At 45.9% G+C, this 109724-nt stretch carries 71 protein-coding genes and 3 pseudogenes; 34 read left to right on the top strand and 40 right to left on the bottom strand.

The window, feature by feature from the left end; genetic code table 11:
• Window positions 1–156 precede the first annotated feature (156 nt).
• The 10 genes and pseudogenes from QUB33_RS07675 to QUB33_RS07720 all read right to left on the bottom strand — a co-directional run.
• Window positions 157–532: pseudogene (locus QUB33_RS07675) on the bottom strand (IS4 family transposase); the annotation flags it as partial.
• A 318-nt stretch (window positions 533–850) separates the two neighbouring features.
• Window positions 851–2095: an exopolysaccharide biosynthesis GT4 family glycosyltransferase EpsE gene (gene epsE, locus QUB33_RS07680; protein WP_333349130.1), complete on the bottom strand. Its 1245-nt coding sequence runs from the start codon at window positions 2093–2095 to the stop codon at window positions 851–853.
• Between the two features lie 43 nt (window positions 2096–2138).
• Window positions 2139–3434 carry a glycosyltransferase family 4 protein gene (locus QUB33_RS07685; RefSeq protein WP_333349132.1) on the bottom strand — a complete coding sequence of 432 codons (1296 nt, stop codon included), beginning with the start codon at window positions 3432–3434 and terminating at the stop codon, window positions 2139–2141.
• A gap of 70 nt (window positions 3435–3504) precedes the next feature.
• Window positions 3505–4518, bottom strand: a complete 1014-nt coding sequence (locus QUB33_RS07690) for a glycosyltransferase (protein ID WP_333349135.1) — start codon at window positions 4516–4518, stop codon at window positions 3505–3507.
• A 99-nt stretch (window positions 4519–4617) separates the two neighbouring features.
• On the bottom strand, window positions 4618–5133 hold the full coding sequence (locus QUB33_RS07695; protein WP_333349137.1) for a serine acetyltransferase: 516 nt from the start codon (window positions 5131–5133) through the stop codon (window positions 4618–4620).
• A gap of 188 nt (window positions 5134–5321) precedes the next feature.
• Window positions 5322–5990, bottom strand: a complete 669-nt coding sequence (locus tag QUB33_RS07700; protein WP_333349138.1) for an acyltransferase — start codon at window positions 5988–5990, stop codon at window positions 5322–5324.
• On the bottom strand, window positions 5983–6564 hold the full coding sequence (locus QUB33_RS07705) for a serine acetyltransferase (RefSeq protein WP_333349140.1): 582 nt from the start codon (window positions 6562–6564) through the stop codon (window positions 5983–5985). Before QUB33_RS07705 ends, QUB33_RS07700 begins: the two co-directional genes overlap by 8 nt.
• Before the next feature lie 198 nt (window positions 6565–6762).
• The gene (locus tag QUB33_RS07710) at window positions 6763–7773 is read right to left on the bottom strand and encodes a glycosyltransferase family 2 protein (RefSeq protein ID WP_333349141.1); all 1011 of its coding nucleotides are present in this window, start codon (window positions 7771–7773) and stop codon (window positions 6763–6765) included.
• A gap of 85 nt (window positions 7774–7858) precedes the next feature.
• A complete protein-coding gene (locus QUB33_RS07715) occupies window positions 7859–9139 on the bottom strand; it encodes a glycosyltransferase (protein ID WP_333349143.1) in 1281 nt (426 codons plus the stop codon).
• Between the two features lie 136 nt (window positions 9140–9275).
• Complete coding sequence (locus QUB33_RS07720; RefSeq protein ID WP_333349144.1) at window positions 9276–10193, bottom strand: histone deacetylase; 918 nt, start codon at window positions 10191–10193, stop codon at window positions 9276–9278.
• Between the two features lie 77 nt (window positions 10194–10270).
• Between QUB33_RS07720 and QUB33_RS07725 the strand changes: the two genes are divergently transcribed.
• Window positions 10271–10780, top strand: a complete 510-nt coding sequence (locus tag QUB33_RS07725; RefSeq protein WP_333349146.1) for a hypothetical protein — start codon at window positions 10271–10273, stop codon at window positions 10778–10780.
• Window positions 10781–10860: 80 nt separating this feature from the next.
• Here QUB33_RS07725 and QUB33_RS07730 read toward each other — a convergent pair whose 3' ends face one another.
• On the bottom strand, window positions 10861–11043 hold the full coding sequence (locus QUB33_RS07730) for a hypothetical protein (protein WP_333349147.1): 183 nt from the start codon (window positions 11041–11043) through the stop codon (window positions 10861–10863).
• Between the two features lie 384 nt (window positions 11044–11427).
• On the opposite strand from QUB33_RS07730, the gene QUB33_RS07735 reads away from it, so the two are divergent.
• The 4 genes from QUB33_RS07735 (at window position 11428) to QUB33_RS07750 (ending at window position 19501) form a co-directional block, all read left to right on the top strand.
• Window positions 11428–11652 (top strand): hypothetical protein, encoded by a 225-nt coding sequence (locus QUB33_RS07735; protein WP_333349149.1) that lies wholly within the window; start codon window positions 11428–11430, stop codon window positions 11650–11652.
• Window positions 11653–11682: 30 nt separating this feature from the next.
• Complete coding sequence (locus QUB33_RS07740) at window positions 11683–16359, top strand: PAS domain S-box protein (protein WP_333349150.1); 4677 nt, start codon at window positions 11683–11685, stop codon at window positions 16357–16359.
• A complete protein-coding gene (locus QUB33_RS07745) occupies window positions 16349–18376 on the top strand; it encodes an adenylate/guanylate cyclase domain-containing protein (RefSeq protein ID WP_333349152.1) in 2028 nt (675 codons plus the stop codon). The genes QUB33_RS07740 and QUB33_RS07745 overlap by 11 nt, the downstream gene beginning before the upstream one ends.
• Before the next feature lie 234 nt (window positions 18377–18610).
• Complete coding sequence (locus tag QUB33_RS07750) at window positions 18611–19501, top strand: alpha/beta fold hydrolase (RefSeq protein ID WP_333349154.1); 891 nt, start codon at window positions 18611–18613, stop codon at window positions 19499–19501.
• A 559-nt stretch (window positions 19502–20060) separates the two neighbouring features.
• On the opposite strand, the gene QUB33_RS07755 is transcribed toward QUB33_RS07750, so the two are convergent.
• Window positions 20061–20942 carry a Cof-type HAD-IIB family hydrolase gene (locus QUB33_RS07755; protein ID WP_333349155.1) on the bottom strand — a complete coding sequence of 294 codons (882 nt, stop codon included), beginning with the start codon at window positions 20940–20942 and terminating at the stop codon, window positions 20061–20063.
• 356 nt (window positions 20943–21298) lie between these two features.
• Between QUB33_RS07755 and QUB33_RS07760 the strand changes: the two genes are divergently transcribed.
• From QUB33_RS07760 to QUB33_RS07770, 3 genes are all read left to right on the top strand, one after another.
• Window positions 21299–26833, top strand: coding sequence for an ATP-binding sensor histidine kinase (locus tag QUB33_RS07760; protein ID WP_333349157.1), 5535 nt, complete (start codon window positions 21299–21301; stop codon window positions 26831–26833).
• Between the two features lie 42 nt (window positions 26834–26875).
• Window positions 26876–28288, top strand: coding sequence for an adenylate/guanylate cyclase domain-containing protein (locus QUB33_RS07765; RefSeq protein ID WP_333349159.1), 1413 nt, complete (start codon window positions 26876–26878; stop codon window positions 28286–28288).
• Window positions 28289–28458: 170 nt separating this feature from the next.
• Window positions 28459–29679, top strand: coding sequence for a heparan-alpha-glucosaminide N-acetyltransferase domain-containing protein (locus QUB33_RS07770; RefSeq protein WP_333349161.1), 1221 nt, complete (start codon window positions 28459–28461; stop codon window positions 29677–29679).
• Window positions 29680–29727: 48 nt separating this feature from the next.
• Here the strand turns inward: QUB33_RS07770 and QUB33_RS07775 are convergent, their stop codons facing one another.
• Window positions 29728–33582, bottom strand: a complete 3855-nt coding sequence (locus QUB33_RS07775; protein ID WP_445299514.1) for a PAS domain-containing protein — start codon at window positions 33580–33582, stop codon at window positions 29728–29730.
• Between the two features lie 891 nt (window positions 33583–34473).
• Here QUB33_RS07775 and clpP point away from each other — a divergent pair.
• Window positions 34474–35106, top strand: coding sequence for an ATP-dependent Clp endopeptidase proteolytic subunit ClpP (clpP, locus tag QUB33_RS07780; protein WP_333047400.1), 633 nt, complete (start codon window positions 34474–34476; stop codon window positions 35104–35106).
• Window positions 35107–35320: 214 nt separating this feature from the next.
• Here the strand turns inward: clpP and QUB33_RS07785 are convergent, their stop codons facing one another.
• Window positions 35321–36277, bottom strand: a complete 957-nt coding sequence (locus tag QUB33_RS07785; protein WP_333349163.1) for a hypothetical protein — start codon at window positions 36275–36277, stop codon at window positions 35321–35323.
• A gap of 882 nt (window positions 36278–37159) precedes the next feature.
• Between QUB33_RS07785 and QUB33_RS07790 the strand changes: the two genes are divergently transcribed.
• From QUB33_RS07790 to QUB33_RS07805, 4 genes are all read left to right on the top strand, one after another.
• Window positions 37160–39526, top strand: a complete 2367-nt coding sequence (locus QUB33_RS07790) for a ribonuclease R family protein (protein WP_333349165.1) — start codon at window positions 37160–37162, stop codon at window positions 39524–39526.
• Window positions 39527–39927: 401 nt separating this feature from the next.
• On the top strand, window positions 39928–40551 hold the full coding sequence (locus QUB33_RS07795) for a flavin prenyltransferase UbiX (protein ID WP_333349167.1): 624 nt from the start codon (window positions 39928–39930) through the stop codon (window positions 40549–40551).
• Between the two features lie 94 nt (window positions 40552–40645).
• The gene (locus QUB33_RS07800; RefSeq protein WP_333349169.1) at window positions 40646–41530 is read left to right on the top strand and encodes a LapA family protein; all 885 of its coding nucleotides are present in this window, start codon (window positions 40646–40648) and stop codon (window positions 41528–41530) included.
• A gap of 22 nt (window positions 41531–41552) precedes the next feature.
• Window positions 41553–42104: a shikimate kinase gene (locus QUB33_RS07805; RefSeq protein WP_333349171.1), complete on the top strand. Its 552-nt coding sequence runs from the start codon at window positions 41553–41555 to the stop codon at window positions 42102–42104.
• 961 nt (window positions 42105–43065) lie between these two features.
• On the opposite strand, the gene QUB33_RS07810 is transcribed toward QUB33_RS07805, so the two are convergent.
• Together QUB33_RS07810 and QUB33_RS07815 are read right to left on the bottom strand one after the other, a co-directional pair.
• A complete protein-coding gene (locus QUB33_RS07810; RefSeq protein ID WP_333349173.1) occupies window positions 43066–43509 on the bottom strand; it encodes a hypothetical protein in 444 nt (147 codons plus the stop codon).
• A 65-nt stretch (window positions 43510–43574) separates the two neighbouring features.
• Window positions 43575–43979 (bottom strand): NIL domain-containing protein, encoded by a 405-nt coding sequence (locus QUB33_RS07815; protein ID WP_006635751.1) that lies wholly within the window; start codon window positions 43977–43979, stop codon window positions 43575–43577.
• 175 nt (window positions 43980–44154) lie between these two features.
• Here QUB33_RS07815 and QUB33_RS07820 point away from each other — a divergent pair, with 175 nt between their 5' ends.
• The 3 genes from QUB33_RS07820 (at window position 44155) to QUB33_RS07830 (ending at window position 49919) form a co-directional block, all read left to right on the top strand.
• The gene (locus QUB33_RS07820; RefSeq protein WP_190737270.1) at window positions 44155–44757 is read left to right on the top strand and encodes a thioredoxin family protein; all 603 of its coding nucleotides are present in this window, start codon (window positions 44155–44157) and stop codon (window positions 44755–44757) included.
• A gap of 364 nt (window positions 44758–45121) precedes the next feature.
• Window positions 45122–48346: an efflux RND transporter permease subunit gene (locus tag QUB33_RS07825; RefSeq protein WP_333349175.1), complete on the top strand. Its 3225-nt coding sequence runs from the start codon at window positions 45122–45124 to the stop codon at window positions 48344–48346.
• Window positions 48347–48737: 391 nt separating this feature from the next.
• Window positions 48738–49919 carry an RtcB family protein gene (locus QUB33_RS07830; protein WP_333349176.1) on the top strand — a complete coding sequence of 394 codons (1182 nt, stop codon included), beginning with the start codon at window positions 48738–48740 and terminating at the stop codon, window positions 49917–49919.
• 229 nt (window positions 49920–50148) lie between these two features.
• Here QUB33_RS07830 and QUB33_RS07835 read toward each other — a convergent pair whose 3' ends face one another.
• The 11 genes from QUB33_RS07835 to purC all read right to left on the bottom strand — a co-directional run bounded on the left by QUB33_RS07835 (window position 50149) and on the right by purC (window position 64550).
• On the bottom strand, window positions 50149–53517 hold the full coding sequence (locus tag QUB33_RS07835) for an RNA-binding domain-containing protein (RefSeq protein WP_333349177.1): 3369 nt from the start codon (window positions 53515–53517) through the stop codon (window positions 50149–50151).
• A 232-nt stretch (window positions 53518–53749) separates the two neighbouring features.
• Window positions 53750–54121 (bottom strand): DUF4278 domain-containing protein, encoded by a 372-nt coding sequence (locus tag QUB33_RS07840; RefSeq protein ID WP_333349179.1) that lies wholly within the window; start codon window positions 54119–54121, stop codon window positions 53750–53752.
• 241 nt (window positions 54122–54362) lie between these two features.
• Window positions 54363–54707: a BON domain-containing protein gene (locus QUB33_RS07845; protein WP_190737264.1), complete on the bottom strand. Its 345-nt coding sequence runs from the start codon at window positions 54705–54707 to the stop codon at window positions 54363–54365.
• 601 nt (window positions 54708–55308) lie between these two features.
• The gene (locus QUB33_RS07850; protein ID WP_333349181.1) at window positions 55309–56571 is read right to left on the bottom strand and encodes a DNA cytosine methyltransferase; all 1263 of its coding nucleotides are present in this window, start codon (window positions 56569–56571) and stop codon (window positions 55309–55311) included.
• Window positions 56572–56707: 136 nt separating this feature from the next.
• Window positions 56708–57880 carry a lipid-A-disaccharide synthase gene (lpxB, locus tag QUB33_RS07855; protein WP_333349182.1) on the bottom strand — a complete coding sequence of 391 codons (1173 nt, stop codon included), beginning with the start codon at window positions 57878–57880 and terminating at the stop codon, window positions 56708–56710.
• A 9-nt stretch (window positions 57881–57889) separates the two neighbouring features.
• Window positions 57890–58492 carry a Uma2 family endonuclease gene (locus tag QUB33_RS07860; protein ID WP_333349183.1) on the bottom strand — a complete coding sequence of 201 codons (603 nt, stop codon included), beginning with the start codon at window positions 58490–58492 and terminating at the stop codon, window positions 57890–57892.
• A 41-nt stretch (window positions 58493–58533) separates the two neighbouring features.
• Window positions 58534–59328 carry an acyl-ACP--UDP-N-acetylglucosamine O-acyltransferase gene (lpxA, locus tag QUB33_RS07865; RefSeq protein ID WP_333349184.1) on the bottom strand — a complete coding sequence of 265 codons (795 nt, stop codon included), beginning with the start codon at window positions 59326–59328 and terminating at the stop codon, window positions 58534–58536.
• Between the two features lie 220 nt (window positions 59329–59548).
• The gene (gene fabZ / locus QUB33_RS07870; RefSeq protein ID WP_333349186.1) at window positions 59549–60070 is read right to left on the bottom strand and encodes a 3-hydroxyacyl-ACP dehydratase FabZ; all 522 of its coding nucleotides are present in this window, start codon (window positions 60068–60070) and stop codon (window positions 59549–59551) included.
• A 68-nt stretch (window positions 60071–60138) separates the two neighbouring features.
• On the bottom strand, window positions 60139–60993 hold the full coding sequence (lpxC, locus tag QUB33_RS07875; RefSeq protein ID WP_333349187.1) for a UDP-3-O-acyl-N-acetylglucosamine deacetylase: 855 nt from the start codon (window positions 60991–60993) through the stop codon (window positions 60139–60141).
• Window positions 60994–61251: 258 nt separating this feature from the next.
• The gene (locus QUB33_RS07880) at window positions 61252–63636 is read right to left on the bottom strand and encodes a BamA/TamA family outer membrane protein (protein WP_333349188.1); all 2385 of its coding nucleotides are present in this window, start codon (window positions 63634–63636) and stop codon (window positions 61252–61254) included.
• 185 nt (window positions 63637–63821) lie between these two features.
• Window positions 63822–64550 (bottom strand): phosphoribosylaminoimidazolesuccinocarboxamide synthase, encoded by a 729-nt coding sequence (gene purC / locus QUB33_RS07885; RefSeq protein WP_333349190.1) that lies wholly within the window; start codon window positions 64548–64550, stop codon window positions 63822–63824.
• A gap of 257 nt (window positions 64551–64807) precedes the next feature.
• Here purC and QUB33_RS07890 point away from each other — a divergent pair, with 257 nt between their 5' ends.
• The 3 genes from QUB33_RS07890 to QUB33_RS07900 all read left to right on the top strand — a co-directional run bounded on the left by QUB33_RS07890 (window position 64808) and on the right by QUB33_RS07900 (window position 71317).
• On the top strand, window positions 64808–65239 hold the full coding sequence (locus QUB33_RS07890) for a response regulator (protein ID WP_333349192.1): 432 nt from the start codon (window positions 64808–64810) through the stop codon (window positions 65237–65239).
• Window positions 65240–65363: 124 nt separating this feature from the next.
• Window positions 65364–68780, top strand: coding sequence for a response regulator (locus QUB33_RS07895; protein ID WP_333349194.1), 3417 nt, complete (start codon window positions 65364–65366; stop codon window positions 68778–68780).
• Between the two features lie 206 nt (window positions 68781–68986).
• A complete protein-coding gene (locus QUB33_RS07900; protein WP_333349196.1) occupies window positions 68987–71317 on the top strand; it encodes a DNA phosphorothioation-associated putative methyltransferase in 2331 nt (776 codons plus the stop codon).
• A 127-nt stretch (window positions 71318–71444) separates the two neighbouring features.
• On the opposite strand, the gene QUB33_RS07905 is transcribed toward QUB33_RS07900, so the two are convergent.
• Entirely contained in the window at window positions 71445–72434 is a 990-nt protein-coding gene (locus tag QUB33_RS07905; RefSeq protein WP_333349197.1) for a LysR family transcriptional regulator, read from the bottom strand.
• Between the two features lie 133 nt (window positions 72435–72567).
• On the opposite strand from QUB33_RS07905, the gene QUB33_RS07910 reads away from it, so the two are divergent.
• Window positions 72568–73329 (top strand): iron-containing redox enzyme family protein, encoded by a 762-nt coding sequence (locus QUB33_RS07910; RefSeq protein WP_333349199.1) that lies wholly within the window; start codon window positions 72568–72570, stop codon window positions 73327–73329.
• Between the two features lie 116 nt (window positions 73330–73445).
• Window positions 73446–73880 carry a hypothetical protein gene (locus QUB33_RS07915; RefSeq protein WP_333349201.1) on the top strand — a complete coding sequence of 145 codons (435 nt, stop codon included), beginning with the start codon at window positions 73446–73448 and terminating at the stop codon, window positions 73878–73880.
• A 361-nt stretch (window positions 73881–74241) separates the two neighbouring features.
• Here QUB33_RS07915 and QUB33_RS07920 read toward each other — a convergent pair whose 3' ends face one another.
• Together QUB33_RS07920 and QUB33_RS07925 are read right to left on the bottom strand one after the other, a co-directional pair.
• Window positions 74242–75414: a TRC40/GET3/ArsA family transport-energizing ATPase gene (locus tag QUB33_RS07920; RefSeq protein ID WP_172188640.1), complete on the bottom strand. Its 1173-nt coding sequence runs from the start codon at window positions 75412–75414 to the stop codon at window positions 74242–74244.
• Between the two features lie 299 nt (window positions 75415–75713).
• On the bottom strand, window positions 75714–76106 hold the full coding sequence (locus tag QUB33_RS07925) for a DUF2358 domain-containing protein (RefSeq protein ID WP_190658323.1): 393 nt from the start codon (window positions 76104–76106) through the stop codon (window positions 75714–75716).
• Between the two features lie 137 nt (window positions 76107–76243).
• Between QUB33_RS07925 and QUB33_RS07930 the strand changes: the two genes are divergently transcribed.
• Window positions 76244–76852, top strand: a complete 609-nt coding sequence (locus QUB33_RS07930; protein ID WP_333349204.1) for a glutathione S-transferase N-terminal domain-containing protein — start codon at window positions 76244–76246, stop codon at window positions 76850–76852.
• A 291-nt stretch (window positions 76853–77143) separates the two neighbouring features.
• Here the strand turns inward: QUB33_RS07930 and QUB33_RS07935 are convergent, their stop codons facing one another.
• The 3 genes from QUB33_RS07935 to ahcY form a co-directional block, all read right to left on the bottom strand.
• The gene (locus QUB33_RS07935; RefSeq protein ID WP_333349205.1) at window positions 77144–78568 is read right to left on the bottom strand and encodes an NADP-dependent isocitrate dehydrogenase; all 1425 of its coding nucleotides are present in this window, start codon (window positions 78566–78568) and stop codon (window positions 77144–77146) included.
• A 430-nt stretch (window positions 78569–78998) separates the two neighbouring features.
• The gene (locus QUB33_RS07940) at window positions 78999–79616 is read right to left on the bottom strand and encodes a DedA family protein (RefSeq protein WP_333349207.1); all 618 of its coding nucleotides are present in this window, start codon (window positions 79614–79616) and stop codon (window positions 78999–79001) included.
• A gap of 174 nt (window positions 79617–79790) precedes the next feature.
• The gene (gene ahcY, locus QUB33_RS07945; protein WP_190734016.1) at window positions 79791–81068 is read right to left on the bottom strand and encodes an adenosylhomocysteinase; all 1278 of its coding nucleotides are present in this window, start codon (window positions 81066–81068) and stop codon (window positions 79791–79793) included.
• 324 nt (window positions 81069–81392) lie between these two features.
• Here ahcY and QUB33_RS07950 point away from each other — a divergent pair, with 324 nt between their 5' ends.
• Window positions 81393–81815, top strand: coding sequence for a mechanosensitive ion channel domain-containing protein (locus QUB33_RS07950; protein WP_333349209.1), 423 nt, complete (start codon window positions 81393–81395; stop codon window positions 81813–81815).
• Between the two features lie 11 nt (window positions 81816–81826).
• Here the strand turns inward: QUB33_RS07950 and QUB33_RS07955 are convergent, their stop codons facing one another.
• From QUB33_RS07955 to QUB33_RS07965, 3 genes are all read right to left on the bottom strand, one after another.
• The gene (locus tag QUB33_RS07955) at window positions 81827–82243 is read right to left on the bottom strand and encodes a hypothetical protein (RefSeq protein ID WP_333349211.1); all 417 of its coding nucleotides are present in this window, start codon (window positions 82241–82243) and stop codon (window positions 81827–81829) included.
• Window positions 82244–82311: 68 nt separating this feature from the next.
• Complete coding sequence (locus tag QUB33_RS07960) at window positions 82312–83004, bottom strand: PEP-CTERM sorting domain-containing protein (RefSeq protein ID WP_333349214.1); 693 nt, start codon at window positions 83002–83004, stop codon at window positions 82312–82314.
• Between the two features lie 624 nt (window positions 83005–83628).
• Window positions 83629–84228, bottom strand: a complete 600-nt coding sequence (locus tag QUB33_RS07965; protein ID WP_333349216.1) for a sulfite oxidase-like oxidoreductase — start codon at window positions 84226–84228, stop codon at window positions 83629–83631.
• 438 nt (window positions 84229–84666) lie between these two features.
• Here QUB33_RS07965 and QUB33_RS07970 point away from each other — a divergent pair, with 438 nt between their 5' ends.
• Window positions 84667–84900 (top strand): hypothetical protein, encoded by a 234-nt coding sequence (locus tag QUB33_RS07970; protein ID WP_333349218.1) that lies wholly within the window; start codon window positions 84667–84669, stop codon window positions 84898–84900.
• 343 nt (window positions 84901–85243) lie between these two features.
• On the opposite strand, the gene QUB33_RS07975 is transcribed toward QUB33_RS07970, so the two are convergent.
• Window positions 85244–85939 carry a TrkA family potassium uptake protein gene (locus QUB33_RS07975; RefSeq protein WP_333349220.1) on the bottom strand — a complete coding sequence of 232 codons (696 nt, stop codon included), beginning with the start codon at window positions 85937–85939 and terminating at the stop codon, window positions 85244–85246.
• A 140-nt stretch (window positions 85940–86079) separates the two neighbouring features.
• Window positions 86080–87414 carry a TrkH family potassium uptake protein gene (locus QUB33_RS07980; protein ID WP_333349222.1) on the bottom strand — a complete coding sequence of 445 codons (1335 nt, stop codon included), beginning with the start codon at window positions 87412–87414 and terminating at the stop codon, window positions 86080–86082.
• Between the two features lie 260 nt (window positions 87415–87674).
• Here QUB33_RS07980 and QUB33_RS07985 point away from each other — a divergent pair, with 260 nt between their 5' ends.
• From QUB33_RS07985 to QUB33_RS08000, 4 genes are read left to right on the top strand one after another with little or no spacing between them, the layout of a single operon-like run.
• Entirely contained in the window at window positions 87675–88628 is a 954-nt protein-coding gene (locus QUB33_RS07985) for a methyltransferase domain-containing protein (RefSeq protein ID WP_333349223.1), read from the top strand.
• Window positions 88629–88664: 36 nt separating this feature from the next.
• Complete coding sequence (locus tag QUB33_RS07990; protein ID WP_333349225.1) at window positions 88665–89723, top strand: homogentisate phytyltransferase; 1059 nt, start codon at window positions 88665–88667, stop codon at window positions 89721–89723.
• Complete coding sequence (locus tag QUB33_RS07995) at window positions 89708–89863, top strand: hypothetical protein (protein ID WP_333349227.1); 156 nt, start codon at window positions 89708–89710, stop codon at window positions 89861–89863. The genes QUB33_RS07990 and QUB33_RS07995 overlap by 16 nt, the downstream gene beginning before the upstream one ends.
• Before the next feature lie 50 nt (window positions 89864–89913).
• Window positions 89914–99729, top strand: a complete 9816-nt coding sequence (locus tag QUB33_RS08000) for a tetratricopeptide repeat protein (protein ID WP_333349229.1) — start codon at window positions 89914–89916, stop codon at window positions 99727–99729.
• A gap of 73 nt (window positions 99730–99802) precedes the next feature.
• Here QUB33_RS08000 and QUB33_RS08005 read toward each other — a convergent pair whose 3' ends face one another.
• Window positions 99803–103030, bottom strand: a complete 3228-nt coding sequence (locus QUB33_RS08005; protein ID WP_333349230.1) for a glycosyltransferase — start codon at window positions 103028–103030, stop codon at window positions 99803–99805.
• A 140-nt stretch (window positions 103031–103170) separates the two neighbouring features.
• Here QUB33_RS08005 and cobA point away from each other — a divergent pair, with 140 nt between their 5' ends.
• From cobA to QUB33_RS08035, 6 genes and pseudogenes are all read left to right on the top strand, one after another.
• Window positions 103171–104742 (top strand): uroporphyrinogen-III C-methyltransferase, encoded by a 1572-nt coding sequence (gene cobA, locus QUB33_RS08010; protein ID WP_445299515.1) that lies wholly within the window; start codon window positions 103171–103173, stop codon window positions 104740–104742.
• A gap of 396 nt (window positions 104743–105138) precedes the next feature.
• Entirely contained in the window at window positions 105139–105504 is a 366-nt protein-coding gene (locus QUB33_RS08015) for a type II toxin-antitoxin system death-on-curing family toxin (protein ID WP_333349234.1), read from the top strand.
• A gap of 226 nt (window positions 105505–105730) precedes the next feature.
• Window positions 105731–106921: a tetratricopeptide repeat-containing serine protease family protein gene (locus QUB33_RS08020; protein ID WP_333349237.1), complete on the top strand. Its 1191-nt coding sequence runs from the start codon at window positions 105731–105733 to the stop codon at window positions 106919–106921.
• A 93-nt stretch (window positions 106922–107014) separates the two neighbouring features.
• On the top strand, window positions 107015–108202 hold the full coding sequence (locus tag QUB33_RS08025; RefSeq protein WP_333349239.1) for a tetratricopeptide repeat-containing serine protease family protein: 1188 nt from the start codon (window positions 107015–107017) through the stop codon (window positions 108200–108202).
• An 87-nt stretch (window positions 108203–108289) separates the two neighbouring features.
• A pseudogene (locus tag QUB33_RS08030) lies at window positions 108290–108652 on the top strand (Uma2 family endonuclease); the annotation flags it as partial.
• Window positions 108653–108772: 120 nt separating this feature from the next.
• A pseudogene (locus tag QUB33_RS08035) lies at window positions 108773–109036 on the top strand (transposase); the annotation flags it as partial.
• 20 nt (window positions 109037–109056) lie between these two features.
• On the opposite strand, the gene QUB33_RS08040 reads toward QUB33_RS08035, so the two are convergent.
• The coding region (locus tag QUB33_RS08040; protein ID WP_333349241.1) for an ISAs1 family transposase at window positions 109057–109724 on the bottom strand (668 nt) is incomplete at its 5' end.

Consider the following 109724-nt stretch of genomic DNA (forward strand, 5'->3'; position numbering starts at 1 on the left):
CGTCATTGGTTTTCTCACCGGATGGTCTTGGATTTTACATTCTTTATCTCTATCACATCTTTAAAAAAATGGTATTAAGTTTAGACCTGAATCCTTACGTTTCCGGAATAGGGCTTGTAGGGTTGAACTGTCAGCGATCCAAATCTCCTCAAATCAACGGCGAGTCCACTGTATACTTTCGGGTTCAAGACGACGAGTTCGTGAGTTCCAAGCCTGTTTGAGTTGTGGGAGTAATTCTTTGAATACCCTCTCGAACAACTCAGCCGGAAAGGTCAAGAATCTTTGAGACAGGGCTTGTTGAGATACTTGTGTGGGAGGACACCATAAACAACCTTCCCTCCCCAGGATGCGGGTTAGCTCTCTGACTCCTGCCACATCCCGCCACAGTAGCGTCAGCAGCGCCGCCACCATCAACGGTAGGTTCAGTATCCGATCTCTCAACCCCAGTCGGCGGTAGTAATTTTCACTCCAAGGTAATGGCGGGTGTGACCAAGGCTTCGATTTGGGCGGCGACCACTTCATCTTCCACCATCGGTCGTTGGCTCTTCTTAGCATGGTCTCTATTAGTTTTTCGCTTGTGGCTCATGGGGGCTCACCAGGGCTAGATGACTGCTCCAGTCTGAGTTTCACACGTTTGAGCTTGTTGAGAAAGTCCCTCTTGACTTTCGAGCGCTCTTCTTAACTTGTCACCAATGGGCGCGATCGAAGTATCCTGAAGTAGTTCAACGGCAGCAATGCCTCGCCGCCGAATTTAGTTGAGGCATTCTGAGCAACAACTAAAATTCGCATAACTTGTTTTGGGCCCCACTGGATTTATGTAATCTTAGATTACATTTCTGCTTTGGAATAATTAAGACGGGTTAGTTATTCCAAGTTTTTCAAAGCACTGAACTAAAGTTTCTGCACTGCGGGCGTGGCTAAATTTGGCGATAATTTTTTTCCGGGATTCCTGGCTGAGGCTCAAAGCAAGTTCTGGATTGTGGAGGAGATGGGCGATCGCATCTGCCATTTCTTCGGGTTTTTCTGATTGGACTAATACAGCATCCGCGCCGTCATCTACTAGCTCAGAAGTTCCGCCTACATTAGTAACTACCGCCGGCACCTCCATCGCCATTGCTTCCATCACAGCAACTGGAACTCCTTCATTCAAACTTGCCAAAGCGAAAACGTGAGCTGCTTCTAGACCTTGGCGAATTGCCTGTTCCGAAACAGCCCCAAGTAGCTCCACGCATTGGGACATCGATTTATCTTCTATCATTTTTTGTAGCTCTTGGTGATATCCGCTGCCCCCTTGTTCATCCTCGCCTGCAATTTGCAGCCTCACGTCAAATCCCCGATTTCGCAGCAATTCTACCGTCTCAACCAAGTATTTGTGACCTTTCACCGGGTTGAGGCGGCCGCAAGCAAAAATCTTGCACGGACTTCCTTCTTGCCAAGGCGTGTAAGGGCTGCTGCGTTTAATTTCTGCAAAATTAACTCCCATTGGAGCCACAGCTAATTGTTTGGGAAGAAAGTTCGCTAATTTATGTTTGACATCATTGAGAAGCAGTTGAGATATGACGATCGCAAAAGCAGCATTTTTCCACTTTTGTTCCTGATTTGACCCGTACACTTCTAGAGTAGGCCCGTGAAGAGTCATACTGTAAGTACAGCCTGTAAGAATTGAGTTAAATAAGGCTATATTGGCGGCATTGGCACAGGAATGAACATGGATGTGAGACCAACCTTTTGTTTTTGTTAACCCTGCTAGTTTGCCAGCCACAAAAATCCATGCCAGGAGTCGCACCTTTTCAGATAACGATGTGTCACTCGCTTTGGCAATAACTGCGAGGCACTGCCACCATGCAGCGGGGCCAGCTTTGAGAACCTCTAGGAATGAGTTAATAAAATCTTTCGCAGCAAAAGGAAAGAGATAAACAGTATTTTTTTGAGCTTCTTCTGCCCATACGTGAGAAGCGATCGCTCTGGGGGGCGGTTGAGTTGATACTAAATCTGTTTCAGTTCCAAGTTCTGCCAGAAATTGTCGCTCCCGCCACAAAAAAATGTGTGTTTGTCCTGGAAATTGTGGAATAAAGTATCCAATTTTTGCCTTCATTTCGTACCTGCTTTCTAATTTTTAACTCAACGATGTCGCTCTACTATGTCGATGCACTAACACTTTTCTCACAGAGCATTTTTTCGTAAATCTCGACCATTTTTCTGGCTTTATTTTCCCATTCAAATTCTCTGGCTCTTTCTATAGCCTTAGCTGACATAATTTCCCGCAGTTTATCATCTTCGACCAACATCTGAATTTTACTTGTCAACTCCTGAGTGAGATACTCTCTAGAAATCGGCTCTATCTTAAAACCAGTTTCTTCATTCACGTATTCACCAATACCCCCGTTATTGGCAACTATGCAGGGAAGTCCGCAAGCCATAGCTTCGATTACCACTGCGCCACCAAACTCTCGGATCGAAGGGAAACAAAAAATATCTGCTTTTCTGTAATAATCCAGAGTTTCTGATTGATTTACCCATCCTGTAAAGCTGACTATTTCGCCTAAATTAAGATCCTTGACTCGGTTTTCCAAGTTATTTCTTTCCGAGCCATCTCCTACGATTGTTAAGCGTATTTTACTTTGAAGTGCCTGGGCTAAGTTCCCAATAGACTCTATGACAACATCGGCGCATTTGTAAGGCACTAATCTGCCCACAAAAAGTAAATTTATCGGGGACCCTTCTTCTTTTGCTGGTTTTGCAGACATTAAAAAATCCTGGGAAATCCCATTTTCGTAAAACAGCTCTATTCTTCGATCAGGGATAGCAAACAATTTTTTTAGCAAATTTAGAGTATATGTTGAACCTGCCAATACTTTATCTGCTTTCTTGTAAGTTTCTACATAACCTGGAATTAATGCTCGCCCAACTGCTCTCAAAAAGTTGAATTGAGCAAATTCTTGTCTGGCTGTTTTTTGAAAGCCTGGTGGAAAGGGAATGCCCCCATTCACAGGCCCTAGAATAAAAGGAGTCTGCTGACACACACTCACTACCTTAAACGGGTATCGCGGCATCATGGGGGTAATTGCATGAACTATGTCATAATCTCCGTTGAGGATTTTTGCTTGAAATTTTTGATAGACTTGCTGATTGAATTCTTCATAAATTGGGTAGCTCAAGGCATTATAAAGAGGCCAATTTACTCGCCCGTTTGCCGTAATTTTGGCGACTATTTTATAATATTGTTTAGCTAACTTTCCTTCTTCCATGTAGAAAACTTTTTCGTATTTAGGGTGTTTTTCAAGAGCGGGTTTATTTCTAATATGGGTAACCAGTGTCGCATCAACTAAATTGTTAATCTCTTGAAAATAATTGTAGCCCTCCAAAGGTACAGATGCCCAGTCAGGATTGCACTGCTCTACAATTAGTAAAACTTTTAATTTTTTCTTAATCATTTGTTTGCTACCTGTGTTTGTGAGTTAATTTTGAATTCTTGTATGAGGGAGCTAGGCTTGGGGAGTAATTCTAGCTGGCTGAATTAATAGAGTTTGTTGTTTTGTATTCGATTAGCTTGCTCTGCTGCCCCAGCAATCGGCGCTGGTGAAACTGGATTTGACCTTGTAGCTGGGGAAATTTGGCTAATACACATGAAAAAGCGTAGATGGCTGCCTCTTTAGTTCTGAGCTCCCGATGCTTTATATAATAGTTATAGGTGCGATAGGTTGCTAAGGGGTAGCCACTCAATAGTAACAAGCTCCAGCCTTTTGTGGGCCATGTCATTGCCAAGGCTAGGGCTGGCAAGACTAAGCCCCAAAACCAGGTGCTGCGGGTTTCTTTGACCCAATGGCGCTCTGGTTGGCTTCCGTGCATCCAGGAACCTTCGGCATAGGCGTGACCCGCTCTTTGAGCCCGCTTCCACCACTGAGCGAAACTGGTCATTTGCGCGTCGTGCAGGGTCATTTCTGCGTCTAAGCGAAGAATTATCCAACCTTTTTGGCGGAGTCGCAAGCACAGTTCGGGTTCTTCGCCGGCTATGAGTGCAGGATTGAAACCCTCGGCTTGCTGAAATGCGGTGGCGCGCATCATGGAGTCGCCACCGCAGGCTTTGGTTTCGCCGATGGGGGTATCCCACTCGATGTCGCACAATTGGTTGTAGATGCTTGCTTCGGGGTATCGTTCGCGCCTGCGCCCGCATACTGCTGCGACGTCTGGTTTGGCTGCGAGTTCGCTGTAGGCCCGATCTATCCATCCATCAACTACTTCGCAGTCACCGTCCACAAATTGGACAAATTCGATGTCTGGCGCTAGTTCCAGCAAGCGGGCAAAGCCTTCGTTTCTGGCGCGTGCTGCGGTAAACGGTATAGATAAGTCTAGTTCTACTGTATCGGCTCCGATCGATCGGGCTAACTCTAGGCTACCGTCTGTTGAGCCGGAATCGACGTAGACGACGCGGGCAACTTTGTCTGTGGCTGAGACTAGGCACTGACGCAGGCGCTGCCCTTCATTTCGTCCGATCGCTACTAATCCAATTTGTTTCAAGTTTTACCTCTTGAATTCGACTACTGAGTAGTTCGTTTTATATTTTAATAAAAGTCCAGCTAATTTCATAATTTTTCTGCGACTTCTAGAAATTATTTTTCAGACTTCCTGGGTTTTTTTCTCGATGATTTTTGCGGGAATTCCCACTGCGGTTGCACCTGGTGGCACATCACAAATCACCACAGCATTAGCACCAATCAAAGCATGATCGCCGATCGTTACGGAGCGAATAATTTTCGCTCCTGCACCAATATCGACATGACCGCCGATTTTGACATCAGCAACAATTGTCACCTGTTGAAGAATCAGACAGTTAGGGCCAATGGAAGCACTGGGGTGAATGACAATGCCATTAGGATGAGGCAGCAGCAGTCCTCCTTGTATTTGGCAGTTTAAAGGGATGTCTGTTGCACTTACAACGCTCCAGAATCGATACTGAATGATGTTCCAACGGCATAAAAAATATCCGAACATCCCACCCTGCTGCCGCCACTTTTGATAGTTGCGGATAGATTTGAGCAGTTGGCGACTAGGCTCCCACCACTTGCCAGCTTGTTCGCGGCTCCAGTCTGCTTCAGTAGCAGAAACCATTGGCTTAGTGATTGACTCAACCATTATTTGTACAATTTTTTGAAAATGTAGACAATTGTGCCTATTTGTGTAGTTTACCTTAAGATGACTCTCTAACCTCAGTATGGAGAGTGCTTGAATCTCCACACAGTTAACTTGCTTGAGAGAACAGAGAAAGTTGACCCTAAGATCTCTGTTTGTTTTAATTGAATTTTCAATCTAAAATTATAGCGTTATTGGTTAAAAGTTTGTTGTGGCCAAGCCGCCGATCGCGCCGCAGTTGAAGTTGGTGTATTGCCGTAGAAGTGCGACACTCGTAACTTTACGAGCTCGGGTTCTATTTCGGGGTCGAAGCTGCCCTCGCGGTTGTTAATCAACTCGGCCCAGGGCAGGCTTTGAGTTTCGGCTTGCAATTTTTTCACTAAGTCTTCGACGCGGCCGATCGGTCTGGCGGGGACGCCGGCCACTAGATCGGCCTCCGCGACATCTCTGGTGACGACGGCACCGGCGGCGACGATCGCATTTGGGCCGATGGTGACGTTGCGAAGGACGAGCGCATTTAAGCCACCAATAAATACGTTGTCCCGGATATCTATCTTGCCTACGGCATCTAGTTTAACGTTGTAAGCCCGGTTAAGCATGGCGACCGAGCCGTCGTGGCCGAGCACGGTACAAGATGAGAAGTGAACGTTGTTGCCGATGCGGATGTAGGCGAGATCTCCAAAGACGGTATTGGGCCAGATGCTGCAATTTTCGCCGAGCACGTACAAATTGCCGTGGCGGCGGAGAAATTCTGTGTATTCTTTGCAACCCGGGTTACAGAATTGGATGTAAAGGCCACGGAACTTGCCGTAACGCATGGCAAGATGGCGGATAATTTTTTGCAATGTCGATCTAAGCATTTTCCTGGTTTTTGGTAGATTGAAGAATCTTGGCCGGGATACCTACTGCTGTTTTGCCTGCGGGAATATCTGATAAAACTACAGCATTGGCACCGATATTTACGTCGTCTCCCAAGTTTACTTTTCCGAGGATTTTTGCACCAGCACCGACGTTAACCCGATCGCCCAATTGAGGGGATTCTAACGGTTTGTCCAAATAGCGGTTTCCCAACGTTACACCTTGGCGAATAATGCAATCGTCGCCGATCGTACAATATCCGTGAATAATAATAGCGTTTTGATGTTCAATCACCACCCGCCGCCCGAGCTTCACAGTGTAAGGCAAGTCTATCCCGTAACTATTGCGGACTTTTCGGTAGAGTGCTCGATAAATAATGCTCAAAGGAGCTCGCAGTAATTTCGGTTCTACCTGCATTCTCCAGACGCCAAAACGCTGCACTGCTACGGCGCGAAATCCCGGTTTTGTCCAATCTCGACCGTGAGCAATCCAGTCTTCTTTAATTTGCTGCCACAGTCCCAGGCCGGAGTCTTCTACTTCCTTTTCACTGGTGATTAAGTTTTGCTCAGTTACCATAAGCTCTAATTCACACTATTTATTGTTTACTCTATTTCTTGATGGCCACAATATTAATTGGTTTCTCAGGTTTTTAAGGAAGGATCAACGCGGTTTTATCGAGCGTCAAAAATATTAATTTCTGGGCTGCATCATAAAAATTTTTCCTGACCTAGGTTAACCTGGTTGATTTGGCTTTGACGGATTTACCAACTCCCTTTAAAAGTTTTTGGATTTTTCAATCTTACCTCCCTTAAAAAATACACTATTTAATACAAAATCCCCCAGTAATTGTGGTGGAGCGCTATCGGGTTTGCCTTGAAGTACGCGGCGCACCCTCCAGGCTGCAAAACCCGAAGCCCAGGATATATCAGTTAATGCTGTGTAAACCAAGCCGTAGTTTTTGATAAAGTACCTACGCCGGGAATCAAACCAATAGGTGGGCAGCCTCTTGGCGGGCTTTTTGGTGTCAGTGACGCCTGAGCTTTGGCCGACTAAGTGGACAACGCGACTTTCGGGTACGTACCAGCAACTCCAGCCAGCTTTGTTCGCTTGGAGACAAAAGTCCATTTCTTCGCAGTACATGAAATAAGCTTCATCCATCAAGCCAATCTTTTCAAATACTTCGCGACGGACGATCATGCTGGCTCCAGCTACCCAATCAGTTTGACAGGTTTCTTGGGAAATGGGAGGCGCTGCGACCCAGTTGGCTAATAACTTCGATATAAAGCCTGTCCGCCAACCAAAATCGAGTTCGGTCAAGATGTTGTGAAACCGAAAAGCTGACTCCTGGGGGGTGCCGTCGGGGTCTTCCAAGCGGCTGCCGGCGATGCCGGCTTCGGGATGAGTGTCCATGAAATCGACGAGGGCTTTTAAGGCACCGGGGCGAACTATGGTGTCTGGGTTGAGCAGCAGGAAGTAAGGGGGGGGATTGGTGGATTGCAAGGCGGGACGGATGAGGGCGTTGTTGCCGAAGGCAAATCCGCCGTTACGGTCTAGGGGAACGAAGGATGCCCATTCATTCCAGCCTTCTGAGGCGATCGCACTACTAATTTCTTCGACGGAGCGATCGCCTGAAGCATTGTCGCCAACCACAACTCGCATACCGGGGAGCGATTGAACTTCGCTAACTAAAGAGCGCAAGCAGTCTATTGTCAAACTAGAGGTTCGGTAGTTAACAATGACAACCAGCAGTGGATAGGGGTGATTGGACTCGCTGGTCTTCGACATAAGTACCGTTGTTTGTTTAACAACTTTTTAGCTCAAGTTGTACCCATCTGGCAAGCTGGAGCGATCGCCCTCCTGCAGGTATCGCCTAATTTTTTAATTTCTCCAACATAATTAACAAAAGCTGCCACCGCTGCCGGTGCATTTCTTGGTGAGTCAGGCTGCGAGCCTTGTTCAGAGCTGCCATGCCCATATTTTGAAGTAGGTTCAAGTTTTCTCCCGACTGTTTGAGCAAGTTTGCTAAAGCAACGGGGTCATTGCAATGAGCGATCGAGCCTGTGATGCCGTTTTCTATGCAGTCGCGGAGTCCGGCTGTGTTGTTTGCCAGTACAGGTACGGCCTGGGAATAAGCATCGTATACGATTCTGGGCTGCTCGTCTGAGAGGCTGGGAACCACAACAGCATGATATTGTTGCAGCCGCCCGAATAATTCTGAGCCGTAAGGAAGGGTTCCCAAAAGTTCAATCTGTGCCGATTTTTGCATCGCCTGGCTGGCTGCTTGGCAGTTGCTTAACAGTTGGCCTTCACCGAGTATGTCCAGCTTGACGGCAATGTTTTGCTCGTCCAAGATTTTCATTGCTTCTAGGAGAACTAACAAGCCTTTATTAGGATGCAATCTGCCCGCAAATATAATTTTTAGTTGTTTGGGTGAGGGAGACAGTTTTTCGTGCCATATTTTTGTCGCGTCGGCTTCCGAAATAATATTTGCTTCATCTATCCACGAAGCATTAATTATGTGACTTTCTTTGTGTCGTTTTGTTAATAAACTCTGCTGGTATTCTGCCTGTGTAAAGATGGTCAAGTCGGCGCTGTTGATGCACCAGCGATTCAATGTTTCGGATATGTAAGCTAGAATTTTGGCTTTAATGCTGGCAGGGATGCCCGGTGGCAGCCGCCACGGTGCGGACTCGACTAAGATCAGGTATGGTTTCCGCTGTATAAGGACTATTGGCGTCACTAACCATGCCATTGGAATCGGCCAGCCTGCTACGGCGCTGTGTACGATATCTGCAGAGGCGATCGCGCCCCAAAGTTGGGCAACAGTCGCCGGCAGCAGCAATATTGCTTGGGCGTAGGTATTTGGCGAGGGAAGGTCAATAAATTTAGCATCAGCAAATGATGTTTCCGAATCCACCTGTCTGGCATTTTGTGGGGGGGTTTCTAGCGCGCGCGGCGATGCTAGCGTGAAGTTTTTCAAATACTTGAAGTGTTCGATTAAGTCTTTTTCCCACAGGGGATCGAGATACCTGCTGCCTTTGGAGTCGCAGAAGGATTTGATGTTGAGGACGAGCAGGTAGCGCTTGTCGAGCGGCATCAAAGCCGGTTCTTGTGCCCCATCTTCCTTGATCTTTAACGAGTTAGATTCCATAAAATACACTACGATTGAATGCCATATATCTATGTTAATGCCACTTTAGCCAGTTTTTAGTATGAAGTGATACCCTAAACACGCAATCATATCGCCAAACAATACTGAAGTCAATTTTAAATCTCGCCGCTCTGCATCAAAGTCGATACTGCCTGTAGGCTTGACTGGCGGCTCGGTGCAGCAGCGAATGCCGGTAAACTAACCCCTTAGCGTCATCGGAATAGCCCCCGCCAATCACGCAGGCAACGGGATAGCCGCCAGCCAAACACGCCATCAAAACTTGCATTTCCCGGCGAAATAAGCCCGTATCAGTTAAAGCTAATTTTCCCAGTTTGTCACCGTGATGAGGGTCTACTCCAGCATCGTACAAAACTAAATCTGGCTTGACATTTGAAAGCAAATCAGGTAAGAATTTATCCAATGTTTGTAAATATTCGTCGTCCTCCATACCCACAGGCAAAGGTACATCTAAATCGCCCTTTTGTTTAGTGCCGGGAAAATTTACTTCGCAGTGCATTGAGAAAGTAAAAACGCTGCTGTCATCTTGGAATATTACGGCGGTTCCGTCTCCTTGGTGGACATCTAAATCGACAATTAAAACTTTGCGAACTAAACCCTTTTTTTGTAAGACGCGAGAGGCGATCGCCAAATCATTAAAAATACAAAAACCAGACCCAAAAGCAGGGAAGGCGTGATGAGTTCCGCCCGCAGTATTGCAAGCCAAACCGTAGTCTAAAGCTAGCTGGGCAGTTAGTACAGTTCCTCCAACCGCAGTGCAAGTGCGATTAACAAGGGCCCGACTCCAAGGCAGACCAATTCGCCGAGTCGCTTTGTTATCCAGCGTCCCGTTGCAGTAAGCTTGAACGTAGGAGTGGTCGTGGACTAATTCAATCCATTCTTGAGGCGGAAGTTCGGGAGCGTGAAATTGCGATTTATCTGCTACCCCGTCCGCGAGCAGCATCTGGTAAAGCATCCGAAACTTTGCCATCGGGAAGCGGTGATCCGGTGGCAGGGGTGCAACGTAATCTTCGTGGTAAATAATTGGTAAGTCCATTAAGATTATTGTATAACGAATGAATCTCCAATTGAAAGCCTGCAATCTCAAATTTAAATTCGCTGGAGAACCTGTATATGCAACAACTAAAAACAGTCTGGCAGTCCGGCAGCACCGACCCCGAAAATGCTGACAATCTCGATAATATCCGTCAGTGGTGGGGAAACCTCAACGGCAAAGAAATTAGCTGGGTACAGCGACTGATTCCGCAAATCGGCGGTCTGAGCGAAATTCACTGGCACCCCCAGCGTTTTGACGAAACATTTGTGATAGTCAATCCCGAAATTCGGGAGCAAACTCTCTATTGGTACACACCCGCTTCTCCTGTCCAACGTAACAACACTGTTGACAAATTAGAACTTGACAACTTGCAACAGCAATTGTACATCTATCCTCAGTTGGAATCGGAACTGGTAATTCGCGTAGGCATTCCCGAAGTTAAATATCAAACACTTGAATTAAACAATCCCGAAATCGCCTTGGGCGAAGATAATATGCTGCTGCTGTGGGAATCTGACCAAGAACTAGAAATTAAAATTTACTTCAGCAGTGAAAATATTGCTAAACTTAAGGAATTGCTGGCATAGAAAAAACCGAGAAAATAGTTGATATGCTAGGCTTTGGGTGCGGAATGAGCCATGTATACTCTTAGTCACCTATAAATATCTTAAGACTTGTGGACGGGTGCGTGGAAACCGAGTTCTTTCACAGCGATACTTCGTTGCAGCCTGGGGCAAGGGAGCATCTCATATTTGTAAAAATACTTCTTCTGGCTCCTTCCTTCTTCCTCTTTCCTCCTGCCTCGTGTCTCTTGGCTCAAAACTCCAATTTCTAGCTTGGTTGCTTTCATTGAGATCCTCCCTGGGGCAAGAGTAAAAAACCCGGTTTATTCGCCTCGCACTGCGTACAGGTATGTATATGTGCTAAAACTTTTTGAAGATGGCAGCAAAATGTCAAGAAACTTGCGTTATCCTCATGGGATCTTTAATGCTAAAGTCAAGTAAAAAAAACTGTCCCAGGCGGCTCAACCTGGTTGTACAAAAATATGTTGTCGCAGCCATTGAACAAAGTTAAAAAACCCGGTTGTTTTGGTGTGGAGTGCCTAAGCGATGATTGTTTTTAGACAAACTTAATTGGGACAGCAAATAAGGGGATTTTTGTGGGCAATTAAATATAATTAAAATACGGTTAACTTTAGTTACCAACTTAAAACTATAGCAAGTCTATTTGAGTCATGAATGTAGAACCACCTGAAACGCTTGTGATCATTGAATCGATTGTTTACAAATCAAATGGTTTTGCTATAGCAACTAAAGTTAAAAGTAGAGAAGGTGCGTTATTTGATGAACTAATATCTAAAATTACTCTTTTGGTTGCTGAGGTCAAAAAGTGTTTAATAAATAATAATTACGATCGGAAAGGAATCGCTAAACTTATTAAATTATCAATCTGCTGGTAGCACTAAAAAAATCACAAGAATCCGACAAAAATGATATTAGATAAAGAAAATATTCAAATTTTAATTATTGACGATCAGCCCCAAAACCTGCGGTTTATATCAGACATATTGACGAAAGAAGGGTATAAAGTTCAGCGGGCGATTTCGGGAGAAATGGTGGTTAATGCTAATTTAACCGTCCTCCCAGACTTAATTTTGCTGGATATTGCCATGCCCAAAATGAACGGCTATGAAGTGTGCGCCCGACTGAAAGCTAACGAAAAAACTAGAGAAATCCCGGTTATTTTCTTGAGCGTTTTTGAGGAAACTTTTTACAAAGTCAAAGCTTTTGAAGTCGGCGGTGTTGACTACATTACTAAGCCTTTTCAAGTGGAAGAAATTTTAGTGCGGCTCGAAAGTCAATTGACTATACAACAGCTATCAAAACAATTAAAACAGCAGAATGCCCAACTGCAACAAGAGGTAGAATTTCGCAAGCTGACAGAACAATCACTCCGGGAAAGCAAAGCACGGTTGCAGAAATTGGCAGTCAATATACCGGGAGTTCTTTATCAATTTATAAAGAAGCCAGATGGAAGTTTCAAGTTTGAATATATTAGTTATGCTTGTCGGGAGATTTACGAATTAGAGAGTGAGGAAATTTTAAAAAATCCCGAATTTTGCTTCTCTCAAAATCATCCAGATGACCAAGATTATCTGGTCAAAAAAATTGCTACTAGCGCCCAAACTTTAGAACCTTTTGCCTTTGAATGGCGGATTATTACACCGTCGGGTAAACTCAAATGGCTGCAATCTAATTCTCGGCCAGAAATACGCGATAATGGCGATATTGTTTGGTATGGCGTACTTTTTGATATCAGCGAGCGCAAGCACGCAGAAATAGAAATGGCTGGAGCTAAAGCTGCTTTAGAACGGCAAGTTCAACGAGAATTGCTAATTGCAAAAATAACTCAAGAAATTCGCTCAAGCTTGCAGCCAGAACAAATATTTCAAATAGCTGCAACTCAAATCGGTCTGGCATTCTGCGCCAATCGCTGTTTGATTCATACTTACGTTACTACCCCCCAAGTCGATATTCCTCTGGCGGCAGAGTATCTCGAACCCGAGTGTGAATCTATTCGGAATGTACCTGTTCCAATTTGGGGCAATCCTCACGTCATACAAATGATGATACAAGATCTGGCGATCGCCTCCAACAATGTTTATTCAGACCCTCTGTTGCAAGCTGTTCAACCGATTTGCCAGAAGCTTGGGTTAAAATCGATGCTGGCAATTCGCACTTCCTACCAAGGCCGGGCAAACGGGGCTATCTGTTTGCACCAGTGCGATCGTTACCGGGAATGGACTTCCGAGGAAATCGACTTATTAGAAGCTGTGGCGGCTCAAGTAGGGATCGCTATCGCTCAAGCTAAACTGATCGAACGAGAAAAAAACCGAATTCAGCAGCTCGATCGGCAAAATAAAGTGCTGCAAGCAGAAATTCGCACCCGTGTCCGCGCCGAGCAAGCTTTGCAAGAATCTGAAACTGAATTGCGGGCGATTTTTGCCGCCATGACTGACACAGTTTTAGTGAGAAATGCAGAAGGGCGCTGCATCAAAATTGCTCCGACAGCATCAACGATTTTGGTGAAACCTGCAAGCGAAATGATTAACAAAACCGCTCACGAAGTCTTGCCTAAACCTATAGCAGATTTAGTATTAAATGCCATCCAACAAGCTCTAAAAACGCAGCAAACCATCAATGTTGAATATAGCTTTAAAATCGGAGAGCGCGACGTTTGCCTCGACGCTAAAGTTTCTCCCCTGACTCCAGATTCAGTGATTATCGTGGCGCGAGATATTAGCGTTCGCAAACAAACAGAATCCGCACTCAGAGAGAGCCAACACTTCATTCAAGCGATCGCCGATTCCAATCCCAACCTATTGTACGTTTACGATGTAATTGAACAGCGGAATGTCTACAGCAACAGACAACTTTCAACGATGCTCGGATACACCACCCGAGAAATACAAGATATGGGTACAGAAATGATGTCAACGCTGATGAACCCCGAGGATTTGCCAGCTTTTTTTGAAAATATCCAAAAATGGGAGCGAGCCAAAGACGGCGATATCATTCAATTTCAATACCGAATGAAACACAAAAACGGTGAATGGCGGTGGCTGCACAGTTGGGATACAGTATTTCTCAGAACAACTGATGGTAAACCCAAACAAATTCTCGGCGCCGCTAATGACATCACAGACCGCAAATTAGCCGAAGAGAAACTGCTAGCATCGCAGCAAAGAATCTCGTTTTTATTGCAGCAAACGCCGATCGCAATTATTGAGTTAAACCTCAATTTAGAAATTATTACTTGGAATCCCGCCGCCGTTGCTATTTTTGGCTACAGTGAGCAAGAAGCGATTGGTCGAGTCGCCTCCGATTTGATCGTACCTGAAAGCTACCACCCGCAATTATCTGAGATTTTAAATCATGACTTGAATGCCAAATCCAGCGGCACTACCGAAAATCGGACTAAAGACGGCAGAATTATTATCTGCGAGTGGTACAATACTCAGCTAATTGACGATAACGGTACAGCGATCGGCATTGCTTTAATGGCTGTAGATATTACCGAACGCAAGCAGGCAGAAACCGAACTGCAAGAAAGTGCTTTACGACAAAGAGCGATCGCCCGCATCATTGAAAGAATGCGGCAAACTTTAGATATCCGAGAAATTTTTCACGCCACAACCCGAGAATTGCGCCAAACCCTGAAGTGCGATCGAGTCGCCATTTACCGTTTCAATCCAGACTGGAGCGGCGAATTTGTAGCCGAATCCCGTGACCAGAAGTGGGTTTCTTTCATCCAAGCACAGGAGATCGATTCTCACCTTACTGAAGGCGCTTTAGACAGCGACCGTTGCGTCGTCAAAGGATTAGATAGCCCCTCACAAGAAGTACGCGATACCTATTTGCAAGAAACCCAAGGTGGAGCCTACAGCCGAGGTAAAACTTACCTTTGTGTCTCAGATATTTACAAGCAAGGATTCGATATTTGTTACATCCATTTGCTAGAAAAATTTCAAGCTAAATCCTACATTATTGTACCAATTTTCTGCGGAAAAACGCTCTGGGGATTACTAGCATCCTATCAAAATTCAGCTCCCCGGCAGTGGAGCGAAGCTGAAATCAACGTTGTAGTTGATGTAGGTACTCAGCTAGGAGTAGCATTACAGCAAGCGGAATTGCTCGCGCGCACTCAAAGGCAGTCGATTGAACTGATTAAATCCAAAGAAAATGCCGAAGTTGCCAACCGCGCCAAAAGCCAATTTCTAGCTTCCATGAGCCACGAACTCCGTACACCTCTCAACGCCATTCTCGGTTTTTCCCAAGTCATGGCTCGCAACAGTTCTATCACGGAAGAACAAAAAGAATACATAGAAATTATTAACCGCAGCGGCGAACATTTGCTGGAACTCATCAATGATGTTTTGTCAATGTCCAAAATAGAAGCAGGTCAAATCACTATCAATCCCAGCCGCTTCAATCTCTACAACCTTCTCAACAGTCTCAAAGAAATGCTGCAACTAAAAGCCAACTCAAAAGGTTTGCACCTAATCTTTGAAAATGCCGATGATTTGCCGCAGTACATTCAAACAGACGAAGCTAAATTGCGGCAAGTTTTAATTAACTTGGTCGGGAATGCGATTAAATTTACTCAACAGGGAACCGTTACTTTGCGCGTCAGCAGCGAAGCTGAAAAAGACGCCATAGAAGAAAACCAATCCCAATTGTATTTTGAAATTGCCGACACAGGTCCCGGCATTTCTCCCTGGGAACTTTCCACATTATTTAAGCCATTTGTACAAACGGAAACTGGTCGAAAATCCATGCAGGGAACTGGTCTGGGGTTGCCGATCAGCCAACAGTTTGTCCGGATTATGGGAGGTGACATTGCTGTTGAAAGTCAACTCGGCCAAGGCACAACTTTCAGCTTTAATATCTGGGTTAACTTAGTAACAGAAAGTGATGAACAAGAAAAATCACCGATTAAACAAGTTATTGCTTTAGAAGCCGGACAAGACACTTATCGGATATTAATAGTTGAAGATGTAGCAGAAAATCGCCAACTGCTGCTTAAGCTGCTGGTTCCCCTGGGATTTGAAGTCCGGGAAGCAACTAACGGTCAAGAAGCAATTGCTTTGCATTCAACTTGGAAGCCGCACTTGATATTAATGGATATGCTGATGCCCGTGATGGATGGGTATGAAGCGACAAGACAGATCAAAAAAACTCTAGAAGGTAGAGAAACAATAATTATTGCCCTGACTGCCAGTGCTTTTGACGAGCAGCGACAAATAATTTTGTCTGCTGGTTGTAACGATTTGATCTGTAAACCATTTCGGGAAGAGGTACTATTTGAAAAGATAGCGCAGCACCTCAACCTGCGTTATATTTATGAGAAAGAAAACTTATCTACTTCTTTTTCAACACCGACGCTGCTTAAAAGTTTGACCACCGAGGATTTGAGTGTAATGCCCACAGACTGGGTGGTCGAGTTGCACCGAGCAGCACTTTGTGTTGACGACAACCGCATCCTCGAACTGATCGAGGAAATTCCCGAAACTGAGGCAAATCTCGCTAACGCTTTAACAGATTTAGTTGATAATTTTCGGATAGATATCATTATCGATTTAACTCAATTATATTATGATGAATGACCATCCATTACCAGCGACTCCTAAAGACATTCTGATCGTTGACGATATGCCGGATAATTTGCGACTTTTATCCACTATGCTGACATCTCACGGGTATCATGTCAGGAAGGCTATTAACGGACACTTGGCTTTGCAAGGGGCACAAATATCTCCTCCCGATCTAATTTTACTAGATATTAATATGCCGCAAATGAACGGGTATGAAGTTTGTGAGAAGTTAAAGTTAAGCCCACAAACTAAAGATATTCCGGTAATTTTTATTAGTGCACTAGATGACGTTATGGAAAAAGTTAAGGCTTTTCAAGTAGGAGGAGTAGATTATATTACTAAACCGTTTCAAGTAGAAGAAGTTTTAGCCCGCGTCCAAAACCAACTTTCCCTTCGTTTGCTGCAATCCCAACTGCAACAGCAAGCTAGGGAACTGCACGATCGCAATTCTAGATTGCAGGAAGAAATAGCAGAACGGCAGCGGGCTGAAGAATCAATCCGGTTTTTGCTGGAAACTACGCGGGCGATCGGCGAAGCTGTAGACTTTCACTCAGCTTTAGAAGTAATTCTGCACCAAGTTGGCGAAACAATCGGATGGGATGTAGGAGAAGCTTGGATTCCCGATGCAGAAGGAACTGTCCTGCAATCTGCCCGGGGCTGGTATGCAAGCAACGCGAGGATGGATGCATTCCGCAGGCAAAGCGAACAACTGACATTTGCCATGAATATAGGGCTGCCGGGACGAGTTTGGGCATCCAAGCAACCGGAATGGGTAGAAGATATTTCCAGGGGCTACCCGCATTTTTTCCGAAGTCAAATAGCACTAGAACTCGGATTCAAAGCGGGTTTTGGCGTGCCGATTTTGGTAGGCGATGAAGTATTGGCAGTGCTAGTTTTCTTTAAAATTTCGTCTGGTGGGAAAGACGCACGATTTATAGATGTTTTTAATGCTGTTGGCACTCAATTAGGTTCTTTGATTCAGCGCAAACAAGCAGAAGAATTGCTGCGTATTGCCCAAGAAAAATATCACAGCATTGTAGAAAATGCGATGGAAGGCATTTTTCAAAGCACGCCTTCAGGAGGCTATCTCAGCGCTAACCCAGCTTTGGCAAAATTGTACGGTTACGACTCGCCAGAAGAACTGATGTCCGAGATTAAAAATATTGCTCAGCAACTTTACGTTGACCCAGAACGCCGCCTCGAATTTGTGGCTGCTATGGATGCTGAGAATGCCGTTTCGGGGTTTGAATCTATGGTATGTCGCAAAGACGGGCGCCGGATTTGGGTGTCAGAAAATGTTCGGGCGGTTCGAGATTCAAAAGGTGAGCTGCTCTACTATGAGGGTACTGTTTCTGACATTACAGAGCGCAAATTAGCGCAAGAAGCGCTAAAAGTTCAACAAGAACAAAGCGAGAAGTTGCTGTTAAATATTTTACCCAAACCAATCGCAGAACGTTTGAAGGCAGAGCAAAGCACGATCGCCGACAGTTTTGCCCAAGTAAGTGTTTTATTTGCTGATATTGTTGGCTTTACTGAGTTGTCTGCTAGAATGTCTCCCACCGAGTTGGTAAAGCGCTTGAACGTAATTTTTTCCCACTTCGACCAGTTAGCTGAAAAGTACGGTGTGGAGAAAATTAAGACTATTGGCGATGCTTACATGGTAGTCGGGGGATTGCCTACGCCGAGACAGGATCACGCCGAGGCGATCGCCCAAATGGCCCTGGGAATGCAGGCAAAAATAGCAAAGTTGTGCGCCGAGACAGGGGAAAAACTGGCAATTCGCGTCGGCATCAATTCCGGGCCGGTGGTTGCGGGAGTAATTGGTGTGAGCAAGTTCACTTATGATTTGTGGGGAGATACGGTGAATGTAGCGGCGAGGATGGAAGCTACGGGTTTTGCAGGCAGAATTCAAGTTACTGATGTTACTTATGAGCTTTTGAAAGATAAGTATTTGTTTGAGAGGCGAGGCGTGATTCCGGTAAAAGGTAAGGGGAATATGATGACTTATTGGTTGCTACAAAAAAAGTAAAAATGGAAATTGGGAATTGGGAATGGGAATTGGGAATGGGGCATGGGGCATTGGGCATGGGGCATTGGGTATTACAAATAATAACCAATAACCAATAACAAATAACCAATAACAAATAACCAATAACCAATAACCAATAATTCATGACTACTGACTACTGACTACTGACTACTGACTACTGACTACTGACTTCTGCTATGATGAAAGTAGTTAACGAAACTTTACATAATAGCCGTGACTGCACAACAATTAGTATCTGCAACCAGCTTTGAAAAATTAATTTGGACTTGGAAAGGTCACAAAATCCAATATACCGTCCAAGGAACCGGCCGCCCTCTGATCTTGATTCACGGATTTGGGGCTTCGATCGGACATTGGCGGCAAAATATCCCCCCACTAGCGGCCGGTGGCTATCGCGTATTTGCGCTGGACTTGCTGGGATTCGGTGCTTCCGCCAAACCAGCCCTAGATTACACTCTGGAATTGTGGGAAGAATTGCTGAGAGATTTCTGGGCGGATCTGGTACAGGAACCGGCGGTATTTGTCGGGAATTCGATCGGCGCTTTGCTGAGTTTGATGGTAGTCGCCAACCATCCAGAAATATCAGCAGGCGCAGTCTTAATAAACTGTGCTGGCGGACTCAACCACCGGCCGGACGAACTAAATTTCCCGCTGCGAGTAGTGATGGGGACTTTTACTAAATTAGTTCGATCGCCCCTGATCGGCCCCTTTGTCTTCAACAACATCCGCCAAAAACACCGCATCCGCAACACCCTGCGCCAAGTCTACGGGAACCGCGAAGCCATCACCGACGAACTCGTAGAACTCCTGCACGCCCCCTCCTGTGAGCCCGGAGCTCAACAAGTGTTTGCCTCGATTCTCACAGCCCCTCCAGGCCCTCAACCGTCAGAATTGCTGCCCAAAGTCGATCGTCCGTTATTGGTACTTTGGGGCGCAGACGACCCGTGGACGCCGATCGCCGGCAGCCAGATTTATCAACAATTGGCCGCCAACGATAAACCAGTGAAATTTGTTTCAATTCCCAACACGGGCCACTGTCCCCACGACGAGCGGCCGAGTGAAGTCAACGCTCTGATTTTGGACTGGCTGCTGGAATTGAAGTAAAATTTTTCTGCTCGATCCAATGGCGGGCGATCGACCAAAACCGCTGCATTACATAAGGTTCAGCCCCGAGCCACCGCATCGGCACCCCGGCCGCAGCCGACTCAAAAAACAATTTTTGTAAAAAGTATTGACACAATTTACTGAGTCAGCTATATTGATGGACGTGTGAGGAGCGAACCAGTAAGAGCACCGAGACGAAACACGGCCAGTCGTCGGTGCTCTTTCTGTTGGAACCCATTTTTAAGAGTTTGAAATTATCTATAAATTCACATCCAGAAGATCTGTAAGCCCGCCCCGCTTTCTTCATTTCTTCCTTTGCGTTCTTAGCGTCTTCGCGGTTCGTTAAATAAATATTCGGATGTTGCAAACAAAGTAATTGACTGAACTTAATCTCGAAAAATCCGAAAGTGTGGATTTTTTTTATCATCAAAATTTGATTGCATAGAACTCAAAACTAGAGAGTTATATAATAATAAATTGTCGCTGGGTCGGGGCGAGTGGATATACATTTTTTCCAAATGTCGCTAAACCCGCCCCTGCGCTATTTGTGCTAGAAATATCAACGATCGCCCAAAACAAATTGTTCGATCGCAGCCGCCACCCCATCTTCCTCCACATCCGGCGCCACCCAATCAGCAGCAGCCTTCACCCCATCAGGAGCATTGCCCATTGCCACGCCCACACCCGCGTAGGCAATCATTTCTACATCATTAAAATTGTCGCCGATCGCCATCACGTTCGCTGCCTGCAAACCCAAAAGTTCCTCCGCTAAATACTGCACGGCATCTCCCTTATTCGCCAAAGGATGCGTAGCTTCAAAAAAAGTGGCGACGGATCGAGTCAAATAAAGCTCCGCAGGCGTGTAGCGCTGCCGCATACTGCTGAGCAAGCCGTCGAGTACCCCCGGATTCTCGCACAATGCCAAAACTTTCGTCGGTTCCCCCGGAAGATCTCGCCGCAAATCTTTAATTACCATTGGTTCAATGCCCGATCGTTGGGCATAAATTCGGGTAGCTGCGGTAATTTCCGGCACGTAAAGTTGGTCGTCAATGTAGAAATGGATCGAAAGGAGGGGTCGCAAATGCGGTTCTTCAAAATGATCTAACAGTTGCAGAGCAGTTTGTTTCGACAGCGGCAAGTGCCGCAGCCGTTTTTGAGTAGCGTGATCTTGAATCCATGCGCCCTGGTAGCAAATCAGTGGCAATGTTGAGCCGATGTCGCGGTGAAAACGCAAAGCTGAGCAGTACATCCTGCCCGTAGCGACGGCCACTTTCACTCCCCGCGACTCCGCAGCCAAAATTGCCTGCTTGACTGGTTCTCGGATGGTATTTGACAAACCTGCGATCGTGCCGTCTATATCCACTACCAGCAATTGAATGTCTGCGGTGCCAAAAGCGCGATCGGTCGCATTAGCTGGATTTGAGGCAGTTATATTCTGCATGATTTTTTTAGATTTTAGCTGTTGATTTGCAAGCACCCATTTATTTTGCCACTGGCGGGATAGCAAAGTGCGACTTCTGATTTTTTGAAGACTAAAATATAGATAAGTAAATAAGCAACAAAAAAAGTATCTAGGAGGGCCCTTTAGGGAGGGATTTAGCTCAGCTATATAATAGTAGCCAGTTTACTGCCGTAAAAACCACACTCGCTCGCGATGTGTATTTCCACTTACTTAATAATACTTGTGGCAAAAAAGAATGCAACTGTACGTCTGATCCAAAACCTTATGTCATCAATCATTCCCAATCTAACATTTAAAATTGTATAACCAGCTCTTTCAAATTACCCCCACATATCATGATTTCTATCCCTGGATACCGCATTGATGAAGAACTTTATACAAACCCACACACAGTTATTTATCGAGGGATGCAGCTTGAGGAACAAAAACCCGTTATCCTCAAAACTCTCACGCCGACATACCCTACCCCAGCGCAAATATCTCAACTCCTGCACGAATCCGAAATTCTTAAAAATTTGAGTTTGCCCGGAATAGTCAAGCTTTACAAAATAGAAACATACAATCACTTTCCTGTTTTAGTTTTAGAAGATTTTGGTGGCATTTCTCTCAAAGACTTTCTCGGCAACAACCAGCTAGAGTTACAACAATTTCTGCATATTGGCATCAAACTAGCAGAAACTATTGGGCAACTTCACGAACACCACATTATTCACAAAGATATTAAACCCAGCAATATTATTGTCAATATCGAGACAGGAGATGTCAAGATTGCTGATTTTGCGATCGCCTCCCTGCTACCGGGCGAAAACCCCGCCCCCAGCCATCCCCATTTACTCGAAGGCACTCTCGCCTATATGTCTCCTGAACAAACGGGACGCATGAATCGGGCGATCGACTACCGCACCGATTTTTATTCTTTAGGCGTCACCTTTTATGAAATGCTGTGTGGCGAATTGCCTTTTCAGACGATCGATCCCATGGAATTAGTACACTGCCATATTGCTAAAACGCCAGTTTCTCCTTGTGAAAACAGAAAGCAAAAAGTAGAAAGCAGAAGCATAGAGGGCAGAATCAATCAAGTAGGAACCAAGGAGATTCCTCAAGTCGTTTCCGATATCATCATAAAACTCTTAGCAAAAACAGCCGAAGACAGGTATCAAAGTGCTTTCGGACTTTTGTACGACTTGGAAAATTGTCTCGTTCAACTGCAAACAACAGGCAAAATTTCTCACATAACCCTCGGCGAACAAGATCGGTCAAGTCACCTGCAAATTTCGCAAAAATTTTACGGGCGAGAAGCAGAAGTTAATATGCTTCTTAGTATTTTCCAGCGGATGAGGCGAGGCAATACAGAAATCGTGCTGATTTCTGGTGGTGCAGGTGTAGGCAAATCGTCGTTAGTCTATGAAGTTTACAAGCCGATTCGGCTGGAAAACGGGTATTTTATTGACAGCAAATTTGAGCAATTTAAGCGCGATATTCCCTACGCTTTTTTGCTCCAAGCTTTTCAAGATTTGTTGCGGCAAATTTTCACAGAAAATGCCGCAGAAATCCATGTTTGGAAACAAAAAATTTTCAAAGCACTCGGCGGCAACTGCCAAGTAATTATTGAAGCTATTCCCGAACTAGAACTGATTGTCGGACCGCAGCCCCTCGTGCCCGATTTAGGAGCAAATGAATCTCAAAATCGCTTTAATTTAGTATTTCAAAACTTCATCCGCGTCTTTGCTCAAAAAGAACACCCCCTAGTAATTTTCCTCGACGACTTGCAGTGGGTCGATTCAGCATCTCTCAAGTTAATAGAACTGGTAGCAACTGACCTGGAAACTCAATATTTATTAATAATTGGAGCTTATAGAGACCAGGAAGTAGATGCAAATCATCCCCTAATGCTGACCGCCGAAGCAATTAAAAAATCAGGCGGCACTGTGAGCGCGATCGCCATTCCGCCGTTAGATATAAGCAGCGTCAACCAATTCGTTGCCGATACTTTGAACTGCGCCCCAGAAAAATCACTAAGTTTAGCAGAATTGCTTTTGCGAAAAACCGCTGGAAATCCATTCTTTTTAACTCAATTGATAAAATTTCTTTATTCAAAAAACTTAATTCAACTTAAACTTTCACCCTCGAATAATTTGGTCAATCTAGCTGAATCTAACCTGTCGGGCTTAGCGCAACCAATCTCAGAGCAAATTGTGAAAAAATGCCATATCACAGGCGAGTGGCAGTGGGATATCGAACAAATACAAGAAATGGGAATAACTGACAATGTTGTCGAATTAATGATAGATAACATTCAGAAACTTTCAGAGGCTACCCAGGAACTGCTTAAATTAGCCGCTTGTATCGGAAACAAATTTGATTTAAAAACTCTCTCGACAATCGCCGAAAAACCTCTGGCGTCCGCAGCCACCGACCTCGGTGACGCACTTCAGTCCGGTCTGATTTTGCTCGTGAATAACGCCTACAAAATTCCGATCGCACTAGCAGCAAGCGCAGAAGTAACAGATACAATATCTAGAGACTTTACCGATAAATTGTCCATGCCAGTGGCTGAGGTTCCTAGCGCTACTTACCAATTTTTGCACGAGCGAGTGCAGCAAGCAGCTTATGCTTTAATCTCCGATTATCACAAACAAGAAATTCATCTCAAAATCGGCAAATTTTTACTACGAAATGCACCGCCAGAGCAATTAGAAGAGCATATTTTTGATACCGTAAACCAACTAAATTCAGCCCAAAAAATTATCAGCAGCCAATTAGAACAATTTCAATTATGCCAATTAAATTTAATTGCAGGTCGCAAAGCAAAAGCAAGTGCAGTTTACGAACTTGCCCTCAAATATTTAACCGTAGGTATTGAACTGCTTCCCCCCGAAAGTTGGGAAACTGACTACGAGTTGACTCTTGCACTCTACGAGTCAGCAGCAGAAGCTGCTTACCTCAATACTGACTTTGAACCAATGGAAAAATGGGCGAAAATTGTCCTGCAACACGCAAAAAATGAACTAGATAAAATCAAAGTGTTTGAAATCAGAATCATAGCTTGTGCGATGCAAACCAAACTCCAAGAATCGGTAAAAATTGGTCGGGAAGCCCTAAAAATGTTAGGAATCAACTTTCCCCAATCGCCGATTCCCCTCCACATTCAGCAAGCACTGGCTAAAACGGCTGCTTATTTAACCGACCGAAAAATAGAAGATTTAATTAACTTGCCGATTATGACAAATCCGCACAAATTAGCAACTATGCGCGTGCTTTCCAGTATGTTTTCAGCTACATTTATAGTTGAACCTGTGCTGCTGCCGCTGATTGTGTGCGAGCAAGTTAATTTATCTATTAATTACGGAAACTCTACTTTTTCTGCCTTCGGTTATGCTAATTACGGAGCAATTTTAAAAGGAATAGTTAGAGATATTGAATCTGGCGATCGCTTTGGTCAATTAGCTTTAAAGTTGAGCGAGCGATTAAATGCGTTAGAACTCAAAAGCAAAACGCTTAATTTAGTAGCATTCATTTTGATGAACGGCAAGCATCACGTTAAAGACTCTTTGCCACTATTAGAGGAGGCCTATCAAAGCGCGCTAGAAAATGGGGATTTAGAATCTGTCGGATATTCAGCCGTAAATATTTGTCAGTCTTTGTATTTTATCGGTCAAGAATTGCCACAACTGGAACGGAGAATGGTAAGTTACAACAATTTGCTGTTTCAACTCAAGCAAGAAACTGTATTGACTTGGAATCAAATATATCGGCAAACTATTTTGCAATTGATGGGAGAATTGGAAAGTTCACACCTTGTATTAGGTGAAGCATACAGCGAAGAAAAATTGTTGTCGCTGCTGTTGAAAGCTAACGATCGGGTGGGACTACAGCACTTCTATGTGCAAAAATTAATCCTAGCGTATTTATTTGGGGATACCGCTACAGCGCTAGAAAATGCAGCGCAAGCCGAAGTATATTTAGACGGAGTGGCTGGCTTTATTAATGTTTCTGAATACCAGTTTTATGATTCTCTAGCTCGCCTAGCAGCCTATCCATCTGCAACAGACGAGGAACAAGAAGAGCATATTTTTTACGCTGTCAGTAACCGGAAAAAGTTGCAACAAAAAGCGCTTTCGGCGCCCATGAATCTTCAGCACAAATGCGACTTGCTTACGGCAGAAAAAGCGCGTGTTTTGGGCAATGTTGTGAGAGCAATGGAATATTACGATCGCGCAATTGAAGGAGCCCAAGAAAACGGATACATACAAGTCCAAGCACTAGCAGCAGAATTGGCAGGAGCATTTTATCTATCCATAGGACGAGAAAAAAATGCTAAAACTTACTTGACAGAAGCGCGTTATTGCTATCAGCGCTGGGGAGCAACAGCCAAAGCAGCGCATTTAGAATCGAAATACTCGCACTTGCTAACTTCAGGCTCGATTTCAACTAATATTGAAACTCACAAATCTACCAGCAGCGCTTCCACTACGAACGACAGTGCAGGCGTGCTAGACTTGACCACAGCAGTTAAAGCATCGCAAACCTTAGCCGGCGAAATAGTTCTAGACAAACTGCTGGCAAAAATGATGAAAATTGTTATTGAAAATGCCGGGGGGCAAAGAGGCTTTTTAATACTAGAAAAAGAGGGTCAATGGGTGATTGAAGCATCAGGATCTGTAGATGTTGATCGCGTTGCTGTCATGCAATCAATCCCGATAGATTTTGTAGCCGACGATCGAGAAGTAACTTTGCTGGCAGTGGCAGTTGTGAATTACGTCGCCCGCACCCAGCAAAGTATAGTTTTAAACGATGCCAGCCGCGAAGGACAATTTACTCGCACACCCTATATAATGACCGTTCAACCTAAATCAATTCTTTGCACTCCGTTAATTAATCAAGGCCAACTCACTGGGATTTTATATTTAGAAAACAATCTGACTACAGGCGCTTTTACACAAGACAGGTTAGAAATATTAAAACTGCTGTCTTCTCAAATTTCTATATCCATCGAAAATGCTCAACTTTACGCCAACTTGCACCAATTCAATCAGAATCTGGAAAATTTAGTACAGCAGCGTACCGCAGAACTCTCCCAAACTTTAGAAGACTTAAAATCGGCTCAAAATAAACTGGTAGAGTCGGAAAAAATGGCTGCCCTCGGCGGGTTGGTGGCAGGTGTCGCCCACGAAATCAATACTCCCATCGGTATCGGCATCACCGCCGCCTCCCTGCTTGCTGAAAAAGCCACAAAGTTTTTTGAGGTTTACAGTAACGGCCAAATAAAACGTTCCGAGTTAGAAAAGTTTCTGGATACCGCCGTGCAAAGCAGTAATATGATCTTATCTAACCTCACGCGGGCAGCCGACTTGATTCACAGTTTTAAAGAAGTAGCTGTAGATCAGTCGAGCGAGTTAAAACGCACGTTTAATGTTAAAAACTATCTAGAGGAAATTTTGACATCCTTAACCGCCAAACTAAAAAGAACTAAGCACAAAATAGAGATTAAGTGTGATGAAAATATAGTCGTGGACAGTTACCCCGGCGTAGTGTGTCAAATTGTGACAAATCTGGTGTTGAATTCCCTAATTCACGCCTACGATGGAGAAGACGAAGGAGTTCTGGCTTTTGATTTCAAACTAGAGGGCGATCGGCTAATATTTGAATATGCCGATAACGGCAAAGGAATTGACCCAGAAAATCTAAGTAAAATTTTTGAACCGTTTTTTACCACCAAAAGAGGTCAAGGAGGCACGGGATTGGGACTGCACATTATTTATAACCTTGTTACTCAAAAACTAAAAGGCACAATTAACTGCACAAGTCAAGTAAATAAAGGCACAAAATTTATGATTGAATTTCCCGCTAAAATGAGCAATGAGTTATGAGACCGCCAACATGGATATAAGTTTTATATAGGAGAACGATATATGTCAGAAGCTAATAAAAACCTGTTGGCAGCAGGCGATGACGAATTAATCGCGGCGGGCGACGATGAATTAATATTTGCTGAGGAAGACGAGGCGGAACAAAAACCGCTAGAAGAAAGTTGGAAAATATTAATTGTAGATGATGAAGTAGAAATTCATAATATTACTAAACTAGCGTTAAACGATTTTAAATTTGAAGGTAAGAGTATAACATTTATCAGCGCTTACTCAGGAAAAGAAGCTAAAGAAATAATCCAAAATAACTACGACATAGCCTTGATTTTACTCGATGTAGTTATGGAGACAGAAGAAGCAGGCTTGGAAGTAGTTAAATACATCCGCGATATTTTAAATAATCAAGTAGTGCGAATTATTTTACGCACTGGACAGCCCGGACAAGTACCAGAAGATGTAGTAATTGTCAGCTACGATATCAATGATTACAAAACCAAAACTGAACTTACTAATAAAAAATTATTTACCACAGTAGTCACCGCACTGAGAGCATTTAGATCGCTCAATCAAATCGAGTCCAGCAAAAGCGAACTCGAAAAAATAGCCGCCGCATCAGCTCGTTTTGTACCCCGTGAATTTTTGAAATTTCTCAAAAGAGAAAGCATCGTTGATGCTAGACTAGGAGACGCTGTACAAGCAGAAATGACGATTATGTTTGCCGACATTCGCTCATTTACAAGTCTGTCAGAAAGTATGTCTCCCCGAGAAAACTTTGAATTTCTTAACTCTTACTTAAGCCGAGTTGGTCCAGTTATCCGCGAGTACAACGGTTTTATAGATAAATATATTGGTGACGGGATTATGGCTTTGTTTCCTAACAGGGCTGAAGATGCTGTGCAAGCAGCAATTGAGATGCAGCAGCAAGTAAAAATTTATAACAGACACAGGCAAAACAGTGGCTATCAACCTATTTCGATAGGGATTGGTTTGCATACGGGGACTTTAATGTTAGGTACGATTGGCGAAGCGGAACGAATGGAAAGTACGGTGATTTCTGATGCCGTTAATCTAGCTTCCCGCGTGGAAGGATTGACAAAGCTTTATGGGGTGGCTATTGTAGCTAGCGTCCAAACCCTTTGCCGGATAGACGATCCTCAACATTACAAGTGCCGATTTCTCGATCGCGTTCAAGTCAAAGGAAAACAAACACCTGTTGCTGTATTTGAAATTTACGATGGCGACTCGGCAGCAATGATCGAACTAAAAGCACAAACTCAAACTTATTTTGAACAGGGGATTTTTTTTCACTACCAGCAGCAATTCGCGCAAGCAAGGCAAATGTTTCTGCGGGTTTTGCAAATCAATAAGTATGATAAGGCAGCAGCTTTTTATGCAGAACGCTGCGATATGTTGATGAAAAATGCAGTCATTATGACTCTGGAAGGTATTGAAATTTAGTTGAGGGGTAATGGGGAATTGGGCATGGGGCATGGGGCATGGGGCATGGGGAATTGGGAATTGGGCCGAAAAGAATTAGGAAATGGGCATCCGCTAAGATAGTGAACAGTGAACAGTGAACAGTGAACAGTGAACAGTGAACAGTGAACAGTGAACAAATAACTTAATTTATGCGCTTCAAATCCCTTGATGTTTTTCGCGGAATTGCGATCGCCTCAATGATTCTAGTCAACAACCCCGGTAGTTGGGAACAGGTGTATCCACCGCTAGAACACGCAGAATGGCACGGCTGCACCCCGACAGACTTAATATTTCCGTTTTTCTTGTTCATCGTTGGCTGCGCGATGTCTTTCTCGCTGTCTAAATATATTCAAAATTATCCAAAAACCGGAAGAGAAACCTCAAAAATTACACAAACCAAGCAAAAATCAGAATCCGCCAAAAACCCTCTTCCTTCTTCCTTATTCCTTCTTCCCTATTCAAATATTTACTGGCGAATTGCGCGCCGCGCCGCGATTCTATTTATATTAGGATTACTGCTAAATACATCTTCGATCGCCCTTGACGTACTTCTCAACAGCGCCCCGCTTGAAAACTTCGGTAAAATCCGCATCATGGGAGTATTGCAGCGCATCGGCTTAGCTTATTTCATCAGTGCGATCGCCATTCTCAACCTCTCCCCCCGCAATCAAAAACTGCTCGCGGTTGCCGTACTTTTCGGCTATTGGGCTGCATTAACCGTAGTCCCTGTAGGGGAGTACACTGCCGGCGAACTCACGCCAGAAGGAAATTTAGGGGGATATGTCGATCGGCTAATTCTCGGTAGCCAACACCTGTACAAAGGCGGCCCCTTCGACCCCGAAGGATTGTTGAGTACCTTACCCGCAGTTGTCACAGTCCTCACAGGCTACTTTACCGGAGAATGGCTGCGCGTCCAGCCAATCAAAACCAGCACCAGTGTAAACTTAGCAATCTGCGGCCTCAGTTGGGTGGTAATCGGCCACTTGTGGGGATTTTTATTTCCGATAAACAAACAGCTTTGGACAAGTTCCTATGTAGTTTTTACTGCTGGTTGGGCGTTGCTATTGCTAGCAGCTTGCTACGAAACAATTGAAGTGCGAAATTGGAAATGGGGGCGACCGTTTGAAATCATGGGATTGAATGCAATTTTTTTGTTTGTCGCCTCCGGTATAGTTGCCAGAATTCTTCTAAAAACCCATATCTGTACTGCTGAAAAGGCTCCAACAACTTACACTTGGATTTATGAAAACTGGTTTTTGCCGTGGGCGGGACCGCTGAATGGTTCCCTAGCATTTGCCGTGACTGCGGTCTTATTTTGGTGGTTAATTTTGTATGGAATGTACCGACGTGGTTGGGCGATAAAAATTTGAGTGGTTTGGTATGTAGTGGATATAACTCTTTTCTGGGTAGCGCCCGATCTACTTGAAAAGGCTTTGGGTACTGTCGGCGAACACTAATTCGGTGACGATCGCAACCACTGTTTCTGGGTCAATAGGTTTGGCAAGGTGACGTTGAAAGCCTGCCGCGATCGCCTGCTGTAGATCCATCTCTCCAGCATAGGCAGTCAGGGCGATCGCAGGAACTTGTCCGCCTTGCTCGATCGGCAGGCTGCGAATGTGACGCATCAACATATAGCCATCCATTTCTGGCATCCCAATATCACTGACAACGATCTCTGGAACCGCTTGGGAAAATGCTTGCAGTGCTTTAGTTGCAGAGGCAACGCTGGTGACGATCGCCCCCGCTTGTTCTAAAACAAAGGCTACAAACTCGCGTGAGTCTACCTCATCATCCACGACTAAGACGCGAATGCCGCTTAAATCTCCCGTTGAGTCGGAGGGCGGCTCGATCGCTGGCAATTCCTGAAAGCGAGGCGCAAGCGGAATGCGAACTGTAAACGTAGCCCCCTGTCCTTCACCAGGGCTATCAACCGCGACAGTTCCCCCGTGCAGTTCCACAATTTGCTGCACGATCGCCAGTCCTAATCCCAAGCCGCCAAAGTTGCGGGTGGTGGCTCCATCTTCTTGCCGGAAATGCTCGAAAACATAGGGCAGGAAGTCAGAGCGAATGCCTTTTCCAGTATCAGTAACTTGAATTTCAGCGTGGATTTCATCCACAGCTAGAGTAACAGCGACTTGTCCCCGGTGAGGTGTGAATTTGACCGCGTTAGACAACAGATTCCAGATGACCTGCTGCAACCGTCCAGCATCGCCGATGACGATGCCAACACTGGGTAAAATCGTTGTGCAAATTTGAATGGCTTTCGCTTCTGCGGCTAATCGAACCGTCTCCAGCGCTTCTGAGATGACTTTACTCAGATCGACCGGCAACACGGTTAAAATCAGTTTGCCGCGCAAAATCCGAGAGATATCCAGCAAATCGTCAATGAGTTGCGCCTGGAGTCGGGCGTTACGCTCGATCGTCGCCAGTGCGGTTGCAGTTTTTGTCGCGTCCAATTTTCTCTGCTGCAATAGTTTTGACCAGCCCAGAATCGGATTGAGCGGCGATCGCAATTCATGGGACAGCACTGCCAAAAACTCATCTTTGATCTGGTTGGCGCGATCGGCAGATTCTCGTGCAACTTGCTCTTGCGCCAGCAGTCGTTCCAGTTCAGCTTCAGCTTGCTTTTGCTTCGTGATATCGCGGGAAATTGCTAAAAGTTGAGTCACTTGTCCAGTGGTATTTCGCACGGGTGTGATAATGATATCCCACCACTTCGGTGTGCCCTTGTAAGTGGGAAGATAGGCTTGAAACTGACCGACTTTGCCCGCTTTGGCAGCCGCGATCGCTGCCTTGGCATTTTCATAATATTTACCTTGCCAGATATCTTGCCAACTGGTGTTTAGAACGAGTGACGGATCGTCGATTTCCAACAGGCACAACCCGCCTGGATTGATATAGACGATTTCGCTATCGAGCATTAAGACTTTAATGCAATCTTGACTGCTTTCCAGTATGCGTTGCTTTAGCTCCTCACTGTCGCGCAAGGCTGCTTCGGAGCGGGCGCGTTCGGCTGCAGCCCAAGTACGCTCGGCAACTTCTTCCACCAGAGACACCTCGTCCAGCGTCCAAGCTCGTGGCTCGGATGTGTGGACTGCCAGCCCCGCTACAAACTCGCCTTCCTTGACCAGGGGTATACCGATGTATGCCCCAATCTGGCTCGCGGCGTAGGCCGATCGCTGCTCTGGAGATAGGTTGGGATCGGCTTCCACATCGGATGCGACCACAGGGCAACCCGTGCGGTACGCTGCAAGCAGCTTTGGCCCGAACGAATCAATCGGGTATTTGCCAGCCATTGTTTCGGCTCCGTTGACGTAATCACGCTCAACGACGTAATCAGCGCCGCGAACCTCGAAGTACGCCACGCGGTTCGCGCCGAGATATTCGCCCAGCACGCGGCTGGCTGTAGCCTGAATCTCTACTGGGTCGGCAAGCGGGCGGAGCGCGTCGGCGATAGAGACGCGGAAAGCATCAAATTCGGCGGCTCGCCGCAAAATTTCTTCTGCCCGTTTGCGATCGCTAATATCTTTGAAGACAAGCGCCACTTTTCGCGCTTGGGCTTCACCCGTGCGACAGGCATACACATCGAACCAACGGTTCAGTGCTTTAGCATAATTCTCAAACTGAAGCGGTTCGCCCGTTATCGCGATTCTGCCATAAATTTCAAACCAATGCTTCTCATGATCTGGGGCGAGTTCAAGCATCCGCTTGCCCACTGCCTGCACCAATCCTGATTGTTGTTCAAACGACGGATTGACTTCTAAAAAGCGGTAGTCAATCGCGCGATCGTCTTTATCAAACAGCATCTCGATGACGCAAAAGCCATCGCCGATCGACTCAAACAGCGTCCGGTAGCGTTCCTCGGATTGACGCAGGGTTGCGGCAGTTTGAATGTGCTCGGTAACATTTTTAAAATAAACGGTGATGCCATTTGGAGCGGGGTAAGTGCGAACTTCGTACCAGCGAGCGTGATCCTGGTAAAACGCGGTCATTGACGCAGCCACGCGATCGCGCATTGCACTCGAGTAAACCTGTGCCAACTCATGGCCAACCAATCCTGGATACTCTTGCCATAAATTCTTGCCAATCAAATCCCCTGGAGTGCGATCGAGTAGTGTTTCGGCCGATCGATTGGCGTAGGTGAACCGCCAGTTTTCATCCAGGGAATAGAAGGCTTCAGCGATGCTCTCCAGAATATTGCGAGTCTGCTCCTCGCTTTGGCGCAAGGCTTGTTCTGCCAGTTTGCGATCGGTCATATCTCGCGTCACGCCTGCCACTGCGTCTACTGCACCGTTTATCCCTAAAATTGGCACGAAAATGTATTCATAGGTGCGCGTGCCGATCGCGCTAGTGTAGGGTGCTTCATCCTTGAGCGTCTGGCACGTCTCGATAACTTGTTGAATCTGTTGTTGAACTCTGGTCGCTAAATCAGTTGGATAATCCAGCTCAAAAAAGTTCTTTCCCAAAGCTTCATCCAAACTTTTCTGCCAAAGATTGAGCAACGCCGGACTGATATAAGTGAACCGTCCTGACAGATCGAAGGTGTAAATAAAATCGGGAATTGCACCGACGATCGCATCGAACTTTCGCAGTTGCCGTTCGAGTTCGGTGCGGCTCTCAAGCGAAACGGCTTCAGCACGGGCACGCTCGACGGTTGCCCACGTCTGCTCTGCGGTTTCCTCAACTCGTCTTACCTCGTCTTCTGTCCACTGGCGAGGGTTTGCCTGATGCACTGCCAGCAACGCGACAAATCGCTCGTTCTTGATCAGCGGCACATCAATATGCGCGGCAATATCTATCGAGTGATACCTTGCCTTCTGGCTGGCTGTGTATTTATGGTAGTTTGCCACATCGGGAACGATCGCCGTTTGCCCCGCTTGATGGTCTTCTATCAGGTTCCGCCCAAAGTCTTCCACACGGTACAGCCCACTCAATTCGGCAACACCGTTCGTGTAGTTTTTATGAACGATAAGCTCTTTATCGCCCGGTAACACTTCAACGTAAATAACGCGGCTTGCGCCTAGAGACTCGCCCAGAATGCGGGCCGCGATCGCCTGAATCTCATTAGCATCTGTTAGTGGACGTAGCGCATTGGTGAGCTTGACTCGAAACGCATCGGCTTGGGCAGATTCTAGCTGCGTCTTTTCTGGGTGCGGGGTGCGATCGAGTTCTGTCAACAGAATTTGCACAGCCGTTTTCAGGCTGTCCGACCAAGTTTCGACCGCCCCCAGTAGCGTTTGCGACCAATCGTGCGATCGCATCAGCATCGCCATCTCGCTATCGCCTGCAAATAAATTTTTACGAGCAGCCTCATCTACCACATCAATCACACACTCTACCTCGCTGAAAAATACTGAGCTAAAAGCTGTTTGCTGCCCTCTCGAATGACGATTTAAGAGGATTGACCCACTTCCGCAACCCGCGTCCGAATTTGCCTTAATGCCAAAGGTGAGGGTTGAATCCGTCGATTCTCCCAACGATTAATCGTTACTATTAGAAGATTTCATACACTTTAAGGACATGGTATCTATCATACTCAATATCTGTCAAAAAGTAGACCGGCCGATCTCCCTTAACAATAGTCTGGACAGTTTTTAAGCAGCATTGATTAAATTGTGGAAAGTTAAAAAACCATGAGCGAAACTGAGGACGAGCAGTTTTTTCATTTAAACAACTCTAACGACTGAAATTGGTAAATTTAACCGAACCATAAACGAGCAAAAGGGTTGAATATAAAACCACTAAAAACTTGTTTTGGGGTTGACTAATCGCTGTATTTGTTGTATTATTGATTTAATAATATTCATAAGCCAACCATCTAAAAAGCTGGTGTATTTTTTAGTTTAACTTAAAATAATGCCTTTTTTTCTGTTGGTTTTTAGCTTTGATTCCACTCACTTTTTCGCTTCTGTGATGTACTGCGTTAGCGAAGTTTGCCGTAGGCATCGCATCCCTATCTAAAAACTCTCCGGAGTATTGAATTAGTCTAAAGCAGAAAAAGCAGAGCGAGCTTCCGAATCGAGAAATTGCGACGGCCCAAATGCCTCAACCAATCCCAGCTTAAGGATTTTGCGCGTAAAAGCCGTAGCTTGCGGGGCGGGACGCCATCGCGCGCCGGGAATCCGTAACTACAAATGAACCCAAATCGCTAAAATAAAAAAAAGATACGTAATAGGCAGGCCCTGTCAATGATCCCAACAGTTATAGAACAATCCGGTCGCGGCGAACGCGCTTTTGACATTTACTCGCGACTCCTGCGCGATCGCATCGTCTTCTTGGGCCAACAGGTTGACTCTGACTTAGCTAACCTGATCGTTGCCCAATTGCTATTTTTAGACGCCGAAGACCCCGAGAAAGATATTTATCTCTATATCAATTCCCCAGGGGGTTCGGTAACAGCAGGTATGGGCATTTTTGACACGATGAACCACATCCGCCCCGACATTTGCACTATTTGTCTCGGTTTGGCCGCCAGCATGGGCGCTTTTCTGTTGAGTGCGGGCGCTAAAGGCAAGCGGATGAGTTTGCCTCACTCCCGGATTATGATCCACCAACCTCTAGGCGGAGCTCAAGGCCAAGCAACCGATATTGAAATTCAGGCCAAAGAGATTTTGTACCACAAACGCCGCCTGAACGAACATCTTGCCAACCATACCGGTCAGCCGCTTTCCCGCATTGAAGAAGATACCGAACGGGATTTCTTCATGTCGGCTGAAGAAGCCAAGGACTACGGATTAGTCGATCAAGTCATCGATCGCCGTCCTTCCGCCAGCCGCCCGATCGCCGCTGTCGTCTAAATAAAAAGTTAAAAATCAAAAATGAGGAAATATTCTTCATTTTTGATTTTTAATTTTTAACGGTCATATAGCAGTTTTCAGTGGAGTGAATTACAGATGCTGGGGCGCATGATACGGCGTCACAGTTAAATCCTTACTGTATTTCATACAATTGAAAACTGCTATATTTAGCTTTTTCTAAAAAAACCTCACACCTAGAAACCCTACAAAATTACTAAGGCAAAGATTCGAGATATTGCAGGAAGTCGAGCAATTCTACTTGATTTAAGAAATGGCGCGCTTCTTTGCCGTAACCTTGTTTGAGATAATCTTTTCCTTGGTTGGCAGTCCAGCCCAATCGTTTTATTTCCTCAGTAGTTCTGCTGTAGATTTCCAAATATTCTAGGAAATCTACCAACTGTTCGCTAGAAAGCTCTCTCTGCGACGACTTGCCGAAATTTTGTTCGAGACAGTCAGTTTCTTGTTTCTTAGTCCATTTCAAGCGCCTGAGGATTGCCTCTATTTGGGCGATCGTATCAGAATTATCCTCGATCGCATCGCTGGGGATTCCCACTGCGATCGGTTGCAATTCCCTGACTTCGGCGGCACCCTGTAGCAGTTCACTTTGGCTAGCAGTCGGCACCTCCAGTTCCTGAAGTGGTTCGCCGTAGCTGGAAGAAAGCCAAGCGTCCGAGTCTAACTGCTTCGGTACAAATCCAGTAGCCTCCACGCGATCGACCTTTGGAGGCAGCGGTTCCGGTACAGGTGCGATCGGCTCTTCATTTAATTTCGCTTCAGTCTTGACAAAATTGCTTTCTTGTGGTAGTGGCAATTTGTCGGGAACAGGGATTTCTAGAACAGGAAGAGGAGCAAGAGCAGGCGGAACCGGAACAGCAGGAGGAGGGGGAGGGGGAACAGCAGCAACCGGAGCAACCGGAGCAACCGGAGCAACCGGAGCCGGCTCAACACTCGCGATCGCACGATCGGGCGCAGCAGATCCAAGGACAGCGATCGCTCGCAACCGAGCGCGGTCTTCAGCATCCTCAACAGACTCAGCAGCCGACATAGCCGTAGCCAGAGTTTTGCCGTCAACCTGAACCAGACAGCGAACAACAAACTTACCGTGATGAACAGTCAGCAACTCACAAATTAACTGTCCAGCGGGATAAAGGGCGCGAAATTCAGCAAACATAATTTTTTGACCCCGAAACCAGGAGGGGCTTATGACTTAAGTGTAGTACAGCCAGAGAGAAAACAATTTTCTGAAAGCACCTATTCAACATACAATAAATTAAAGGTGAGTCATCCGCGCAACCTTACACGCCACTAAACCCCATCCCACATCCGGCAGTTTAAGCTAACAAGCACCGGGCGTCATTTCTACCTATAGGAGATGGCACAGCAACTAAGCAAAAGTAGTAAAAGTCTCCGGTTTTGTGTACCTTGCACTTTCTACAGCACAGATTGCTCCCGACCCGCTCGTTGCACCTCCGTCCGCAAGGACAGATCGCGTGCAAAAAAACAGGGGCATCGCAGCAGCGAGCTACTAGCAATTTTGCCTTAAAGATCCGGTAAATTCTTTGCTAAAGCAAGAAGCAAGAGGCACTTCAAAAGGAAGAAGGAACAAGGCAGAAGGAACAAGGCAGAAGGAAGAAATGCAAATTTAATCCCTCTCCATCCCTCCATCGGCTCATCCTCGACTCAAGCCGTCGCTTTCAGTATCGAGCCATCTTTTAAGAACCGACAGGGGCTTTCTAATTTGCGAAGTGCTCGGCGCTGCTGACCTAAAAGCAAACAAACCAACGCTAAAAAATTGTATTGGGGAATAGCGTGCGGGACATTTTTCTGCACCGTCAGCAGTCAGTTCAAGACAGACAGCAGACAATTAGCACGAAGCCGGTGTCGGGAGAGAATCTCAAAAAAACCTCGCGATCAAACAAGGTGGCTGTGCTCGCGTCTCCACCTATTAACCCGCGAATTTGTTGGGAAGCAGGCACTACGAGGGCCCGAGGGGGTGCGGCTGATTTCGCCAAAATTTAGACTAATTGCTGGAAACAAGAGGATCGATCGCTACATGGAATTTTCTATCGCTGCACTGCTGGCAAATTTTACAGAAGACAAATTAGTGGCTCCTAAAGCATTGGAGAAAAAACTCGACTGCAACGACGCCACCAGTCAACTCAAACTTCAAATCGCATTAGAAGCTCTAGAGAAAATTGGCATATTAGTCAAAGACAAAGGCCGATATCGCCGAGTAGCTGAAGACGACGTAGTAGAAGCAAAACTGCGCTGTTCGAGCAAAGGATTTTGCTTTGCAATTCAAGACGCCGAAGGCTCTGAAGACGTTTATGTGCGGGAAAGTCACCTCTCGACAGCTTGGAATGGCGATCGAGTCTTAGTCAAAATCATCAAAGAAGGTAGCCGCCGCCGATCGCCCGAAGGCGAAGTCATGCTCATCCTCGAACGCGCCAACCCCTCGGTACTCGCGCGAGTCAAGCAAACCGCCACCCCCACCGGCCGCGTCAGCTACAGAGCAATCCCCCTGGACGATCGCCTGTTGTTTGAACTAGACTTGCTCGCAAATGGCACAAATCTCCAAGAGGCGATCGACCACCTAGTACACGTCGAAGTCAAACGCTACCCCCTCGGCACCCATCGCCCAGTCGGCAAAGTAGTACAGGTACTCGGTTCCGACGCCGAAGCCGCTGACGATCTCGACATCGTATGCTGCAAACACGACTTGCCGCGATCGTTCCCCGCCGCCGTCATCAAAGCAGCCGAAAATTTGCCCAGCAAAGTCAAAAAAACCGACATCAAAAAACGGCTAGATTTGCGTAACATCCTGACTGTTAGCTTCAGCAAAAACGAACCGGGAGCAAGCAACAGCGAAAACGATGCCCCTAAAGTTGAGGAGGAAAATATCTCCGAGGGAGGAGCCGAAAACGAGTTCGATCCGACATCGTTCCTCTCCGATCCGCCAGTGGAACGCGCTGTGTCGATCGAAACCCTGAAGCCCGGCCGCTGGCAAATAGGAATCCACATCAGCGACGCCGCCGAGTACGTGCAGCCAGAAACCCCGATCGACCGCGAAGCCCGCAAGCGAGGCACCGCCGCCCATCTGGGAGAAAAAATCATCGCCGTACTTCCAGAAATCCTCAACGAGCGCTGCTCTCTGCAGCCAGATACCGAACGGCTGACCTTCAGCATACTGCTCACCCTAGACGAATCTGGAGAACTCTTAGAATACGAAATTCAAGCCAGCGTCATTCAAATTGACTACCACCTCACCTACCAGCAAGCTCAAGCAATTCTCGAACCAGGCGATGCCGAAGATCACCCTTTATCATCCGCCCTCCGTCCTTTCCTAGATCAAATGTCGGCTGCCTCACAGGCTGCCAGAAAGGCAAGGCTCAAGCGGGGAGCTTTTGAACTAAATTTGCCCGATGCTAACTCTCACTTCGACGACGAAGGCGAATTAGGAGCTTTTGCATTCGCTCCCCCCGCCCAGTCGGCTGTCTCCGAGTTGGTGGTACTCGCCAACCAAGCTGTCGCCACTCACCTGCAGGCCTTGGGAGTCCCAGCAATCTACCGCGTCCAGCCGATGCCAGACCCGGCAGACATTCAAGAGTTCATCAAACTCTCCAACAACCTCGGAGGCGAACTGTATCTCGAAAGCGAAGAAGAAGTTTTGCCCTTGGACTTTCAGCGATTTACCCAGCAGTTTGCCGGCCTTAAGTCCGAAAGAGTTCTCACCTACCTGCTAGAAGACACGATGAAGCCCGCTGTTTACAGCACCACTCCCAAGCCGCACTTCGGTTTGGGGCTGTCAGAGGGTTACACGCGCTGCACTTCGCCGCTTTCCCGCTACGCCGATTTGCTGATACTGCGGGTGTTGCAAGCGGTGTTCGAGCAAGGCCGCAGCAGCCGCACAACACGGGCTAAGGAAAAAGTTGACTTGCACCATTCCTCCTGTCACGGTCAAATTACTTGGAATGTTCTCCCGCCAGATTTGCACCACGAATTTGAGACAGAGTTTGCATCGGCCGTGGTACACCTGACGGAACGGGAAAGGGTTGCTGAGGATGCCGAAAGCGATTTGCAGGGATTGAAGAAAACCGGATTGATGAAAGAACGCACCGGGCAAACTTTCCAGGGTTTGATTACAGGTGTGCAGTCTTATGGTTTCTTTGTCGAAATTGAGGTGCGGCCGCCGGAGAGCGACATTCTGCGTGTGGAGGGACTCGTGCACGTTTCTTCGCTCAAGGATGACTGGTACGAGTATCGATCGCGCCAGCAAACTTTGGTGGGTCGCAAGAACCGCAATCAGTACCGTTTGGGCGATCGGGTAGAAGTTCAAGTCAAGAGTGTTGACTACTACCGCCAGCAAATTGATTTAGTTGCAGTTGGCGGCGGCAGTCAAGCTTTTGATGATGATGAATAATCTGTTGACAGTTGACAGTTGACTGTTGGCTTTTCTCAATACTTAGTTGTCATTGTCTGGCAACTAAGTATTAAGAAGTGGGCGGGAAACTATACTCAGCAATCATCAATAAATAATTAAGGACTAATATCAAATCCGATAGCATCGGAATTGTAAAATCTAGTCAAGAGTTAACAATCACGGACGGTGCAAGCGGAATTTATATAATTTATCTGCGTTGATCTGTGTTAATCTGCCTGTATCTGCGGTTAAAAAAAGAGAATATATAACCGCAGATGACAAGGGATTGACGCTGATTTACGCAGAGATCGAAAAGAGATAGATGAATAATTCCGATGCTAACAGCTTGGATATAACAACTAATTACTAACAACAGTCATCCGAGAACTAACAAATAACTAATGACGAATAACTACCCCCTCATTGTAGGAGTTACCGGTGCATCGGGACTGATTTATGCGGTGCGAACATTGAAATATTTGTTGGAAGCCGATCGCGCTATTGAACTGGTCGCTTCCAAGTCTACTTACATGGTTTGGCAAAGCGAACAGAACACCCGAATGCCCGCAGAGCCGACGCTTCAAGAGGAATTCTGGCGGGAACAAGCAGGAGTAGCCACAATGGGTAAACTTCGGTGCCATCCCTGGCAAGATGTCGGTGCTAATATTGCTAGTGGCTCCTTTCGCACCCAAGGAATGATCGTTATTCCCTGTAGCATGAGTACGCTGGGCAAATTGGCGGCTGGCTTGAGTTCGGATTTGCTCGAAAGAGCGGCCGACGTTCAGCTCAAGGAAGGGCGAAAATTGGTACTCGTGCCTCGCGAAACGCCTTTTAGCTTGATTCACCTGCGGAATTTGACTACCTTGGCGGAAGCTGGAGCTAGAATTGTACCAGCGATTCCTGCTTGGTATCACAATCCGCAAACTATTGAAGATTTGGTAGACTTTGTGGTGGCTCGCGCTTTAGACCAGTTGGGGATTGATTGCGTTCCTCTCAAACGCTGGAAGGAAGAAGAAGGGAGTTAGTTGACAGTTGACAGTTTGTTATTTGTTATTGATGATTTGTTAGTTTAAATTAGCAATTAGCAATTACCAATTACCAATTACCAATATTTTTAATATGCGACCTGTATTTTTGCTAGTAATTGTGGTGGGGCTGACTATTTTTGCCCTGCAAAATGTGGAGCCGGCATTATCGCTGGTGTTTTTGGGAGTTCGATCGCCTGCTTTGCCCTTATCTATCTGGATTCTTCTCAGCATGGTGGTGGGAGCTCTCACATCTTTATTGATTTCTGGTTTGCTGGCTTTTTCAAATTACCTATCTCTAACGAGAGAGCGCGCCGACCGATCCAGTCGCAGCCGTCCCGATACTTTCCCAGAGGACAGGAGAACGCCTTACACGCCACCTCCCCCTCCTAGAAAAGAGGGAATTGACCCGGATATGAATAGGGAAAATAGCCAAACTCAGGCTGCTGGTTCCTACCGAACAGACTACGGTACGCCGGCCGGTTACAGTTCCCGGACTTTCCTGCAAGAAACTCCGAACCCGGATGGGGCGAAGGATTACGCTCAACCGGGGACTTATGCAGCGGCAGACGATGAGGATGATTGGGTATCAGATGGCTCAAAATCCGGCTCTCAAGGGGGTGATGACGATTGGGGGGACGATCGCGATTTTCCCGATCGACCGCAGGTAAATGATGTTCCAGGGGCAAATCCGAGGGCTTACGAAGCTCAGCAGGAACCGAAAAGTAAATCTTGGGCTGGCTCAGTATATTCTTACGGCTATCGAGATCCGAGCCAGTCTGGGGTAGGGCAAACTGAGGCTGTATACGATGCGGAGTATCGAGTGCTGGTTCCTCCGGGAGGGGATATTCCTAAACCCGCTGATGAAACACCAATAAATCCTCTTGCAGAAGCAGAGGATGATTGGGGATTGGAGGAGGGTGATGAGTTTGATGACGACGATCGCCCCAGTGGCGGAGCGATTAACCTGAAAAAATAGAAAAATATCGGAGGATTTGGCAGTGGATGCGTTGAGGGGAGTAAATATTTATCTCGTCGGAATGATGGGTGCGGGAAAAACAACGGTAGGGCGGATTTTGGCAAGAAAATTAAAATACCGTTTTTTTGATACTGATGAACTAATTGTTCGAGTTGCTAATCAGTCAATTGCTGAGATTTTCGCTCAAGAGGGGGAAGAGGCTTTTCGGGAACTAGAAACTAAAGTGCTCGGCGAATTGTCTGCTTATCAAAATTCGGTTGTGGCTACGGGCGGCGGCATTGTGGCCCGATCGATGAATTGGGGTTACTTGCACTACGGTGTAGTGGTTTGGCTGGATGTGCCTGTAGATCAACTGTACGATCGACTGCGTTCGGACACGGCTCGACCCCTACTGCAGGAGGGCGAGATCAAATCTAAGCTGCAAAGCCTTTTGAAAGAGCGAGAGCGTTTTTACACTCAAGCAGATGTCCGAGTCTTTGCTGGCGTGGGCGAAAGGCCTGAAGCAGTGGCGACTAGGGCGATCGAGGAAATCCAAAAAGTTATCAAATCAGAAACTGGGTCCGATCTCAATTGATACATTCATAAACCCGGTTTCTGAGAAAATAACAGGTTTTTCAGGACTTGTGCTATTAGTTCCCAAAAATAATGCAACTCTACACAGGCGCCCAACCACCAGCTTCATCAGTAATTCCCAAAATCTAACAAAATCTAAAATCTAAAAGGGTATAACTTCGGTAAAAATACTGGTTTTTGTCTGAATGTGTCGGTTTAACCACCCAATATTTTGCAATCCACCGGGTTTGAGTGGATGTGAGGCGTAACTTTTATAAGTATGAGGATGTGACAATGCGGAGATTTTATACAAGAACTAATGGCAGACTCATCTGATGCGTTAAAGTCGCCTATTGAGTTGTCCCTAAAAATAAAAGGGCCCCACCGCTGAAGGGCTGTAGGGCGCAAGGACAGTTAAACGCTAACTTGATTGTCGGGAAATTTAGCATCAATGCTATCCTCCTATGTGACGATTTTACGATCGTCCATTCACTCATCAATTTTCCTGTATCAAAAAATGTAACCCAGCACCGATCGAATTCAACCTGTCCTATTCTAAAAACAATACCTCATGCATTCTGACTAGCAGCTCCCTAAAGCTGCTTTTTTATTGCAATCGAGTTTTTGGCTGCCCGACTTGCGGACTCTTGGGAATAACATTTTGAGCAACAGTGGCTACACCTCAATCCTGCCCTAGCGGTTTTCAGTTCCACTCCAGGTTCGTCGGTAATTGGTAATTGGCAATGGGGAATGGGTAGTTGGGAATTGGGCATTGGAAACAACCAGCGGGGAATCGGCAATTGAGATGCTGTACCTCACCCGGCTTGAAAACTGCTCTGATTACGGCGCGGAAGGCGGCCTTAATCCGGGGGCGGGGGATTGAAAAAAAATAAGCTGTATTTATTGATGGGCGATCTGATAGTTTTCGGGTAAAGATCCGTTGCGAGTTATAGAATTTGGTTGGATGAATTTCCCGTTCTTCATTAAGAGAATACGAGCCTGCCTGTTTTTAACAAAAACTCGATCGCTCCACCCAGCCCCACACCTGTTAAAGAAATGCTAGCTAATACCGCAAAAGCCCGCCAATTTTTCCAACCAGACATTTGAATATCAAGTCTTGCCAAAGCTCCGGCTGAAATTAAGAGTAAACAAGTAGCAAAAAGGTGCATCCAGGCAAAAACTACTACTGCCACCATAGCTCCTACAATAATAGAAAGAAAAGCACCGAGATCACTCGAAAACCACCGCATAATTAAGGCTTTTATGTCTCTCAGAGGGAACGACAAGGCGACCGTCAACACTAAAATTGAAGCTATGGCTAAAAACCAACTCAGGTGCGGGGGAACATCAAACTCAGATAATTTCCAGCCCAAAGTGAAATAAGTAACAAAAAGTAGAGTTAGGGAAACCCAAGAGTTTTTTTTCATCCAATGGCACAATTAGGAGAACCCGGCAAAAAAAAGATGATTTTCCAGAGGACTTTGTACAGGGGCTAGAGGTTAGTAGAAATAGCTTGCACCGGACAGGTAGGGATGCACTGCTCGCAAACGATACACCGCGAGCGAGCAAAACTTAGTTTAAAGCTTTCTGGGTCTAGGGTCAAGGCTTCTGTCGGGCAAACCCCCGTACACAAACCGCAGTGAACGCAGATATCTTCGTCTATCAGTATTTCCCGGCTGGCTAGGGAAACGCCGATGTTTTGCGATCGCATCCAGTCGATCGCCGCTTCTAGTTGGTCGATGTCCCCTGATAACTCTAGCACCAGTTTGCCCACTTGATTGGGAGCCACCTGAGCACGGATAATGTTGGCTGCAACATTAAAATCCTTTGCCAGTCGATAGGTGACCGGCATTTGGATCGATCGTTGGGGAAACGTCAGTGTTACCCGTTTTTTCACCCTGCAAGTCCTCGATAATTTACAAACAATCTTAGTTATCTTATGTTTTAGCGCACTTGGTCTAATTACTGCCTTTAGCACAAATTTTTATGATACGGGTCTGATTATCTCAAAATGTGGTATAATCTGAATCTATTTAAAATAAAAACATAGAAATAAAACCGCAATTTATTTTATGACCCAGAATTCCCCCAACTCAACTGTTTCCCCCGCTGCTAAGAATCCCGAAACAAAAGTCGCCACGCGCCTCAGAAACTTATTGATCGTGTTAGCCGCGATCGCCCTTTCAGTATCTATCTTCTTAGGGCTGCAAACCCAAACGCCATCAAGCAGTCTCACCGATATGGCAAAAGCTTCAACGCCATTAGAAACAGCTTTGATCAACGGCAAACCGACACTCATGGAATTTTATGCTAATTGGTGCGGTAGCTGTCAAGCAATGGCTAACGATCTGAGCGAAATCAAACAGAAATACGCCGAACCGATGAATTTTGTGATGCTGAATGTAGACAATGACAAATGGCTCCCAGAAATCACCAAATATAGAGTAGACGGCATTCCGCACTTTGTCTATTTGAACGATAAAGGCAGCCCGGTTGCGGAAACGATGGGCGAAATGCCGCGCAGTATTATGGAAGCTAACTTAGAAGCTTTAATTGCAGGAAAACCTCTGCCACACGTCCAAGCTGGCGGTCAAGTTTCTAATTTTACTCCCCCTACAGGGCCTGTGAAAACAAGTAGCTCCGATCCCCGCGCCCACGGCTCTCAAGTACAGTAAAAGAAGGAAGAGAGAACAAGGAAGAAGACTTTAGGAACAGGCAAGATGCCTGTTCCACAACAAATAAACTTTCTTGTGGAACAGGCATCTTGCCTGTTCCCGATTGCGATAACTTACAGAGATTCAAAAGCCCCTCGCAACTTATGTCAATCTGCGTTTTGGGCGATCGACTACCTCTAAAGAAATATTCACAAAAACTTTTGGGAAAATTTATTAAGATTTATTATACTCCTCGTAAGGTGCCTCAGTAGAGATTCTGTCACCCCCGAAAGAAATTCAAGACTGACGCACCCTACTAGAATTAGTCGGACTGAGTGGGTAAACTTTTCAATTATTTAATCTTTAATCTTTAATCTAAAATCAAATGACCGCCGATAAACCTGGATTCAGTATTAGCGCGACCGCCATTCGCCGCCACATCGGCACCCTGATGCTGACACTGGCGATTATAGTGGTGGGAATTTTCTACATAACCCAACTGCCCGTTGACTTGCTGCCCTCCATCACCTATCCCCGCATCAGCGTGCGCTTAGACGCCCCCGGAGTCTCGCCAGAAGTTGCAGTTGACGAAATTACCCGCCCCCTCGAACAAGGGCTTTCAGCGACAGAAGGAGTCACGCAAGTTTTTTCCCGCACCCGCGAAGGACAAGTCAGCGTCGATTTATTCTTCAGACCGGGCGGCGACATCAACCAAGCCCTCAACGACGCTACAGCCTCCGTCAACCGAATTCGCAACCGACTTCCCGATACAGTTGAATCGCCCAGTCTGTTTAAATTTGACCCTTCTCAACAGCCGGTTTACGAATTTGCCCTAACTTCAGACTCGCGACAAGGGGTAGATTTGCGGGTATTTGCCGATGACGAATTAGCCAGGGAAATTAACGTTATTCCCGGAGTAGCTTCGGTTGACGTTTCCGGCGGCGTTCAAGAAGAAATTCAAGTTAATATTGACCTGAATCGGCTGCAAAGTTTAGGAGTGAATCTAAACGATGTTTTTAATGCTTTGCGCGATCGCAATTTAGACACTTCCGGCGGTCGCCTGCGGCAAGAATCTAACGAACCGCTGACGCGCACAATCGGCCGCTTTAGAACAGCCTCGGAAATCGCCAATCTTTCCTTTCAAGTAGCCGGTTCCAACCCGCCCAAACGAGTTTACCTGCGCGATTTTGCCCAAGTCAATGACGGCACGGAAGAACAGCGAGTCAAAGTTTTCCTCAATCAAAAACCTGCCGTTAAAATTAGCATTTTGAAACAGCCGGACGCCAACACCATTACTGTTGTAGACGGAGTGAAAAATCGCATCAAAGAAATGCAGGAGTCCGGCTTAATTTCTGCAGACATGACCGTAGTTACTACCTTAGACGAATCCCGATTTATCCGCAATTCCTTAGCGGATGTGGCGAATGCGGGAGTTTCAGGTGCAGTGTTGGCTGCGGTCGCAGTTTTGTTCTTTTTAGGTTCTCTCAGACAAACGCTGATTATTTCTCTGACTATTCCCCTGTGTACTCTAGCAGCCATTATTTTAATGCGGCTGTTCGGCTTGTCGCTGAACTTGTTTAGTTTAGGCGGTTTAGCGTTAGGTATCGGTCAGGCGATCGACACCAGCGTAGTTATTTTAGAAAATATTGTAGTCGGTCTAGACAGCAACCCTCATCTGAAAAAAGGTAGAATCAAAGATCGAAAAGAACGCACGATAGAAGAGTCTGTATTGCGGAGTCAAGAAGTAGAATCAGCAATGGTTGCCTCCACAGCGGCAAACTTAGTATCAGTGCTGCCGTTTTTGCTGATCGGCGGCTTCTTTTCTCTGCTATTTAACGAATTAATTTTGACAATTAGCTTTGCAGTAGCAGCATCTCTGCTAGTAGCTTTAACGGTAGTGCCGATGCTGACTTCTCGCCTGATGGGAATGTCTTATTCCAGCGGTATCAGTGAGTTCGGGCCCATCAAACATTTCAACCGAGGCTTTGAGAACGGTACGCGGGCTTACGGTTCGATGCTGTCAAAAGTTCTGAGTTTGCGGTTAATTATTATTGCACTTGCTTTTGTGATTTTAGGCGGTGGCACTTGGCTGATGGTTGGTCAAATCCCCCAAGAAATATTGCCGAGAGTTAATACAAGTCAAGCTCGATTATTTGCTTCGTTTCCTCCGGGTACTAACTTGGAAACAAATCAAAAAGTGGTTGCAGCGGCCGATAAACTTCTGCTCGCACAGCCAGAAACAGCGTACACCTTAACCACAGCAGGGGGGCTGCTTTTCGGCAACAATACGGTGGAAAATTTGCTCAGGGGAAGCAGCACAATTACGCTAAAACCAGGTACGAATACCACCGATTTTACGGAAAGAATGACTGAGGAATTTAAAAAACTTGACCTTCCTAAAGGAACTCGTCTGCGGCTAGTTCCAGAATCGATTAGAGGTTTAGTTTTAACTAATTCTCCCGTGCGGGGTGGCGAAATTGATGTCGTGGTTCAGGGGGAAACTGAAGAATCATTGCAGGAAGCGGGCCGTCAGATATTAAAAGAATTAGATGAGAAGGTAAAATTAGCCCGGTTTCGGCCGGAGGCAGACGCGCCGCAGTCAGAGGTACAAATTCGTCCAGACTGGGAAAGGGCCGCTGTGTACGGGCTGACAGCCCAAGATATTGGGGAGACCATTCAGACAGCAATTGAAGGTGCTGTTCCCACTCAGTTGCAGCGGGGAAACCGATTAATAGATGTGCGGGTGCAGTTCGATCGCACTTCTGTAAAATCTATTGCTCAACTCGGACAAATTCCGTTATCTGGTAATAATAGCATCATCCGTTTAAGCGACGTGGCCAATATTACGATCGGCAAAGCGCCTGCAGAAATTCAGCGTCTCAATCAGCGGCAAGTTTTCTTAGTTGTCGGAAACTTGAATAAGGGTGCAAGTCTCGGCGATGCTGTCCAGCAAGTCGATGCAGTTTTATCAGAACTGAAGTTGCCGCGAGGAGTAAGAATTCTGCCGAGTTCGGCTGCTGAAACTAATGATCAATTGCAAACTTCTCTCAAGCTGTTAGGAGGGTTGGCGACTTTTTTAGTGTTTGTAGCGATGGCGGTGCAGTACAATTCTTTGGTCGATCCGCTGGTGATTTTGCTGACAGTGCCGCTGGCTTTGGCGGCGGGAGTATTCGGGCTTTATGTGACCAAAACTGCGATCGGTGCGACGGTGATGATCGGTGCAATTTTGCTCGTGGGAATTGTGGTGAATAACGGCATCATTATGCTGGAGTTGGCGAACCAAATTCTGGAAGAGGAAAAGGTCGATCGCACGACAGCAATTCTCAGGGCAGCACCTCAGCGCTTGCGGCCGATTTTGATGACGACTATTACCACAGTTTTGGGTTTGTTTCCCCTAGCTTTGGGCATTGGAGAAGGTTCGGAATTCTTGCAACCACTGGGTGTGGTGGTGTTTTCCGGTTTGTCGCTGGCAACTTTGCTGACGCTGTTTATTATTCCGTGTTTTTATATTTTGCTGCACGACTTCTTTGGGATGTTTGCAGCGAAGAAGAAACCGCAGACAGTTGCTATTCCTGTGCAGAAGACGGCGAGAAAGACTCCGAATTTGTAAAATGTAGTGTCAGCTTTTTACGCACTTCGACGCAATCCGGCAGGGATTTAAACCCCTGCCTCAAAGCGAAAGTCGGTTAAAGCCGACTGTAGATTTTGAGGGAAAATACGATCTATTTCAGTCCTCTTTCAGAGGACTTTAGCTATGAGACAGGGAATTCATTCCCTGTCGGACTGTCCGACTTACAAACAATACCGCTACTGCATTTGATGTGAAGTTGACGCCGCAAGAATTAGTGGGTAAGGTGCGTCAGTAAACATTCTATGACTCCCAAAAGAAATTCCCGACTGACGCACCCTACGAGAATTAGTCTGTCAGATGCGTTTGACATCAAAAATTTTATGTTACAATAATACTACATAACGAGTTGGCAAAACAAACTTAAACAAAAATGCCCTACGAAAAATTAGACATATCAGCCCCAAAACCAGTATTATCTTGGGCAAATCACGCCCTAGGCGAAAAAGAAACCAAGATGACCGCCAACGTAGCATCTTTGCCCTTTGTATTCAAACACGTCGCACTAATGCCCGATGTACATTTAGGAAAAGGTGCTTTAGTCGGTTCAGTAATTGCCACAAAAGAAGCCATTATTCCGGCTGCTGTCGGAGTTGATATTGGCTGCGGGATGGCTGCCATCAAAATGCCATTCAACGCTAACAAATTAGAAGGCAAACTCAAACAAATTCGCCTCGATATCGAAGCCGCAATTCCCGTGGGATTCGCGGAAAACAAGGAAGTAGAAAAAACTGTCACCAACTGGCAAGGATGGGGCGAGTTTAAGCAACTTCATCAAGGCGTGCAGCACCAAAACAATAAAGCCTTAAAACAAATGGGTTCCCTCGGCGGCGGCAATCATTTTATTGAGGTTTGCGTTGATAGTGAAAACTTTGTTTGGTTGATGCTGCATTCCGGTTCTCGCGGCATTGGAAACTTGCTCGCACAGCAGCACATCGAGACGGCTAAAGATTTAGCTAAACTGGCAGAAATTAATCTGGCTGACAAAGATTTGGCTTATTTTGTAGCGGGCACGCGGGAGTTTGCTGCTTACTGGCACGATTTGCAGTGGGCGCAAGATTATGCTCGTTTTAATCGCGATGTGATGATGAATCGGTTTAAGCGAATTGTGGAAAAGCACGTCGCGGGCGGCAAATCTGTTAAGCCGTTATTAGAGGTGAATTGCCACCACAATTACGCGGAAAAAGAGGTGCATTTTGGCGAAGATGTGTATGTGACTCGCAAAGGTGCTGTGCGCGCGGGTGTAGAGGATTACGGGATTATTCCGGGTTCGATGGGGGCGAAATCTTTTATTGTTAAAGGGAAGGGAAATGCTGAGAGTTACTGTAGTTGCAGTCACGGTGCGGGGCGTTTGATGTCTCGAAATCAAGCGAAGAATGTATTTACTCTCGATGATTTTGTGCGGCAGACTGAGGGGGTTGAGTGCCGGAAAGATGAGCAATTTTTAGATGAAATTCCGGGGGCTTATAAGCCGATTGATGAGGTGATGAGTCAGCAGTCGGATTTGGTGGAAGTGGTGGCGACTCTGAAGCAGGTGGTTTGTGTCAAGGGTTGATGGCGAGAATTTGGAAGCTCGCCATAATAAATTTCCGATCATACACGCGGACAATTTTTACTGTCGGAAATTTTGGGAGAAACAAGTTTGATTCGCATCACTGTTTTGACATCTTTTTGAGGCTGAAGTGAAGATAACAGTTTGCACAATGGGAAAAAACTGTCAGGGAGATCGGTCTTTCATTTTATGGGGCGATCGCTACTTTTGCAAGCACCGATCTCGCTCAATCCTAAATAAACCAAGGAGTTCTTTCTAAAACAGGATGTAACCGAAAAAGCTCACCTTGTCTCATAAAAGCCGATGTCAAGTAAGCAATGTCCCCTGCATATTTAGTTGTAATTGGTTCACCACAGAGTGAATCAGTAGAACGCCAATTCAGCTTAGTTAAACTTAAAATCTGTGCTGCTATTGCTCTCAAATCAGGTGGAGAGTTAGGAGTACCTTGAGGATACTCAGCTCTTGCGTTTATCTCAAGCATTATCGGAGTTCCAAGGGATTTACGATAAGGGTTGTACCCTGTTGTCGAAAGGTAGATTTGATTGGGAGATGTAATTACATAGCTGCCTCGACTCAAACTCCCGTCAGTTTCAGGACGACTATCATAAAGTCTCACATTATGATGTGAATTTATCCAAATAAATGAATATTTTCCTTGTGGTCTAATTTTTCTAGCCGCTTCTAGGATTGCTCCTTTATCCTCGCGTGAAAATTTGGCAGAGTAATGAAAATAAATACTTGGTGTTTCAGATAACGCAAGCTTCTTTAAAGTTTGTTCTATCAACAAGCTAAAATACCTAATCTTTTCGCTGTAGGGAAAAGTATTTATATTGCCAGAGTAAAACTGCCATTTACCATACTGATCGAAGACATTTGCGTATCCCATTAGCCGATCGAAGTTACCTCGACTGCTCTGTGTATAGGAAAGACCAATGAAGAAGTCAGCATCAGGTATTGCTCCTGGTAGTACCCAAGGAGTAACACCGCATTTTGAAACTATATTCAAAGATAAATTAAGATCCTTCCATTCAGGGTTGAGAAGTGTAGGGGTATCGAGCATCTGACAAGGAATCCCCTTCTCAAGCAAGAACCTTTTAACGGTATAGTACGGAGAGCGTTCATCATCAATTGCATAACTTCCTTCAGGGATGTGAATAAGAAATATCCGCTCAAGGGTTGGAGATCCAATCCATTCTGGATGTTCGTGAAGTAATCTTTTACATTCGGCTAGAGTATCCTCAATTGAGACGGGCGTCACAATTGAAGAGTAAGTGAATCGTGTCCCAAAAGTACGTTCTGAACCCCGATATTTATGATTTCCTGTTTTCAGACGTTCAATAATAGCAGCCATCTTACTGCGTAAATCGGAGCTACAAATAGGTACAATTTCAACTATTTTTTCAAAATTACCATAAGCTCCAAACTTTGTAATACCATCACGAATATCTTTGGATTCGCGATGGCGGCTAAATTCAACATCTGGCTCAGGCACACTGCGAACTTGAAAGCTATTAAAAAATTCGCTTTGCCTGTGTAAGGGTCTTGGCTCAGGTTGAAGGTTGCACCAAAATCCATTAACTTTCAATGGAAATATCCGCTGAGCAATATCCGTAGCTGTTTTTTGAGTTTTTTCGGCACGAACTCTTGAAGAGCTGGGCTCCCGAGCTAAACTATGTTCTTTTATTGCTCTAGAGAGATCAAATCTAATTCTGTGTTCGCTGAGTAAACGTTCGATTTGTGACCTTGACAAATTGGGAATTACTTTATTACTGGAAACCTGAATTTCTTGCTTGAAATCAAATAGATATACATTAGCCCATTCGGCATCGAGAGAAGTAATTTTGCCCAGTTCCCAACCATTCCATCTGACAACTGCTGATTTGCCAATTAATTCATTGGTAGAAAAGAAAGCAAGACAATCTTTAGCTGTCTTAAGATTTTTGACTTCTAATGTATAATCAATACACAAATAATAATTTCCTAAATATCGACGCAATTGAAATGTATATGCTGGATACAATCTTACTAATTCATCAACTGACGATGATAGAGGAATATGTATTCCTTGTCTGTGAGCTATTAATTTACTAAATTTAGAACTGTCTATATACCAACCGTGACTTGAAAGGGCATCTTTCAAACCACTCATAATATCTATATATCGATTGGATAACTCATCAATACTAAGACTTTCGTTACTCTCAGATACAAAAGTCAAAGGGAATAAATTTGCAAATTCAGTAGCTTCAGATATGGCAGCTAATTGAAAAGCAGCTTCTCTTTCTTTCGCGTTGTTGAATAAAACAACTGTTGTCTGAGACTCGCCGATCTTATATGTGGGTGCTGGCAAGCCTAGGCGTTTCATCTCGTCACGCATACGCCTAGTTCCTTCACTTAGTGCTCTAACAAATTCAGCCCCACGCTCATCACGCATCATCTTTAACCACTCTATAAGTTGCGGATTGCGTGGGGAAGAATTGAGTCGCATATTTTCCAGAGAAAATTCTGCAGGTACATCTCCATCTCTTTGCTGAATTTTTCCTGAATTGCGTACAACAAAAGCATTTTTATAAGACTCACATTCTATTGGCAATCCAATGGCATATTCACGGTGGGCAACAGCGTTAACGATCGCTTCATCGACACCAATCAAAGGATATTCTGGCTCCTCGATAAAACCACCATCAGCTTTTCTTCTTTGGTAAAGCTTGAAGAATCCTGATTCTTTAAAAAAAGTTCTGAGATCGCGAATTTGTTTTGTGATTGGTCCTGTAAATTTTCTTTCAAATGTTGGCAAGCCTCGATTCTCTCTATTTTCCACATCCGTTTCAAACCTAAGTAAACGAATAAATGAGGCAGGTAGATATCTCTGAGGATTGGATGAAAAAAAAAGTAAACCTGCGTTCGTAAAGGTATATCCTTCTCCCTCTCTATTGATTGCGCCAACGTGGTACAGTAACTCTTCATCGTTGAATTCATAAGAAGAGTCCAGTAAGAATACTTTACGAAATTCTTGAAAAGCTGCTCGATCCACATCTCTAGAATCATAGGGGCAACAATCTGCTTGCTCGTACTCTATAACTTTTTTATCTCGCCGCAACTGTTCAAGCTGTGCCTGATTAAGACAAATGTTTTGTGAACCTTGCCTGATCCATGCGCTAGGGTGATTGCCCACTCTTTGGCAAATTCGCCGTGATGTGTAAGGGATATAGACTAGACAGATCGAGTCTTGTCTGCCAGAATCATTGAGGCATTCAAAGAATTGCGCTTGAGCTGCCTGATCGGATAACAACGAGTTAAAACCAGTCAATCTGCTTCTCTGGGTATCTGATAAGTGGCTAATTCCTTTAACTTCACCTTGTGAGGAAATGCCAATAACCAATAAACTTCCCGATTTGTTGGTATTGGCGAATGCAGATATGCACTCAGCTACTTGCTCCAGAACGCCATTTAGTTGTGTTTTCTCAACGCAACCATTGGACCCGATTCTTCCAGCTTCTTTGCGATCGAATAACTGACCTTCAAAGTCTGTATCGACTGAGGCTGTTAGAAAATCCCAGTATTTGCTGGGATTTTGAAAAACTTCTCTGGGGTCAGGCATTGGTCTGCTATAGGGTTCCTGGTCATTTCCAAAGCCAAGGTTGGCTCTAGCTCCAGTATAGCGATTGGTTTATTTAATAGAACTGATTTCTCTTCCTGCCACCCCTGACTCAGGCAGCATAGCCTATTTGTAGAGGGAAAAAATTAATTAATTGTTTGTGAAATCAGAGAGGGAAATGAAGCACTCTAAATTTCCCCCCCTTGAAAAACGATCGACTTTCTGACCTTTTTCTCTAACAGACCATCTGTCTCGACTCAATTTCTAGCAAGCGCAGCAGTGTTTCATCGCCCTTGGCTTTGGCTGCTTGCTTTCTACGATCGAGAATATTGCAAATATTCGCTTGGTGGACTTGCGCCACTTCCACAACAGTTGGGTAAGATTCAACCGTCCCTGGGGTGCGAACTGCTGCGCTATCCCGATCGCCACCTTGAGAATCTCGCTTTGTAGTATAGTTTGTGCCGCCGTATTTATTTGGGCCGGGAATGTGTCTCGGATACCGATAGTTCCAGTTTTGACCCCGGTATTTGCCCGCTACTTCGCCTTCGATCATATCGACTGTTGGAATGTCGTACTCGTAGTTGACGCCGCGATAAGTAAGTTTCATATTTTTGATCCTTATATGTATGGAGATAAAAAGGGCAGTTAAGCCAGCTTGGGTTTTCTTTGCTAAAACTTTTTTAGTTTCTGTATTCAATTATACTGTTTTTTAAGATAAATCGGTTAAGTTTACAAAAATTAATATTTTGAGGGGCAGAGGGCAAGAAAAAACCCGCCGCAGCGGGTTTAATCGAGTTTTTGACTAATTCGAGCAGCATCCGGAGCGAAACTGCTTCGGTTCCGGAGAACTAGCCAACTGTCACCTGATCGGTTTGCACGTCTGTGGCGCCTTCTTCAGCAGAGGCGATCGCCACCAACTTGTCGAGAATTTCCTGACTGGGAACTTGACCTTTGAGAACAACCGTGCTGCTGAGCTGAGCTACATAAACAGTCTCGATATCAGCAACTTCTGGATCGCCGTCAAAAGCTAAAGCGACCCGCTTCGCGAGGCCGCTGTCGTCAAAATTTCCGTCTGGGCCGACTTTAGCAGGAGCGATGGATTGCGCTTGGGCTGCTTGCTGTACTACTTGTGCCATCGGTTCAGCCGGGGCTTCAGGCTTTTCGAGTCCGAACAGTCTTTTAAACCAACCCATATTAGTTGAGTCTCCTGAAAATACACTTTTTACACGATAGCTCTAGAATTCCAAAAGACTCGTAATTGTTGCAAAACTCAGCGAAATTTATCAAAATGTTTTATCGGGAGACTTTCACAATCTAAAATCTTAAATAGTATCTAGATGTTGATGTTGCTATTTGATGTATAGGACGATCGCTACGCCTTGGATAGCAGAGGCGTAGTCGAAGCAGTTCCCCCACTGTCACTTTAAAAAAACTGCACAACGCCCCGGAATACATTCCCGGTTTGTTTAACTACCCGGGACATCTCCTGCGGGTCATCGAACTGTGTCCACTGATACAGGGGACGGTAGCCCGCCCTTAATTAAAGGTAGTCCTGCATATAGCAATCCTTGCAGGAGTCGTAAATTTTTTACCCCACCGCAACCCTCCCAGAACCCACTCGATCGGGAGTAAGAACTTCACAAATGATGCGAGGATTGCTATAAGTAATTATGCGATTTGATCTAACCCGGTCTGTAGAAGGAGATGACCGGCAAAAACCACTACTTGTTTACCAATTAGCAATTACCAATTACTACTCACCAATTCCCCGTTAGAGATAATTAAATCTAACTCTTAACTTTTTAGATAATATTGTTCTGCTTCCGACCAATTCAGTTTAAGCAACGAATCATCTCCCCAGGTTAGTTTGAGACTCGGCTTAATTGCTGTCACGCCCAAAGCGCTAATAATCTGCGCTGCTACAGCTTTCGCCAATAGCGGCGGTACAGAATTTCCGACTTGGCGAAAACCGTGCCATTTTGTAACGTGAAATCTAAACCAGTCAGGATAGGAATGCAGTCGCGCAGCTTCCCTGACAGTAATGCACCGAGGCGCGATCGGGTGAATCGGTCTCGGCGAAGTATAAGCCCCCCTAGCCCGGTCGGTTCCAGCCCTGAGAGTGTTGCAAACTCCCTGGGGATGAAGCTTATAAAAACGGCTGATCGGCTCTTTTTCGCCGTGTTTAGCAGCATGAAACCTTTCTATACATTCCAGAGAGTGTTGAGTTCGCAAACTACAAGAGAGAATTTGCCGATCGTACTCGCGATCGTAGGAATAATCATCATCCAAACCATCAATTCCGCGCATTATACTCGCATAAGTGCTGCACTTTCCGTACTCCGCCATCACCCAATCTCGGTGCAGCAACTCGCTGTACTTTTCCACTTCCGGCAAATCTCCAATCGCATCCCAAACTGTAGGGACAGCAGGTAAATTAACTTTTTTATAGCGCTTAGGAATTTTAACTTTTGGGAGTATCGTCGTTGGCTGAGGGTATTTTGGCAGATCATAATCTTTTTTGCAGCCAATCAGAAACAAGCGTTTGCGAGCTTGCGGCACTCCGTAGTGAACCGCGTTGAGAACTTGATAGTTTTCTTCTACTTGATAGCCTGCTTCTAGGAAAGAACTAATTAAAATATTCAGGAGTTCTTTGTGTTCTCCTGACGCAATTCCCGGCACATTTTCCATTACGAAAAACTTTGGTTTTAGCTCCAAAACTAAGCGTTTAAAGTGAAAAATTAGAGAATTTCGCGGGTCGTCCACATCGCGCTTGCCCATCATCGAGAATCCTTGACAAGGCGAACCGCTGATTACTACGTCTATCTCGCGCCGCCCGATCGCCGATTTTTTCCTAATTTCCGAACCCGTAAGCTGTGCGACATCTTTGCACAGAATAGAACACAGCGGGAAATTAAACTGGTGTGTGGCGCAGTGAATTGGGTCAATTTCGACTGAGGCAAGTACATCAAAACCTGCTTGTTCAAAGCCCAGGGTCATGCCGCCCGCGCCTGCAAATAAATCAACAGCGATCGGTCGCTTTTTCCGATTGCTTGGCATAACATTTCAATAACAAAGTTGCTTTAAGAGAAATTAAGGAAATTAACCGGATTTTTGGTAATAAATCTTGAGTTTGTCAAGGAGCAATCTACAAAGAAACCGGGTTTATACATAACCTTTCAATACCAAAATTGCTTTAAGAAACTGTATTTAATTTGACATTTTTCATTATTTCCGCAGCGGCGCGATCGCACACGCCCACATCTCCCAGACTTTCGCGCATTTCCCGATAACCTGCCAAAGTTTGCTGGCGTCGATCGGCATTTTGCAGCAATTCCAATGCGTGGTTCACTATATTTTCCGCAGTAGCGTCGTCTTGCAGCAACTCCGGGACGATCGGCTTCATTTGCACCAAATTGGGCGGAGACATAAAAGGAATCGAAAATTTCAGGACGTGGCGAGCAATAATCGCCGTAATCGGACTGACGCGGTAGGCGACAACTTGCGGAACGTCGAGCAAAGCTAGCTCCAGATTAACAGTACCAGATTTAGCGATCGCCAGATCGGCAGCCGCCAAGATTTCCAGAGTTTGATTTTCTAACAAAGTAGCCCGCAAACCGTAATTCTCAATCGCTTTTTCGATTTTGCTGCGGAAAGCTTTGTTAGCAAGCGGAATCAAAAAATCAACTTCCGGCAATTTAGCTTGAATAATTTGAGCTGCCTCAAATATAACCGGCATTAGGTACTTGAGTTCTTGGTGTCTGGAAGCGGGAATTAGGGCGATCGACACCTGTTCCGGCCCAATTCCCAAAGTTTTGCGGGCGACTTCCCGCTTGGGCGCAGATTGCATTCTATCCACCAAAGGATGACCAACCCAACTCACTTGGGCTCCTTTTTTTCGATAATAACAAGCTTCTGCGGGGAAAATCGCCAAAATTTGGTCGCTAATATTGACAATCAGATCGGTATTGCGACGAGAAATCGACCAAACCCATTCTTGAGGTGCGATGTACCAAACCACGGGCAAATCAGGCAAACAGCGGCGGATATAGCTGCCAATACCGAGATTTGGAGTCAAATAATCAATCAATACAACAGCATCGGGGCGGAAGCTTTTGAGATATTGTTTAGCTTTTTGCTGAACTTTGATCGTCGGCCAAATATACGGCACTGATTCTATCAGACCCATAGAACCAATGCCCACAGTATCGCCTAAAATAGTAGCCCCAGCTTCTGCCATACGAGGGCCGCCCAATCCTGTTATTTCTAGCTCAAAACCAGCGGCGACAGCGTGACGTTTTAAGGCTGCAACTAACAAAGCTCCTTGCAAATCGCCAGAAACCTCACCAGTGCTGATAAAAATTTTCATATTCTGACTTTATACAGGTGAGATGTTTGCTAATAACTCGGTAACAGCATCATATTGATCGGGCATATTAGCACAGCGTAGCAGTAATTCTAAGTCCAGTTCGGGAAGGAATGTACTCCGGGAAATCTGCTCATAATTTTCACCTGTTAAGTAATAGAGAGATAACTGACTATTTTGCCAAAACCAGACTTCCCGAACACCCAATCTTTTGTAGAATTCTAGAGTATTTATCCCGCCACTGGTAATTACTACTTCAATAGCAATATCTGGGACTATTTTTTGGCTTCCTATATCATAGGAATCATCCGGCTCTTTTCTACCGCCTAATTCTCTGTTACCTAGAGTCGGCCCGCCCTTGCCGTAAAATCTAATCCCATTTGCTCTCATATATGCCTCTAGCAGCATACAGAGAGTTTTCTTGATTATTTCGTGTTCGGGCGAGACAGTCATAATTTGCAGTATTTTATCTAGGTAGAAAAATTTCACACCTCTGACATCTTTAAAAGCTGTTTCTATCGCTTCAAATTGCTCCCAACTAACATCTGAGAACCTGATGCAGCCATCTTGTTCTGTTTCAGGGGATGTAGATTTGACTGAAGTATATACATTCATAGGGCAACAGTCGCTTAGTTCATAGGTTTATTCTACCTCATTTACTTTTTGCCAGGAATCAAACCGCGCCGCCCTTTGGTTATAGACTGCTGCACAAATCTCTGCAGGTGCTGCAAGTGGGGGTTTTCTGGTAACAAATCCAACTGTTCCAAAGCTTGATTGAGAGTGTAGCCAGAATGGTATAAAATACGAAAAGTTTTCTTCAAAACTAGCAAATCTTCTTCTGTCAAACCAGCGCGTTGGAGACCGACTTTGTTGATTGCTCGAACTCTCGAAGGATTGCCCTCAACTAGCATATAAGGAGGTACGTCTCGATCGATCCTGCTCAAGCCGCCCACCATAGACAAGCGGCCGATGTGGACAAACTGGTGAACGCCCAAAACACCGCTCAAGCGGGCTTGAGACTCGATTTTAACGTGTCCGGCTAAGGCTACAGCATTTGCGATAATTACTCGATCGGCGATCGCGCAATTGTGTCCCACATGAACATAAGCCATCAATAGATTATGATTGCCAATTGTCGTGCTTTCCCCCGCTCCAGTAGCGCGGTTAATTGTCACGTATTCTCGAATCTGATTGCTGTCGCCAATTTTCACCCTAGTCGGAGAACCCTCGTATTTCAAATCTTGAGGTTCCAAACCAATCGCCGCACCGGGGAAAATTTGATTGCGAGCGCCTATTTCTGTTAGCCCGTCGATAATTGCATGAGCGCCAATCTTAGTATCCGCCCCGATTTTCACTCTTTCCCCAATTACAGCATAAGCTCCCACTTGTACAGTCGGGTGAAGTTCAGCGCCGGGATGAATCACAGCAGTTGGGTGAATCAAAGTAAGCATTTGTCAATTTTTTTGCTGGTAAGTGGGAAGGAAGTTCGGCTAAGCGCAGTGTAAGGAATTGAACGGATTTAACGGATGGATGTTGACAGAAGACGGAAGAAGGAAGAGGGAATTTTAGAAATTTTAAGATTGCGTCGTTCCGACGAACACTTAGCAGTTTTAATTTAAATTCAAAACTCACAAGTCACAATTACCCGCAAGCCCTCACCACTTCCCAAATTTAATCTACCATCGAAAACGTCAATTCTCCTTCACAAACTTTTTGTCCGTCTACTTCAGCCAGAGCCTGCATTTTTGCGAAGCGGCGGCGTTTTACCCACAGCAATTCTACAGTCATCAGCAACTGATCGCCCGGTACAACCTGACGACGGAACTTCACTTGATCGATTCCGGTAAACATCCACAATCCTTGCTTGATGTCGGGCAACTGAGCCAGAACGATACCGCCAACTTGAGCCATAGCTTCAACAATTAATACCCCAGGCATAATTGGCCGTCCGGGAAAATGCCCTTGAAAATGTGGTTCGTTGAAAGTCACATTTTTAATTCCTATAGCCTTCTCAGACGGCACGTAATCAACAATCTTGTCAACCAGTGCAAAAGGATAGCGATGAGGCAAGAATTTCTGAATTTCTTCGAGGGTAAAAGTAGATTTAACCGCTGGAGAATCCTCACCGTTTTCAGTGGGAAGGGATTCAGAATTCGCAGTATTGAGGGTGTTAACTTCAGTCAGCGTGGACATTGCTTGAAGACTTTTGAGTGTAGTATGGCAGAAGGAATATGCAATCTTAACAGAGCACGTGTTTTTTCCTAACTTTTATCTAGCGTAGCTAGAGCTTCCGATTTCAGGGATTGGGCGAGTTGGACGTGCAGATTGTGACTGGCTTTGTAAGCCAAGTAGTGAGCTTTTGGCCAAGTTCCGAGCAGACTGAGGTCGCCTACTAAGTCTAGGATTTTATGGCGCACCGGTTCGTTTGTAAATCTCAAAGGCGGGTTGAGCCACCCGGATCGATCGCAAACTAGGGCGTTCTCTAGGGTACCACCTTTGATCAAACCTGCTTGTCGCAATTGGTCAACTTGGCGAGCAAGTCCAAAAGTGCGGGCTGGGGCGATCGCGCTAGCAAAACTTTCTGCCTCTGGCGACCAACTGTACCATTGATTGCCGATCGCCTGTTCCTCAAAATCAATTCCGTAACTAAAGCGAGTGGACGCTGACGGTAAAGCCGCTGCAAAAGCATCCCCGTGACGCACCCAAATTGGCTCACTAACGACAAAGGAGGGAGTGGGGTCTTCATTGCATTCTTGAGGGACTAAGCCGGTATGGGCGATCGCCTCTACCCAAACCACAGCCGAACCGTCCAGCAGAGGCACTTCCGGCCCATCAACCTCTATTCGAGCATTATCCGCTCCCATCCCCGCCAAAGCGGCTAATAAATGCTCTACAGTGCGAATTTGAGCATCGATACCTGCCAGCTCAGTTGAAAGTGCAGTCTGACAAACTGCATCAATTTTTGCAGGAATTATCGGAGCACCAGGCAAGTCAATTCTGACAAAATAGCGACCTTCCCCAACTGCGGCGGGCAAAACTCGGACGCGAGTTTGTTCGCCGCTGTGCAAACCGATTCCCGAGAGTTCAAATTCAGATTTTAAGGTACGTTGAGTCATTAGTTATTGGGAATTGGGAATTGGGCATGGGGCATGGGGAATTGGGTCTCGGTAATTGGTTATTGGTTATTGGGCATCGGTAATTGGTTATTGGTTATTGGTTATTAGTTATTAGTTATTAGTTATTAGTTAATTACTACCAATTACCAATTCTAAATGTCCAATGCCCAAGACTTCGACTACGCTCAGTACGAGTGTCCCATGCCCAATTTCCCATGCCCAATGCCCAATGCCCAATTCCCAATTCCCAATTCCCAATTAGAATCGCTCGCCAATCCCAAAGTGAATTTGATTGTCGCCCGTGTCGTTGATACCGTAATCGATCCGGATCGGTCCTAAAGGAGATTGAATCCGCACGCCGAGGCCGTAACCGTAACCGCTACCGGGCTTTCCACGGATACCGGCAGGGTCGCCCGGGACATCTTCGCCCGTACCCAAGTCAGTGCCAGCATCCAAAAATAGCGCTCCGCCGATAAACGAAATAATCGGGAAACGGTACTCAACGCTGGCTTCTAGGAAGCTGCGACCAGCTCCCAGGTCGCCTTCGTCGTATCCGCGCACCGAGTTGGCGCCGCCTAAGGCGAAGGCTTCGTAGGGAGGCAAATCTCCGAATATGGTGCCGCCTCTAAAACTGAATGCCAGGGTTTGAGGGCCGGGGGTAAAGTTAGTGTACTTGACTGGTAGGTACAAGCTGTAGCTGGCCCGCAGGCGGTTTAACAGGATGCTGCCGGAACCTACAGGAATCGATTGTTCCACCCCAAACCTGAGCAGAGAACCGCTAGTGGGGCGGAGGGGGTCGTTGCGCCGATCGCGCACAACACCTGCTTGCAGTGTTGTCAAGTCGTCGGAGCCGGAATTGCTAAAACTTAACAGGTTGCCGAGTTCGTCCCGGGATTCGCGCCTGCCTTTGCGATCGGTAATTGAGACTCGCTGGTACTGCAAACCCACTGAAGCAGTCCACTCAGGATCGGCAAAAGGGTTGCGCGACAGGGGACGGGTGAAATTGATGCCGGCCCCGGTGCGATTGATGCGGGGTCGATCCTCGTTGGGCAATCTGACTTCCCGTTCGCCGCCGTCAAAAATCACGCTGATCGATCGTCTTCTAAACGCATTAATCGTATAAGAAGTCCGGTAAGGATCGCCCGCAATCCAGGGGTCAGTAAAACTCAGGTCAAACAGATTTTGGCGTTCCCCGATTTGTACTTCAGCGCCCAACTTCTGGTTCCTACCGCCCAAGTTTTGCTGCTGGTAACTCAGCGTACCGAACAAACCCGTCGCGGAACTCAAACCCGCACCCGCCGCCAAAGAACCAGTATTTTTCTCGATGACGTTGACAATTACCCTTGCCTTGCGGGGGTCAGTCGTTCCCGGTTCCAAGGCAAGTCGTACGTCTTCAAAAATTCCCAAACCAAACACCCGTCTCAAATCTCTTTCCGCCTTGGTGCGGTTAAAGATGTCTCCGGGCTTGAGTTCTACTTCGCGCGTGACGACAAAGCGACGGGTGTTGCCTCCGATCGGCTGACCCGTGGCATCTGTTGCCTCTCCCTCCTTGTTCAGGAAGCGGACATCAACCGATTCGATCTGGCCTTCTGCCACTACCAGGGTGACTGTCCCGTCGTCTCCTACTTGCGGGGCATCAGTGATTTGGCCCAAAACATAGCCGTTCTCTTGATACCACGCATTAATTTTTTTCACTCCCTCCTCAAAGCGGCGGAGGTTGAGAATTTTGCCGTATTGATCGCGGAAGCTTTCGTCAATTACGCTTTGGGGCAGCACTTGCTGACCGGTGATTGTCACTCCCCGCAGCACCGGATTTGGCTGCACAATAAAAGTCACCCGGACGCCCAACGGGGTGTCTTCGGGTACTGCCCGCACGTTTCTGAAAAAGCCTGTGGCAAAAATGGCGTTGATGTCTTGTTGCAGTTGGCTGCGGTTGGTCGTGCGTCCCGGTTGGGTGCTGATGACTCGGTAAATTTCGCTTTCGAGCTCGTCCGTCGCCCCGGTGACTGTAACTTCTGCAACTAGCACTTGCGGTTCTGCCGCCCCGGCGGGTGCGGGGGTTTGTCTGGGCTGCGGTGCTGGGCCAGGGGGTAATGGGGGAACGGTGTTAGCCGGCGGTCTGGTCGGGGCCGGTCTGGGGGTAACTTGGGCGTTTTGAGCGATCGCCCCTGATTCCTCTGGTTTCCCTAGCTCTGCTGCGATCCAGGCGGGCGTTACAGCCGATTCCTCGGGGGGGAGCGAGCTGTCCTGTTGCGCCTCTGGCAGGGCGTTTTGGCTGCTAGAGGCGGGGGAGGGGTTGGATGCTAGCTCGGCTTTGAGTTGAAGCAAGGAAGGCGAAACCGGGGAGGGCGTGTCTGTGAATCGGCCTTGGGGATCATCGCGGTCGGTCTCTCCTCTGGCAGGGGCCTCCGCTATTTTTAGGGCTTCGGCTTTGCTGGTTTTAGCAGCTTTGCGATTTTGAGGAGGATTTTCTGTTAATTCTGGAATGGGGCGATCGGGTAATTCGATCGACGGGGCGGGCGGAACGGCAGCCAAAGCTTCCTCTGCTGATTCAGAGTAGGATGTTTGGCCACTTGCCGAATTTGATAACCCGAATGTTGCTGAGGCAGTAAAAACTGCCACCAATACAGCAGATAAACGCATTTTTGTTCACTTTTTTGGGCAATCCACACACCACATTAGTCATTATTCATTAGTCATTAGTCATTAGTTATATAAGTCGGTTGAATTTCGCGCTGACCGCTAATTGATGACTGTTGACCGCTGATTGCTGACATCGAAAGCAGAAGGGTGACAAACTGTGCAATTCTAGCGCATTACCCAGGCCTCTAGACTGTCTGAGCGAGAACCCGTTGGAGAACTTGCTGGTAAGCAGTTTCTACCGATCCTAAGTCGCGGCGGAATCGGTCTTTGTCCATAACACGGGCGTCGGGGTCGGCTTCTGCGTTGTCCCAGAGGCGGCAGGTGTCGGGACTGATTTCGTCGGCGAGGATCAGATTTTGATGTTGGTCGATACCGAATTCTAGTTTGAAGTCTACCAGGGTGATGCCGCACTGGCTGAAAAATTCTTTGAGTATTTCGTTAATTTCGCGGGCGGCGATTTCTAGTTGGTCTACTTGTTCGGGGGTGGCTAGCTGCATTAGCAGCAGCCTGTCGCGGGTCAGCAGTGGATCTCCCAAATCGTCGTTTTTGTAATAAAACTCCACCAGCGGCGGATTGACAATTGTGCCGAGGGCGAGGCCGGTTTGCTTGCAAAGACTGCCGGCGGCAATGTTTCTGACTACGACTTCCAAGGGCAAGATTTGGACGCGACAGACTCGCATTTGGTTGGGGGCCGGCGTGTCGATGAAGTGGGTGGGGATGCCTTTGGCTTCTAGCATCCGAAACAGGTGGGCGGATACGGCGCAGTTGATTTCGCCTTTGCCGACGATGCTGCCGCGTTTCTGGGCGTTAAAGGCTGTGGCGTCGTCTTTGAAGTGGGTCAGCAAAATTTCGCTGTCTTCGGTGGAGTAGAGGATTTTGGCTTTGCCTTCGTAGAGTTTGCGATCGGCTGACATGGCGATTAATAATGTAGATGAGTTTTAGATTTTACCGTAGCTCGATCGGGCGTTATTGGCGAGTTTTTGGATTTCGGCTGCGCCCCTAAGAGCATGAGGGGCGAGTACACCTGTAGGTAGATACCGTCATCGGCCCAGGCATAAATGATTCTTTACAAAGGACAATAGAGATTAAAGCTGCTGGGTTCGCGATCCGTGTTGACTAAACCTCGCTAACCAGACAGGCGCTTAAAAAACATCTATAAAATGGCTGATTTATGGAAGACAAAAAAATTCATATTCTCTTGGTAGAAGATGATGAGGTTGATGTGATGAACGTCCGGCGAGCATTCAAAAAAAATAACATCGTCAACCCCCTCTACATTGCTGCCAATGGATTAGAAGCTCTGGCTATATTGCGTGGAGAAGAAAAAATACAGCCTCCAATGCCTCAAGCCCGCCGGTTGATTTTGCTGGACTTGAATATGCCGAGAATGAGCGGGATCGAGTTTTTGCAAGAATTGCGACTGGATGAATGTTTGAGGTCGATTCCGGTAATCGTCCTCACGACTTCTAATGAAGATAGAGATAAAGTAAAAGCTTATAATTTGAATGTAGCTGGCTATATTCTTAAACCTGTTACTTTTTCTAACTTTGTGGAAGTGATGGCTACCCTAAACAGATACTGGATGCTGAGTGAAATTCCCTAAAATAGAGGAAATTTAATAAAAAATTTATTTTTTAATGTGGCTTGGTGATTTTTCAGGGATGCAGTTGTTTTAATTCTTTTTTCCAGACTGCAGCTTTTTCGGAGTAATCCACAATTCGGTTGTTATGGACAAAATTCTCACAATTCTGATAGTTGATGACGATGCAGTCGATCGAATGGCGATCAAACGCTCGCTCAAGTCCGCTGGTGTTTCGGCAGAAGTTACTGAGGCAGAAGACTGCGCGGATGCGCTGGCCCAACTCTCGGTTAGCAAAAATTATACCCAGGCTACCGCACAACTCTCCAAACACAATAAATCTCAACCTTTAAGGGAGGTTGAGGAGACAGAAAAGGGGCTGCTATTAAATCAAATATTTGAGTGCAAATTTGACTGCGTATTGCTCGACTACGGATTGCCGGACGGAGACGGACTGAGTTTGGTAAAACATCTACGAGAAGCGGGGCTGAAAGTTCCCTTAATTGTGCTTACCGGTCAAGGCGACGAACAAATCGCTGTGGAATTGATGAAGGCAGGAGCTTCTGATTATATTGCTAAAAACAAGCTTTCTCCCGAAAGTTTGTCCCGCAGTTTGTCCAATGCCATGCGCCTTTACCGCGCCGAATTTCAGGCGTTTCATACCAGTCAAAAACTCAAGGAAAGTGAAGAACGATACAGGTTAGTTTTAGAGGGAGTGAACGACGGAATTTGGGATTGGGATTTAAGTAAAAATGAGGTTTATTGGAACGATCGCCTTTTGGAAATTATCGGTTTGTCGCGAAAGCAATTTGGCAGGACTATGGACGCTCTATACAACCGCCTGCACCCCGATGACAAGGAGGGAATCGTCGCGGCGATCGCCGCTCACTTGGAACAAGAAATAGACTATAATGTAGAATTTCGGCTGCTGCACTCGAACGGTCTTTACCGCTACTGCACTTCTCAGGGAAAAGCTCAGCGGACTTCCCAAGGAAAACCGCTGCGAATGGCCGGCATGATTAGCGACATTACTGAGCGGAAACAGGCGGAAGATGCTCTGGAAAGGGAACGGCAGCAACTGAGACAAATTATTACTTGCGTGCCTGTAGCAATGGCGATGTTCGATACACAAATGCGCTATATGGCTAACTCTAAAAAATGGGTTAGTCAATTTAATTTGGAGTTGCCGTCTCTGAATAATTTTAGCCATTACGAATTGTTTCCAGATACGCCGAATCGCTGGAAAGCAATGTACCAACAAGCGCTCAAAGGTCAGGTAGTTTCTGTGAGCGAAGATGCCTGGGAACGAGCCGACGGATCTGTTTTGTACCTGCGGTGGGCTGCTCACCCTTGGTACGATCCAGACGAGAAAGTCGGGGGAATCGTGATGGTTGCCGACAAGATTAATGAGCTAGTGGAAGCGCGGGAAACTGCCTTAGAAGCGAGCCGGGTGAAGTCGCAATTCTTGGCCAACATGAGTCACGAAATTCGCACTCCGATGAATGGGGTTTTGGCAATGGCTCAATTGCTGCTGCGCGCTCCTCTGGAACAGAAACAGCGGGACTGTGCTCAGACGATTTACCGCAGTGCTGAACACTTGCTAAATGTTATTAATGATATCCTCGATTTCTCTAAGATTGAAGCTGGAGAAATGCGGCTGGAAAAGGCTAATTTTGATTTGGATAGTTGCGTTGAGTCGGTGATAGAAATCATAGCGCATTTGGCAGAAGAAAAAGGTATTGAATTGAATATTTTAGTGGACAGCTCAGTGCCGAGAAAGTTGGTGGGCGACTTGGGCAGATTGAAGCAAGTTTTGCTGAATTTGACGGGGAATGCCATAAAATTTACCGATCGCGGTCAAGTTCTCGTTCACGTAACTGTGAAACAGGGCAACCGACTGGCAGACGGTAGACAAGAAGCAAGATTGCTATTTTCGGTGCGGGATACTGGCATTGGAATTTCGGCAGAAGGGCAAACAAAGCTGTTCCAATCTTTTTCTCAGGTAGACGATTCTCCTACTAGGCCTTACGGCGGGACGGGTTTGGGGTTGGCTATTTGTAAGCAGTTAGTGGAGATGATGTCCGGCGAGATTGGAGTTCGCAGTTTGCTAGGCAGCGGTTCGACTTTTTGGTTTACTGTACCTTTGGAAAAACAGTTGCCAGTTGAGCCTCACGATCCCGAACTTGCGGGCAAGAAGCTGTTAGTAGTCTCGGGAAACGCTTTGAGGAGGGCAGCGGTGCGATCGCTCGCTCAAAGTTGGGGTGCGCGCTGCGATGAGGCAGAAACTGCTGCTGAGGCTTTGAGTTGGTTGAAAAATGCCCAGGGCGGGATTTCTCAGAATTCGGGAGAGGGGGGGAAAAGCTGGGATGTGGTGCTTGTGGACTTGCAAATGCCGGACTTGGATGCGGAAGAATTTGCTAGGAAAGTGCGATCGACCTCGAGAGTTGGCTCGTTAATCGCCATGACTGCTTTGCGAGAACAGCCAAAGGCTGAATCGCTTTGCAGTCGAGGTTTTAACGGATATTTGATCGAGCCGGTGCGGCCAAGCCGCCTGCTTGAGGCTTTGCAGGCGCCGCTGAAGGGAACAGGAGATTTTGGCAGAGTGGAGGTTGCTAATACTTGCAAGTTGCCACCAGTTAATTCTCAATATGCTACTTCCAATTCGCCGTCATCGCTGAGAATTTTGGTGGCGGAAGACCACCCGATCAATCAACAAGTCCTTGTCGAACAGTTGGCAGCTTTAGGCTATCACGCTGACTGCGTGGTCAACGGTCAAGAAGCGCTGGATTTGCTGGCAAAAAAAAGCTATGATTTAGTGTTGATGGACTGTCAAATGCCGGTACTTGATGGTTACAAAACGGCGCAAAAGTTGAGGGAAATCGAAGGAAGCGAGCGGCATACTTTTGTGATGGCTTTAACTGCTCATGCTATGCCGGGGGAACGAGAAAAGTGTCTGGCGGCGGGGATGGACGATTATCTCAGCAAACCTGTAGATTTAGATGCTTTGGCGGCGGCCCTGAAAAAGTATGAAGCCCTAAAGGTTCAGAGTGAAAATAAGTATGGAGTTAAAAGTATTAATTCGGAAAACAAATCTCAATTAGCAACAAATTATACAGAAGTTGTCGAAAAAGCGCAGGTGATGGCTCTGCCGACACCAAGGGCGATCGCACTTCAAACTTGGGAACATAGAGACTACGACGGACTGTTCGACAAGAGCAGATTGGAGCAACTCGGACGAGTTAATATTAAATTGCCCGAGCGACTTTTGCAAGCTTTTGTGGCAGACGCGCAAGCTGACTTGGCTGCTGCCAAAAGAGCCGTAGAAGCTAAAGATTGGCAAGCTGTGGAATATCAAGCACACCGTCTCAAGGGAACTTCGGCTAACGTGGGAGTTGCTCTGATGTCGGATTTGGCCACACAATTGGAGCATCAAGCGCGAGGCTTTCAATCTGAACCACCAGGAGTGGAATTGTCAAAGATGGAGAGGGTTGAAAACATATTAGTGAGTTTGTCCAGTCATTTAGCCCGTGTTCAAGAATTTGTGGAAACTCGAATGTTTGGTTAATATCTTACTCGCTCGGAGTCGATATTAGTCGGCGATTAAAATCCCCATTACAAAAACGAAGTCCCTCTCTAAGAGACTAAGAAATAAAGCGGTACGGTACGGAGTGTGCATCCTACATATAGAAATTCTAGGAAAATTTTGTTTGTTTCTTCACTCCTTGTCCTCTGCGTTCTCTGCGGTTAATTAAAAAAATAATTAATTTAGCTATGAATTACGATACCAGTACAAACACTATTTTAGATAGCGATTCATTAGAAAATGATGAAAAGCTGCTAACGCCTTTGATGAGTTTTGCTCGGGAAATTTTATTGTATGAAAACGAGGCTATTTCTGAGCAAGATTCTGTAAAGGCTGTGCCGTACTCACCAGAGGAAATGAATAATTTTTGTGTTGACAATCTGGTGGCAAAAGTGGCTCGCTGCTGTCGGGAAAGCAAGGTAGGGAAAAAATTACCGACGGCTTTTTACGTTCACGTTTCGGCTTTGCAGACACTCAACCCTCTCCTGGGAATCTACGAAAATTGTGCCAGACGCACTCTCGAAAATATTGATGAAGCAACTTTAGTTAAAGTTTCACTCCATCAACCTAAAATATCTTATCTTTTTTACCCTGATTTCGATACAGATGCTCATCCAGCTTTGCAAACCAGCATCCAGATTAATCTAGCAACAGGGGAAGTTAAATATTTTGATTACAGCAACAGCGAAAATCCCCCTGTTTTGCACCGTAAGGAAACTTTTGTAGCTGCGGATTATCCCAATTACGAAAAGTTTGCGCGGCTGACTCGCTGCGAGGAAAAGTGGGGCCTGCTTGACAATACTAGCGTTATCGGCACTCGCGAGGGTTGGCTCAAATATTTGGGATATTGCGGTGTAGAAATCCAAGATCATACTGTTGTCGAGCGTTTCAAACAGGAGAATAGCGAGGTATCAATTCCTAAAATCGAGCGGCACAAAGCTGCAATGGTACGCAATTCCCTTTCTAAACCCCTGCGTCTGGTTTTAGAAGCTGATTTAGTGAGGGACGGGGCGACTTTTTTTGATTACGGTTGCGGTTACGGCGGGGATGTTAAATATATTGCACAAGAGGGTTATGCTATTTCTGGTTGGGACCCATACTATCAGCCGGATACTCCGCGAATTTGTGCTGATATTGTGAATATTGGTTATGTGATTAATGTCATTGAATCTTTGGCGGAACGGCGAGAAGCTTTGCTGAATGCTTGGGGATTGACTAAAAAATTATTAGTGGTAGCAGCTCAGGTTTTGATTGACGATCGCCAACAAGGTCAAATTGCTTACGGGGATGGGGTGATTACTTCTCGGAATACTTTTCAGAAGTATTACGAACAAGAGGAGTTGAAGGTTTATATTGACCAAGTTTTGAGTGTGGATGCAATTCCTGTTGCTTTGGGGATTTATTTTGTGTTTCGGGATGCTGCGGAGGGTGAAGGTTTTCGCGCTTCTCGGTTTCGATCGCGCTTATCAACTCCCAGAGTGCGATCGCAAGTTAAGCGGTTTGAGGATTATGCGGAAATGCTGGCTCCTTTGATGGCTTTTGTGAGCGATCGAGGCCGCCTTCCGGTTAAAGGCGAACTAGCGGAAGAATCGGCGATTAAGGAGGAGTTTCACAGTTTTAATCGTGCTTGGAGGGTGATTTTGCAAGCAACGAATGCGGATGATTGGGAGACAATCGCCGACAAGCGCCGCCAGGATTTGCTGGTGTATCTGGCTCTCAACGGTTTGGGCGATCGGCCTTCAATGCGCCGACTCCCAGCTCAAATCCGCAACGACATCAAAGGTTTGTTTGACAATTATCAAAAAGCTTGCACTTTGGCTGATTTAATGCTATACAGTTTGGGCAAAGCTGATATTGTTGCGGATTGCTGCGAAGATAGTGCGATCGGCTACAAACAGCCCGGTACTCTTTCAGTTCACGTCTCTGCATTAGAAGAACTAGACCCTTTGCTCAGGCTCTACGAAGGCTGCGCCAACCGCACAATTGGCAGACTTGACGGCGCGACAATTATCAAATTTTACGCTCGCAGACCTCAGATTTCCTATTTATTTTATCCCGATTTTGACACTAACCCGCATCCAGCCCTTCACACTTCTATGCACATAGATTTGCGCGACCTTTCTGTGAGCTATCAAGACTATTCTGATGTGTATAATCCACCAATTTTAGTGATAAAAGAAGCTTTTGTTACTGCTAGTTATCCCCATTACGAAAAGTTTGCGAAACTCACCCGCCAAGAAGAAAAGTTAGGTATTCTAGATCGTGGCGTAGTTAAGAAACATCGGGAATGGATGAAGTGTTTGGAGGAAAATTGCGTTAAAATTAAGGAGCATAAGTTGTTTTGGCGATCGAATGCCGATCCAGAAAAATTAAAAATGCTGCAAAAAGCTGCGTCGGAACGCCAGCCGAAAAAGATTGAGTTTAATGCAGGAAAGATTGAACAAACCGCAGAGGGCGCAGAGGACACAGAGGATGGAAAAAAAGAGGCAGAAGAAGTTATGTCTTTAAGAATCGAATAGAGAAATTGGCGATTGAAATCACTTCTACACAAAATGTGTGGCAAAGTAAAGTAAATTAGTAAAAGCGGCTGAACTAAGGCGTTAGGTCGCTTTCGTTATTTCTTATAACATAATTTCTAAACTGTGTTCACCAAGAATCCAGAAGGGACAGGTTCATTACCTCCTGAATGACCTTGAGAAATTGACGTAAAACAATGGACGAATCTTCCTGTCGCCAAACAACAGCAATCTGCCGATTTAGGGCTGCATTTTGGAGCGATCGATAAACGACTCCCTCACGGTGCAGCGTTTGAACATGGTTGGGTAAGATGGACACGCCAACGCCTGCTGCAACTAAACTGAGCAGTGTGACAACTCCAGTTACTGTGACAGTTTGATTGATTTTCGGTTCAAAGCCAGCCTCCCGACAAAGAGTGACAACTTTTTCATAGAAGGGCAATACATCAAGGGAAGGTAAGATGATCGCATCGTCTGCTAGTGCTTTCAGAGAAATTTTACTTTGGTCAGCAAGGGCGTGTGTGGTTGGTAACGCGACAACGAAATACTCTTCAAGAATGGGTTGAAAACTCAAGGCTGGATCGTTCTGCTCAAAGCTGGGAGAGCGCTGAAATATCACGTCTAATTGATGGTTCTTGAGCATCTGAATCTCATGCTGAATCGTGACTTCGTGCAGTTCTAGCTCTACCTTTGGAAACCGTTGCTGAAACTCTTGCACTACCTCGGGCAGAATCGTGTTTGCAATGGAATTGTTCATGCCGATGATTAAACGCCCTATTTCACCTTGACTGGCCTGTCGTGCATAAGAAACCGCTCGATTGAGATGAATTAACGCTTGCTGCGCTTCTACCAGGAAAGCTTGACCCGCTTCAGTTAACTCAATCGGACGTTTGCTGCGATCGAACAGTTTTACTGCCAACGTTTTCTGATGGGTACTCAACAATTCTTCAAGCGCCTGAATTCTCTGACTGAGGGGAGGTTGCTTAATTCCTAAACGCTTTGCTGCCTCGCTGAAGTTGTTGTTAGCCTGCACCACTGCGATGAAGTAGCAAATCTGTCGAAGCTCAAACTGGCTGAGATGCTGGAACTCCATACCCATCCTTACTATATTTTCAAGCATATTTTGTTATGCACTTCTTATCTCATAGCATATAAAGACTTGCTGGACTGACCGATCGGGCACAGATACGCACCTCAAGTGCTGTACCTTTGACCTCTGTGGCAAGACAACGCCTACTCTAAAGGAGAATTTTATGAAGGTAAATTCAACGATTGCCACTACATCCAGTCGTCTAAATCGGGAAATTGAATTACCACCTGAAGTCGAAGTGCAAAAGCAGGCAATAGGTGAAAGAACGATCGCCTATTGTAACAAATCGCTCGATCGCAGCCGATTTTTCAGCCTGCTTAAAGAGGGAGAAATCACCCCGTCCATCATGCAATATGCCTTCCTACAGTACCAACTTTGGCGGGATCGTCTGCATCAGTGGTTTGGATTATGCATCGTCAAAGCAGGAAGTTGCACTGACCCGGATCAGAAAGCAGCAATCATGTCCCTAGCCGATCACACATTCACAGATTTGCAGGATGGTCATAGTGAGATGTATTTGGAATTTCTCCACAATCTTGGACTGAGTGATGCTGAAATCAAGGCATCTTGTCGGAGCGCGGCTACAGTATCGTATGAGCGCTCATTCTTTGACGACTTCGGCTATGGAACGAATAACTTCTACGAAGCACTGGCAGCGCTCAGCGGGCGAGAGCTATGCGTGGCAGTACGCAATGTGAGAATTCTCCAGTATTATTTCGATGCCCGCAGCATGAAGCACCCAACCTGGCTAGCATTGCACGCGGAATTGGAGGTCGATCATTTTCATGATGCCATTCGTCCGGTGCTGATCCGTTACGGTGAGGATTCAGCGAAGATTGCCGATCTTATGAAGGCAGTCGAGCACGGGATCGATCGACATTTGCAATATTTCGAGGAGCTGCTGCATGAATACGAATCCCGGTAGTTCTACGAAAATCATAAAAAAGTAATGATGAACTATAGGTGTGAACAAAATACCAGGTTGCACCAATGCGGCTCTCCAATGACTTCGAGAAGGCCAACATTTTTCACTAACCGAGTATGAATAAACAACACATACAAAAACTGCTTGAGTCAACCCAAGAACTATTTCTGACGACTCATAAACACGTAGTTGACGAGATTGTGAAACGGAATGGTTACTTTTTCCCTTTCGGTATTGGAGTATCACCAGACGGAGAGTATATTGTAGCTGGAATAGAAAATCCCGATCCAGTACAGGCATTGAGTTTTGCAATTCAAGCACTCAAGGATTTTGCACGGCGGGGAAAGCTTATTGCTGCTGCCACCTGTTTCGCTGGAAAGATTCAGATGCCGCAGAATGATGACTTACTTGATGTGATAATTATCGTCCTTGAGGACAGGACAAAAACAGCTATTAAATGTTGTGGAACTTATCGCAAGACAGCAATTACTTGGGAATTTGGGGACGTGACAGGCGAGGTTGGAGAACCAATGATTTTTGATTGCTTGTGAAGTAGCTTAAATTGGATTTATGACAGTATCGTATATCTTACGTACAGCAAGCTAACAACGCAGTGGAGCGAACGGGCAAGATTCGTTTCAGTTCTATTAGCCGCCGCTCACTTTTGCCGTTATACCAACAGTAAAAGCCCGTTAAATTTATCTATTTTCAGCCAAGATTGGGCAAGCAAAAATGCTCGGCTTCGTTTGTAAGTACCGAAAGTGGATCGGCGAGCGCCCTAGCATAAATAATTGTTAAGGGCTCGGAGTATAACACGTCATTGGAGCGGACAAAAGAGAGATAACTTCAGTTAAGCTAAAAATACAGGACTTACGCAGGTACACTACATATAGCGTGCCTGCGTAAGTCCTGTTAAGCAAACTTAATCTTCAAATAATCATCCTCCATCTTCGCCCCCGAAGGTTGCAGCGCCGCTAAAGCTTGGGGCAACACCAAATTACGGCGGTGATTCCCAATCCGAACATTCAACTCATCTCCCGTTTTGCTCAACTGGATCTGATCCTTAGCAATTCCGGGCAAATACAGTTCAAGACTATATTGATTGTTTTCTTGCACGATCTTAATCGTATTTTCTTTGTAATAAACTTGACTTGGATCTTCGTCTTTGTAAAGAGTTTCTTTCAACCGTTCTAAAGCTGCCAAACCGCACATTTCTTCAGAATAAAGTGGCACTTCCTTAACTGGTAGCGGCATGAAATCGGAGTGAATTTCCTGACGGTACTGCTCCTGGCTTTCTTTCCACCGTTTAAAAAATGGGTCAGTTACTTCTGCGGGAATAATCCGGTTAGCTACTACTAAATCTGTGGCTACATTGTACAAACTCAAATAGGCATGAGCCCGCAGAGACTCTTTAATTACCATTTTTTCGGGATTGGTAACTAACCTTACCGAAGTGACAGTATTGTCAGTTAAAACCTTTTCCAAAGCTTCGATTTGTTCGTAAAATTCGTAAGGTGCATCCATCACCTCTTTGTCTGGTAAAGAAAAACCCGCAATTGGTCTAAAAATAGGTTCAACTAAAGGCCGAAGGGCGGCTGATATGCCTTGCAGGGGTTTGTAAAATTTTCTCATGTACCACCCGCCAACTTCCGGCAAACTTAGCAGTCTCAATGCTGTGCCCGTCGGAGCAGAATCGATAATTAAAACATCAAATTCGCCTTCGTCGTAATGCCGCTTCATTCGCACTAAACCGAAGATTTCATCCATTCCTGGCAAAATTGCCAATTCTTCAGCTTGCACTCCTTCGAGTCCCTGGGCTCGCAAGACTTGAGTAATGTAGCGCTTAACTGCTCCCCAATTGCCTTCTAATTCCCTGAGAGCGTCTAATTCTGCTCCCCACAAATTCGGTTTCACCAGCCGCGAATCGTGCCCGAGTTCCATGTCAAAGCTGTCGGCTAAGGAGTGAGCGGGATCTGTACTCAGCACTAGGGTTTTGTATCCCAATTCGGCACACCGCAGCCCAGTCGCAGCGGCTACAGAGGTTTTGCCGACGCCGCCTTTTCCGGTCATTAATATTAAGCGCATTGATTGTTTAGCTCGCCTGAAACTTCTTTACTTCTTTATTGTAACGTTCTGTAACAGAGATTAATTTAGTGGGCGCTTAATTTTGGCGATCGCCCACCGCTGAACACAGCACGTTTCCTGTGACTCACGAAATTGCTGCAATGTCAAGATCAGTTAAAATTATTTATCTCAGATATCAATTGCAACAAATAAAAATCCATCAGCGTTCATCTGTGTTTATCTGCTAAAATCGGCGGTTAAAAAAGGGATCTCGCTCTTCAAACACTATTTTTTATTGCTAAAAAACCTAACAAAAATTCTCAAACATTAGTTTTCAGAGGAAATACAAGCTGTTTGAGCACATCCAACCGCGAACAGTCCCAGTAATCGATGTGAGAAACAATTAAACCGTCACTGTTGACTTTCAGTTCGCTCCTACCGGCGATCGCCATTTTCGGTTTCCAAGGTAACGGTGCAGTCCAGCTCAGAGTCCAGCGAGTTTCTATAGTATCTCCCGACTGCGAAATCCCGTGCAAATCGAGATTTACATCCTGAAAGAAAGTCCCCATAAACCCGATCATTTTGCGGTAGCGATCGACTCCTGTAAATCGATTGACCGGATCTTCAAAATAAACATCTTTTGCATAGATGCTGTAAGTCTGATTATCCGGAAATCTTTGATAATCGTCTTTGAGAATTTCAATAATGTCCATTTCCAGCGATCGTTATTCTTATATTATTAGAATATAATTTTAACACAACAGCTCGAAACTTTGCAATTATCGTTTAAATTGTGATATTATATCGGGTTATTTCCTGCCTTGCCAACTTTCAACTTAACATCACAACTATGATTGACCTCTACACTTTTACCACACCGAACGGCCGCAAAGTCTCGATCATGCTCGAAGAAATAGGTTTACCCTACAACGTGCACGTCATCGACATCAAAAAAAACGACCAATTTAGCCCAGAGTTCATCGCAATCAACCCCAACAGCAAAATTCCGGCGATAGTCGATCGAGATAACGGCATCACCGTCTTCGAGTCCGGCGCTATTCTAATCTATCTTGCCGAAAAAAGCGGCAAATTTCTTCCCACAGACAAACAAAAATACTTTCAAGTTATAGAGTGGCTGATGTTTCAAATGGCTAGCGTCGGCCCGATGTTTGGTCAGCTAAACCACTTCAAACGCTTTGCACCCGAACAAATTCCCTATGCGATTGGGCGCTACGAAAAAGAAACCTTGCGCCTCTACGGAGTATTAGACACTCAACTAGCAAAATATGAATATATCTGCGGCGACTATTCGATCGCCGACATTGCTACCTATCCCTGGGTTGCTATTTACGAATTTCAAGGATTAAGCCTCGACAATCATCCCCACCTCAAACGTTGGGTAGAAACCTTGCAGAAGCGTCCCGCAGTTGAGCGCGGAATGGCTGTTCCATCATTATAAACCCGCCATCTAAATTGTATTTTCGGGAGGGCGGGACACCCCACAAGCAAGTTGACTTTTGTGGAACGGGCTTCTCGCCCCTTCTTAATAAACAGCGGGCGGGCTAGAAGCCCACCCCACAAGCAAGTTTATATCATTTCCGGTTACACCGGAATGATGTTGACGGTTGACTGTTGACTGTTCACTGGCAAAAGTCAACAGTGAACTCGAATTTACTATTCCGATGCTAACGGATTTGATATTACTGGTTGTGGAACGGGCTTCTAGCCCGTTCAAAAAAAGCCCTCAAACTCAATCCGCGAAATGCTTAATAATCGCCTCAGCAAACTCCGAACACTTCAACTCAGGCACCGGCGGCTCCATCAACCTCGCCAAATCGTAAGTAACTTCACCGTTAGAAATTGCAGCTCCCAAACCCTTCTTAATCAAGTCTGCTGCTTCCTGCCATCCCAGGTATTCTAACATCATCACCCCGGACAAAATCAGGGAACCGGGATTGACTTTATCCAAACCAGCGTGTTTCGGCGCAGTGCCGTGAGTCGCCTCAAAAACTGCACATTCATCACCAATATTCGCGCCTGGACCCATGCCCAATCCGCCGACAATGGCGGCGGCCGCATCGGATAAATAATCCCCGTTCAGATTCATTGTCGCCAAAATCGAATACTCGGCCGGCCGGGTTTGAATTTGTTGGAAAATACTGTCAGCAATTCGATCGTTGACCATAATTTTTTCTTTCCACTGGCCGCTGCCGTGACTCTCCCAAATTGCAAACAGAACGTCGGCTACTTCTTGACGAATTTTGGCTTGTTTTTCTGGGGTCAAAGCATCGTATCCCGGGTCTATTTGGCGAGCATTATCTTCTAAGCTAATGTCTGGATTTTTTTCTTTGTTGCTCAGAATCCAAGACTCTCTTTCCGTTACGCACTGAGCGCGAAATTCGGTGGTTGCTAATTCATAACCCCAATCTCGAAAAGCTCCTTCGGTGTATTTCATGATGTTGCCTTTGTGTACCAAAGTTACTTGCTGCTTTTCTTTTGGCAACCGCAAAGCGTGGGTAAGGGCACGCCGTACTAAGCGCTGAGAACCTGTTTTGCTAATCGGTTTAATTCCGATTCCCGAATCGAGGCGAATTTGTTTTTTGCCATGTTCTGGTGTTGCTGGAATTAACTCATTATTGAGGAATTCAATCAATTTTTTGCCAATTTCGCTGCCTTTAGCCCATTCAATTCCGAGGTAAATATCTTCTGTATTTTCCCGGTAAATAATTACATCTAGGAGTTCAGGAGTTTTGTGTAGCGATGGTGTTCCAGCATAATATTTGCAGGGCCGCACGCAGGCGTAAAGGTCGAAGATTTGCCGCAAAGCTACGTTTAGCGATCGAATGCCGCCCCCGATAGGGGTTGTCAGCGGCCCTTTGATGGCGACTCCGTATTCTTTGATGGCGTTTAAGGAATCCTGGGGCAGATATTGGTAAGTACCGTAGACATCGCAGGCTTCGTCGCCTACATAGATTTTAAACCAGTTGATTTTTCGATCGCCACCGTAAGCCTTTTCTACCGCAGCATCCATAACTTTCTGGGATGCAGGCCACAAGTCAACGCCGGTACCGTCGCCGCGAATGAAGGGAATAATCGGGTCATTGGGGACGATCGGCAAACCGTCTTTGAAAGTAATTTTAGAACCAGTTGTCGGGGCTACAATCTTTTCGTACATATCTTAACAGCGCGGATAGCAATGTTCCCTATTTTGCCACGATTATCTGCCTAAACCTCAACCAATCCTAAATATTTGTATAAATTTAAGTTTGATTTTTGGGCGATCGGCTGCCCGTCACTGTGACTTTTGGGCGATCGCCAGTTTAAAAGTTAATTTAAAAAAGTAGCAAAGATAGCAGAAGTTTCTATCAAATCTCTCTCTCTATCTTTCTGCGCTACGGTTGAGAATATGCTGGAAACAAGTCAGTGGGTTTTAGATTTTAGATTTACTCCACAGATGAATCTAGGAGGTTGAACCTTAGTCTAAAATCTTGGGCGGATCGCGACTCCTGTTGGAAAGTTGTATGCGTTTTTGGGCGGGGTAAAAATGGTGATTGTAGCCACCGATGAAGGCAAATAAACGCAGATTATTTGCACAAAATTTGCATTTATTTGCGATATTTTTCTTTCTGCATATTCTTTTTGACAACCCACAATATAAACCAAATGACAATAATCACCACAACTATTTTGGAAACAGGGCCCAGATAATCGTCTACAAGTGTATAATTTTCCCCTAGTTTATATCCGGCAAAAGTCAGGAAACTTACCCATAAAAGAGTGCCGCCTGTTGAGTATAGTAAAAAAGGAATTAAAGGCATATTATTGATGCCAGCGGGCAGGGAAATCAGGGTGCGAACTCCCGGTACGAGGCGACACAAAAACACGGCTTTGTTGCCGTGTCTGTTAAACCATCTATTGGCTTTGTCAATATCAGCGCCCGATACTGTGATCCACTTGCCGTATTTGTCGGCTAAATTCCTCAACCGTTCTTCGCTCAATAATTTACCCGCATAGTACCAGGGAAGCGCGCCCAGAATTGTACCGATTACTCCTGCTGCGATCGCCGGCCCTAACTGCATATCATCACCCTTTGATGCCGTGAATCCTGCCAGCGGCATAATTAATTCTGAGGGTATGGGCGGGAAAAGATTTTCTAAAAACATCAACAGGCCAATTCCGAAATAGCCCATCGATTGCATTGTGTTAGTTATCCATTCAACCATTTTGATTTAATAATTTGGTAAGAAGAAGTCATTAGTCATTAGTCATTAGTCATCGCTCGTTCCTAGACTCTGCTTGGGAACGCATATCTAGAGGCTCTGCCTCGACTCCCCATGAGGGAGGCAGAGCCTCCTTGTATTCATTCCCCGGCACAGCGTGGAAATGATAAACGATGATTAAGTGCCCGAAGTCCAAGAGTTTGTGTACTCAATTTGTTCGGCCGTCAAGGTATCAATGTGAATACCCATTGCTTCCAATTTGAGACGGGCAATTTCTTTGTCAACTTCCACGGGGATTGAGTGAATACCCGGCTCTAGTTTGCCTTTGTTCGTAACCAGATATTCGCAGGCTAAAGCTTGGTTAGCAAAGCTCATATCCATCACGGCGCTGGGGTGTCCTTCGGCTGCTGCCAAGTTGATCAAACGGCCTTCGCCCAACACAATAATCGACTTGCCATTATTGAGGTGATATTCTTGAGTGAAAGACCGAACCGTTTTCACGTCGGTGCTTTTTGCGCCGAGGGATTTGAGGTCAATTTCAATGTCGAAGTGACCGGAATTGCAAACAATTGCGCCGTCTTTCATTGTCTCGAAATGTTCGGCACGAATGACGTGTTTGTTGCCCGTAACGGTAATGAATATATCTCCGACTGTTGCTGCTTCGTCCATCGGCATGACGCGGAAACCGTCCATCACTGCTTCGATCGCCCGAATCGGATCGATTTCGGTGACAATTACGTTAGCACCCATACCGCGGGCGCGCAGTGCCGTGCCTTTGCCGCACCAACCGTAACCTGCAACCACAATATTTTTACCGGCCAACAAAATATTGGTAGCGCGGATAATGCCGTCTAGGGTAGATTGACCGGTGCCGTAGCGGTTGTCAAAGAAGTGCTTGGTGTCAGCGTCGTTGACGTTCATTGCGGGGAAAGTCAGCACGCCGTCTTTCAACATTGCCCGCAGGCGCACGATGCCTGTGGTAGTTTCTTCGGTAGTTCCAATTAAGTCGGAAATTTGGTCCGGGCGGTGCTGGATCAGTGCGGCTACCACGTCGCTGCCGTCGTCGATGATAATATTGGGGCGGTGATCTAGGGCTGTGTAGACGTGACGTTCGTAGGTAGCCGCGTCTTCTCCTTTGAGGGCGAAGACGGAAATGCCGTAGTCTTCAACTAAGCAAGCCGCTACGTCATCTTGAGTGCTCAAGGGGTTGCTGGCGATCAGTACGGCGTCGCCACCGCCGAGTTTGATGGCGATCGCCAAATGAGCGGTTTCTGTGGTTACGTGGCAGCAAGCAGCCAAGCGAATGCCAGCGAAAGGCTTTTCTTTAGCGAAGCGTTCTTGAATTTGCCGCAAAACGGGCATTTCCCGGCCGGCCCACTCGATGCGTTGCTTTCCCAAGGGGGCGAGGGACAAGTCTTTGACTTCGTGTTTAATCTTGACGGATGTAGCAACCATGTATGTTATTTCTCAGAAATCATCAAACTTTGTTAGTTTTAGCAGATTAAGTCATCGGCGGGCAAGTGCTGTGATTTTACTCGAGCGGGGTCGGCGCTGCTAATCTTAAATTTTGATTGTGTTTTAATGATTAGCGAACGAGTCGATGGAGTCATCCCCACAGTGAGAGTCAAACATTCCTGTCGGCCGATCGAACTCAATCTTTTGTGTTAGCGTGGCGTTCTGGAATTATTTGACACTCTCATATCATTTCCGGTTACACCGTCAACTCGAATTTACTATTCCGATGCTAACGGATTTGATATCGCTTGGGCTGCTGGCAGTTTGAGCGCCTGCGTGATTGCGTTCCCAGCTTGGCGGCATGCAGATATCATCAGTTGGTTAGGACTTGGTTCAGTAGCGATTAGTTTCGCGTTCCAAGAAATCTTTAAATACTTTTTAGGGGAAATATTGTTGCTGTTGCACGAACCGTTTCAAGTAGGCGATCGGATGATTGTAGAAGGCTTTGAAGGTACTGTTGAAAAGATTTTGCGGCGTTCAACTCAAATTATTAGCGATGGGGGAGAGCGAGTTATCGTGCCGAAGGCGATCGTATTTACCAATTCAGTGCGGGTACTAACAATGATTCCACACAGGCGAACCAACCTGCGTTTAATTTTAGCCTACGAGACCTGCCTTCCTGAGCAATTGAAACCTTGGTTAAAGCTATTTCCGAAGTCGAAGGCGTTTTGTCCCAAACAACTCTAGAAGTTGATATTTCAGGCCTTAACGATGGTTTTTTGCATCTGATTCTCCGCTATGGGACGCGGCGGGAACAAGCACAGGTGCGGCCGACAAAAACCAGGGCTGTGGTGGCACTTAAAGTAGCGTGCGTCCCGGCGGACATTAAAATTATTCAAATCGTACCGCTGACTTTGTACGATCGAACAGTTGACAGTGAGTGAGTTTTTAATTTTGAGTTGGGAGAGGGGAAGAGTGGGAGAGGGCGAGAGTCGGAGAGTCGGAGAGTGGGAAAAATCCTCTTTCTCCCCTCGGGCTTCTTCACGCTTGACTTCTCCCCTCAACATCCATCCGTTAAATCCGTTAAATCCCGTAGACTGCTGCGTGGCAGAACTTCCCTCTGACTTCTCCCTTCTGACTTTTCCAATCAAGCAAAAGGCGAGCCTATTTCTCATTAGCGCGCCTCCTAATTGAATTTTATTTTGTCAAACGTAATTGGGGAGATTGTTCCGGTTGAAAAATATCAGGAAGTAGTCTTGCTAGCGCGGCGGCGGCGCGCTGCAACCAAGCCACCCAAACCGAGAGCCAAACCAGTCATTGTCATCGGTTCTGGAACTGCTTCTGCAGTCACTGTGAAGTCTTGGAAGTCTGAGTCGTTGCGGTTACCGCGATCGTCGAAGCCAATTAGCGTGCCTCCGTTAAACAGAGACTCCAATCCGTTTGTGAATTGTCCGGCTGCTTGGAATGTGGAAGTTGTTTCTTTGTCGAGCGTGTTCCACAGTTGCTCTTGCCCGCCAAACACCGCTTGCTGGCTGCCGCTGTTCAAGCTTGAGGTCGAGTAGACACTGCCACCCCAGCCGCTGTTGAGTCCCAAAGTATAAATTTGATTGGCCAGGAATGTGAATACTACCGAGCCAGAACCCACGACAGTATTGCCCAGAGTTCCTTTCCATTCGTTTTCCGCGCCGTTGTCTGAGGATTTAGTTTCCGAAAACAGGGCCTGAACTAGAGTGGCTGCCGAGTTCTCCACACTGTAGATCCCCAAAGAGGATTGGTACATACCGTGAGTTTGTTTGAAGTTAAACTTGACGGTTGTATCTTGGTCGAATTGGATGCCGTTGGCACCAAAGGAGGCGGCTTGAGCTGGAGCTCCGGCACCAAACAGAGCTGTGGCGGCTGCGGTAGCTGTTAAGGCGGATAAGAGTTTGGTATTCATAACCTGTTCCTTTTGTGCGAGAGTCTTAATAATTTCATTATGCGATACTTTTTTGTATTTGAGGCACTTTAGGTAAAGTTTGACATATTCTTTATCAAGCCTTTACACAACCTTCACAAATGGTGTCGCTCGCCTCTGCCCGCGGGCGATCGATCGCTAAAAATACATACCAAATAATTATAAAAATTGTGGCTTGAAACCTTGCATTCGCGCGCATGGGAGCGCGACTAACCCAAACTGATTTGGATCGGGCTTATGCTAATTTTTTATTATATTATCAAGTCTAAATCCTCAACCGCAAACACTTAAGTATAAATACGGTAATATTCGTGTGTACTGATAGTTAAAGGAGTTTCCTATTAACCCGAAACTGGGAATATTTGTTTTTTGGGACTTGTATAGGGAGTTAAAGTAGTTTATCTATCGGGTAAATTACCTACAAAATGCGATCGTTGGGTCTACGTATTTTGGTTGAATTAAATAGAGCCCGTGGCGTGAGATATCCTAAAGAGGCGATCGAGGAGATGCAATTTCCACAGACTGAAGCGGTAAAAGAGCGGATTGCCCCTCAACAAAGATTGTATAGAGAAGCTGTGGCCCAGTCCTTGCTCCCGATCTACCGCATCAAAACAGACCGCTGTAGCGTTCCTCGGCCCAAGGTTCGCCCCGCCGATGGTAGCCGTTGCGTTCCCAAAAACCGAGTTCTTCGGTTTCTGTAAACTCCAGGCCGTTAATCCATTTAGCGCTTTTCCAAGCGTACAAGTGGGGAACTACGAGCCGCATTGGGCCGCCGTGGTCTGCGGATAGAGGTTCGCCGAAGACGGTGTGGGCGAAAAAGTTTTCTTCTCGGAGGAAGTCGGCGATCGCAATATTAGTAGTGTAGCCGCCGTAGCAGTGTTCCAGGACGTGCAGAGCTTTCGGATCGACTTCTATATAGTTTATAAAATCTGTGACTTTGACTCCCGTCCACTGCACGTCGAGTTTTGACCACCGGGTGACGCAGTGAAAATCCGCCGTAAAGTTACTTTGGGGCATCGCCTGGAAGTCCGACCAAGTGAAGGTTTTTGGTTTTGCTAATCCCCAGACTTTAAATTCCCAACTCTCAATACTGACGGAGGGTGTATCGCCGTAGGTCAGCACAGGAAAGCCGTTGGCGAGGTATTGACCCGGGGGGACGCGATCGCTGTTTTCTAATTCTGGCTTGCGAAAAAATTTGCCCAGCATTGATTTACGCTCTACAGTAGCTGACTGCAATTCTGAGTATAACTTGGAGAGATGGGCGCATCGCAATTCATCTCAAGGTAGAAAGCAAAAGCACTTCTGTAGAAAGAAAAATCCCTAAATTCTGCCTGATGCCAACCTAATTCTGCCTTCGGAGATAGCCGAAGCTAACAATTACCAACTATTATGATTCCAGCGTAAGTAGGTAGGCCCTGTAAAGCGCAATTATGTAAACGATTGTAAAGTATCCAAATGCCCTAAGCGTGGCTAAGTCAGCCCTGTTGACATACATTTACATAGCTGATTTTAATTCTGCCTACCTACTTATTAAGTATGTAATCTTAAATTTTATCGCAATTCATGGGGCATTTCCAAATTTTTGATGTATTGTAACAATATGCTCGGATGCCATATGTAAAAAAAATTGATGGGGTAAAAATCATGATCACAAGTTGCTTGATTCCGTTGACGGTCTGCTTGATTGCTGGGTGGGTGACTGCCGGGACTGACAATAGAACGCTAGACGGAATTCCGGCTCCCATAGCTGCAATTATTGGAGTGTGTTCGTTAATTTGGTTGCTGGCGGTGTGTCCTTGGCCTGTTGAACTCGCTCTAGTCTTGGCGGTGGTGGTCTTCGGCAAAGCTTACGTGCAAAAAATCTTGAACCTCGGCTGAATTTTCAGGGCTAGCGCTCCTATGATTTGCGGGAGCGCGATCGGGTGTTGCTACTTTTTTGTTAAAATTTTTCGCGATTTGTCTGGCTAGGTTCTTTGAGGGGGTCGCGAAGACGGAACCAACCCCAGAACTGGTGAAATTCAATTTACATATTTCAGTTAAAAATTAGAACATAAATATCGACAGAGAAACCCGGTTTATCTAAGATAAACCGGGTTTGTGAGGGTCTGAAATTTTCACACATCCCGCAAGAAGAATTGCTTAGGACTTAGACACTCGGAACACAAGAAACCGGGTTTCTGAGTCCACGACTGTTGCTATATGTGCGTAAAATGGCGAGCTGTTAAATTGGCAAGCGATTGATATCTTTATTAGAACCAATTACTACCATCGCGTCGCCCTTTCTCAAGCGTTCGCTTGGCTCCGGATTAATCTCGAACTTGTCGGCGCGCCCGACTGCTAGCAAGTTCAAACCATACTTGCGCCGGAGCTCCAATTCGGAGACGGTTTTACCGTCAAACTTTTCAGGAATGAGCAACTCAACGATGCTGTGATCGGGGTCGAGGTCAAAGCGTTCTAAAATGCTGGGTTTTGTAAGAAGCCGGGCCACAGAGCAGCCCATTTCTCGTTCTGGAAAAACTACATGATCTGCACCGACTTTTTTCAACAGTTTTAAGTGAGTTTCCGAAGAAGCTTTGGCTATTACGTGACTTACCCCGCCTTCCTTAAGGTTTAGGGTGGTGGTAATGCTTTCTGCTAGGTAATTGCCGATCGCAACAATCACTGTTTCAAATTCAAATATACCCGCTTCCGCAAGAGCGCTAGGCTCTGTAGAATCTAACTGCACAACGTGAGCAGCAATGCGCTCGGTCAAAGCTTGAGTTACTTTTTTTTCATCGGTGTCAACTCCCAAGACTTCGTAACCCAATCCGTGCAGAGTCGAACACACAGCTTTGCCGAAGCGTCCCAAACCAATAACTGCAAACTGCTTGTTTTCGGCGCGCAAAGTCCGAAAAAAATTTAAAGATGACAGGTTCACTGAATATCCAGCGCTGAGCGTCTTGCTGTTGAAATTTTAGCAAAGACAGCGCCGCCTCCTTTTGATTTTTGGGTAAGTAGTAAAAGTTGAGTTGGGTTGTCACCCATTGTTTAGATTATCAGCAACGAGGCAGGATTTTTTTATCCCACTAACAAACTTTCCTCAGCATACTTAAAAGACCTGGGTTTTGGGTCGCCGAATCCAGCACTTATCAGCAGCAGCACCCCAACCCGACCTATGTACATTGTAGCAATCAAAATCAACTTGCCGATCGGTGAAAGCGTGGGTGTAATCCCAGTGGAAAGACCGACCGTGCCAAAAGCTGAAACTGCTTCATACAGCGCTGCGATAAATTCTACTTGCGGATTGGTCAGCTCGATTAAAATTGCAGATGTGAACGCGACCAACAGGGAACCGAAGACTACGCTAATGGTTTTCAGAATCATTGGTGGCGGGATTTGACGCTGATAGCACTCCACATCTTCCTGGCCTTCGATAACTGCTGTGGTACAGCAAAACAATATCCTAAAAGTTGTGGTTTTGATTCCGCCGCCGGTGCTGCCAGGACTGGCGCCGATAAACATCAGCGCGATAGTCAGAAATAACGAGGCTTCGGTCATTTGGCCAATGCTAATTGTATTGAACCCTGCCGTGCGGGGAGTAACAGATTGAAACCAAGCTGCCATCAGCTTTTGAGGAAAAGTTAGAGAGCCGAAAGTGTCAGGGTTGTCGTATTCGAGCACCAAAAAGGCTAGCGTTCCTAAAATTAAAAGGACAGCCGTTGTAGTGGTAACAACTTTGAAGTTCAGGGAAAAAACTGTGCAGATAGGGCTTTTGTTGAAGCGATCGCGCAGCCACAGGTACATTTCCATAATTACTTGATAGCCGATTCCCCCAAATATGATTAAACCGCTGACTGTGAAGTTAACCATAGGCGAACTGATGTAGCCGATCAAATTGTCTGAGTAGATGCTAAAACCGGCGTTGTTAAAGGAATTAACGCTGTGAAATATAGCAGACCATACACCCTGTTTAAATCCGTATTGGGGGACGAAAACCGTCATCAGCAAAAACACTCCTGTTAATTCAAACAAAAGCGTTGTTGCTAGAATTGACTGCACGAGTTGTACTACGCCTGCTAGCCCGGATTTGTCGAGAGATTGTTGCAGGGCAACTTTGTCTTTCAAGCCAAAGCGGCGACCCAATAACAGCAGCAAGAAAGTCGTGGCTGTCATGTAGCCCAAGCCTCCTATTTGCACCAGTAAAACTAGGCACAGTTGCCCCCAAAAAGAGTAATATTTTCCGACATCCACAACCGACAAGCCCGTGACGCAGACTGAGGAAGTAGAGGTAAACAGTGCTGTTATTGGATCGCTCCAAGTTCCATCTATTGTGGAAAAGGGCATCATCAGTAATAGAGCACCTGCGAGGATGACAGCGAGAAAGCCCAAAGCAATGGTTCGCGAGACAGTCATTCGATTTTAGATTTTAGATTTTAGATTTTAGATTTGAGAGGGAACCCACAAATCGATTTGAGATTTGAGGTTTGAGAGGGAACCCACAAATCGATTTGAGATTTGAGGTTTGAGAGGGAGCCCACCAATCGATCCTCGGGCTTCAAATAAGGATATCTCTGTCTGGCGAATGCCGAAGACCGATCGAACTCAATCGCCAAATTCTATGACAACAGCGGGAAAATAACGGTAGAATTCCTTTAATAACTTGCAATCCGGCGATGACATCAACACTTTACCAGCAAATTCAGCAACTTTACGACGCTTCTAGCGGTTTGTGGGAGCAGGTGTGGGGCGAACATATGCACCACGGTTACTACGGCCCGGATGGCAATTTGAAAAAAGAGCGCCGACAGGCTCAGATTGATTTGATAGAAGAACTGCTGGCATGGGCTGGAGTACCGTCAGAGAAGGCACTGGGTGAATCTTACCGCATTCTCGATGTCGGTTGCGGGATCGGCGGCAGCACGCTGTATTTGACCGAAAAGTTTAGTTCGATCGCTCAAAATAATTTAAAGTTAGATGGCGGGAGCGATCGTGATTTTAGCAGATCGCCGGAACTAAACAAAACGGGCGCTAGCGTTACAGCAACCGGGATTACTCTGAGTCCGGTACAGGCCAACAGAGCGACCGAACGCGCTAAAATTGCTGGGCTAGAAAGCAATGTGAATTTTTTGGTGGCCGATGCTTTGAATATGCCTTTCCCTGACGAGTCATTTGACTTGGTTTGGTCGCTCGAAAGTGGCGAACATATGCCAGACAAAATTAAGTTTTTGCAGGAATGCTGTCGCGTACTCAAGCCGGGAGGAACTTTGATTTTGGCAACTTGGTGTCACCGCCCGCTGGGAGAAACTGCGGGAGAATTAACTGATGAAGAGAGAAAGGAGTTGGCAGAAATTTACCGGGTTTATGCTTTGCCTTATGTAATTTCTTTGCCGGAATACGAGGAAATTGTCCGCAGTTTGCCTTTGACAAGTATTCGCACCGCTGATTGGTCAAAAGCTGTTGCTCCTTTTTGGGATGTGGTGATCGATTCTGCTTTGACTCCGAGCGCGATTTGGGGTTTGCTCACGAGCGGTTGGACGACTATTCAAGCAGCACTTGCTCTCGGATTGATGAGCCGTGGATATCAGAGCGGGCTGATTCGTTTTGGGATGATTTGTGCTGTAAAATAGCAGGCATATATCAGAGAAGTTTTGAGTGTGGAGTTGATGAGTAAGGTGTGCAATGCACACCTTAGAAAATATTATTTGTGTGGTGCGGGTGTGAGTTCTATGGGCAACGATTCGATTGACAAGTCTTGGATTGATAAAAATGGCTCGGCTCAGCAAAGCTGGGTAAGGGCATTTTGGGAGTTTTCTCGACCGCACACAATTGTGGGCACTAGCTTGAGTGTATTGGCTTTGTATGCGATCGCCCAAAGCACGAAGCTGTTTGTGAATCCTATATTTTTGCCCCTAGCTTTTGCCTGGTTGGCTTGCATTTGCGGCAATATTTATATTGTGGGATTGAACCAGTTAGAAGATGTTGAAATTGATAAAATAAATAAGCCGTATTTGCCGATCGCCTCGGGAGTGTTTTCTCGGAAAACCGGGGAATTAATTGTAATTGCAACGGGAATTATAGCAATTTTGACTGCTGTTTTACAAGGTCCGTTTTTGCTGGCTACCGTTGGCGTTAGTTTGGCGATCGGGACTGCTTATTCTCTGCCGCCAATTCGGCTGAAACGGTTTCCTTTTTGGGCTGCGCTGTGCATTTTTACGGTGCGGGGTGCTATCGTAAATTTAGGGTTATTTTTGCACTTTAATTGGGTGTTGGGTTTGGGAACGGCTAAAAGCGCTTTTTCTGGCTGGAGTTTGGAGAGTGTGTCTTTTCGGATTCCTGCCGAAGTTTGGGTGCTGACGATTTTTGTCGTGGTGTTTACGTTTGCGATCGCCATTTTTAAAGATATCCCTGACATGGAAGGGGACAAGGAATATAATATTACTACGTTTACGATTGAGCTGGGCAAGCCGGCCGTCTTTAATTTATCTCGTTGGGTGTTGACGGTTTGTTATTTGGGCGCGACTTTGGCGGGAGCGATCGTATTGTCTAATGTTAATTTAGTGTTTCTGGCAGTTTCTCATTTGGTGGCTTTGGGTTTGATGTGGTTTTGGAGCGTCAAAGTTGATTTGGACGATAAAATAGAAATTGCTGCATTTTATCAGTTTATCTGGAAGTTGTTTTTCTTAGAATATCTGATTTTTCCCGCAGCTTGTTTGTTGGGGTAGAAGGGGAAGAAGGAAGTTCGGCAACGGATTCTGTAACGGATGTAACGGATGTCAGTCCGATGGAAGTCGGAAGAAGGAAGAAGGAAGGGGGAAGAAGGAAGGGGGAAGAAGGAAGAAGGAAGGAAGAGTTAACAAATTAGAACAATTTGGCAATTACCAGTTAGCGAACTCCCAAACAACAAAGACAACTATGGCTTCTCCAAAAAAAATTCGGAAATCTGCCTGCAAACTGGGTGCCGAAGACTCTTTGAAATTAGCTTGGGAACATCACCAAGCGGGCCGTTTGTTAGAAGCTGAGAATTTGTACCGACAAATAATAGAAGTGCAGCCGGAATCAGCAAACGTGCTGTGTTTGTTGGGAATAGCGGCGAGACAGCAGGGAAAAATTGCCGAAGCGATCGACTTTTACGAACAGGCGATCGCCCAAAACCGCGATTTTGTAGAAGCACATTTAAATAAGGCTAATCTTTTACTGGATGTAGGCGAGTATCAAAGGGCGATCGGCAGTTACGAACAAGTCATCAAAATCCAGCCCAATTCCGCACTCGCCTACAATAACTTGGGCTGGGCAAAACAGCAATTATGCGAAATAGACTCGGCAATTTTATATTACCAAACCGCGCTGCAACTCGACCCCAACCTGCAGCAAACAGCGCACAATTTAGGACATTTATATAAACAAAAAAATCAATTAAACGAGGCAATCGCCTGTTACCGGCACGCTTTAAAAATCAATCCCAACTTGACATATTCTCTGATGGGCTTGGGAACAGTTTTGCAACAGCAGGGGAATTTAGACGAAGCTTTCAACTGCTACCAGCAAGCGGTACAACTAGACCCCAACAATCCAGAAGCTCACAACAATGTAGGAGCATTTTACCACGAACAAGGTAATGTAAAAGCCGCCATATCCTACTACAGACAAGCATTAAACTTAAAGCCCGACTTCGTGGAGGCTATTAACAATCTCGGACACGCTTTAGTCGATTTAGGAGAATTTCGAGAGGCTTTTTCTTGTCACAGTCGAGCCTTGGAATTGCAGCCAGACAACGCCACCGCCCACCTGGAATTCGCCTTAACTTTGCTATTGTTCGGAGATTTTCAGCGCGGTTTTGCTGAATATGAGTGGCGGTGGCGCACTCCGCAACTACAACCGAGGCAATTTAAACAGCCGATTTGGGATGGTTCAGATTTGCAGGGAAAAAATATTTTACTCCACGTCGAGCAAGGCTTCGGCGATTCTATTCAGTTTATTCGCTACGCGCCGATTCTTCGCAGCCGAGGCGCTAAAGTTATGGTGGCTTGCTATCCCGAACTGATGCGGTTGTTTGCGACTGTTGCCGGCATTGAATATTTATCAGTTAGTTTGGAAGGTTTGCCAGAATTTGACGTTCACGCGCCCTTGATGAGTTTGCCGCGAATTGTGGGGACAACTCTGGAAACAATACCGGCAAATGTTCCTTATTTATATCCGCCTGCTGAGTGCAAATTTGCGCTTTCTTCAGAGGCAAAATTGAAGGTAGGGATTGTTTGGGCGGGGAGTCCGCAGCGCCGGAAAGACAATCAGCGTTCTTGCAGGTTGAGCGATTTTATTCGATTTTTGGATGTTCCGGGAATTGCTTTTTATAGTTTACAAAAAAACTTGTCCGAGAGCGATCGCACTTTGTTGAACCAACACTTAGTACCGGATTTAACTCCGCATTTGAACGACTTTGCTGATACCGCTTCGGCTATATCTCAACTGGATTTAGTCATTAGTGTCGATACGGCTGTGGCGCACTTAGCCGGTGCTTTAGGAAAACCGGTTTGGGTGCTGCTTTCTTTTGCTCCTGACTGGCGTTGGCTACTGGATCGTGAAGATAATCCTTGGTATCCAACTGCGAGGGTTTTCCGCCAAAGTCAGCCGGAAAGTTGGCAAGAATTGTTTGAGGAAGTACAGGCGGCTTTGAGCTTATTTGCGATCGCCAATACTGCTAGTTATTCCCAGGATTCTGCCCAAGATCGGCTTGACTTCGTTTCACTCGCAATGACTGCTAATAATACGCCTGATCTCGATTATGTGGCTCTCCAAATGACAGGTGCAAGCGTGGTTAAAGAGAGTAAACAAATATTTGTGATGGCGAGCGAAGGCTTAGCAGAAGGCTCCGCAGCTAAGCCTTCGCAGGGAATTGAGACATCGATTGCGATCGGAACGGCTGGCGATGATTTAGCTGGTTTAGAGGACTTATTGCGGCAAGCAGAACAGTTAATGGAAACAGGTGAGAAGGAAGAGGCGCTCGCCCTTTACGAACAGATTATATCTATTGAGCCAAATTGCGTTCAAGCGCGGATTAATTTTGGTTTTCTCAAGCAAGAAAATGGCGAATTGGAAGCCGCTATCCCCCATTACCGAGAAGCTTTAGCCATCGATCCAAATATTCCTCAAACAGCTTATAACCTGGCAAAGATTTTTGAGGAACAAGGTCAAGTGGAAGAGGCGATCGCACATTACGAGCAAGCTCTTGTAGCTCAACCGAGTTTCGTACCCGCCCTGATTAATTTAGCGGTGGCGCGGCAAGAAAAAGGCGAACTTGTAAGGGCGATCGAACTGTATCGGCGAGCGTTGGAAATTCATCCGCATAGCTGGGAAGCTTACAACAATCTCGCAACAGTGTTGCAAGAACAGGGCAATTTAGAAGATGCGCTGGAGTATTATCACAAAGCTCTAGAATTGCTGCCGGATTTTGTGGAAGCTATCAACAATTTAGGCAGGACATTTCTGGAAAAAGGCGCGGTAGAAGATGCGATATCCTGCTACAGACGAGCGATTCATTTAAATCCAAATCACGCTAGCGCTCACCTGAATTTATCCTTGGCTTTGCTGTTGGTGGGAGATTTGGAAAATGGTCTCGCCGAATACGAGTGGCGCTGGCAAATCAAAGAATTTCACACTGGTCATTCCTGTTTTTTGGCGGGGCCGGAAAATACAGTTTCGGCGAGAGAATACCGGCCGCTGTGGGACGGTTCTCATTTGGTGGGAAAGACTATTTTGCTGCACGCCGAACAAGGTTTAGGTGATTCGCTTCAGTTTATCCGCTACGCTGCGATCGTCAAAAATAAAGGCGGTAGGGTCATTGTGGGCTGTTACCCGCAATTGCACCGTTTATTTGCAACGGTAGACGGCATTGATTTGCTAATAGTTAAAGGCGAGCCACTGCCGGAATTTGACGTGCAAGCGCCGATGTTGAGTTTGCCCTATATTATCGGTACAAAGCTGGAAACAATACCGGCAAATACTGCTTATTTATCTCCGCCTGCGGGTGCGGAATTTACGCTTCTGCCCGATCGGACTTTGAAAGTTGGCATTGTCTGGGCGGGGAATCCAAAACACCGCAAAAACAAGCAGCGTTCGTGCAGTTTAAGCCAATTTCTGCCGCTTTTGGAGGTTTCGGGGGTAAGTTTTTACAGCTTGCAGAAAGAGGCTTCCGAGGCCGATCGCGCGCTGTTGAATCAAACGTCGATCGTAGATTTGAGCCCGTATTTTGGCGATTTGGCCGATACTGCGGCTGCGATCGCCAAACTGGATTTAGTCATTAGTGTCGATACCGCTGTCGCCCATTTGGCGGGCGCTTTGGGCAAACCAGTGTGGATTTTGCTGGCGTTTTCGCCGGATTGGCGGTGGCTGCTGGAACGGGAAGATAGCCCTTGGTATCCGACGGCGCGGCTGTTTCGCCAGCATCAGCGGGGCGACTGGGAGGACGTTTTCGATCGGGTTGCGGAAGCTCTAGGCGCGCTTGCAGCAGCATTTGTGCCGGCGGATGCGGCGGATGCAGAGTTTCGGTTGGGCGTAGATTTGCAGCAGCAAGCCGATTTGGGCGGTGCGATCGAATGTTATGAGCGAGCGATCGCGATCTATCCTAATTACGCAGCCGCGCACAGCAATTTAGGCGTGGTCAAACAGCAAGCGGGCAGGCTAACAGAGGCGATCGCGCACTACCGACAAGCGCTAGCAATCGACGGGAATTTGGCGGAAACTGCGAGCAATTTGGGCAGCGCGCTCGCAGAAGCAGGGGAGACTGAAGAGGCGATCGCACAATATGAGCGGGCGCTTTCTTTGAACCCGAATTGCGCGGAAGCGCTGATTAATTTGGGCCTGTTGCGGGAAGAGCAAGGGGATGTGGCGGAGGCTATAAGCTGCTACGAGCAAGCGATTCAAGTCAATCCTAACTGCGCGGTGGCTTATTTGAATTTGGGAATTGCTTTGGAGGCACAAGGGGAGGAAGCCGGTGCAAATTACGAACAGGCGATCGCCAATTACGAACGGGCGATCGCGATCGAGCCAAATTATGTGGAGGCCCTGCACAAATTAGCATACGCCTCGATCCGACAGGGCAAAATTGACCGCGCGATCGCATACTACGAGCGATCGACTGCACTGCAACCGGATTTAGCAGAAACTCTGATCGCTTTGGGAAGTTCCCTGCAACAGCAAGACAAGTTAGATGAGGCTCTAGCCGTTTGCCAGCAAGCGATTCAGCAATTGCCAGCCAGTGCACAGGCTCGCTGCAATCTGGGAATTGTCCTGCAGAAACAGGGCAAAATTGAAGATGCGATCGGCTGCTACCAGCAAGCTTTGAGCCTGAAACCCGACTTTCCTGAAGCTTTGAACAATCTCGGCAAAGCTTTTGAGGAAGCGGGAAAAATGGCAGAGGCGATCGATTGTTACCGTCGGGCGATCGAACTCAAACCCGGTTATATCAATCCCCTCACCAATTTGGGAAGTGCTTTGCACCATCGCGGCCAATTTGCAGATGCTGTCACCTGCTACAGCCAAGCAGTTAAATTTAATGTCGGCCATCCTGAATCTCACCTAAATTTAGGTTTAGCGTTGCTGCTGGCTGGAGACTTTCAGCGCGGTTTTTACGAGTACGAATGGCGGCTCCTAGTTAAAGAAAAACAGTTCCGCTCCCACAACTTTATTCAGCCGCTTTGGGATGGCAAAGATTTGCAGGGAAAAACTATTTTGCTTTGCCCGGAACAGGGTTTAGGCGATGCAATTCAGTTTATCCGCTACGCAGACTTAGTCAAGCAAAAAGGCGGTAGGGTAATTGTTTGGTGTTTGCCGCACTTGCAGCGCTTGTTTGCACAAGTTTCGGGAATCGATGGGTTAATAGTTAATCCCGAGGATGCACCCGATTTTCAAGTTCACGCGCAGCTAATGAGTTTGCCACACCTTCTGGGAACAACTTTAGAAACCATACCGGCGAAGGTTCCTTATTTAGCTCCGCCGACGGGTTGGGAATTTACTCTCAGTCAAACTCCTAATTTGAAAGTGGGGATTGTGTGGTCTGGAAATCCTAAAAATACCCACAATAAGGTGCGCTCGTTCCCCCTGAATTTGTTGAACAAACTGTTAGATATTCCCGGAGCAGATTTTTACAGTTTGCAAAAGGAAATGACAGCCGACGATCGCGCTTTGTTAGAGCAAATGCCAGTAACAGATTTAAGCTCTTATTTGCACGACTTGGCGGATACTGCGGCGGCAATTTCCGCTCTGGATTTAGTGATTTCTGTAGATACTTGTGTGGCACACTTGGCTGGTGCTTTGGGCAAACCCGTGTGGATTTTGCTCTGTTTTGTGCCGGATTGGCGGTGGATGTTGCAACGCGAAGATAGTCCTTGGTATCCCACGGCGTGGCTGTTTCGCCAGTCAACAGCGGGAGATTGGGAAGGAGTTTTAGAAGAAGCTGCTTTGGCGCTGAGAGAAAGAATTTGTCAGCATAAACCAGCTATACCGCCAAGAGAAACTCAAACCAATATTGAATTATATCACAAACAGTTTAATCAGGGAAATTTTCTCAAGTCGCAAGGAAGATTGGCCGAGGCGATCGCTTATTTTAAAAATGCTTTGGTTTTGCAGCCGAGTTCGATAGAGGCTACGACTAATTTGGCAGTGACGCTGCACCAAACAGGCGATTTAGCCGAAGCTGCCACCTATTACCAGCGCGCGGTCGAAATAGATCCAAACTGCGCTCAATCCCACAATAACTTGGGTATTTTGCTGCAAGATCAAGGCAATATAATGGCTGCTATATCTTGCTTTCAAAAGGCGATCGCCCTGAATCCGGTTTACGTCAAAGCTCTCAACAATCTCGGCGCTGTACTCCAGCAGCAGGGCGAGTTGCAGAGTGCGATCGCGTTTTTTCATCAAGCACTTTCTGTCAATTCCAATTACGTGCCCGCGCTGGTAAATTTGGGTGTGGCGATGGAAACACAATCTCAGCTAGACGAGGCTGAACTGCTTTACGAGCGTGCAATAGGAGTAGAACCAAACAATCCTACAGGACACTATCACCTGGGAACGTTATGCTTGGGGGCGGGAAAAATAAAACAGGCAATTTCTAGCTTGGAACGAGCCATATCTTTGAACCCTAATTATCTAGAAGCTCTTACTAATTTAGGAAGTGCTGTTGAACAATTAGGAGACGTTAATCGAGGCATTTCGTGTTACAAAAAAGCAATAAAAGTTGATGTTAATTGTGTAAAGGCTCACTTCAATTTAAGCTTAGTATTGCTGTTGACTGGGGACTTGCCGCGCGGTTTAGCAGAATACGAGTGGCGCTGGCAAACAGAACAGGCGAAAAAATTGCCGCGGTTGAATTTTGACCGACCAGTTTGGGACGGTTCAGATTTGAACGGACAAACTATTTTGCTCCGATGCGAACAAGGTTTGGGCGATGCGATTCAATTTGTGCGATACGCGGCAATTGTGCAGCAAAAAGGCGGCCAAGTAATCATTTCTTGCTATCAAGAACTGAAGCGTTTATTTAAACAAATTCCTGGCATCAAACAAGTGGCTGTTCGGATGGATGAATTGCCTGATTTCCAAGTGCAAGCACCTCTGATGAGTTTGCCTCATATTCTGGGAACAAATTTAGAAAATATACCCGCAAATGTTCCTTATTTAGCTGCGCCGCCGAATTGGCAATTTTCCATAAATTCCGTGAAGCACAGCTATCCCGTAGGGAATCGCAATTTCAAAGTTGGGATTGCGTGGGCGGGAAGTTCGGAACATTTGAAGGATTTTCAGCGATCGAGCGATTTAAGCTATTTCTTGCAATTGTTAGATATTTCCGGTGTAAGTTTTTACAGTCTTCAGAAAGAAATGTCGCCTGACAATCGTAGTTTGTTAACTCAAATTCCCGTGATAGATTTGAGCGACAATTTGAACGATTTTGCCGATACGGCGGCGGTGATATCGCAACTAGATTTAGTAATTTGCGTGGATACTGCTGTCGCGCACTTAGCCGGTGCTTTGGGTAAACCCGTATGGATTTTGCTGTGTTTTATGCCGGATTGGCGGTGGATGTTGGAATGCGAAGACAGCCCTTGGTATCCGACGGCGCGACTGTTTCGACAGCAAACACCGGGCGATTGGGAGGAAGTATTCGATCGCATAAAAACAGCCTTAAAACACCTAATTTCTACTCGTTCCCAAGCTGTGCCTGGTAACGGAGATACCGAAGCTTCACCTCGATTTTCTTTATCGCCCGCACAGGTACAATTTCACATAGCAAAGGCCTTAGAAAAACAAGGTAAAAAAGCCGAGGCAGGCGCTCGTTACGAACAAGTAATTGCCGCCTCACCCAGCCACGCCGAAGCTCACAGTTATTTAGGTTATCTCAAACAGGAAAAGGGGCAAATAACCGAGGCTATTGCTCATTACCAAAAATCGCTAAAAATCAATTCTAACCAGGCTGAAACTAACTTGTATTTGGGTTCTGCCCTCGAAGATCAGGGACAAGTCGCAGAGGCGATCGACTTCTACAATAAAGCAATTCAACTACGTCCCAACTCGCCAAATTGGCGCTTGAGACTAGCCTTAGCTTTGCTTTTAACTGGGAATTTTGATGCTGGTTTTGCAGAGTACGAATCGCGCTGGCAAACTCAACAATTGGATCGGCGCTCTTTTGAGCAACCACTTTGGGACGGCTCGGATTTGCAGGGAAAAACAATTTTATTGCACCCCGAACAAGGTTTTGGGGATACGATACAGTTTATCCGCTACGCTCCTTTAGTTAAGCAAAAAGGCGGCAAAGTTATTGTTGCTTGTCATGCCTTGCTGAAGCGTTTGTTTGAAGGAATTGCAGGAGTAGATCGAGTAGGAGTCAGGCCGAGCGATTTGATAGATTTTCAAGTGCAAGCCCCGCTGCTAAGTTTGCCCAGAATTCTGGGAACGACTTTGGAAAATATACCGGCGAATATTCCTTATTTAGCTCCGCCACAGGATTTTAAATTTTCCCTAGAGCCGAACAATAAACTAAAAGTAGGTATTGTGTGGGCGGGCGGCCCGCTGCACCGCAACAATCATCGGCGATCGTGTAAATTGAGCGATTTTTTGAAATTTTTAGATGTTCCGGGAGCGAGTTTTTACAGCCTTCAGAAAGATTTGTCAGGGGGCGATATTACTTTATTAAATCAACACCAAATTGAAGATTTGAGCGAACATTACGTCGATTTTGCCGATACCGCAGCAATTATTTCGCAACTAGATTTAGTAATTTGCGTGGACACTGCTGTGGCCCACTTGGCCGGCGCTTTGGGCAAACCAGTCTGGATTTTGCTGTCTTTTGTTCCCGATTGGCGCTGGATGCTGGAACGCGAAGATAGCCCTTGGTATCCCACTGCGCGGTTGTTTAGGCAGCAAAAAGCTGGTGATTGGGATGGAGTTTGCGATCGTATAAAAGCAGCCTTAGAACACTTAATCTCGACTCGTTCCCAGCCTCAGCCTGCTAACGCAGATTCTTATGCTCCGCCTCAAATCCAACCCCCAGAAACTCCCCCACAAATTACAGGAATCGGCATCAGTTGGCCGATAAGCATCACCAGCGGTTGGGGAATTTACGGCGTGAATTTAACACTACAACTGCTGCAAAATCCAGCCTGGCAAGTTGCGCTTTTAGCACCGCCATCCATCACCTCAGAAGCGATGAATCCGCTGCATAAATCCCTGCTATTACCTGTAATTGAAAAGCAAAAAAGTTTTCAGGAATTAGTAGCAGCAAATTCCGACAAACAAATCAGTTGTAATTTTCCCGTACTTTACGCTTTGGGGAATAATTTAGCATCCTCTGGAGTTGACAATCAAATTACCAGCGCTTGTCAAATAGGAGTCATATTTTTTGAAGACACGCGAATCACAGCAGAAGCACTAGAAACAGCCAAAAAATATAGCGCGATTGTCGCCGGTTCCAACTGGAATGCCGATGTTTTGAGAAGCTGCGGCTTGACTAATGTGGCGATGGTACATCAAGGAATTGACCCAACAATTTTCCATCCTGCACCTAAATCTAATCTATTTGGCGATCGCTTCGTCATTTTCTCCGGCGGCAAACTGGAATATCGCAAAGGTCAAGATATTGTAATTGCAGCTTTCAAACGATTTCGCGCCAAACATCCAGAGGCTTTGTTACTAACAACATGGCACAACTTCTGGCCTCAGTATATGTTAGGAATCGAACAAACCGGAAACGTTGCGGGACTTCCCAATATCAACGGCGACGGAAGTTTAGGAATTTCCCAATGGTTAGTGGCTAACGGTTTGCCAGTTGACTCTTTTATCGACATCGGCTTAATTCCCAATCACCTCGCGGGACAAATTTTGCGAGAAGCCGACTGCGCTGTTTTCACCAACCGCTGCGAAGGTGGCACTAATTTAGTCGCAATGGAAAGTATGGCGTGCGGAATTCCGACCATTTTATCAGCAAATACTGGTCATTTAGACTTAATTTACAGCCACATTTGCTATCCTTTATGGAGTCAAGGGCGAGTTAAACCGACTGCTCCTTTTTCCGGTGTAGAAGGTTGGGGAGAGTCTGAGGTTGCAGAAGTTGTCGAGGCTTTGGAACAAGTTTATACTAATCGCGAAGAATCAAAACGTCGCGGTTTAGCGGCGGCTAACTTTATGCTGGATTGGACTTGGGAAAAACAGGTTAAGCGTTTTTTGGATGTGATTGCCGATATGTAGATAACACTAAAGTCGTGACTACAAAATTTAGGAAAATTGTTCGTAGTAAAGACTTTAGTCATTATAAAAAAGATTAATTTCCCATTGATTCCAATAGTTTATTAGCACTGTTTACACTTTCAATATCGTATAGTTCTGGATTGTAAGAAACAACTTGTGCTACCAATTTATGATGGTAACTTTGAGCAGTTTCATTCCTAGAACCATGAACGCGACGATAATTAAGAACTATTTCTCTCGTTCCAAAAAAAGGAATGCTATGTTTGTGACAATTAACCCAAAATTCCCAATCCTCATAACCTTCTTTCATCTCTGCTTTGTAACCGTTGACCAAATTCCAAACGGATTTGTGATACAATGAAGACGTGCAAATCATATTAAATTGTTTGAGCTTTTTTGGTGAATATAAATCATAGCTGGGTATTGTGTAATTTTCATGACCGCCAAAAAGTTTATAAGAACCAAATGCTACGCAAGGTACTTGGGATTTTAGACATATTTCTAAAAGACAAGTCAAAGCATTTGGAGCTAAAATATCATCGGCATCTAAGGGAATTATGTATTCGCCGTTTGCTGCCGCTATGCCAGTATTTCTAGCCATTGATATCCCTTGATTAGCTTGTTCTATTAGCCTAATTTGATGCTGGGGATTGGCTGCTATCAAATTTTTGGCTGCTGTGCTAGTAGTATCTAAGCTGCCATCATTGACAATGATTATTTCCCAATTTTTGTAAGTTTGATTGATAACGCTAGTTACGGCTTGCGACAAAAAATGAGCTTGATTGTAACAGGGAATAATCACAGATATCAAAGGTTGACTTTCAAGCTGTGGCGAAGCCGCAATTTGCTGAACGCTTTCAGGATGGTTTGAATGTGAATTTTCGCTAGAATTTCGAGCCACTTGTAAGCCGTAAAAATAAATCTTTGGATGAACAATCGCTAATTGATTTAAATCGGTATTTTGATACTCATTTACTAACCTGGGATATTTCGATAAGTATTCTTGTTTGACAAAGATTAAGATATTCTGAGCGTACCAAGGCTCTACTTTTTCATTGTTCCAGATTTTTTTTCTCAAGCAATCAATGACTGCAAAACCATTTTGCTGAAAGTAATAAGCCCAATATTGCGGCCACTGTTCGTTAACGTGTTCGACACCGCCTTGAAATGGTATTGCTGCGGAAAACAAAATTACTGGTGCTAGTTTAGTTAGAGAATTAACAAAGTTTTCCGCACAGGTACTGGGTAAATGTTCCCCAACTTCCAGAGAAATAGCCAAATCAAACTTTCTTTCTACTTGCAGCGGTTGCTTTAAGTCGTAAGACTTGAACTGATTTAAAGGAATTTCTAAAAGAGTGCGATCGACATAATCGCCATCTATTCCTAAACAATCAGCAATTCCCAACTTGTGAAAAGCAGCTAACCAACTTCCCGTACCGCAGCCCACATCCACCACACTTTTAGGTAAAATGGGTTGCAGCAAGTCTAAGAGCAGGGGAATAATTTCTCTAGCAGAACTGCGAGCTCCTTCTCCGATTAATTGGTCAAAATCTCTTGTATAAGATGACTGTTGGTTTTGATGGGTTTGGCTGCTTATTTGAGAATTAATTGCCTCTAAATGGCTAATATTGTAACCGTGCAAATGTGCTGGCAACTGCCAGGAAATCTTGGGGTCGGGTTGATGTTTTACTGGCTCGACATTGCCCCGCCAAGCAGCCCCCATAATTTGCATTGTTTGATATACTACTGTTTGCCATCCCCTTTGCTTCAAGTAATCTAAACCTTTACCAACGTCTGGAGCGGTTAAGTCGTGAAATAAAATTATTGCATCTTCCTCAGCCAATTTTTCACACGCAATGGCATCATTTAATGGCCCATCACCTCCGTGTTCTCCGTCAATAAAAATTAACGACCATTTCCGGTTGAATTGAGCGGAAAATTCTTCTACTCTTTGGGGGCTGTAGCCTGGTATTAGCTCGACGGTCGTTTGAACTCCCGACGCATTGAGAGCACCTTGAATTGAATCGATTACGCTTTGTCTGATATCTTGTCTTTCTAATAGCGGATCTACGACATCTAACTCAACTCCTGCGAGGGCTAAGTGACAGGCAGACCACCCTAGCCAGCAGCCTATTTCTAAGGCTTTTTTACCTTTAAATTGTAGAGCTGTATTGTAAAGGATGTGTGCTTCGTCGCGATTCAAAAACCCGATGAATGGATAGCGCTTGTCTGCATACCAATTATGCGGAACTTCCCGGCGCAAATAAGGCCAGTTACTCGTATTTGGATCGGCAATAATCATATTGGGGAAATAGGAGTCAGGTATAATTATTTGGAACCCTTGCGAGACATAATCCCCTGGATGTAATAAATTATTTTTGCTAATTTCAGGTTGTTGGTAAGTCATTTTTGGTTCTTTAAATATTGATATTGCTTGCTGTTTTTTAGGTTGATAACGGACACTCATTTCCAGTATGTCGCCGTCAGTTGCCATCAATTGTACTCGGTCAAACTGCTGCCGGCCAGCTAAATGCAAAATGCCGATCGCCTCCTGCGGCAAGTACGGCTCCACAAAACAGCCTCGCTGCTTGTCCCAAACCGGAAAACCGTTGAATATCCAATTGCACCAAGCTGGGAGCATTTCAGTGAGATTGAACAATTCACCACTGTAAACAGCTAGGTTGAGGGCAAATTGATCTGTCATAACACAGCCGGACTTTTGCAATCCTTGATTGAGTTTTTCCGCCCATATTTCCCAGTGCAAAGCGTCTTTGCGGAGGGCGAAAACTCCGGCATTTAATATGGGATAACTGTATAATTTATTAGCGATTTCTTCACCAAAGTTAGCTTCATATTGTTGATAAACCCACTGCCAAAATTGAGGAAGTTGTCCGTACTGCTGCAAGCTCGCCCTGTGAACTTCGGGAACAATTGCCAGTCCCCGGCGCGATGATCCTTCAACCAACAAATTAATTGCTCTCCAGTCTTGAACCCAAGCATCCGCATCTATCCAAATGTATATATCAAAATTGGGAAAGTATTTTCGCAAACAAGGTCTAACTAATAGTCCTTTTAAATGTTCGGGAGCTTCATTTCTGCCCGGAAAATCAAAGTCCCAATCTGGCTTTTGAATGATATTAACTTGTCTTTCCAGCCACTGCAACTGTTCGGGAGTGCAGCCTAGATCGAAAAAGCCGATCGCCACATTTTCACCCTCTGGTTTTTCCCGCACCGATAAAATAGTGCCTCGCACCAATTCAAAGTAATTTGCATCGGCGGCCGTGATGATGATAATCTGCATAAATAGCTTTTATTATACAATCAAACTGCTGAGTATACCGTAGGGTGCGCCATGCGCGCCTTACTATAGTGTAGGCTGCACCATGCGTACCTGACTATAGGCTAGCAATATTCATAAAACTATACTATCGAGGAGGAATGGTGAAAAACCACAAAGGGAAAGTTTATCTAGTCGGTGCGGGACCCGGAGATTGTAACTTGATGACAGTGCGATCGCACAAACTGCTATCCCAAGCCGAAGTCTTAATCTACGACGCTCTAATCGACATCCCGCAACTCGAATTAATCCCAGCAACTTGTCGGAAAATCGAAGTCGGTAAACGCGGCGGCAAACCTTCCACGCAGCAGCAAGAAATTAACCGCTTGCTGGTAGAACATTGCAAATTAGGAAAACAAGTCGTGCGGCTAAAAAGCGGCGATCCGTTTATTTTTGGTCGCTCCAGTTCCGAAATTCAAGCATTAAAAACAGCGGGCTGCGAGTTTGAAGTAATACCCGGAATTTCTTCCGCCCTATCCGCACCTTTACTAGCAGCAATTCCCCTCACAGATCCGGTAATGAGTCGCTGTTTTGCAGTGATGAGCGCCCACGAACCTGATGCTCTTGAATGGGAAGCATTAGTGCAGATAGAAACTTTGGTAATATTGATGGGAGGGCGCAATTTAAGCGAGATCATCTGGCAATTGCAAAAGCACGGACGATCTACTGACACTCCGATCGCCATTATCCGAGATTGCGGCCGCCCCGAACAGCAAATTTGGCTGGGCACTCTCTCCAACATTGTACAGCAAACAGCAGGTCAATCTTTATCGCCTTGCGTGATCGTAATTGGGGAAGTAGTCAGATTGCGCGAATATTTAATCCAGCCAGAAAGCACAAATATGATCGATACACCAGTCACCACTAATAACAGCCAATTGCCGCTAGCAGGAAAAACCATTTTAGTCACGCGATCGGTTTCTCAGTCGGCTGAATTTAGCGATCGACTCCAGCAACAAGGAGCCCGCGTTATCGAAATGCCCGCCTTGGTAATTGGGCCGCCGTCCACCTGGGAACCATTAGACAGTGCGATCGCACAATTGTCAAGCTTTCACTGGTTAATTCTCACTTCCCACAACGCTGTAGACTGCTTTTTTCAACGATTACAAGCAAAAGGCAAAGACGCCCGGAGTTTGTTTGGTATTAAAATCGCAGTTGTAGGGAAAAAAACAGCAGAAAGTTTGCGATCGCACTCTCTACAACCAGACTTTATTCCCCCCAACTTTGTCGCCGATTCCCTAGTCGAGAACTTCCCCGATCACTTGCAAAACTGCAAAATCCTATTTCCGAGAGTAGAAAGCGGCGGCAGAGAAGTTTTAGTAAAAGAATTCAGCGCCCAAGGAGCGCAAGTAATAGAAGTGCCAGCTTACCAATCTTGCTGTCCCGAAAATATTGATCCGATCGCCCTCTCCGCACTCCAAAATCAAGCCGTAAATATCATAACATTTGCCAGTTCAAAAACCGTGCATAACTTTTGCAATCTCATACAACAAAGCCCGCAATTGTCCGGATCTCAGGATTGGTTGGAAAGCGTTTGCATCGCATCGATCGGGCCGGAAACTTCCAAAAGTTGTCAGAATTTATTGGGTAAGTTAGATGTGGAAGCCAAAGAATATACGTTAGACGGATTGACTGAGGCTATCGTTAAATGGGTTGCAGAAGATCGAAATTTGTAAGTGCGATAGAACAGTATTTGATTATCTAATCAGTTGGTTGTAAAATTGTTGTAATCTCATTTTAAAAAAGTTATCTGTAAGGACAGGGCAGTGCCGTATCCTTACAGATAATCGCGTACAATCTCTAGGTTGCAAAACTTTTATGCATTAGGATAAAATAGTTGTAAAATAACTAGGAGGAAAGAAACATGACCGCAAAAGACCAACTTCTTCAAGAACTCGACCAATTACCAGAACCCTTGCTGCTGAAAGTGCTTGAATTTGTCCGTTCCTTAAAGACTGAAGAATAACAACAAAAACTAGAAGCCAAAGCATGGCAGACCTATCTAGATTCAGAACGCGAAAGAAAGGAGGTTTAGCGTCGCCTTGCCAACTCCTAATTTGGTCAGCAAAAGTATGGTTTTAAGTATCGACGCCAGACAGATAGAGAGATTTGCCGGCATTCCAGGCGTCAGAGACGAAAGTTTGTTAGAGTCGGCTTTGGGTCAACGGAAAGCAACTTTTGGCGGTCAATTTTTGCATCCAACAATTAGCGAACAAGCGGCCGCTTATCTCTATCACATAGCGATGAATCATCCCTTTATTGACGGCAATAAACGAACGGATTTTCCAGTGACAGATAATACCTTTTTGCGTTTAAATGGTTGCACTCTGAATTTGACGGACGATCGAGCCTATGATTTAGTCATGCGAGTCGCACGGGGAACCATAACTCAGGAAGAACTAACCACCGAGTTCGAGTCAGGTATTTTTAAGTTTTAATAAGTAAGTTGGGCAGCATTCATTGAGATTAAGTAAGGTGCGGCGTACTCACGCTACATTGAAATAGCGAATCGCGGAACAAAAAAGCGAGTAAAATTATCACTAAAGAACAAAGCCGAGATCCTTTGCGTCAAATCACCAATAAAACTAAAAAAGAAAAACTACCAAGGATCGATCGCCCTTTCTCCCGCAAATCCCGCTACCCGACTACTAATTACGCATAGCCATGAATATAAATTTTTCTCGTTACGACACCTTAACCACGCTGCTAGCAGGAACTACCGCAGCCTTAACCATAGTCATCAGCCAACCCGCGATCGCCAAAACCCCCCAAGAAGTCGCCAGCATTGCCGGGCCGCTGACAGTACAAATTAACAGTTCCATAGGAGACGGTTCTGGCGTAATTATTGCCAAAAACGGCAAAACTTACACAGTTTTAACAGTCAACCACGTCGTAGAAAAAGCAGACGTGAAATACACCGTTCGCACCTCTAAAGGCAAAAACTATCAAGCAACTGCCGTCACCCGCTTGCAAACCGCCGAAACTGACCCGGATTTAGCCGTAGTCAAATTTGAAAGCCCCGAAGAATATCCAGTCGCGACGATCGCAGATTCCGATCAAGCCGTCATCGGCACTCAAATCTTTGTTTACGGCTATCCCGCGACGGGCGGACTTTTCGGCGCCGAACGAGAACCAGAACTCTCTCCCGGGCTCGTTACCAGCCGCCCCGGCAACCGCCCGGAAGGTTACACTTTGCGGTATCAGGCCGTAACTTGGAGTGGCATGAGTGGCGGCCCAGTTTTTGACTCCGAAGGCCGAGTCATCGGTTTACACGGACAAGGCGAATTCGGTTTCGCGCAAACGAGTTCCGGCGAAGTCGCCCCGATTAAAACGGGATTTAACGCAGCAGTTCCAATCAATACATTTATCGCGAAGCTAGTGGCGGCGGGAATAAACAAATCCGAGTTGAAAGTAGACAATACTCCCCCAACGACCGGCCCCGTATCCACCGCCAATCCGCAAGACGCCCAAGCCTATTATTTTCGAGGACTTTCGCTGTTAGATCAAGGAGATGCTTGGGAGGCGATCGCCGATTTCAACAGAGCACTCGCTTTCAAGCCCAAATATACCCCTGAATTGTATTTTAATATCGGTAATGCCCGCACTTTCATGACCGCCAGCGTGTCCCAACTCGGTCCCACTCGCGGTTCCAATGCTATTCAAGCATACACGCTGGCGATCGAAGCCAATCCTGGTTTTGCCGACGCTTACTACAACCGAGCTTTAGCTTACCTGGACAACCAAGACCAACCGAAAGCAATTGCCGACTTTCAAAAAGCAGCAGAACTTTACAAGCAAGGCGGCCGAACCAGCGCCTATCAAGACGCAATTAACAGAATCAAACAGTTGCAATAAACTTAGCCTTTAAGAGTTCAAACATCAAAATGAAGCTATTTATTTTGATGTTTGAATTTCCAACTAGGGTAATTAATATAATCAGCAACTACCATGAACGTAAATTTTTCCCGTTTCGACACCTTAACCACCTTGCTAGCAGGGACTACGGCTGCCTTAACCATAATCATCAGCCAAAGTGCGATCGCCAAAACCCCCCAAGAAGTCGCCAGCATTGCCGGGCCGCTGACTGTACAAATTAACAGTTCCATAGGAGACGGTTCTGGCGTAATTATTGCCAAAAACGGCAAAACTTACACAGTTTTAACAGTCAACCACGTCGTCGAAAAACCCGAGATCAAATACACAGTTCGCACCTCCACAGGCAAAAACTATCAAGCAACCTCTGTCACCGGGCTGCAAACAGCCGAAACAGAGGCGGATTTAGCCGTAGTCAAATTTGAAAGCCCCGAAGAATATCCAGTCGCGACGATCGCAGATTCCGATCAAGCCGTCATCGGCACTCAAATCTTCGTTTACGGCTATCCCGCTACGGGCGGACTTTTCGGCGCCGAAAGAGAACCAGAACTCTCTCCCGGACTCGTTACCAGCCGCCCCGGCAACCGCCCGGAAGGTTACACTTTGCGGTATCAGGCCGTAACTTGGAGCGGCATGAGTGGTGGCCCAGTTTTTGACTCCGAAGGCCGAGTCATCGGCTTGCACGGACAAGGCGAATTCGGTTTTGCTCAAACCAGTTCCGGCGAAGTCGCCCCGATTAAAACGGGATTTAATGCAGCAGTTCCGATCAATACTTTTATGGCGAAACTGGCGGCGGCGGGAATGAACAAATCCGATTTGAAAGTAGACAATTCTCGCCCCACCGCAGTTCCCCTATCCACCCTCAACCCAAAAGACGCTGAGGCCTTTTATTTTCGAGGACTGGTGTACTTAGATGAGGGATCTACTTTCGAGGCGATCGAGGCTTTCAACAAAGCACTCTCTTTCAAACCCAACAACACCCCGGAATTGCATTTCAATATTGGTAATGCCATGACCATCGCCAGCACTCCCGAGACACGCACTAACCCGATTGAGGCTTACACGCGGGCGATCGAAGCCAATCCCGGCTTTGCTGACGCCTACTACAACAGGGCTCTAGCCTACCTAGATCAAGCCTACCTAGATCAAAAAAACAAACCGAAGGCAATTGCCGACTTTCAAAAAGCAGCAGAACTTTACAAGCAAGGCGGAAGAACCAGCGCCTATCAAGACGCCCTCAGCAGAATCAAGCAATTGCAGTAGAATTAGAAGTTAAGAATTAAGAATTAAAAATGACTAATCCCATTTTTAATTCTTAATCAAGTTCCTACAAACAGCAGGTAAATAACAATGACTGCTATCACCTTAAACCTCTATTCCATCATCAAACTAACTTCAGAACAGTTTTATCAACTGTGTGAAGAAAACCCGGAATTTAAACTAGAACGGAATGCCAACGGAGAATTAATTGTCATGCCGCCAACCGGAGGAGAAACTGGGAAACGCAACTTAACAGCAGGGGCTCAACTCTGGACGTGGAACGAACAAACCGAACTCGGTGAAGGCTTTGATTCCTCAACAGGATTTACTCTGCCCAATAAAGCCGATCGCTCTCCCGATGCTTCTTGGGTAGAAAAATCCCGCTAGTCAGCTTTGACGCGCGAACAAAGAGAAAAATTCATCCCCCTTTGTCCCGATTTTGTCATTGAATTAGGGCTTGCTGGATAAGTGCAGAAAGGTTACACGGCCTGGTTATGCGATCGTCCGATCAAGAAAAGTGTGCAAGATAAACAGGTAAAATAGTACAAAACCCTTGCATCACCCAGTGCGCTCGTGTACAGAAAAGCTGAGCTTGCCTCAAGTCCCGCATCCGAGTTTGAACAGCCCTTTGGAGGAAGGTTGTCATCAGACAACCGTTGGGTAAAAATGGCCGAACTAATTCCGTGGTCAGAATTTGAAGGAGAATATGCTGAAAACTTCCCCACAGAAAAGGGGGCACCAGCCAAATCATTTCGGATGGCATTGGGAGCATTAATCATCAAAGAAAAACTGGGAATTAGCGACCGCGAAACAGTAGAACAGATCCGGGAAAACCCCTCAGGGTAAGAGCATCTCAATCATGCTTGACAAAAGCACTTGAGAATTTGCATCATATAGTCATTGTTCATCGCAGCCCGTTTGATTTTTTGTCGCAGGCTACGCTGGAGAGTGGTTTCTTGGTTGACCGCATTAAGGGCAATCCGTCTTACCAGAGCGAAGTTCTGAGGACTGTTTAACGAGCGAATCCGGGATTTATCTTCATTAAAAGTCACATCTAAACTCCAATCCACTTGGTTTTCAATGCTCCAATGTTGACGAATAGCACGACCATTTAGTTGGGCATCTACTGGTAAAGAACTTAGGTAAAACTGTACCTCGTGAGTGGTTTTGTTCCAGAGATGACGAACTCTTTCGACCATCACAATAGTGCGTAAGCCGGCCCATTGCTCTTGCTTGTAAAGTCCTCCTAATTGGGCAACTGATACCGCCCAGACTTTTCGAGTTTCGAGGCGATGATGTCCCTTTTCGGTTCGGAAATCATAACTCATTTCAATCCCTAGGAAATCCTGAGTTTTTGCAGTCTCAAACCAGTCTTTAACTTGATTGTAAAGAGTGGGATGATTGTTTTTTAGTGCCACGACATAATCGCCTTTTTTCTGACGAATCAGTCGGACTATTTCTGTTTGAGTCCCCATCGCATCAATGGTGATAATCGCTCCTGAAATGTCGATTAATTCTAGTAGTG

This window comes from Microcoleus sp. B3-A4 (assembly GCF_036705385.1).
Lineage (GTDB): Bacteria > Cyanobacteriota > Cyanobacteriia > Cyanobacteriales > Microcoleaceae > Microcoleus.

Excerpts from the sequence above, each read along its gene's own strand:
- epsE (WP_333349130.1), bottom strand. The coding sequence starts at position 2,095 with ATGAAGGCAAAAATTGGATACTTTATTCCACAATTTCCAGGACAAACA.
- QUB33_RS07685 (WP_333349132.1), bottom strand. The coding sequence starts at position 3,434 with ATGATTAAGAAAAAATTAAAAGTTTTACTAATTGTAGAGCAGTGCAAT.
- QUB33_RS07695 (WP_333349137.1), bottom strand. The coding sequence starts at position 5,133 with ATGGTTGAGTCAATCACTAAGCCAATGGTTTCTGCTACTGAAGCAGAC.
- QUB33_RS07700 (WP_333349138.1), bottom strand. The coding sequence starts at position 5,990 with ATGCTTAGATCGACATTGCAAAAAATTATCCGCCATCTTGCCATGCGT.
- QUB33_RS07705 (WP_333349140.1), bottom strand. The coding sequence starts at position 6,564 with ATGGTAACTGAGCAAAACTTAATCACCAGTGAAAAGGAAGTAGAAGAC.
- QUB33_RS07710 (WP_333349141.1), bottom strand. The coding sequence starts at position 7,773 with ATGTCGAAGACCAGCGAGTCCAATCACCCCTATCCACTGCTGGTTGTC.
- QUB33_RS07715 (WP_333349143.1), bottom strand. The coding sequence starts at position 9,139 with ATGGAATCTAACTCGTTAAAGATCAAGGAAGATGGGGCACAAGAACCG.
- QUB33_RS07720 (WP_333349144.1), bottom strand. The coding sequence starts at position 10,193 with ATGGACTTACCAATTATTTACCACGAAGATTACGTTGCACCCCTGCCA.
- QUB33_RS07725 (WP_333349146.1), top strand. The coding sequence starts at position 10,271 with ATGCAACAACTAAAAACAGTCTGGCAGTCCGGCAGCACCGACCCCGAA.
- QUB33_RS07730 (WP_333349147.1), bottom strand. The coding sequence starts at position 11,043 with ATGAAAGCAACCAAGCTAGAAATTGGAGTTTTGAGCCAAGAGACACGA.
- QUB33_RS07735 (WP_333349149.1), top strand. The coding sequence starts at position 11,428 with ATGAATGTAGAACCACCTGAAACGCTTGTGATCATTGAATCGATTGTT.
- QUB33_RS07740 (WP_333349150.1), top strand. The coding sequence starts at position 11,683 with ATGATATTAGATAAAGAAAATATTCAAATTTTAATTATTGACGATCAG.
- QUB33_RS07745 (WP_333349152.1), top strand. The coding sequence starts at position 16,349 with ATGATGAATGACCATCCATTACCAGCGACTCCTAAAGACATTCTGATC.
- QUB33_RS07755 (WP_333349155.1), bottom strand. The coding sequence starts at position 20,942 with ATGCAGAATATAACTGCCTCAAATCCAGCTAATGCGACCGATCGCGCT.
- QUB33_RS07760 (WP_333349157.1), top strand. The coding sequence starts at position 21,299 with ATGATTTCTATCCCTGGATACCGCATTGATGAAGAACTTTATACAAAC.
- QUB33_RS07765 (WP_333349159.1), top strand. The coding sequence starts at position 26,876 with ATGTCAGAAGCTAATAAAAACCTGTTGGCAGCAGGCGATGACGAATTA.
- QUB33_RS07770 (WP_333349161.1), top strand. The coding sequence starts at position 28,459 with ATGCGCTTCAAATCCCTTGATGTTTTTCGCGGAATTGCGATCGCCTCA.
- QUB33_RS07775 (WP_445299514.1), bottom strand. The coding sequence starts at position 33,582 with ATGGCGATGCTGATGCGATCGCACGATTGGTCGCAAACGCTACTGGGG.
- QUB33_RS07785 (WP_333349163.1), bottom strand. The coding sequence starts at position 36,277 with ATGTTTGCTGAATTTCGCGCCCTTTATCCCGCTGGACAGTTAATTTGT.
- QUB33_RS07790 (WP_333349165.1), top strand. The coding sequence starts at position 37,160 with ATGGAATTTTCTATCGCTGCACTGCTGGCAAATTTTACAGAAGACAAA.
- QUB33_RS07795 (WP_333349167.1), top strand. The coding sequence starts at position 39,928 with ATGACGAATAACTACCCCCTCATTGTAGGAGTTACCGGTGCATCGGGA.
- QUB33_RS07800 (WP_333349169.1), top strand. The coding sequence starts at position 40,646 with ATGCGACCTGTATTTTTGCTAGTAATTGTGGTGGGGCTGACTATTTTT.
- QUB33_RS07810 (WP_333349173.1), bottom strand. The coding sequence starts at position 43,509 with ATGAAAAAAAACTCTTGGGTTTCCCTAACTCTACTTTTTGTTACTTAT.
- QUB33_RS07820 (WP_190737270.1), top strand. The coding sequence starts at position 44,155 with ATGACCCAGAATTCCCCCAACTCAACTGTTTCCCCCGCTGCTAAGAAT.
- QUB33_RS07825 (WP_333349175.1), top strand. The coding sequence starts at position 45,122 with ATGACCGCCGATAAACCTGGATTCAGTATTAGCGCGACCGCCATTCGC.
- QUB33_RS07830 (WP_333349176.1), top strand. The coding sequence starts at position 48,738 with ATGCCCTACGAAAAATTAGACATATCAGCCCCAAAACCAGTATTATCT.
- QUB33_RS07835 (WP_333349177.1), bottom strand. The coding sequence starts at position 53,517 with ATGCCTGACCCCAGAGAAGTTTTTCAAAATCCCAGCAAATACTGGGAT.
- QUB33_RS07840 (WP_333349179.1), bottom strand. The coding sequence starts at position 54,121 with ATGAAACTTACTTATCGCGGCGTCAACTACGAGTACGACATTCCAACA.
- QUB33_RS07845 (WP_190737264.1), bottom strand. The coding sequence starts at position 54,707 with ATGGGTTGGTTTAAAAGACTGTTCGGACTCGAAAAGCCTGAAGCCCCG.
- QUB33_RS07850 (WP_333349181.1), bottom strand. The coding sequence starts at position 56,571 with ATGCCAAGCAATCGGAAAAAGCGACCGATCGCTGTTGATTTATTTGCA.
- lpxB (WP_333349182.1), bottom strand. The coding sequence starts at position 57,880 with ATGAAAATTTTTATCAGCACTGGTGAGGTTTCTGGCGATTTGCAAGGA.
- QUB33_RS07860 (WP_333349183.1), bottom strand. The coding sequence starts at position 58,492 with ATGAATGTATATACTTCAGTCAAATCTACATCCCCTGAAACAGAACAA.
- lpxA (WP_333349184.1), bottom strand. The coding sequence starts at position 59,328 with ATGCTTACTTTGATTCACCCAACTGCTGTGATTCATCCCGGCGCTGAA.
- fabZ (WP_333349186.1), bottom strand. The coding sequence starts at position 60,070 with ATGTCCACGCTGACTGAAGTTAACACCCTCAATACTGCGAATTCTGAA.
- lpxC (WP_333349187.1), bottom strand. The coding sequence starts at position 60,993 with ATGACTCAACGTACCTTAAAATCTGAATTTGAACTCTCGGGAATCGGT.
- QUB33_RS07880 (WP_333349188.1), bottom strand. The coding sequence starts at position 63,636 with ATGCGTTTATCTGCTGTATTGGTGGCAGTTTTTACTGCCTCAGCAACA.
- purC (WP_333349190.1), bottom strand. The coding sequence starts at position 64,550 with ATGTCAGCCGATCGCAAACTCTACGAAGGCAAAGCCAAAATCCTCTAC.
- QUB33_RS07890 (WP_333349192.1), top strand. The coding sequence starts at position 64,808 with ATGGAAGACAAAAAAATTCATATTCTCTTGGTAGAAGATGATGAGGTT.
- QUB33_RS07895 (WP_333349194.1), top strand. The coding sequence starts at position 65,364 with ATGGACAAAATTCTCACAATTCTGATAGTTGATGACGATGCAGTCGAT.
- QUB33_RS07900 (WP_333349196.1), top strand. The coding sequence starts at position 68,987 with ATGAATTACGATACCAGTACAAACACTATTTTAGATAGCGATTCATTA.
- QUB33_RS07905 (WP_333349197.1), bottom strand. The coding sequence starts at position 72,434 with ATGCTTGAAAATATAGTAAGGATGGGTATGGAGTTCCAGCATCTCAGC.
- QUB33_RS07910 (WP_333349199.1), top strand. The coding sequence starts at position 72,568 with ATGAAGGTAAATTCAACGATTGCCACTACATCCAGTCGTCTAAATCGG.
- QUB33_RS07915 (WP_333349201.1), top strand. The coding sequence starts at position 73,446 with ATGAATAAACAACACATACAAAAACTGCTTGAGTCAACCCAAGAACTA.
- QUB33_RS07920 (WP_172188640.1), bottom strand. The coding sequence starts at position 75,414 with ATGCGCTTAATATTAATGACCGGAAAAGGCGGCGTCGGCAAAACCTCT.
- QUB33_RS07925 (WP_190658323.1), bottom strand. The coding sequence starts at position 76,106 with ATGGACATTATTGAAATTCTCAAAGACGATTATCAAAGATTTCCGGAT.
- QUB33_RS07930 (WP_333349204.1), top strand. The coding sequence starts at position 76,244 with ATGATTGACCTCTACACTTTTACCACACCGAACGGCCGCAAAGTCTCG.
- QUB33_RS07935 (WP_333349205.1), bottom strand. The coding sequence starts at position 78,568 with ATGTACGAAAAGATTGTAGCCCCGACAACTGGTTCTAAAATTACTTTC.
- QUB33_RS07940 (WP_333349207.1), bottom strand. The coding sequence starts at position 79,616 with ATGGTTGAATGGATAACTAACACAATGCAATCGATGGGCTATTTCGGA.
- ahcY (WP_190734016.1), bottom strand. The coding sequence starts at position 81,068 with ATGGTTGCTACATCCGTCAAGATTAAACACGAAGTCAAAGACTTGTCC.
- QUB33_RS07955 (WP_333349211.1), bottom strand. The coding sequence starts at position 82,243 with ATGAGAAATAGGCTCGCCTTTTGCTTGATTGGAAAAGTCAGAAGGGAG.
- QUB33_RS07960 (WP_333349214.1), bottom strand. The coding sequence starts at position 83,004 with ATGAATACCAAACTCTTATCCGCCTTAACAGCTACCGCAGCCGCCACA.
- QUB33_RS07965 (WP_333349216.1), bottom strand. The coding sequence starts at position 84,228 with ATGCTGGGCAAATTTTTTCGCAAGCCAGAATTAGAAAACAGCGATCGC.
- QUB33_RS07970 (WP_333349218.1), top strand. The coding sequence starts at position 84,667 with ATGATCACAAGTTGCTTGATTCCGTTGACGGTCTGCTTGATTGCTGGG.
- QUB33_RS07980 (WP_333349222.1), bottom strand. The coding sequence starts at position 87,414 with ATGACTGTCTCGCGAACCATTGCTTTGGGCTTTCTCGCTGTCATCCTC.
- QUB33_RS07985 (WP_333349223.1), top strand. The coding sequence starts at position 87,675 with ATGACATCAACACTTTACCAGCAAATTCAGCAACTTTACGACGCTTCT.
- QUB33_RS07990 (WP_333349225.1), top strand. The coding sequence starts at position 88,665 with ATGAGTAAGGTGTGCAATGCACACCTTAGAAAATATTATTTGTGTGGT.
- QUB33_RS08000 (WP_333349229.1), top strand. The coding sequence starts at position 89,914 with ATGGCTTCTCCAAAAAAAATTCGGAAATCTGCCTGCAAACTGGGTGCC.
- QUB33_RS08005 (WP_333349230.1), bottom strand. The coding sequence starts at position 103,030 with ATGCAGATTATCATCATCACGGCCGCCGATGCAAATTACTTTGAATTG.
- QUB33_RS08015 (WP_333349234.1), top strand. The coding sequence starts at position 105,139 with ATGGTTTTAAGTATCGACGCCAGACAGATAGAGAGATTTGCCGGCATT.
- QUB33_RS08020 (WP_333349237.1), top strand. The coding sequence starts at position 105,731 with ATGAATATAAATTTTTCTCGTTACGACACCTTAACCACGCTGCTAGCA.
- QUB33_RS08025 (WP_333349239.1), top strand. The coding sequence starts at position 107,015 with ATGAACGTAAATTTTTCCCGTTTCGACACCTTAACCACCTTGCTAGCA.